General features: G+C 45.1%; 101 protein-coding genes, 15 tRNA genes, 1 pseudogene and 1 other annotated feature (2 of these 118 only partly in view). Of the genes and pseudogenes, 71 read left to right on the plus strand and 46 right to left on the minus strand.

Going from position 1 to position 115,343, the window contains the following annotated elements; all coding sequences use genetic code 11:
* The 13 genes from relA to rpoS all read left to right on the plus strand — a co-directional run.
* Nucleotides 1–1,638, plus strand: partial view of a GTP diphosphokinase gene (gene relA, locus G6R11_RS02465; RefSeq protein WP_163131169.1) — the 3' portion only. It extends 582 nt beyond the left edge of the window; the window shows 1,638 of its 2,220 coding nt (coding positions 583–2,220); its start codon lies off the left edge, out of view; the stop codon is at nt 1,636–1,638.
* A gap of 22 nt (nt 1,639–1,660) precedes the next feature.
* On the plus strand, nt 1,661–2,476 hold the full coding sequence (gene mazG / locus G6R11_RS02470) for a nucleoside triphosphate pyrophosphohydrolase (RefSeq protein ID WP_163131171.1): 816 nt from the start codon (nt 1,661–1,663) through the stop codon (nt 2,474–2,476).
* A gap of 134 nt (nt 2,477–2,610) precedes the next feature.
* Complete coding sequence (locus tag G6R11_RS02475) at nt 2,611–4,242, plus strand: CTP synthase (RefSeq protein ID WP_163131173.1); 1,632 nt, start codon at nt 2,611–2,613, stop codon at nt 4,240–4,242.
* 63 nt (nt 4,243–4,305) lie between these two features.
* On the plus strand, nt 4,306–5,604 hold the full coding sequence (gene eno / locus G6R11_RS02480) for a phosphopyruvate hydratase (RefSeq protein ID WP_163131175.1): 1,299 nt from the start codon (nt 4,306–4,308) through the stop codon (nt 5,602–5,604).
* Between the two features lie 137 nt (nt 5,605–5,741).
* Nucleotides 5,742–6,029, plus strand: coding sequence for a cell division protein FtsB (gene ftsB / locus G6R11_RS02485; protein WP_163131177.1), 288 nt, complete (start codon nt 5,742–5,744; stop codon nt 6,027–6,029).
* A 23-nt stretch (nt 6,030–6,052) separates the two neighbouring features.
* Entirely contained in the window at nt 6,053–6,757 is a 705-nt protein-coding gene (gene ispD / locus G6R11_RS02490) for a 2-C-methyl-D-erythritol 4-phosphate cytidylyltransferase (RefSeq protein ID WP_163131179.1), read from the plus strand.
* Nucleotides 6,758–6,762: 5 nt separating this feature from the next.
* Nucleotides 6,763–7,236 (plus strand): 2-C-methyl-D-erythritol 2,4-cyclodiphosphate synthase, encoded by a 474-nt coding sequence (gene ispF / locus G6R11_RS02495; protein ID WP_205472590.1) that lies wholly within the window; start codon nt 6,763–6,765, stop codon nt 7,234–7,236.
* Nucleotides 7,237–8,292: a tRNA pseudouridine(13) synthase TruD gene (truD, locus tag G6R11_RS02500; protein WP_163131183.1), complete on the plus strand. Its 1,056-nt coding sequence runs from the start codon at nt 7,237–7,239 to the stop codon at nt 8,290–8,292.
* A complete protein-coding gene (gene surE / locus G6R11_RS02505; RefSeq protein WP_163131185.1) occupies nt 8,273–9,028 on the plus strand; it encodes a 5'/3'-nucleotidase SurE in 756 nt (251 codons plus the stop codon). The genes truD and surE overlap by 20 nt, the downstream gene beginning before the upstream one ends.
* Nucleotides 9,028–9,669, plus strand: coding sequence for a protein-L-isoaspartate(D-aspartate) O-methyltransferase (locus tag G6R11_RS02510; protein WP_163131878.1), 642 nt, complete (start codon nt 9,028–9,030; stop codon nt 9,667–9,669). The genes surE and G6R11_RS02510 overlap by 1 nt, the downstream gene beginning before the upstream one ends.
* Nucleotides 9,666–10,244: a YqaA family protein gene (locus G6R11_RS02515; protein WP_163131187.1), complete on the plus strand. Its 579-nt coding sequence runs from the start codon at nt 9,666–9,668 to the stop codon at nt 10,242–10,244. The genes G6R11_RS02510 and G6R11_RS02515 overlap by 4 nt, the downstream gene beginning before the upstream one ends.
* Nucleotides 10,245–10,248: 4 nt before the next feature.
* Nucleotides 10,249–11,052 (plus strand): peptidoglycan DD-metalloendopeptidase family protein, encoded by an 804-nt coding sequence (locus tag G6R11_RS02520; RefSeq protein ID WP_163131189.1) that lies wholly within the window; start codon nt 10,249–10,251, stop codon nt 11,050–11,052.
* 55 nt (nt 11,053–11,107) lie between these two features.
* Nucleotides 11,108–12,058 carry an RNA polymerase sigma factor RpoS gene (gene rpoS, locus G6R11_RS02525; protein ID WP_163131191.1) on the plus strand — a complete coding sequence of 317 codons (951 nt, stop codon included), beginning with the start codon at nt 11,108–11,110 and terminating at the stop codon, nt 12,056–12,058.
* Nucleotides 12,059–12,129: 71 nt separating this feature from the next.
* On the opposite strand, the gene mutS is transcribed toward rpoS, so the two are convergent.
* Nucleotides 12,130–14,703 carry a DNA mismatch repair protein MutS gene (mutS, locus tag G6R11_RS02530; RefSeq protein WP_370525638.1) on the minus strand — a complete coding sequence of 858 codons (2,574 nt, stop codon included), beginning with the start codon at nt 14,701–14,703 and terminating at the stop codon, nt 12,130–12,132.
* 160 nt (nt 14,704–14,863) lie between these two features.
* Between mutS and recA the strand changes: the two genes are divergently transcribed.
* From recA to G6R11_RS02610, 16 genes are all read left to right on the plus strand, one after another.
* On the plus strand, nt 14,864–15,907 hold the full coding sequence (gene recA, locus G6R11_RS02535) for a recombinase RecA (protein WP_163131195.1): 1,044 nt from the start codon (nt 14,864–14,866) through the stop codon (nt 15,905–15,907).
* Between the two features lie 34 nt (nt 15,908–15,941).
* Nucleotides 15,942–16,391, plus strand: coding sequence for a regulatory protein RecX (locus G6R11_RS02540; RefSeq protein ID WP_163131197.1), 450 nt, complete (start codon nt 15,942–15,944; stop codon nt 16,389–16,391).
* 142 nt (nt 16,392–16,533) lie between these two features.
* A complete protein-coding gene (alaS, locus tag G6R11_RS02545; RefSeq protein WP_163131199.1) occupies nt 16,534–19,158 on the plus strand; it encodes an alanine--tRNA ligase in 2,625 nt (874 codons plus the stop codon).
* Between the two features lie 38 nt (nt 19,159–19,196).
* Entirely contained in the window at nt 19,197–20,411 is a 1,215-nt protein-coding gene (locus tag G6R11_RS02550) for an aspartate kinase (protein WP_163131201.1), read from the plus strand.
* A 107-nt stretch (nt 20,412–20,518) separates the two neighbouring features.
* Nucleotides 20,519–20,698, plus strand: coding sequence for a carbon storage regulator CsrA (gene csrA, locus G6R11_RS02555; protein WP_016402827.1), 180 nt, complete (start codon nt 20,519–20,521; stop codon nt 20,696–20,698).
* Nucleotides 20,699–20,939: 241 nt separating this feature from the next.
* Nucleotides 20,940–21,032, plus strand: a tRNA-Ser gene (locus G6R11_RS02560).
* 11 nt (nt 21,033–21,043) lie between these two features.
* Nucleotides 21,044–21,120: transfer RNA gene (locus tag G6R11_RS02565), tRNA-Arg, on the plus strand.
* A gap of 47 nt (nt 21,121–21,167) precedes the next feature.
* Nucleotides 21,168–21,244, plus strand: a tRNA-Arg gene (locus G6R11_RS02570).
* 53 nt (nt 21,245–21,297) lie between these two features.
* Nucleotides 21,298–21,374: transfer RNA gene (locus G6R11_RS02575), tRNA-Arg, on the plus strand.
* Between the two features lie 49 nt (nt 21,375–21,423).
* Nucleotides 21,424–21,500 (plus strand) — tRNA-Arg (locus G6R11_RS02580).
* A gap of 45 nt (nt 21,501–21,545) precedes the next feature.
* Nucleotides 21,546–21,638 (plus strand) — tRNA-Ser (locus tag G6R11_RS02585).
* An 11-nt stretch (nt 21,639–21,649) separates the two neighbouring features.
* A tRNA-Arg gene (locus G6R11_RS02590) sits at nt 21,650–21,726 on the plus strand.
* A 59-nt stretch (nt 21,727–21,785) separates the two neighbouring features.
* Nucleotides 21,786–21,862, plus strand: a tRNA-Arg gene (locus G6R11_RS02595).
* 351 nt (nt 21,863–22,213) lie between these two features.
* A complete protein-coding gene (locus G6R11_RS02600) occupies nt 22,214–22,456 on the plus strand; it encodes an OadG family protein (protein WP_163131203.1) in 243 nt (80 codons plus the stop codon).
* Nucleotides 22,457–22,476: 20 nt separating this feature from the next.
* The gene (oadA, locus tag G6R11_RS02605; protein WP_163131205.1) at nt 22,477–24,258 is read left to right on the plus strand and encodes a sodium-extruding oxaloacetate decarboxylase subunit alpha; all 1,782 of its coding nucleotides are present in this window, start codon (nt 22,477–22,479) and stop codon (nt 24,256–24,258) included.
* 12 nt (nt 24,259–24,270) lie between these two features.
* Nucleotides 24,271–25,401: a sodium ion-translocating decarboxylase subunit beta gene (locus G6R11_RS02610; RefSeq protein ID WP_163131207.1), complete on the plus strand. Its 1,131-nt coding sequence runs from the start codon at nt 24,271–24,273 to the stop codon at nt 25,399–25,401.
* 52 nt (nt 25,402–25,453) lie between these two features.
* Here G6R11_RS02610 and G6R11_RS21680 read toward each other — a convergent pair whose 3' ends face one another.
* Complete coding sequence (locus G6R11_RS21680; protein ID WP_205472563.1) at nt 25,454–25,621, minus strand: hypothetical protein; 168 nt, start codon at nt 25,619–25,621, stop codon at nt 25,454–25,456.
* A gap of 248 nt (nt 25,622–25,869) precedes the next feature.
* On the opposite strand from G6R11_RS21680, the gene G6R11_RS02615 reads away from it, so the two are divergent.
* The 6 genes from G6R11_RS02615 (at nt 25,870) to luxS (ending at nt 32,644) form a co-directional block, all read left to right on the plus strand.
* On the plus strand, nt 25,870–26,475 hold the full coding sequence (locus G6R11_RS02615) for a beta-phosphoglucomutase family hydrolase (RefSeq protein WP_163131209.1): 606 nt from the start codon (nt 25,870–25,872) through the stop codon (nt 26,473–26,475).
* Between the two features lie 9 nt (nt 26,476–26,484).
* Complete coding sequence (locus G6R11_RS02620; RefSeq protein ID WP_240352379.1) at nt 26,485–26,916, plus strand: YqaA family protein; 432 nt, start codon at nt 26,485–26,487, stop codon at nt 26,914–26,916.
* A 24-nt stretch (nt 26,917–26,940) separates the two neighbouring features.
* The gene (locus G6R11_RS02625; protein WP_240352380.1) at nt 26,941–29,787 is read left to right on the plus strand and encodes a pitrilysin family protein; all 2,847 of its coding nucleotides are present in this window, start codon (nt 26,941–26,943) and stop codon (nt 29,785–29,787) included.
* A gap of 86 nt (nt 29,788–29,873) precedes the next feature.
* Nucleotides 29,874–31,451, plus strand: coding sequence for a glutamate--cysteine ligase (gshA, locus tag G6R11_RS02630; RefSeq protein ID WP_240352381.1), 1,578 nt, complete (start codon nt 29,874–29,876; stop codon nt 31,449–31,451).
* Nucleotides 31,438–32,082 carry a hypothetical protein gene (locus G6R11_RS02635; RefSeq protein WP_240352382.1) on the plus strand — a complete coding sequence of 215 codons (645 nt, stop codon included), beginning with the start codon at nt 31,438–31,440 and terminating at the stop codon, nt 32,080–32,082. Before gshA ends, G6R11_RS02635 begins: the two co-directional genes overlap by 14 nt.
* A gap of 52 nt (nt 32,083–32,134) precedes the next feature.
* The gene (gene luxS / locus G6R11_RS02640) at nt 32,135–32,644 is read left to right on the plus strand and encodes an S-ribosylhomocysteine lyase (RefSeq protein WP_163131211.1); all 510 of its coding nucleotides are present in this window, start codon (nt 32,135–32,137) and stop codon (nt 32,642–32,644) included.
* Between the two features lie 64 nt (nt 32,645–32,708).
* On the opposite strand, the gene G6R11_RS02645 is transcribed toward luxS, so the two are convergent.
* Together G6R11_RS02645 and G6R11_RS02650 are read right to left on the minus strand one after the other, a co-directional pair.
* Nucleotides 32,709–33,986, minus strand: a complete 1,278-nt coding sequence (locus G6R11_RS02645; RefSeq protein WP_163131213.1) for an HlyC/CorC family transporter — start codon at nt 33,984–33,986, stop codon at nt 32,709–32,711.
* 71 nt (nt 33,987–34,057) lie between these two features.
* Nucleotides 34,058–34,849 carry an inner membrane protein YpjD gene (locus tag G6R11_RS02650; RefSeq protein ID WP_163131215.1) on the minus strand — a complete coding sequence of 264 codons (792 nt, stop codon included), beginning with the start codon at nt 34,847–34,849 and terminating at the stop codon, nt 34,058–34,060.
* Between the two features lie 142 nt (nt 34,850–34,991).
* Between G6R11_RS02650 and ffh the strand changes: the two genes are divergently transcribed.
* A complete protein-coding gene (gene ffh / locus G6R11_RS02655; protein ID WP_163131217.1) occupies nt 34,992–36,389 on the plus strand; it encodes a signal recognition particle protein in 1,398 nt (465 codons plus the stop codon).
* Between the two features lie 168 nt (nt 36,390–36,557).
* Here the strand turns inward: ffh and aroF are convergent, their stop codons facing one another.
* Nucleotides 36,558–38,561 (minus strand): 3-deoxy-7-phosphoheptulonate synthase, encoded by a 2,004-nt coding sequence (gene aroF, locus G6R11_RS02660; RefSeq protein ID WP_163131219.1) that lies wholly within the window; start codon nt 38,559–38,561, stop codon nt 36,558–36,560.
* Nucleotides 38,562–38,578: 17 nt separating this feature from the next.
* Nucleotides 38,579–38,707, minus strand: a sequence feature (Phe leader region).
* Nucleotides 38,708–38,793: 86 nt separating this feature from the next.
* Nucleotides 38,794–39,168 carry a ribosome hibernation-promoting factor, HPF/YfiA family gene (gene hpf, locus G6R11_RS02665; RefSeq protein WP_163131221.1) on the minus strand — a complete coding sequence of 125 codons (375 nt, stop codon included), beginning with the start codon at nt 39,166–39,168 and terminating at the stop codon, nt 38,794–38,796.
* A gap of 272 nt (nt 39,169–39,440) precedes the next feature.
* Between hpf and G6R11_RS02670 the strand changes: the two genes are divergently transcribed.
* From G6R11_RS02670 to G6R11_RS02695, 6 genes are all read left to right on the plus strand, one after another.
* Nucleotides 39,441–41,648, plus strand: a complete 2,208-nt coding sequence (locus G6R11_RS02670; RefSeq protein ID WP_240352383.1) for a bifunctional diguanylate cyclase/phosphodiesterase — start codon at nt 39,441–39,443, stop codon at nt 41,646–41,648.
* Between the two features lie 94 nt (nt 41,649–41,742).
* A complete protein-coding gene (locus G6R11_RS02675; RefSeq protein ID WP_240352384.1) occupies nt 41,743–43,515 on the plus strand; it encodes an extracellular solute-binding protein in 1,773 nt (590 codons plus the stop codon).
* Nucleotides 43,516–43,522: 7 nt separating this feature from the next.
* Nucleotides 43,523–44,614, plus strand: coding sequence for a microcin C ABC transporter permease YejB (locus G6R11_RS02680; protein WP_163131223.1), 1,092 nt, complete (start codon nt 43,523–43,525; stop codon nt 44,612–44,614).
* A gap of 1 nt (nt 44,615) precedes the next feature.
* Nucleotides 44,616–45,668 (plus strand): ABC transporter permease, encoded by a 1,053-nt coding sequence (locus tag G6R11_RS02685; protein ID WP_163131225.1) that lies wholly within the window; start codon nt 44,616–44,618, stop codon nt 45,666–45,668.
* Between the two features lie 10 nt (nt 45,669–45,678).
* Nucleotides 45,679–47,250 carry an ABC transporter ATP-binding protein gene (locus G6R11_RS02690; protein WP_163131227.1) on the plus strand — a complete coding sequence of 524 codons (1,572 nt, stop codon included), beginning with the start codon at nt 45,679–45,681 and terminating at the stop codon, nt 47,248–47,250.
* Between the two features lie 36 nt (nt 47,251–47,286).
* Nucleotides 47,287–49,227: a transglycosylase SLT domain-containing protein gene (locus G6R11_RS02695; protein WP_163131229.1), complete on the plus strand. Its 1,941-nt coding sequence runs from the start codon at nt 47,287–47,289 to the stop codon at nt 49,225–49,227.
* On the opposite strand, the gene pdxH is transcribed toward G6R11_RS02695, so the two are convergent.
* Entirely contained in the window at nt 49,217–49,870 is a 654-nt protein-coding gene (pdxH, locus tag G6R11_RS02700) for a pyridoxamine 5'-phosphate oxidase (RefSeq protein WP_163131230.1), read from the minus strand. The two genes, G6R11_RS02695 and pdxH, sit on opposite strands and share 11 nt — an antisense overlap.
* A gap of 196 nt (nt 49,871–50,066) precedes the next feature.
* Here pdxH and G6R11_RS02705 point away from each other — a divergent pair, with 196 nt between their 5' ends.
* The 6 genes from G6R11_RS02705 to G6R11_RS02730 all read left to right on the plus strand — a co-directional run bounded on the left by G6R11_RS02705 (nt 50,067) and on the right by G6R11_RS02730 (nt 56,393).
* Complete coding sequence (locus G6R11_RS02705; protein WP_163131232.1) at nt 50,067–51,086, plus strand: LacI family DNA-binding transcriptional regulator; 1,020 nt, start codon at nt 50,067–50,069, stop codon at nt 51,084–51,086.
* A gap of 437 nt (nt 51,087–51,523) precedes the next feature.
* Nucleotides 51,524–52,357 (plus strand): SDR family oxidoreductase, encoded by an 834-nt coding sequence (locus G6R11_RS02710; RefSeq protein ID WP_163131235.1) that lies wholly within the window; start codon nt 51,524–51,526, stop codon nt 52,355–52,357.
* Entirely contained in the window at nt 52,357–53,370 is a 1,014-nt protein-coding gene (ltaE, locus tag G6R11_RS02715) for a low-specificity L-threonine aldolase (protein ID WP_163131237.1), read from the plus strand. The genes G6R11_RS02710 and ltaE overlap by 1 nt, the downstream gene beginning before the upstream one ends.
* Before the next feature lie 12 nt (nt 53,371–53,382).
* Nucleotides 53,383–54,654 carry a CinA family nicotinamide mononucleotide deamidase-related protein gene (locus tag G6R11_RS02720; protein ID WP_163131239.1) on the plus strand — a complete coding sequence of 424 codons (1,272 nt, stop codon included), beginning with the start codon at nt 53,383–53,385 and terminating at the stop codon, nt 54,652–54,654.
* Nucleotides 54,655–54,751: 97 nt separating this feature from the next.
* Nucleotides 54,752–55,759: a protein-methionine-sulfoxide reductase catalytic subunit MsrP gene (gene msrP / locus G6R11_RS02725; protein ID WP_163131241.1), complete on the plus strand. Its 1,008-nt coding sequence runs from the start codon at nt 54,752–54,754 to the stop codon at nt 55,757–55,759.
* 10 nt (nt 55,760–55,769) lie between these two features.
* A complete protein-coding gene (locus tag G6R11_RS02730) occupies nt 55,770–56,393 on the plus strand; it encodes a sulfite oxidase heme-binding subunit YedZ (protein ID WP_163131242.1) in 624 nt (207 codons plus the stop codon).
* On the opposite strand, the gene G6R11_RS02735 is transcribed toward G6R11_RS02730, so the two are convergent.
* The 3 genes from G6R11_RS02735 to G6R11_RS02745 form a co-directional block, all read right to left on the minus strand.
* Complete coding sequence (locus tag G6R11_RS02735; RefSeq protein ID WP_163131243.1) at nt 56,394–57,353, minus strand: sensor domain-containing diguanylate cyclase; 960 nt, start codon at nt 57,351–57,353, stop codon at nt 56,394–56,396.
* Nucleotides 57,354–57,510: 157 nt separating this feature from the next.
* A complete protein-coding gene (gene gloA / locus G6R11_RS02740; protein WP_163131244.1) occupies nt 57,511–57,966 on the minus strand; it encodes a lactoylglutathione lyase in 456 nt (151 codons plus the stop codon).
* Between the two features lie 38 nt (nt 57,967–58,004).
* Nucleotides 58,005–59,879, minus strand: coding sequence for a hybrid-cluster NAD(P)-dependent oxidoreductase (locus G6R11_RS02745; RefSeq protein ID WP_163131245.1), 1,875 nt, complete (start codon nt 59,877–59,879; stop codon nt 58,005–58,007).
* Between the two features lie 306 nt (nt 59,880–60,185).
* On the opposite strand from G6R11_RS02745, the gene G6R11_RS02750 reads away from it, so the two are divergent.
* From G6R11_RS02750 to dinB, 3 genes are all read left to right on the plus strand, one after another.
* Nucleotides 60,186–61,499: a choice-of-anchor L domain-containing protein gene (locus tag G6R11_RS02750; RefSeq protein ID WP_163131246.1), complete on the plus strand. Its 1,314-nt coding sequence runs from the start codon at nt 60,186–60,188 to the stop codon at nt 61,497–61,499.
* Between the two features lie 54 nt (nt 61,500–61,553).
* Nucleotides 61,554–62,153: a peptidoglycan-binding protein gene (locus G6R11_RS02755; protein WP_163131248.1), complete on the plus strand. Its 600-nt coding sequence runs from the start codon at nt 61,554–61,556 to the stop codon at nt 62,151–62,153.
* Between the two features lie 125 nt (nt 62,154–62,278).
* Nucleotides 62,279–63,370 carry a DNA polymerase IV gene (gene dinB, locus G6R11_RS02760; RefSeq protein ID WP_163131250.1) on the plus strand — a complete coding sequence of 364 codons (1,092 nt, stop codon included), beginning with the start codon at nt 62,279–62,281 and terminating at the stop codon, nt 63,368–63,370.
* 146 nt (nt 63,371–63,516) lie between these two features.
* On the opposite strand, the gene G6R11_RS02765 is transcribed toward dinB, so the two are convergent.
* On the minus strand, nt 63,517–64,980 hold the full coding sequence (locus G6R11_RS02765; RefSeq protein WP_163131252.1) for an aminoacyl-histidine dipeptidase: 1,464 nt from the start codon (nt 64,978–64,980) through the stop codon (nt 63,517–63,519).
* A 403-nt stretch (nt 64,981–65,383) separates the two neighbouring features.
* Between G6R11_RS02765 and G6R11_RS02770 the strand changes: the two genes are divergently transcribed.
* The 6 genes from G6R11_RS02770 to G6R11_RS02795 all read left to right on the plus strand — a co-directional run bounded on the left by G6R11_RS02770 (nt 65,384) and on the right by G6R11_RS02795 (nt 71,543).
* On the plus strand, nt 65,384–66,673 hold the full coding sequence (locus G6R11_RS02770; RefSeq protein WP_163131254.1) for an NCS2 family permease: 1,290 nt from the start codon (nt 65,384–65,386) through the stop codon (nt 66,671–66,673).
* A 96-nt stretch (nt 66,674–66,769) separates the two neighbouring features.
* Nucleotides 66,770–67,999, plus strand: coding sequence for an alpha/beta hydrolase (locus G6R11_RS02775; protein ID WP_163131256.1), 1,230 nt, complete (start codon nt 66,770–66,772; stop codon nt 67,997–67,999).
* 76 nt (nt 68,000–68,075) lie between these two features.
* Nucleotides 68,076–68,471 (plus strand): sigma factor-binding protein Crl, encoded by a 396-nt coding sequence (gene crl, locus G6R11_RS02780; protein ID WP_163131258.1) that lies wholly within the window; start codon nt 68,076–68,078, stop codon nt 68,469–68,471.
* Between the two features lie 106 nt (nt 68,472–68,577).
* A complete protein-coding gene (gene proB / locus G6R11_RS02785; protein ID WP_163131260.1) occupies nt 68,578–69,687 on the plus strand; it encodes a glutamate 5-kinase in 1,110 nt (369 codons plus the stop codon).
* 10 nt (nt 69,688–69,697) lie between these two features.
* Nucleotides 69,698–70,951: a glutamate-5-semialdehyde dehydrogenase gene (locus tag G6R11_RS02790; RefSeq protein WP_163131262.1), complete on the plus strand. Its 1,254-nt coding sequence runs from the start codon at nt 69,698–69,700 to the stop codon at nt 70,949–70,951.
* A gap of 67 nt (nt 70,952–71,018) precedes the next feature.
* A complete protein-coding gene (locus G6R11_RS02795; RefSeq protein ID WP_163131264.1) occupies nt 71,019–71,543 on the plus strand; it encodes a histidine phosphatase family protein in 525 nt (174 codons plus the stop codon).
* A 60-nt stretch (nt 71,544–71,603) separates the two neighbouring features.
* Here the strand turns inward: G6R11_RS02795 and G6R11_RS02800 are convergent, their stop codons facing one another.
* Both G6R11_RS02800 and G6R11_RS02805 read right to left on the minus strand, forming a co-directional pair.
* Nucleotides 71,604–71,924, minus strand: a complete 321-nt coding sequence (locus tag G6R11_RS02800; protein ID WP_163131265.1) for a type II toxin-antitoxin system RelE/ParE family toxin — start codon at nt 71,922–71,924, stop codon at nt 71,604–71,606.
* On the minus strand, nt 71,912–72,169 hold the full coding sequence (locus tag G6R11_RS02805) for a type II toxin-antitoxin system Phd/YefM family antitoxin (protein WP_163131267.1): 258 nt from the start codon (nt 72,167–72,169) through the stop codon (nt 71,912–71,914). Before G6R11_RS02805 ends, G6R11_RS02800 begins: the two co-directional genes overlap by 13 nt.
* A 155-nt stretch (nt 72,170–72,324) precedes the next feature.
* Here G6R11_RS02805 and G6R11_RS02810 point away from each other — a divergent pair.
* Nucleotides 72,325–72,507, plus strand: a pseudogene (locus G6R11_RS02810) (group II intron reverse transcriptase/maturase); the annotation flags it as partial.
* 76 nt (nt 72,508–72,583) lie between these two features.
* Here the strand turns inward: G6R11_RS02810 and G6R11_RS02815 are convergent.
* Nucleotides 72,584–73,267 (minus strand): hypothetical protein, encoded by a 684-nt coding sequence (locus G6R11_RS02815; protein WP_163131269.1) that lies wholly within the window; start codon nt 73,265–73,267, stop codon nt 72,584–72,586.
* A 571-nt stretch (nt 73,268–73,838) separates the two neighbouring features.
* Between G6R11_RS02815 and G6R11_RS02820 the strand changes: the two genes are divergently transcribed.
* Both G6R11_RS02820 and G6R11_RS02825 read left to right on the plus strand, forming a co-directional pair.
* Nucleotides 73,839–76,253: a glycoside hydrolase family 2 protein gene (locus tag G6R11_RS02820; RefSeq protein ID WP_163131271.1), complete on the plus strand. Its 2,415-nt coding sequence runs from the start codon at nt 73,839–73,841 to the stop codon at nt 76,251–76,253.
* 31 nt (nt 76,254–76,284) lie between these two features.
* Nucleotides 76,285–77,127 (plus strand): hypothetical protein, encoded by an 843-nt coding sequence (locus G6R11_RS02825; protein ID WP_163131273.1) that lies wholly within the window; start codon nt 76,285–76,287, stop codon nt 77,125–77,127.
* 18 nt (nt 77,128–77,145) lie between these two features.
* Here the strand turns inward: G6R11_RS02825 and G6R11_RS02830 are convergent, their stop codons facing one another.
* The gene (locus tag G6R11_RS02830; protein WP_163131275.1) at nt 77,146–77,988 is read right to left on the minus strand and encodes a LysR family transcriptional regulator; all 843 of its coding nucleotides are present in this window, start codon (nt 77,986–77,988) and stop codon (nt 77,146–77,148) included.
* Nucleotides 77,989–78,121: 133 nt separating this feature from the next.
* On the opposite strand from G6R11_RS02830, the gene G6R11_RS02835 reads away from it, so the two are divergent.
* Nucleotides 78,122–78,844: an SDR family oxidoreductase gene (locus G6R11_RS02835; protein WP_163131277.1), complete on the plus strand. Its 723-nt coding sequence runs from the start codon at nt 78,122–78,124 to the stop codon at nt 78,842–78,844.
* A 59-nt stretch (nt 78,845–78,903) separates the two neighbouring features.
* Here the strand turns inward: G6R11_RS02835 and G6R11_RS02840 are convergent, their stop codons facing one another.
* Nucleotides 78,904–80,424: an aldehyde dehydrogenase family protein gene (locus tag G6R11_RS02840; RefSeq protein WP_163131279.1), complete on the minus strand. Its 1,521-nt coding sequence runs from the start codon at nt 80,422–80,424 to the stop codon at nt 78,904–78,906.
* 244 nt (nt 80,425–80,668) lie between these two features.
* Here G6R11_RS02840 and G6R11_RS02845 point away from each other — a divergent pair, with 244 nt between their 5' ends.
* Nucleotides 80,669–82,432 carry a sigma-54-dependent Fis family transcriptional regulator gene (locus G6R11_RS02845; RefSeq protein WP_163131281.1) on the plus strand — a complete coding sequence of 588 codons (1,764 nt, stop codon included), beginning with the start codon at nt 80,669–80,671 and terminating at the stop codon, nt 82,430–82,432.
* Between the two features lie 45 nt (nt 82,433–82,477).
* Here G6R11_RS02845 and G6R11_RS02850 read toward each other — a convergent pair whose 3' ends face one another.
* Together G6R11_RS02850 and G6R11_RS02855 are read right to left on the minus strand one after the other, a co-directional pair.
* Nucleotides 82,478–83,809 (minus strand): glycosyl hydrolase family 8, encoded by a 1,332-nt coding sequence (locus tag G6R11_RS02850; protein ID WP_163131282.1) that lies wholly within the window; start codon nt 83,807–83,809, stop codon nt 82,478–82,480.
* A 240-nt stretch (nt 83,810–84,049) separates the two neighbouring features.
* On the minus strand, nt 84,050–84,346 hold the full coding sequence (locus G6R11_RS02855) for a putative nucleotidyltransferase substrate binding domain-containing protein (protein WP_370525639.1): 297 nt from the start codon (nt 84,344–84,346) through the stop codon (nt 84,050–84,052).
* A gap of 667 nt (nt 84,347–85,013) precedes the next feature.
* On the opposite strand from G6R11_RS02855, the gene G6R11_RS02860 reads away from it, so the two are divergent.
* Nucleotides 85,014–85,598, plus strand: a complete 585-nt coding sequence (locus G6R11_RS02860) for a PEP-CTERM sorting domain-containing protein (RefSeq protein ID WP_163131284.1) — start codon at nt 85,014–85,016, stop codon at nt 85,596–85,598.
* 109 nt (nt 85,599–85,707) lie between these two features.
* Entirely contained in the window at nt 85,708–85,950 is a 243-nt protein-coding gene (locus G6R11_RS02865) for a hypothetical protein (RefSeq protein WP_163131286.1), read from the plus strand.
* Between the two features lie 95 nt (nt 85,951–86,045).
* On the opposite strand, the gene G6R11_RS02870 is transcribed toward G6R11_RS02865, so the two are convergent.
* Nucleotides 86,046–86,975 (minus strand): LysR family transcriptional regulator, encoded by a 930-nt coding sequence (locus G6R11_RS02870; RefSeq protein WP_163131288.1) that lies wholly within the window; start codon nt 86,973–86,975, stop codon nt 86,046–86,048.
* A 151-nt stretch (nt 86,976–87,126) separates the two neighbouring features.
* Here G6R11_RS02870 and G6R11_RS02875 point away from each other — a divergent pair, with 151 nt between their 5' ends.
* The 5 genes from G6R11_RS02875 (at nt 87,127) to G6R11_RS02895 (ending at nt 92,534) form a co-directional block, all read left to right on the plus strand.
* The gene (locus tag G6R11_RS02875; protein ID WP_163131290.1) at nt 87,127–89,103 is read left to right on the plus strand and encodes an alkyl sulfatase dimerization domain-containing protein; all 1,977 of its coding nucleotides are present in this window, start codon (nt 87,127–87,129) and stop codon (nt 89,101–89,103) included.
* A gap of 46 nt (nt 89,104–89,149) precedes the next feature.
* Nucleotides 89,150–89,644: a hypothetical protein gene (locus tag G6R11_RS02880; RefSeq protein WP_163131292.1), complete on the plus strand. Its 495-nt coding sequence runs from the start codon at nt 89,150–89,152 to the stop codon at nt 89,642–89,644.
* A gap of 73 nt (nt 89,645–89,717) precedes the next feature.
* Nucleotides 89,718–90,215 carry a magnesium transporter gene (locus G6R11_RS02885; RefSeq protein WP_163131294.1) on the plus strand — a complete coding sequence of 166 codons (498 nt, stop codon included), beginning with the start codon at nt 89,718–89,720 and terminating at the stop codon, nt 90,213–90,215.
* A gap of 3 nt (nt 90,216–90,218) precedes the next feature.
* Nucleotides 90,219–91,208, plus strand: a complete 990-nt coding sequence (locus G6R11_RS02890; protein WP_163131296.1) for an efflux RND transporter periplasmic adaptor subunit — start codon at nt 90,219–90,221, stop codon at nt 91,206–91,208.
* Between the two features lie 105 nt (nt 91,209–91,313).
* On the plus strand, nt 91,314–92,534 hold the full coding sequence (locus G6R11_RS02895) for an OmpP1/FadL family transporter (protein ID WP_163131297.1): 1,221 nt from the start codon (nt 91,314–91,316) through the stop codon (nt 92,532–92,534).
* Between the two features lie 78 nt (nt 92,535–92,612).
* Here G6R11_RS02895 and lipA read toward each other — a convergent pair whose 3' ends face one another.
* The 14 genes from lipA to leuS form a co-directional block, all read right to left on the minus strand.
* Entirely contained in the window at nt 92,613–93,581 is a 969-nt protein-coding gene (gene lipA, locus G6R11_RS02900) for a lipoyl synthase (protein WP_163131299.1), read from the minus strand.
* Entirely contained in the window at nt 93,578–94,234 is a 657-nt protein-coding gene (lipB, locus tag G6R11_RS02905; protein WP_163131301.1) for a lipoyl(octanoyl) transferase LipB, read from the minus strand. The genes lipA and lipB overlap by 4 nt, the downstream gene beginning before the upstream one ends.
* Nucleotides 94,234–94,497 carry a DUF493 family protein YbeD gene (ybeD, locus tag G6R11_RS02910; RefSeq protein ID WP_163131303.1) on the minus strand — a complete coding sequence of 88 codons (264 nt, stop codon included), beginning with the start codon at nt 94,495–94,497 and terminating at the stop codon, nt 94,234–94,236. Before ybeD ends, lipB begins: the two co-directional genes overlap by 1 nt.
* Before the next feature lie 139 nt (nt 94,498–94,636).
* Nucleotides 94,637–95,815, minus strand: a complete 1,179-nt coding sequence (locus G6R11_RS02915; RefSeq protein ID WP_163131305.1) for a serine hydrolase — start codon at nt 95,813–95,815, stop codon at nt 94,637–94,639.
* Between the two features lie 93 nt (nt 95,816–95,908).
* Nucleotides 95,909–96,718, minus strand: a complete 810-nt coding sequence (locus G6R11_RS02920; RefSeq protein ID WP_163131307.1) for a septal ring lytic transglycosylase RlpA family protein — start codon at nt 96,716–96,718, stop codon at nt 95,909–95,911.
* The gene (mltB, locus tag G6R11_RS02925; protein WP_163131309.1) at nt 96,708–97,685 is read right to left on the minus strand and encodes a lytic murein transglycosylase B; all 978 of its coding nucleotides are present in this window, start codon (nt 97,683–97,685) and stop codon (nt 96,708–96,710) included. The genes G6R11_RS02920 and mltB overlap by 11 nt, the downstream gene beginning before the upstream one ends.
* 8 nt (nt 97,686–97,693) lie before the next feature.
* Entirely contained in the window at nt 97,694–98,806 is a 1,113-nt protein-coding gene (rodA, locus tag G6R11_RS02930) for a rod shape-determining protein RodA (RefSeq protein ID WP_163131311.1), read from the minus strand.
* Between the two features lie 2 nt (nt 98,807–98,808).
* On the minus strand, nt 98,809–100,671 hold the full coding sequence (mrdA, locus tag G6R11_RS02935) for a penicillin-binding protein 2 (RefSeq protein WP_163131313.1): 1,863 nt from the start codon (nt 100,669–100,671) through the stop codon (nt 98,809–98,811).
* A gap of 10 nt (nt 100,672–100,681) precedes the next feature.
* Complete coding sequence (gene rlmH / locus G6R11_RS02940) at nt 100,682–101,152, minus strand: 23S rRNA (pseudouridine(1915)-N(3))-methyltransferase RlmH (RefSeq protein WP_163131315.1); 471 nt, start codon at nt 101,150–101,152, stop codon at nt 100,682–100,684.
* Nucleotides 101,149–101,493: a ribosome silencing factor gene (gene rsfS / locus G6R11_RS02945; protein ID WP_163131317.1), complete on the minus strand. Its 345-nt coding sequence runs from the start codon at nt 101,491–101,493 to the stop codon at nt 101,149–101,151. The genes rlmH and rsfS overlap by 4 nt, the downstream gene beginning before the upstream one ends.
* Nucleotides 101,494–101,550: 57 nt before the next feature.
* Complete coding sequence (gene nadD, locus G6R11_RS02950; protein WP_163131319.1) at nt 101,551–102,192, minus strand: nicotinate-nucleotide adenylyltransferase; 642 nt, start codon at nt 102,190–102,192, stop codon at nt 101,551–101,553.
* On the minus strand, nt 102,185–103,195 hold the full coding sequence (gene holA / locus G6R11_RS02955) for a DNA polymerase III subunit delta (RefSeq protein WP_163131321.1): 1,011 nt from the start codon (nt 103,193–103,195) through the stop codon (nt 102,185–102,187). The genes nadD and holA overlap by 8 nt, the downstream gene beginning before the upstream one ends.
* Nucleotide 103,196: 1 nt before the next feature.
* Nucleotides 103,197–103,691, minus strand: a complete 495-nt coding sequence (lptE, locus tag G6R11_RS02960; RefSeq protein WP_163131323.1) for an LPS assembly lipoprotein LptE — start codon at nt 103,689–103,691, stop codon at nt 103,197–103,199.
* Nucleotides 103,692–103,737: 46 nt separating this feature from the next.
* Nucleotides 103,738–106,317 carry a leucine--tRNA ligase gene (leuS, locus tag G6R11_RS02965; protein ID WP_163131325.1) on the minus strand — a complete coding sequence of 860 codons (2,580 nt, stop codon included), beginning with the start codon at nt 106,315–106,317 and terminating at the stop codon, nt 103,738–103,740.
* A gap of 173 nt (nt 106,318–106,490) precedes the next feature.
* Here leuS and G6R11_RS02970 point away from each other — a divergent pair, with 173 nt between their 5' ends.
* Nucleotides 106,491–106,985, plus strand: a complete 495-nt coding sequence (locus G6R11_RS02970; RefSeq protein WP_163131327.1) for a hypothetical protein — start codon at nt 106,491–106,493, stop codon at nt 106,983–106,985.
* A gap of 42 nt (nt 106,986–107,027) precedes the next feature.
* Here the strand turns inward: G6R11_RS02970 and lnt are convergent, their stop codons facing one another.
* From lnt to miaB, 5 genes are read right to left on the minus strand one after another with little or no spacing between them, the layout of a single operon-like run.
* Complete coding sequence (gene lnt, locus G6R11_RS02975) at nt 107,028–108,581, minus strand: apolipoprotein N-acyltransferase (protein ID WP_163131329.1); 1,554 nt, start codon at nt 108,579–108,581, stop codon at nt 107,028–107,030.
* Nucleotides 108,582–109,466: a CNNM family magnesium/cobalt transport protein CorC gene (corC, locus tag G6R11_RS02980; protein ID WP_163131331.1), complete on the minus strand. Its 885-nt coding sequence runs from the start codon at nt 109,464–109,466 to the stop codon at nt 108,582–108,584.
* Between the two features lie 38 nt (nt 109,467–109,504).
* Nucleotides 109,505–109,951, minus strand: a complete 447-nt coding sequence (gene ybeY / locus G6R11_RS02985; protein ID WP_163131333.1) for an rRNA maturation RNase YbeY — start codon at nt 109,949–109,951, stop codon at nt 109,505–109,507.
* A gap of 2 nt (nt 109,952–109,953) precedes the next feature.
* Nucleotides 109,954–111,015: a PhoH family protein gene (locus G6R11_RS02990; RefSeq protein WP_163131335.1), complete on the minus strand. Its 1,062-nt coding sequence runs from the start codon at nt 111,013–111,015 to the stop codon at nt 109,954–109,956.
* Nucleotides 111,016–111,073: 58 nt separating this feature from the next.
* A complete protein-coding gene (gene miaB, locus G6R11_RS02995) occupies nt 111,074–112,501 on the minus strand; it encodes a tRNA (N6-isopentenyl adenosine(37)-C2)-methylthiotransferase MiaB (protein WP_163131890.1) in 1,428 nt (475 codons plus the stop codon).
* 218 nt (nt 112,502–112,719) lie between these two features.
* Here miaB and G6R11_RS03000 point away from each other — a divergent pair, with 218 nt between their 5' ends.
* Complete coding sequence (locus G6R11_RS03000) at nt 112,720–113,877, plus strand: FAD-dependent monooxygenase (protein WP_163131337.1); 1,158 nt, start codon at nt 112,720–112,722, stop codon at nt 113,875–113,877.
* Nucleotides 113,878–113,988: 111 nt separating this feature from the next.
* On the opposite strand, the gene G6R11_RS03005 is transcribed toward G6R11_RS03000, so the two are convergent.
* From G6R11_RS03005 to ychF, 8 genes are all read right to left on the minus strand, one after another.
* Nucleotides 113,989–114,063 (minus strand) — tRNA-Gln (locus G6R11_RS03005).
* Between the two features lie 38 nt (nt 114,064–114,101).
* Nucleotides 114,102–114,186, minus strand: a tRNA-Leu gene (locus G6R11_RS03010).
* A 21-nt stretch (nt 114,187–114,207) separates the two neighbouring features.
* A tRNA-Met gene (locus tag G6R11_RS03015) sits at nt 114,208–114,284 on the minus strand.
* Nucleotides 114,285–114,427: 143 nt separating this feature from the next.
* Nucleotides 114,428–114,502 (minus strand) — tRNA-Gln (locus tag G6R11_RS03020).
* Between the two features lie 124 nt (nt 114,503–114,626).
* Nucleotides 114,627–114,701, minus strand: a tRNA-Gln gene (locus G6R11_RS03025).
* A gap of 37 nt (nt 114,702–114,738) precedes the next feature.
* Nucleotides 114,739–114,823 (minus strand) — tRNA-Leu (locus G6R11_RS03030).
* A gap of 35 nt (nt 114,824–114,858) precedes the next feature.
* Nucleotides 114,859–114,935 (minus strand) — tRNA-Met (locus G6R11_RS03035).
* A 398-nt stretch (nt 114,936–115,333) separates the two neighbouring features.
* A protein-coding gene (gene ychF, locus G6R11_RS03040; protein ID WP_163131339.1) for a redox-regulated ATPase YchF crosses the window boundary here: on the minus strand, nt 115,334–115,343 show its 3' end. Its footprint extends 1,082 nt past the window's final position; the window shows 10 of its 1,092 coding nt (coding positions 1,083–1,092); its start codon lies off the right edge, out of view; it ends in the stop codon at nt 115,334–115,336.

Genomic DNA, 115,343 nt, shown 5'->3' on the forward strand with positions numbered 1-115,343 from the left:
TGGGAGCTCGAAGATTTCACCTTTCGCTATTTGCACCCGGCAACTTACAAGCAAATTGCTAAGCAGCTAGATGAAAAACGCCTTGCTAGAACCCAATACATCGACGACTTTGTTGCCAAGTTACAACAAGATATCTCTGGCGCCAGTATCCAAGCTGAGGTTTATGGGCGACCAAAACACATTTATAGCATTTGGCGGAAAATGCAGAAGAAGGACTTATCTTTCGATAAGTTGTTTGACGTGCGAGCAATTCGAATTGTTGCCGAGCAGCTACAAGACTGTTATGCCATTTTAGGCATTGTGCATACCTCTTGGCATCACATCCCCAGTGAGTTTGATGACTATGTGGCTAACCCTAAACCCAATGGCTACCAATCTATTCATACCGTAGTGATTGGGCCAGAAGGTAAGTCGATAGAAGTGCAAATTAGAACCAAGCAAATGCATGAAGAGTCAGAGCTTGGGGTCGCTGCTCACTGGAAGTATAAAGAAGGTGGTAGCGGTGGTAGAAATGACTTTGAAGACAAAATTGCATGGCTGCGTAAACTATTAGCTTGGCAAGATGATATAGCAGAAAACGGTGCAATGCTTGAGGAGCTGCGCTCTCAAGTATTTGACGACCGAGTTTATGTATTTACCCCCAGCGGTGAAGTGATTGATTTACCCGCCGGTTCTACGCCTTTAGATTTTGCCTACTATGTGCATAGCCAAGTGGGTCATCGTTGTATTGGTGCTAAAATTGGCGGCAGAATTGTGCCCTTCACCTACCAGCTGCATACGGGTGAGCAAGTCGAAATTATCACTCAAAAAGAATCTAGCCCCAGCCGCGATTGGCTCAACCCTAACTTGGGTTATGTTAAGTCTTCACGTGCACGCAATAAAATCGCCACTTGGTTCAAGAAACAAGACAAAGATAAAAACCAAGTTGCTGGTAAAGATCTGCTTGAAACTGAGTTGCATAAGCATGGCTTTAAATTAAGTGATGCAGAGCTGTGTGTTGAGCGTTTCAATGTTAAAAACCTTGATGATTTACTGGCCGCTGTCGGCGCCGGTGACGTAAAACTGAGTCAATTAATTCATCATCTTCAGGCTACATTGAATAAGCCAACCGCAGAAGAGGAAGATCGCCAAGCCTTAGAAACTATTGCCAAAAAGGCTGAGCATCACGGGCAAAAGAAAAAGCGGGCTAAAGATTCCATCGTGGTAGATGGGGTTGGCAACCTGATGACCCACATTGCTAAATGCTGTCAGCCTATTCCTGGCGACAGTATTAAAGGCTTTATTACTCAAGGCCGAGGTATCTCTATACATAGTGTAGATTGTGAACAGTTAGCCGAATTAGTAAGTCGCACGCCTGAGCGAGTAATTGATGCTGTTTGGGGCGACAATACCGCGAGCAGTTATAGTTTAACCATTCGCATTGTTGCCAATGACAGAAGCGGTTTGTTACGTGACGTCACCACTGTGTTGGCTAACGACAAAGTGAACGTAATGGGTATGCAAAGCCACTCAGATGTAAAAAGCCAAACCGCTACCATTGATATGGAAATAGAGATTTATAACTTGGAAACCTTATCGCGGGTATTGGCCAAAATAAATCAGCTCAACCACATTATTGAAGCGCGCCGTTTACGTTAACAATTCAGGGATTTTCATTTCAATGTCACAACGCCCTTATAGCATAGAGACGCTGTTAAGCATTATGGCGCGCCTACGCGACCCCGATACGGGTTGCCCTTGGGACCAAAAGCAAGATTGGCAAAGTATTGTTCCTTATACTATTGAGGAAACTTACGAGCTGGCTGACGCAATTAACCATGCCTTAGAGCAAGCTGACTTTTCAGAAGTGAAGCTTGAACTGGGTGATGTATTGTTTCAAGTGGTGTTCTACGCACAGTTTGCTAAAGAGCAGGGCGATTTTGATTTTGCTGATGTGGTGGACGGCATTTGTGAAAAGCTTATTCGCCGTCATCCCCATGTTTTTACTGATCAAGCCTTTATCGACGAGGCAGCCATTAAAGCAAATTGGGAATCAGAAAAAGCCAAAGAGCGCGCTAATAAAGCGCAATCGAGTAATTTAAGTGTATTAGATGATGTTCCTTTGGCACTTCCTGCATTAAGTCGTGCTCAAAAACTGCAAAAGCGTTGTGCCAGCGTGGGTTTTGATTGGCCAGATGTGGCACCTGTTATTGATAAAGTAGAAGAAGAATTAGTTGAAGTGAAGCAGGCCATTGCTGAGAACAATCAGCAAGATATTGCTGAAGAAATCGGTGATTTGTTGTTTTCTTGCGTAAATTTAGCCCGAGCTTGCGATTTGGACGCTGAAGATCTACTCCGCGCAGCTAACCAAAAGTTTACCCGTAGATTCCAGGGTGTTGAAGCACTGGCAAGGGATTCGGAGAAAAACTTAGAAAATATGAGCCTTACAGAAATGGATTCGCTGTGGGATAAAGTGAAAGAAAATTACAAAAATTGATTTACAACAAAACCACTAAATCTTAGTCTTGATAGAGTGACATTGATTGTGGTGTTAAAGAGGCTTTGCTATACTATGCCCCCGTCCAAGTATCGCAGATACGCCCTTAACACATCCAACTTCTCAGGTTAGACATGACAACAAAGTACATTTTCGTCACTGGAGGCGTAGTATCCTCCTTGGGTAAAGGTATTGCCGCTGCATCATTAGCTGCGATCCTCGAAGCTCGCGGTCTTAAAGTGACCATTATGAAGCTTGACCCGTACATTAACGTTGATCCCGGCACAATGAGCCCGATCCAACACGGCGAAGTATTTGTAACCGAAGATGGCGCTGAAACTGACTTAGATTTGGGTCACTATGAGCGTTTCATTCGTAACAAAATGACTAAGCGCAATAACTTCACTACTGGTCGTGTTTATTCTGATGTATTGGCTAAAGAACGTCGTGGTGATTACCTAGGCGCAACCATTCAGGTGATTCCTCACATTACCAATGCGATTAAAGAGCGCGTTGTGGCGGGCGGCGAAGGCGTAGACGTAGCAATTGTTGAAATCGGTGGCACTGTAGGTGACATTGAATCGCAGCCTTTCCTTGAAGCTATTCGTCAATTAGGTACTGAAATTGGTCGTGAACGCGCCATGTACATGCACCTAACCTTAGTACCGTATTTAGGTGCAGCTGGTGAAGTAAAAACTAAACCTACTCAGCACTCGGTAAAAGAGTTGCGTTCTATTGGTATTCAGCCTGACATTCTTATTTGTCGTAGCGACCGTGCGATTCCGGCTAACGAGCGAGCAAAAATCGCCTTGTTCACGAATGTGCCAGATCGTGCGGTAATCTCCTTAAAAGATGTTGATAGCATCTATAAAATCCCAGCATTGCTTAAGTCTCAAGGCTTAGACGCTTTGGTTACCGAACGTTTTGGTATCAACTGTGAAGAAGCGGACTTAAGTGAGTGGGAACAAGTTATCTACGAAGAAGCTAACCCAACCAATGAGATTGTGATTGGTATGGTAGGTAAATACGTAGAGTTACCTGATGCCTACAAATCAGTTAACGAAGCACTAAAACACGGCGGACTTAAAAACCGTTTGAGTGTGAAAATTCAGTATGTTGATTCGCAAGATCTCGAAGTAAAAGGTACGGATGTACTGAAAGAATTAGACGCGATCTTGGTACCGGGCGGTTTTGGCGAACGTGGCGTAGAAGGCAAAATTTTAGCCGCGCAATACGCTCGTGAAAACAAGGTGCCTTACTTAGGCATTTGTTTAGGCATGCAAGTAGCGTTAATTGAATACGCACGTAACGTTGCCGGCCTTAAAGATGCCCATTCTAGCGAGTTTGACCCTAAATCAAAACATCCAGTAGTCGGTTTAATTACTGAGTGGATTGATGAAGACGGTAAAGTCGAGACTCGCGATGTAGACTCAGACTTAGGCGGCACTATGCGCCTAGGCTCACAGCTTTGTCATTTAACCAAAGGTTCTAAAGTGGCAGAGCTATATGGCAGTGTAGAAATTTATGAGCGTCACCGCCATCGCTACGAAGTTAACAATACATTATTGCCAAAAATTACCGCGAAAGGCCTACAGGTAACTGGTCTTTCTTCGGACAAAAAGTTAGTAGAAATAATTGAAAACCCAGCTCACCCTTGGTTTGTGGCAGCACAATTCCACCCTGAATTCACGTCTACGCCTCGCGATGGACATCCGTTGTTTGCAGGGTTTGTAAAGGCAGCTGGTGAATTTAATAAAGCTCGCTAGACTGAATTAGCGGGTAACGTTTTTTAGAGAGTTAGAAGTTCATTTATATAGAGGAAATTAGTAATGTCTAATATCGTAAAAGTACTTGGTCGCGAAATCATGGATTCACGCGGTAACCCAACTGTAGAAGCTGAAGTACATCTTGCTGATGGTTCTTTTGGTATGGCTGCTGCTCCTTCTGGCGCATCAACTGGTTCACGTGAAGCCCTAGAATTGCGTGACGGCGATAAAGCTCGTTACTTAGGTAAAGGTGTATTAAAAGCAGTTGAAGCTGTAAACGGCCCAATCGCTGAAGCACTAACTGGTAAAGATGCATTGGCTCAAGCTGAGCTTGACCAAATCATGATCGACCTAGACGGCACTGAAAACAAAGCTAACTTTGGTGCAAACGCTATCCTAGCTGTTTCACTAGCTGCTGCTAAAGCTGCTGCTGCTTCTAAGAAAGTACCACTATACGCTCACATCGCTGACCTAAATGGTACTTCAGGTGTTTACTCTATGCCTCTTCCAATGATGAACATCATCAACGGTGGTGAGCACGCAGATAACTCTGTAGACATCCAAGAATTCATGATTCAGCCTGTTGGCGCTGCTAACTTCCGCGAAGGTCTACGTATGGGCGCAGAAGTATTCCACAGCCTAGCTAAAGTTCTTAAAGCTGGCGGTCACTCAACTGCAGTTGGTGACGAAGGTGGTTTCGCTCCAAACCTAGAGTCTAACGAAGCTGCTCTTGCTGCTATTAAAGAAGCTGTAGCTGGCGCTGGTTACGAGCTAGGTAAAGACATCACTCTAGCTATGGATTGTGCTGCATCTGAGTTCTACGACAAAGAAGCAAACATCTACGACCTTAAAGGCGAAGGTAAGAAATTTACTTCAGAAGAGTTCAACGTATTCCTACAAGAACTTACTGAACAGTACCCAATCGTTTCTATCGAAGACGGCTTAGACGAGTCTGATTGGGACGGTTTTGCTCACCAAACCAAACTAATGGGCGATAAAATTCAATTAGTTGGTGACGATTTGTTCGTAACTAACACTAAGATCCTTAAGCGTGGTATTGACAACGGCATCGCTAACTCTATCCTAATTAAATTCAACCAAATCGGTTCTTTAACTGAAACTTTGGCTGCAATTAAAATGGCTAAAGACGCTGGCTTCACTGCTGTTATCTCTCACCGTTCAGGCGAGACTGAAGATGCAACTATTGCTGACCTAGCTGTTGGTACTGCTGCTGGCCAAATCAAAACGGGTTCACTAAGCCGTTCTGACCGTGTTGCTAAGTACAACCAATTGCTACGTATCGAAGAAGCTCTAGGTTCAAAAGCACCTTACAAAGGTCTTAAAGAAGTTAAAGGTCAATAATTCTTTTTGAATTAAACCAATAGCTTTATAAATCCTCGCTTCGGCGGGGATTTTTTTTGCCTAGGATTTGGATAAATCACGTGCTGCTTATGGAGTAACAAACGGCTTTATGGGATTATCTCTGTCAGGGAGGAACCATGCGTTCGTTTAAGATTTTACTCATATTGATTGTTTTGCTGTTGCAGTATCAACTGTGGTTTGGCAAAAACTCGCTCAATGACTATTTTGCATTGCGCGAGCAGGTCTCTAATCATGACCTAGCAAATCAAGAATTAGCTCAACGAAATTCGGTATTAGCAGCCGAAATTACCGATCTACGCAGTGGCTTAGATGCGGTAGAAGAGCATGCGCGTAACGAACTTGGAATGATCAAACAAGGTGAAACCTTTTATCGTATTATTCCTTCTTCCGACATAGAACAATAAGTGGTTCCGAGAATTAACATTTCATGAATTCTGAAGATAAACAGTACACTGCGCTGTTACCCGCTGCAGGTATTGGTAGCCGCATGCAAGCCTCTGTTCCTAAACAATATTTGTGTTTAGGAGAGTTGACCATTTTGGAGACTACTGCCAAGGTATTCTTGTCCCACCCTGCGATTAAGCAGGTTCTTATCGTATTACACCCCGAAGACAAATGGTTTAGTCAATTATCACTAGCTAAGGATTCGCGAATTCACACAGTGACAGGCGGTGATGAACGTGCGGATTCAGTACTCGCTGGACTACAAGCCGCTAATCAAAATGAGTGGGTACTCGTCCACGATGCCGCTAGGCCGTGTATAACTCAAGGTGATATCAGCAAATTGATTAGCAGTGTAGAGAAACAGCAATGCGGTGGACTTTTAGCAACGCAGGTGCGCGATACCATGAAGCGTGGAGCAAAAGACAAAGTTGCTGAAACCGTCTCTAGAGAGCAGCTTTGGCATGCATTAACTCCGCAAATGTTTAAAGCGAGAGAGTTAAAAGAGAACATTCAAAACGCCTTGTTATCGGGCGCTGCTATTACCGACGAGGCCTCGGCGATGGAGTGGGCTAACAGCCCCGTCAGTTTGGTTACCGGGCGTAGCGATAATATTAAAGTCACCTGTCCAGAAGACTTAGCCTTAGCTAAGTGGTTTATTAGTCAGCAAAAAAGTGAAGAGGTAGTTTAGTGAGTATTCGCATTGGCCACGGTTTTGACGTACACAAGTTTGGCGGAGAAGGCCCACTAATTGTTGCCGGGGTAGCGATTCCTTATGAGCAGGGTTTTGTGGCTCACTCTGACGGCGATGTTGCCCTTCATGCTTTATGCGACGCTTTATTGGGTGCTTTGGCCTTAGGTGATATTGGCCATCATTTCCCCGATAACGACCAAGCCTATGCGGGCATAGACTCAAGAATTCTATTACGCCAGGTCGTAGAGCAAGTAACAGAGCGTGGTTATAAACTAGGAAATTTAGATTTAACGATTGTAGCGCAAGCGCCGAAAATGGCGCCTCATATTGACGCTATGCGAGCAAATATCGCAGAAGATTTACAAGCCGATGTGAGCCAAATTAATGTAAAAGCCACCACAACTGAAAAGCTCGGCTTTGAAGGGCGTAAAGAAGGCATTTCTAGCCATGCGGTTGTGTTATTGGAGAAGTGCTAGGTGAGCGATTATTTACAAGAGATCAACCAGCTTAATTACTTACATGGTCAACCTCAGAGCAGTGGAATACTGAAACAGCAAGCTAATGATTTTTGTGTGGACGAAGTATTGCCCTTTGAGTTTAGTGGCGACGGCGAGCACATGATGGTGAAGGTAGAAAAAACCGGTGAGAATACCTCATGGGTGGTTAAAATGTTGGCCGAAGCCTGCCAAGTAAGTCCTAAGGTGATTAGCTACGCGGGCCTAAAAGACAGGCATGCAGTTACCACCCAGTGGTTTAGTATTCAGTTGCCAGGTAAACCCAATATCGATCTGCCTGAGGACTTAGGCGAGGGCGTTAAAGTTATTGCCATAGAACGCCATAACCGCAAATTAAAACGTGGCGCTCTTTCGGGAAACAATTTTCGGATCCGTTTGCGTGACGTTTCAAACATGCAAGATGCCATCGCGCGCGCCGAGTCAGTCGCCCAAGCTGGGGTACCAAACTATTTCGGTGCCCAGCGCTTTGGTCGAGGCGCTAGTAATATTGACAGCGCCTTAGCGATGTTTGCTGGTCAGCGAGTAAAGAATCGAGATAAACGCAGTATCTACCTTTCTGCTGCGCGCAGTTTGGTGTTTAACCGCGCAGTGAGTGAACGTATTGCTCAGCAACATTTCTCAGAGGTCTTAACTGGAGATGTGATGAAGTTTGCTAGCAGCAATGCATACTTTGTTGCTGAACAAGTGGATGCCGATATCCTAGCGCGTTTTCAACAAGGTGAGATTGAGCTGTCTGCGCCAATGGTGGGCAAGGGCGTGCTTGCCAGCTTAGGTGATGCTTTAGCGTTTGAGACTAGTGTTCTTGAGACTTCCCCAGAGATAATTTCAGGCTTAAGTGAAGCAGGCTTAAAGATGGAACGTAGGGCTTTAGCCCTTAAACCCCAGCAGTTTAGTGCCAAGGCGGATGGGAATGATCTTGTGCTGAGCTTTTATCTGAGTGCTGGTAACTATGCCACCAGTATTTTGCGTGAAATTGTAAACTGTCAAGGTGAAGGTCATGACCATATTAGTGAGTAATGACGACGGTATTCACGCGCCTGGAATTCAATGCTTAGCCGAATGTTTGAAGCAACTCGCGCCAGTACTAACTGTTGCACCAGATAGAAACTGTAGCGGAGCCAGTAATTCTTTAACGCTAGAGAATCCTCTGCGCATCGTGCATTTAGATGAGCAAACTATCTCCGTAAAGGGCACTCCCACTGATTGTGTACACCTAGCAATTAATGAGTTAGTGGATGACTTACCTGAATTAGTGGTCGCAGGTATTAATGCTGGTGCTAACCTCGGTGATGATGTGCTGTATTCAGGCACCGTTGCTGCCGCAATGGAAGGAAGAAACTTGGGTTTGCCTGCAATTGCTGTATCGTTAGTAGGCAGTGAAGGGAAGCACTATCAAACTGCAGCAGAAGTAACCTTAAAGTTAATCAAGCAACTGCGCGAGCATGCCCTACCGAGTAATCAAATTCTTAACGTGAATGTTCCAGACTTACCTCTTGAGCAGATCAAAGGTCTTAAGGTTACTCGGGCTGGCAGCCGACATCGCGCCGAAGTGATGGTTAAACAGCAAGATCCACGTGGTCATGACATATATTGGCTTGGTCCACCAGGAGCAAAGCAAGATGCAGGAGAAGGCACAGACTTTCATGCTGTAGCTCAAGGCTACGTATCAATAACACCCTTAACAATAGATATGACAGCCCACAGCTTTATTGGCAAACTAGACACATGGATCAAGGATTGGGAGGCAAGGTAATGCAATTTGGCGAAAGCCCAAATAGTGTGAAATTGGTGAATCAACTGCGTCAACACGGTATACAAAATCAAGCCGTTTTGAACGCTATCGCTAAGTTACCGAGGCAGTATTTCATAGACGAAGCGCTTGCACATCAAGCTTGGGATAATACCGCTTTGCCAATTGGGCAGGGACAAACTTTATCTCAGCCTTATATTGTGGCAAAAATGACCGAAATTTTGCTACAAACTAAGCCGAAAAAAGTTCTCGAAATAGGGACCGGCTCAGGCTATCAAACAGCAGTTTTGGCCTCTTTGGTTGAGCAAGTTTACTCGGTTGAGCGAATCAAAACCTTGCAGTTTCAAGCCAAACGTCGTTTAAAAGTGCTCGACTTACATAATGTTGCAACAAAACATGGCGATGGTTGGCAAGGTTGGGCAAGCAAAGGGCCGTTTGATGCCATTATTGTTACCGCAGCTGCAGCCGCCATTCCTGAAGCGTTAATCGAGCAGCTTAGCGTTGGTGGCAGAATGATTATTCCTGTCGGTGAGCAACAGCAGCAACAAGCTCTAATCTTGATAGAAAAACAACCCCAAGGTTTTACCCAACATAACCTTGAACCTGTTCGTTTTGTTCCTTTAATTAATGGTGAATTAGCGTGAAAATATTTAGTGCCTTATACGATAGAGTGATGACGTGGTCTGAGCACCGCCATGCTGTGCGTTATCTTTCAGGGATGAGTTTTATTGAATCTATCTTTTGGCCTATTCCGGTAGACGTTATGCTCGCGCCAATGGCGCTCTCTCGTCCCAACAAAGCCTTACGCTTTGCTATGTTAGCCACGATCTTCTCGGTTTTGGGTGCTGCATTAGGTTACGCCTTAGGTCAATTCTTCTATGAGCCTTTAGTAGAGCCCTTCATTCAGTCAGTAGGCTATCAGCACAAAATGGATGTAGCTTTTGAATGGTTTGAGAAATGGGGAGTATTGGTTATTTTTGTCGCTAGCTTCACCCCAGTGCCTTACAAAGTATTCACCCTAACTGCCGGTATTCTTAATATGGCATTTATCCCATTTTTGCTTATCTCCTTGGTTGGGCGTGGAATGCGCTTCTACTTGGTTGCTGGCTTGATGATGTGGGGCGGAGAGAAAATGGAAGCACAACTTCGTAAATACGTAGAAATTTTGGGCTGGTTGGTAGTGGCTTTAGCAGTGGTTGCATATTTACTGCTTCGCTAAATAAATGAATCACCTGCGTTATTTAAGTGTTTTATTGCTCTTATGCTTACTACAAGCTTGTAGTCGAGAGGGTGGTCCTGCACCAGTTACTAATGCAGGAACCTATAACCCAGAGACGCGTGGGGTACTAAACAGTTCTAGCTACAAAGTCAAAAAGGGTGAAACCCTTTACTCTATTGCTTGGCGAGCTGGGATAGACCCCGAACAATTGGCAAAAAGAAATAATATTCCGGCTCCTTACACAATTTATGTTGGACAAACCATCAAACTGAAAAGTAGCGGTGTTAAGTCTGGTAATGCCAAAACTAATAAGCATAAAACTGTGAAGTCGCAAGTTAAAGATGTTAATAAATCGTCAAAAGAACTTGAATCAACGTCAACAAAGGCATACGCTAAAAACTCGCCAAAAGTTATTGCGAAATCCCAATCTGGCCCCGTTAAAGGCTGGGTTTGGCCAACAAAAGGCAATGTTATCAAAGGGTTCTCTAATAAAGAGAATGGTAACAAAGGCTTAGATATTCGCGGTAGGCAAGGCCAAAAAATAGTAGCTTCAGCACCGGGTCGAGTGGTGTATGCGGGCAGCGCATTAAGAGGTTACGGAAAACTAATAATAATAAAACACAATGACGATTATTTAAGTGCTTACGCCCATAACAGTCGTTTACGTGTTAAAGAAAAACAGCAAGTAGTAGTAGGGCAACATATCGCCGATATGGGCGATACAGGAACAACAGATACGCGATTACATTTTGAGATCCGTTTCAAAGGAAAGTCAGTAGATCCAGCTAAGTATCTACCGGCACTCTAGCCTAGATTGCATATAACAATAACAGCAATCAGGTCTTGTTCAGGGAGGTTATGCTATGACCCAAGTAAAAACTGCTGTAAAACTAAAAAGCGTTTCAACAGAAGGTTCTAAGAATCAAACTGTTGACAAAAAAACAGACAAAGATGACATCATGCAAGCCGATGTTTCCAAGAGTTTAGATGCTACCCAGCTCTATCTTGGTGAAATTGGTTTCTCTCCACTACTTACCGCAGAAGAAGAAGTTCTGTATGCCCGGCGAGCCTTAAGAGGTGATGAAGCTGCGCGTAAACGAATGATTGAAAGTAATCTTCGCTTAGTAGTGAAAATTGCTCGCCGCTATAATAATCGGGGTTTAGCACTGTTAGATTTGATCGAGGAAGGGAACCTTGGTTTGATTCGTGCAGTGGAGAAATTTGACCCAGAACGCGGTTTCCGCTTCTCAACCTATGCCACCTGGTGGATTCGTCAAACGATTGAACGTGCGATCATGAATCAAACACGAACCATTCGTTTACCTATTCATGTGGTCAAAGAACTAAACGTATATTTGCGAACCGCTCGTGAATTAGCACACCGTTTAGATCATGAACCTACCGCCGAAGAAATTGCTGAAACTCTAGACCGTCCGGTCGAAGATGTTACCAAGATGCTGCGTTTAAACGAACGTATTAGCTCTGTAGATACGCCTATCGGCGGAGACAATGACAAAGCCTTGCTTGATATCATTTCTGACGAAAACGATCACGGTCCAGAGCATAAAACTCAAGACGATGATATGAAAAACAGCATCGTTGGTTGGTTAGGTGAGCTTAATAGTAAGCAACGTGAAGTTTTAGCTCGTCGTTTCGGACTACTCGGCTATGAAGCGTCTACGCTGGAAGATGTGGGACGCGAGATAGGCTTAACACGTGAGCGAGTAAGACAAATTCAAGTTGAAGCGCTGCGTCGTTTACGGGATATTCTTTCTCTACAAAACTTATCGATAGACTCGCTATTTAAAGTGTAGAAAACCAATTCTCAGAAAGTAAAAAAGGAAGCTTAGGCTTCCTTTTTAGTTTAGTGGGGTAAGTTAAATGCTTAATGGCTTTGTTGTTTAAGCTTGAATAGCAAGTCTAAAGCCGCTTTAGGTGATAGCTCATTGGGGTCTAGCTGATTGAGCTGTACTAAAACTGGATGAGGCTCAGGCTCGCCTAAGTCCATGTTTAGCTGTGCAGCTAAGTCTCCATTTACTGCTCCAGAGGCAGCAGGTTCAATCGCTTCAAGTTGTTTAAGCTTTCGTTTTGCTTGGTTAATGACTGCTTTTGGAATGCCAGCAAGAGCGGCTACCTGCAAACCATAGCTTTTGCTCGCTGCACCATCTTGAACTTGATGCATAAATGCGATGGTATCCTGATGCTCAACCGCGTCTAAATGTACATTGGCTACTCCTTCCAATAGCTCTGGAAGTTGGGTTAACTCAAAGTAATGGGTGGCAAATAGTGTTTGTGATTTTAGCTTTGCGAGGGCTTGTGCTACCGCCCAGGCTAGCGACATACCATCGTAAGTGCTGGTGCCTCTGCCAATTTCATCCATTAGCACTAGGCTATTGGCAGTGGCATTATGCAAAATATTCGCAGTTTCAGTCATCTCAACCATAAAGGTCGAACGACCGCTTGCCAGATCATCTGAGGCACCAATGCGCGTGAAAATCTTATCAATAGGTCCTAATTCCGCATCATCAGCAGGTACATAACTGCCAATATAAGCCAGCAAACAAATAAGCGCTGTTTGGCGCATGTAAGTCGACTTACCACCCATGTTGGGACCCGTAACTATTAATAGCTGGCGCTGCTTATTTAGTTGAACCGGGTTGGCAATAAAAGGTGTGTCATTTACCTGTTCTACAACAGGGTGACGGCCGCCTTGGATATTAATACCCGAGCTTTTTTTAAAGCTTGGGCGAGAGTAGTTTAAGCTTTCTGCTCTTTCCGCCAGACAAGCTAGCACATCCAATTGAGCAATGGTTTGGGCGCTTTGCTGCATTTTGCTAAGCGCTGGCATTAGTAAGTCGAGTAATTGTTCGTATAGCTGTTTTTCTAGTGCGAGCGCTTTACCCTGGCTAGAAAGCACTTTTTCTTCGTGCTCTTTTAGCTCGGCGATGATGTAGCGCTCCATATTTTTTAAGGTTTGGCGGCGAATATAGTGTTCTGGAACTTGTTCTGCTTGTGTTCGGCTAACTTCAATATAAAAACCATGTACTTTGTTGTAGCCAATTTTTAGGTTCGCAATACCGGTTTGTTCTCGCTCGCGTTGCTCAATATCACTTAGAAACTGAGTTGCACCCTCGCTTAGGTTACGCCACTCATCTAGTTCTTGGTTATAACCTGGCGCAATAACTCCTCCATCGCGAATAAGTACTGGAGGATTATCGATTATGGCACTTTGCAGCAACGCTAGCGTATTTGGAAATTCGCCGATGGATTTGGCTAAGGGAGCCAAGGCTTGGCTATTGTGCAAGTAAGTTTGTAGTTCTGGTAGCTGCTCAAAAGCATTTCGCAAGCGAGCAAGGTCGCGAGGGCGAGCTGAGCGCAGTGCTAAACGCGCTAAAATACGCTCAATATCCCCGATTGATTTAAGAATGCTTTGTAGCTGCGGGTAGAGGTCTGTACTTAGTATCTCAGCAATGCAATCTTGGCGAGCGACAACCTCTTGTTGATTACTGAGCGGCTGGTGAATCCAACGGTTGAGCAAGCGACTGCCCATGGCTGTTGCGCTGCGATCAAGTATCGCGCTGAGAGTGTTGTCGTAAGTGCCGGCTAAGTTTCGAGTAAGTTCTAAGTTCTTGCGACTAGCAGCATCTAACTGAATAAACTGGCTTTGGCTTTCAATAATAATGGCATTGATATGTGGCAATGCGGTGCGTTGGGTATCTTGCACGTATTGCAACAAGCAACCCGCTGCAGATAGGGCGAGTGGATATTCACTTACACCAAAACCATCTAGGTGACGAGTGCCAAACTGCTGGTTCAGTACTTTTTCAGCTGTGGCTAAATCAAACTCCCACTCACCGCGTCGGCGTAAACCCTTATAGCCTTGTAGGCTCGGGTAGTATTCAAAATCATCGGGGTAGAGCAATTCGGCTGGGTTTAATCTTTGCAGCTCAGCTTGAAGCTGATCCTCGCCATTAAACTGATTAATAACGAAGCGACCACTAGCAATATCCAGATAAGCGAGGCCAATTTGCTGCTGTTGATTCACAACGCTAACCAATAGGTTGTCGTGTTTCTCCTCTAATAGCGCTTCGTCACTTACTGTGCCCGGAGTAATAATCCTAACAACTTTACGTTCAACCGGCCCTTTGCTGGTAGCAGGGTCGCCTATCTGCTCACAAATTGCTACCGACTCACCTAATTGTACTAAACGTGATAGGTAGTTTTCAGCTGCGTGATAAGGAATGCCCGCCATGGGAATAGGAATACCAGCGGATTGCCCACGTTTGGTAAGCGAAATATCCATTAACTCAGAGGCGCGTTTAGCATCATCGTAAAACAATTCATAGAAATCGCCCATTCGATAAAACAGCAAAATATCGGGATGTTGCGCCTTTAGGTTGAGGTATTGGCGCATCATTGGCGTATGTTTTTCTAGGTTTGTTTCAGTCATCGGCGTAATCGAATAATTGCTAATTAGTTAAACGAAGCTGCAAGGATAAAAGCTGCCAGCAAATTAGGCAAAACTCTTTTAGGAATTTTATGGAATAAACTTGATACTGTATGAACATCCAGTATACTACTGGTCAACAAGATAGTTAAAAGCACCTAACGAGGGCGATATGGATCAGAACAAACAAAAGGCATTAGCTGCGGCCCTAGGCCAAATTGAGAAGCAATTTGGTAAAGGCTCAATCATGAAGCTTGGTGATAACCGTACCATGGATATCGAAACCATTTCTACTGGTTCTTTATCAATTGATATCGCCTTGGGTGCCGGCGGCTTACCAATGGGCCGTGTGATTGAAATCTATGGTCCTGAAAGTTCTGGTAAAACTACTCTTACTCTTGAAGCGATTGCGCAAGCGCAGAAAGTGGGCAAGGTATGTGCCTTTGTGGATGCAGAACATGCTCTAGATCCTATTTACGCTAAAAAGCTGGGTGTAGATGTAGATAACCTATTGGTATCTCAGCCGGATACCGGTGAGCAAGCCCTAGAAATTACCGATATGCTAGCGCGCTCTGGCGCCGTAGATATGATTGTTATTGACTCAGTTGCAGCATTAACACCAAAAGCTGAAATCGAAGGTGACATGGGTGATAGCCACGTTGGCCTGCAGGCACGTTTAATGTCGCAAGCTTTACGTAAGCTAACTGGTACCCTAAAACAAACTAACTGTATGTGTATTTTCATTAACCAAATTCGTATGAAAATTGGTGTAATGTTTGGTAATCCAGAAACTACCTCTGGTGGTAATGCGCTTAAGTTTTATGCATCTGTACGCCTTGATATTCGCCGCATCGGCGCAGTAAAAGCTGGAGATGAAGTAGTGGGTAACGAAACTCGCGTTAAAGTGGTTAAAAACAAAATTGCTGCGCCATTTAAGCAAGCTGAATTCCAGATTATGTATGGCGAAGGCTTTAACCGTTACGGTGAACTAGTTGATTTAGGTGTTAAAGAAAAACTTGTAGATAAAGCCGGTGCTTGGTTCTCTTATAAAGGCAACAAAATTGGCCAAGGTAAAGCAAATGCTTCTACCTACTTAAAAGAACATCCAGAAGTGGCTCAAGAAATTGAGATGACTATTCGTAACAACCTTCTAAACAAGGTTGAGCTCGAGGAGCAAGAACCTGCCGCTGAAGCTCCAGCAGACCAAGAAGCATAAGCGAGATAAAGGAGCCTAATGGCTCCTTTTTGTTATGACCAACCGTAGCGCCTTACATACCACCATCGACTTGCTATCAAGACGCTCTTATAGCCAGCAGCAGCTAGTGCAGAAGCTGCGGCAAAAAGGCTACCAGGATGAAGAAGTTAGTGATGCCCTCGAATACGCTCAACAAAATGCTTGGTTAGATGACAAAAGTTATGCAGCATCCTTAACCCGCGCTCGGATTAGCAAAGGGTACGGAAAAAACTATATCAAACAGTACTTACAAACTAAGGGTATTAGTGGCGATTTAGCCAATGAGGTACTGGAACAGGATGACTGGGATTGGTACCAAGCCATCGAGCTTTGTTTCGCCAAGAAATTTAAGCAAGGTATACCCAGCGACAGAATGCAAAAGCAAAAATGTACCGCTTATTTGTTTCGTCGGGGCTTTGATTTTGAACTGATTAATATCCTGTATAGCGAACTACAACAGCAATAAGCCTTGAACACTTTGCCTGCAAAGGTCTGCGTGATATATTGTCGCGATTAATAACGGTTTCACCTTTTTTAGCGCTTATCGACGCGAAACTTTAGGTTTCGCCGCTATGTCGAGTTGCAACAAACCCCCAGGAAAGAGTTTCATGAAGATGACTTCAGCTGAAGTAAGAAATGCATTTTTAAGCTTCTTTAACAGCAAAAATCACCAAGTAGTTGCCAGTAGTTCATTAGTCCCTCACGACGATCCTACCTTACTATTTACCAACGCGGGTATGAATCAGTTCAAAGACGTATTTCTTGGCATTGATAAGCGTAATTACAGCCGAGCCACTACGTCACAACGTTGTGTACGTGCCGGCGGTAAGCACAATGATTTAGAAAACGTAGGTTACACGGCGCGTCACCACACTTTTTTTGAAATGTTAGGTAACTTCAGCTTTGGCGATTACTTCAAAGAAGAAGCTATTGGTTATGCATGGGAGTTCTTAACTGAAGTTGTTAAGTTACCTAAAGAGAAGCTTTTAGTTACTGTTTACCAAACCGATGATGAAGCGTTTGATTTGTGGGCTAATAAAATTGGTGTGCCTAAAGAGCGCATCATTCGCATCGGCGACAAGTCTCCCGAGAAGAAGTTCGAGTCTGATAACTTCTGGCAAATGGGTGACACCGGTCCTTGTGGCCCCTGTACTGAAATCTTTTATGACCATGGCGAGCATATCTGGGGCGGTCCTCCAGGTAGCCCTGAAGAAGATGGCGACCGTTTCATCGAAATTTGGAACGTAGTCTTCATGCAGTTCAACCGTCAAGCAGACGGAACCATGGATCCCTTACCAAACCCTTCAGTTGATACCGGTATGGGCTTAGAGCGTATCGCAGCAATTTTGCAAGGTGTGCACTCTAACTACGAAATCGATATTTTCCAAAACCTGATTGCAGCCGCCGCAAAAATCATTGGCACCAATGATTTGGAAAACAAATCCTTGCGGGTAATTGCAGACCATATTCGTTCATGTGGCTTCTTGATCGCAGATGGCGTAATGCCGGCCAATGAAGGCCGTGGTTATGTATTACGCCGCATTATTCGTCGTGCAGTACGTCATGGTAATAAGCTTGGCGCTACAGATGCGTTCTTTTACAAGCTTCTGCCGGCGCTAATCGCCGAAATGGGAGAAGCCTACCCAGAGTTGCAAACTCAATTACCTGTTATTGAGCGTGTGCTTAAGCTAGAAGAAGAGCAGTTTGCCAAAACGCTTGATCGTGGTTTGTTAATTTTGGATGAAGCACTTAGCGAGTTAGATGGTTCGGTTATTCCTGGTGACTTAGTTTTCAAGCTTTATGATACTTATGGCTTTCCTGCGGATTTGACCGCGGATATTGCTCGTGAGCGAGAGCTAAGTGTAGATGAAGCTGAATTTGAAGCTGCTATGCAGGCTCAACGTGAGCGGGCTAAGCAAGCCAGTAATTTTGGCACAGATTATAACGACAATTTGATTATCGATAGCGCCACCGAATTCTTGGGTTATCAACACCTAGAAGCTGATGTGAAAATTGTTGAAATGTACAAAGATGGTGAAGCGCAACAAGTGCTAACCGGTGGCGACCATGCCATTATTGTGCTTGACCAAACGCCGTTTTATGCAGAATCTGGTGGTCAAGCTGGTGATGCTGGTGAGCTTATGTATCAGGGCGGTAGCTTTGTCGTTCAAGATACACTAAAAGTGGGCAAAGCTTTTGTACATAAAGGATATGTGCAAGGTGGCGATTTAAATGTTCAGCAGTTGGTTCAAGCTAAGGTTGACTCTCGCCGTCGCTGGAACACCGCACTAAACCACTCTGTAACGCACTTATTGCACGCTGCATTGCGTCAAACACTTGGTGAGCACGTTACCCAAAAAGGTTCTTTGGTCGAAGCTGCACGTTTACGTTTTGACTTCTCACACTTTGAAGGTGTATCAATGCGCTCATTGCGCCAGGTTGAGCATCTAGTAAACCAACAAATTCGTCGCAACTTGCCAGTTGAGACTAAAGTGATGAACCTTGACGAAGCTAAGCAAGCAGGCGCGATGGCTTTGTTTGGAGAAAAATATGATGACGACGTACGCGTAGTTAGCATGGGCGATTTCTCAACCGAGCTATGTGGTGGTACTCACGTAAATCACACCGGTGACATTGGCTTCTTTAAAATCACCAGCGAAGCAGGTATTGCTGCTGGGGTTCGCCGTATCGAAGCGGTAACTGGTCAGTTTGCTATCGATTTGATTCACCGCTTAGCCGAAGAAACAGAAAAAGCCGCCAATTTAGTTAAAGGTGACCAATTCAATATCGGCGAGAAGGTGATTCAGCTAGTGGATCGTAACAAAATGCTCGAGAAAGAAGTCACTCAGCTAAAAGCTAAGTTAGCTAGCGCCGCTAGTAATGATGCTGCAGATCAAATACAAACCATTAACGGTGTGAAAGTATTAATTGCCTTCTTAGATGGTGTAGAAGGTAAAGCCCTGCGCAGCAGCGTAGATGAGCTAAAAGTGAAACTTGAAAGCGGCGTTATTCTGCTCGGCACAGTAAACGATGGTAAAGTCAGCTTGGTTGCTGGTGTGACTAAAGATCTTACTGGTCGTGTTAAAGCGGGTGAGATGGTGAACATCGCTGCCCAAGGTGTTGGCGGTAAAGGCGGTGGTCGTCCTGACATGGCTCAAGCAGGTGGTTCTAACCCTGACGGTTTGCCAAAAGCCCTAGCTGATGTGAAAGAGTGGCTTGTTGAAAAGCTTTAAATAGTTATGCATTAAGTGTTAAAGAAAAAGGAAAGCAAGTGGCACTAATTGTTCAAAAGTATGGCGGCACTTCGGTGGGTACCTTAGAGCGTATTCAAGCCGTAGCAGACCGCGTTATTCGCTGTAAAGAAGCGGGTGACGATATTGTAGTTGTTCTTTCAGCGATGTCTGGTGAAACCAATCGCTTGCTGGGTTTAGCTAAAGAGATTGACGAAAACGCTAGTGAGCGTGAAAAAGATGTATTGGTATCTACCGGTGAGCAAGTCACCATTGCCTTGCTAAGCATTGCTTTGCAGAAGAAAGGCTGTGATGCGATTTCGATGACGGGCGATCAGATCCGCATGCATACCGATAAAGCACACGGTAAAGCGCGTATTACTGATATTGACGACCATAATATTCAATCGCACTTAAAAGAGAATAAAGTTGTAGTGATTGCCGGTTTCCAAGGCAGGAGCCCAGACAACTACATTACTACTTTAGGGCGTGGCGGTTCAGATACTACCGCAGTGGCTATTGCAGCTGCGCTTAAAGCTGATGAGTGTCAGATATATACAGATGTTGATGGTGTATACACCACTGACCCGCGAGTAGAGCCAAAAGCTCGCCGTTTAGAGAGCATTACTTTTGAAGAAATGCTAGAAATGGCCAGTTTAGGCGCAAAAGTGTTACAGATCCGCGCTGTAGAGTTTGCCGGAAAATATAATGTGCCGTTGCGTGTTCTATCAAGTTTTACTGAAGGTAATGGCACCTTAATTAGTTATGAGGGAAATAAAATGGAGTCACCCGTAATATCAGGCATCGCTTTTAATCGTGATGAAGCAAGTTTAACTATTCTGGGTGTACCTGATAAACCTTCCGTTGCCGCATCAATATTGGCGCCTATTGGCGATGCAAACATCGATGTTGATATGATTATTCAGAACTCGATGGGTGACAACACCGCAGACTTTACCTTTACGGTTCATCGTAATGACTACAAGCGTGCCAAAGAGTTACTTGAAGAGACCTCAAGTAAGTTAGGTGCGCGTGAAGTTCAAGGTAAAGATTCCTTGGCAAAAATTTCTATCGTTGGGGTGGGGATGATGAATCACCCTGGCGTTGCTAAAACCATGTTTGAAACCTTAGGGGACGAGGGCATTAATATGCAACTTATCTCGACTTCTGAGATCAAAGTATCGGTTGTAGTAGATGAAAAATATTTAGAGTTGGCTGTACGTGCTTTGCATAGTGCATATAACCTAGAGCAATAATAATGACTCTTTGACTTAAACAAGCTAGTCTATACGCTTAATAGCAGAAAAATAATAGCTTAGATAAGTCGCTAAAGAACAAGAATATGAATTTAAGGAGATAATGAATGCTAATTTTGACGCGCCGTGTAGGCGAAACGTTAATGATTGGGGATGAAGTAACCGTAACTGTATTAGGTGTTAAAGGTAACCAAGTACGTATCGGCGTAAATGCACCAAAAGAAGTATCTGTGCACCGTGAAGAAATCTACATGCGCATTCAAGCAGAGAAAAGTGCTGGGGCTTAAGTAAGCTTACATCGCCAAGATTTATCTTTAGGAAGCCTCTGGCTTCCTTTTGTTTTTTGGGCTTTTGCTGGCAATGAGCAATGGCCACAAATCCACCGCTCAATTGCCAGAACGTTTGCTTTGTAGTCAGTTGCTAAACAAATACATAGCCAACTGTTCGAAAGCTGAACGAACAAAAGAAAAGTAACAAAAAAGGTTTGACTATATTTTTGGAAGCAGTAATATCTGCATCCGAAATCGCGGTGAGGTGGCCGAGTGGCCGAAGGCGCTCCCCTGCTAAGGGAGTATAGGGTTTGTAGCCCTATCGAGGGTTCGAATCCCTCCCTCACCGCCATCGATTTCAACGCGCGTGTAGCTCAGCTGGATAGAGTACCTGGCTACGAACCAGGCGGTCGGAGGTTCGAATCCTTCCACGCGCGCCATATTTTAAAAGAACGATTTATCGTTTTTATTACAAAGTGTTTTCTGCGCGCGTGTAGCTCAGCTGGATAGAGTACCTGGCTACGAACCAGGCGGTCGGAGGTTCGAATCCTTCCACGCGCGCCATTATTTAAAAAGCTCATAGTTATGTGAGCTTTTTTTATTGAAGTGTTACCTGTGCGCGTGTAGCTCAGCTGGATAGAGTACCTGGCTACGAACCAGGCGGTCGGAGGTTCGAATCCTTCCACGCGCGCCATATTTTTAAAAGAACGATTCGTCGTTTTTGTGTTCAAAGTGTTTTCTGCGCGCGTGTAGCTCAGCTGGATAGAGTACCTGGCTACGAACCAGGCGGTCGGAGGTTCGAATCCTTCCACGCGCGCCATTCTTCTTAAGTTTGCCCTAGGGCGAGCTTGCTGAAGGAAATCGAGGTGAGGTGGCCGAGTGGCCGAAGGCGCTCCCCTGCTAAGGGAGTATAGGGTTTGTAGCCCTATCGAGGGTTCGAATCCCTCCCTCACCGCCATCGATTTCAACGCGCGTGTAGCTCAGCTGGATAGAGTACCTGGCTACGAACCAGGCGGTCGGAGGTTCGAATCCTTCCACGCGCGCCATTTTCTGTTTTTATTTGATGCATTGTCTTTTCTCTTCTAGGCTTTGTTTCATACCCCACGCGCGTGTAGCTCAGCTGGATAGAGTACCTGGCTACGAACCAGGCGGTCGGAGGTTCGAATCCTTCCACGCGCGCCATTTTCTCTGTTTCTATCTATTCTCTTTCACGCCCTAGATCACTATTCACCTCTTATTCATCTTCAAATTATATCTCTTGTGATCGCCATTACTACTTTTGAGGTAGCTTAGCTGCTAGATTAGTTAATGAATTTGGCTGTCGTGCAGCTGTAAATCAGTTGTTAACTAAATGTTATCATTTGGCGGTTTAAGCTGTGTAAGCTGCGATGTGGCGTATAATTGCGAATTTTGTCATTGGCAAAATAAAGTTAACAATACCAAGGTTTTGAATAATTATTCAAAAATCAAGTTTGATTTTTGTTGTTTAGCATGTAATTCTTACGCCAATCTCAAAGGATGTGGATTAATAATATGATGGATTTGACTGAGCTGTTAGTGGAAGCAGCAACGTTAATGGGGGTCGGGATGATCGCCGTATTCGCTTTTTTATCGCTACTTATTGTTGCGGTAAATGGCTTAGCTAAGTTAGCGCCACCGCTAGCTGAAGTAGCGGAACCAAAACAAACCTCGTCTCCAACTCCCCAACCTGCCAATAACGCCACTGTAGTAGCCGCTATATCAGCTGCTGTTCAACAGTACCGGAAGGCTCAATAACTAAAAGAGGATTTAACGCAATGTCTAAACCACTTGCATTAACCGATGTTGTATTGCGCGACGCGCATCAATCATTATTAGCAACTCGTCTTCGCCTTGAAGATATGTTGCCTATTGCTGAGCAACTCGACCAAATTGGTTATTGGTCTCTAGAAACCTGGGGTGGCGCAACCTTTGATGCTTGTATTCGTTATCTTGGCGAAGATCCTTGGGAGCGTTTACGCGCACTTAAGAAGGCAATGCCTAATACTAAGCAGCAAATGCTATTACGTGGCCAAAATTTACTTGGTTACCGCCACTATGCAGACGACGTAGTAGAGCGCTTTGTAGAGCGGGCGGTTAAAAATGGTATGGATGTATTCCGTATCTTTGACGCGATGAACGACCCGCGTAACTTCCAAACAGCGGTAAAAGCTGCTTTAGATTGCGGCGCACACGCTCAAGGTACTATTTCTTATACTACCAGCCCAATTCACACTACCGACAACTGGGTAGACCTAGCTAAGCGTTTGGAAGACATTGGCTGTCACTCTATCGCCATCAAGGATATGTCGGGTTTATTAAAGCCTTATGAAGCTGAAACCCTTATTAAGCGTCTTAAAGCCGAAACTGATGTAGAAATTGCATTGCACTGCCATGCGACTACCGGCTTAAGCTTACCTACCCACATTAAAGCGATTGAAGCTGGCGTAGACATCATCGACACTGCAATCTCATCAATGAGCTGTACTTATGGTCACAGTCCAACAGAGACCATTGTAGCGATGTTAGAGGGCACTGAGCGCGAAACTGGCTTAGACCTTAGCAAACTAGAATCTATCGCAGCTTACTTCCGTGAAGTACGAAAGAAGTACGCTAAATTTGAAGGCAGCCTAAAAGGTGTTGATTCGCGCATCTTAATTGCTCAAGTTCCGGGCGGCATGTTAACCAACATGGAAAGCCAGCTTAAAGAGCAGGGCGCAGCCGATAAGATTGATGAAGTACTAGCCGAAATTCCTAAAGTACGTAAAGACCTAGGTTACATTCCTTTGGTAACTCCAACCTCACAAATTGTGGGTACTCAAGCAGTTATCAATGTATTAACTGGCGAGCGCTACAAAACTATTACCAAAGAAACGGCCGGAATTTTAAGTGGTCAGTATGGTAAAGCGCCTGGCGAGTTGAATGCAGAATTGCAAGCGCGTGTTCTTGATGGATCAGAAGCAATTACCTGTCGCCCTGCAGATTTACTGCAAGCGGAGATGGAGCGCCTTGAAACTGAAGTAGAGCAACTAGCCAAAGAAAAAGGTTTTGCTTTAGCTGAAGACAAAATTGATGACGCTTTAACGTACGCATTGTTCCCACAAATTGGCCTTAAGTTCTTAGAGAACCGTGGCAACCCAGATGCATTTGAACCGGTACCAAGCGCTGACGACGTTAAAGTTGCAGCTCCTGCTAAAGCTGGCGCAGTAGAAACCTACTCAGTACGTGTAGACGGTCAGTTATACACCGTAGATGTTGGTCCTGAAGGCTCTATTGATGGCGTAGCGCCAGTAGCTAGTTCAGCGCCAGCCGCAGCCGCCCCAGCAGCACCTGCTACCAGTGGTAAAGGTGAAGCCTTACCAGCGCCTTTAGCGGGTAACATCTTTAAAGTTCTCGCTAAGCCTGGTGCTAATGTGCAAGAAGGCGATGTATTGCTGATTATGGAAGCAATGAAAATGGAAACCGAAATCCGTTCCGCTAAAACCGGGGTTGTTGACGAGGTATTAGTTAGAGAAGGTGATGCGGTTGCAGTGGGCGAAGTCCTACTTAGCATCGCATAAGGGAGCGAGAACGTGGAAGGAATTACTAAGCTATGGTCGGAAACCGGCCTAGCTAACTTCGAACCTGCACAATTAGTGATGATGGCAGTAGGTTTACTGCTATTGTATTTGGCCATTGTGCGTAAATTTGAGCCTTTATTGCTGCTACCGATTGGTTTTGGTGCGGTGCTGGCCAATATTCCGAATGCTGGGTTTAACGATGAAGGCGGTTTGCTTTACTACGTTTACCATGTAGGAATTGAAACCGGTGTTTTCCCACTGCTGATTTTTATGGGTGTTGGCGCGTTAACAGACTTTGGTGCGCTTATCGCAAACCCAAGAATGTTACTGCTAGGTGCTGCGGCTCAGTTTGGTATTTTTGCGACGCTATTTGGTGCCATTCTACTAAACATGATCCCAGGCTTTGATTTTACCCTGGCTGATGCTTCTGCGATTGCAATCATTGGTGGTGCAGATGGGCCTACGGCTATCTTCCTTGCTTCCAAGCTTGCACCAGATTTATTAGGTGCGATTGCGGTAGCTGCTTATTCATACATGGCACTGGTTCCAATTATTCAGCCGCCGATTATGAAGGCCTTAACCTCTAAAGAAGAACGCGAAATTCAAATGGAGCAATTGCGTCCGGTTAGCGTGCGAGAAAAGATTATTTTCCCTATCGCTGTACTTGGCTTAACCATTTTGTTCTTACCAGCGGCAACACCTCTAGTGGGTATGTTCTGTTTAGGTAACCTAATGCGTGAAAGTGGCGTGGTTGATCGTTTAAGCAAAACTGCACAAAACGAACTCATCAATGTTGTTACCATCTTCTTAGGTTTAGCGGTAGGTTCTAAGTTATCTGCTGACAAGTTCTTAACGGTAGAAACGCTAGGTATTCTTGGCTTAGGTGCTGTGGCATTTGGTATTGGTACTGCTTCTGGAGTACTTATGGCTAAGTTAATGAGCCGCTTAAGTGGCGGTAAGATTAACCCACTGATTGGTGCTGCTGGTGTTTCAGCGGTGCCAATGGCCGCACGTGTGGTAAACAAGGTTGGTTTGGAGTCAAACCCTCATAACTTCTTGTTAATGCATGCTATGGGACCAAACGTTGCTGGGGTACTAGGTAGTGCCGTAGCTGCGGGTGTACTACTGTCTTTGGTTGGTTAATTCCTATCAGCGAAATAAAAAGCTTGCCTCGGCAAGCTTTTTTTATGTCTAGCTAATGGGTTAGCCAAATCATCAATGAGAAGAATCCAATCAATGCGGTGCTAATCCCAATAATCCAATAGTAACCTTTTAAACCTTGTTTAAAGCTTAAACCGTAATGGAATAGAAACAGTGTCCATAAAACGGTTAATAACAAGGGCAACAAGAAAAATCGCACCATAATTCTACCTACTGGGTCACTTAAGTAATTGAAGAACTTTTAGTTTACCTTTATTACTTATAAATTGAAGAGAGCGAATCAGTAACTTCGCTACGCTTCACACAGATTGCTCGGTTTCCAACAGTTAATTTGGTTACTCGCTTTACGAATCACCGCGCGTTACAAAATATTCTAGTTAAATGGCCGCTTATTGGTATGATGCAGGCTAAATCGGCTGCTGTTCAGTCCGACCGCATTCAGAGTAGATTATGAATTTCCACGATTACCAACACTATGCCGCTTTTATTTTTGATATGGATGGAACCTTGATTGACTCCATGCAGCATCATCAGAACGCATGGCAGTCTGCTCTCGATCAGTTTTCTATTCCTTTTAGCTCTGCGCAAATGCTGGCAATGAGTGGATGGCCTACCTTACAAACAGTTGAAAACTTGCTTGCCGATGCCCATATAAAGGGGATAAATGTTCAGCAAGTGGTTGATGCTAAAGAGCTGCGTTATCACCAACTAGTGAATAGTGAAATACAGCCGACACCTTTAATTAAAGTGTATGAGCATTTTTTAGGTGAAAAGCTAATGGCTGTGGGCACCGGTGCTAGCCAGCAGCAGGCAGAGATGATACTGAGTAAATTAGGTATAGCCGATAAGTTGCAAGCGATTGTTGGGGCTGATTTAGTGGCAAAGCATAAGCCAGCGCCTGACACCTTTTTAAAGTGTGCAGAATTGATGCAGATTGAACCTCAGGCATGTCTAGTATTTGAAGATGCCGATGCCGGAATAGAGGCTGCAAAAGCCGCTGGAATGGCAGTGGTTGATGTAAGAAGTTTGTGGCCAGCGAACTATTTTGTTGATTAGGCGGTTCTATTGTTAGTCATACTGTTTTTTAGCGCCTTTGTATCTGCCACCTTATTACCCGGCAGCTCAGAAGTAGTTTTGCTAGGTTTGGCCAGCCAAGTTCCTGAGCAGTGGCTTAGCTTGTTAGTTGTGGCTACCTTGGGCAATACCCTAGGTGGCTTAGTAACCTTTGCCATGGGCTGGGGTGCTTTTTACTTTGGTAATCGCCACTTTAGTTGGTTACCTAAGCTGAATGAACAAGCCAAGGCGAAGCCTTGGTTGGCCAAATACGGCGCCTGGAGCTTATTAATGAGTTGGGCACCTGTAATTGGCGATGCGCTTTGTTTTGTTGCGGGTGCTGCTAAGCTTCCGGTTTGGCAAAGCACCGTTGCCATGCTTATTGGCAAAGCGATCCGTTACGCTTTGCTATTGGCATTAGGTAATGCAGTTGTGAGTATTTAAATAATGATTAGAGAGGTCAATATAGTGCTTAGATGGTTAAGTGTGCTTAGCATTCTGTGGTTAGCTGCTTGTACTCAGATAGACCCTAAATCTTCGCTTGAGCTACCCAAGGGTGTCGAGTTAATTGAAACCTCGCAGGCCAATAATAGCGACATTCAGATAGCCTATAAAAAGTATCGTTTAGCCAATGGCCTAACAGTATTGCTCTACCAAGATGACAATGCACCGCTAGCCCATGTAGATATTACTTATCATGTAGGTTCTAATCGAGAAGAACCGGGTAAGTCTGGCTTTGCTCACTTCTTTGAACACATGATGTTTCAGGGCTCAAAACACGTCGGCGACCAAGAGCATTTCCGCATTATTAACGAAGCGGGTGGAACCATGAATGGCTCCACAACTAAAGACCGCACAAATTACTATCAAACGGTGCCTGCTAACCAGCTAGAAAAAGTGCTGTGGTTAGAAGCCGACAGAATGGGCTTTTTGCTTGAAGCGGTAAGCCAACGAAAGTTTGAAATTCAACGTGATACAGTAAAAAATGAGCGCGCTCAACGCGTAGATAACGCACCTTATGGTTTGTTATCTGAGCGAGTAGACGAAGCGCTCTATCCTCGAGAACATCCGTATTCTTGGCAACCTATTGGCTACATTGAAGACCTTAATCGGGTAGACGTAAACGACCTTAAGGCGTTTTTCCTACGCTGGTACGGACCAAATAATGCTGTGCTAAGCATTGGTGGCGATATCGATGAGGCTCAAACCTTAGAATGGATTAGTCAGTACTTTGGCGGCATTCCTCGCGGACCTGAGATCCCAGAGATTACGCCAGAGCCCGCGACCCTGAGTGAAACCCGTTATATCTCCCTAGAAGACCGTATTCATATCCCTCTGCTGTATATTAGTTATCCAACGGTGTATGCTGGCGCTGAAGACGAAGTTGCTTTAGATATGTTTTCAGAGATCTTAGGTGGCGGCAAGAGCTCGTTACTGCATCAATCGTTGGTTGAATCGGGTAAAGCTTTATCTGCAGGCAGTTCACATTACTGCCGCCAAATGGCCTGTACCTTGTCGATATACGTGCGGGCTAATCCTCAAGCAGGGTTGACCTTGGCTCAGTTAGAACAAGATGTTGACCAAGCGATTAACGACTTTGCAGAGCGTGGCGTGAATGCAGAAGACTTGCAGCGCGTTCGCTCATCGCTTAAAGCTTCTACTATCTACAGTTTAGAGAGTGTTTCTGATGTGGTGACTCAGCTTGCCTTTGGCGAAACGTTCTTTGAGCAGCCCTTGTATATCAGTGAAGTATTACAACAGTTTCAAAATGTTAATGACCAGCAGGTGCAACAAGCTTATCAGCATTACATATTGAACAAACCTCGAGTGGTGATGAGTGTTGTGCCGAGAGGGCAAACTCAATTGATTGCAGCTAAAGACAACTTTACACCTGCGCCGCGCACGCTGCCTGAGCAGCAACACATTGAAGACAGTGAGCTGGCACTTCGTGAAGTAAAAGATGACTTCGACCGCAGTATTGAACCGCCTTCAGGTCCCGCGGTGGCGGTAAAGTTGCCTGAGTTATGGCATGCAGAGTTAACTAACGGCTTACAAGTATTAGGCACCTCTGAGCAGCCAACTCCCACGGTTACCCTGCAGTTCAGGCTGCCCGGTGGCAGTATTTCAGAACCTAAAGGTAAAGAAGGTCTGGCTAAGCTGACAGCGCAAATGTTGATGCAAAGCACCCAGCAAACTGTTGCCGCTGAGTTATCAGATCAACTTACCGAGTTGGGCGCGTCGGTTAGCTTTAGTGGCGGGCTGTATAGTCAAAATATTAGTCTGTCGTCATTAACCGAGAACTTACCGCAGGTGATGGAAATTTTGCAGCAGCGTTTACTAAGCCCTGCCTTTGATAAAGCAGAATTTGAACGTGAAAAAGCGCGCCACTTGCAAAGTATTGAGCAGAAGTTTAATCAGCCGAATTGGCTCGCCAGCATTGCTAGTCAAAGTCTGTTCTTTGGCGAGGGCAGCCGCCTCGCAATCTCTAGTTGGGGGAGCCGCGACAGTGTGGCAGCGCTTACACTTGAAGATGTGAAGCAGTTTTGGCAGCAGCATTACCAACCCAAGGGCAGTCAGCTAGTTGCCGTAAGCAATCTTAAGCAAGCAGAAATTGAACAAGCTTTGCAGCCTTTACAGCAGCAATGGCAAGGCGACGCCAGCTCTGCTGCTCATTTAACCGCGAAACCTTCTGCACAGAACAACACCATTTATCTTTTAGATAAACCGGGCGCGGTGCAGTCGGTGATTCGAATCGGCCGTTTAGCTATGCCTTACGATGCTACCGGTGAGTATTTTAAAGCCAATTTGATGAACTTTAATTTTGGCGGCAACTTCAATAGTCGAATCAACATGAACTTACGCGAAGACAAGGGTTATACCTATGGCGTAAGCAGTGGTTTTGGTGGGTTTAAAGATAGCGGTAGTTTTGTTATCTCAACCGATGTGCGTCAAGATGCTACCGCCTCAGCGATTCAAGAGCTGTTGGCCGAGTTGGAAGCTTACTCAATAAGTGGTCCAAGTGACGAAGAGCTGTCTTATATGCGCAGTGCTGTCTCCCAGCAAGAGGCGTTAGCCTACGCAACGCCATCGCAGAAAGCGTCGTTTTTGATGCAAATGTTGGCCTTTGACTTGGGGCCAGAGTTTGTCGCCACTCAAAATCAAATTACCGCTAATATTAGCCAAGCTGAATTACAGCAATTGGCGGCGAAGTATTTTTCACCCAAAGAAATGATCGTGGTGGTAGTGGGCGATAAACAGCAGCTATTACCAGAGCTAAAGAAAATAGGTATGCCAGTTCAAGAACTTGCATTGTAACGTAGCAACGCACAGTGGTGGCAAAACATGGGCGTTCTCGCTATGCTTTGCCACATTACGCGTTTTAACAAGATAGTGAGTTCAACTTGACTCAACAGTTTACTACTCGGCTGACGCAATTGAGCGCAGCAATGGCAGATACCGGTGTGCTTGGCATTAAACGCGGTATTGAACGTGAAGCTTTACGTATTTGCGAACAGGGAAATCTTGCATCCAATGGTCACCCTAAAGCTCTAGGCGCAGCGCTAACTCATCCCCTCATCACTACCGATTACGCGGAAACCTTGTTGGAGTTTATTACTCCGGTTTCTGACAGTGTTGAGCAGGTATTATCACGCCTTACTGATATTCACCACGAAACACTAAAGCAGCTTGACGGACAACGTTTGTGGCCTTTGAGCATGCCTTGTTACATTGGTGACGAGCAAGACATTGTATTGGCTGATTATGGCCAATCAAATATAGGTAAGATGAAACACGCTTATCGACAGGGGCTTCGTCACCGCTATGGCAGCGCCATGCAGGTGATCTCTGGCGTGCACTATAACTTCTCTTTGCCGCAAAGTTTTTGGCAACAACTACAACAAGTAGATGGCGACCAACAGCCTTTGTCAGATTATATTTCGCAGCGCTATATGGGCTTAATTCGTAACTTTTATCGTTATGGTTGGATGGTAGCTTATCTCTATGGCGCTTCGCCGGCGCTGTGTGGTTCATTCATGAATGCTGGCGAGAGCCAACTGGCCTTCCAAAAAATGGGTAAAGGAACACTATATTTACCTTACGCTACGTCATTGCGTTTGAGTGATTTAGGTTACACCAGCTCGGCCCAGCACGACTTAGATATCAACTACAACAGCGTGAGTGAGTACGTACAAAGTGTGCGCAAAGCGGTGAGTTCTCATTCGGAAGAGTTTGCCAATATTGGGGTTAAAGTGGATGGTGAATATCGTCAGCTAAACGCCAATATATTGCAGATAGAAAATGAGTTGTATGCGCCTATTCGCGCTAAGCGAGTGGCTAAGTCAGGTCAAACGCCTTCTCAAGCCTTAGCTGAAGATGGTATCGAATACATCGAGATTAGAGCATTGGATGTTAACCCCTTTGATGCTGTAGGCGTAACTGAGGCGCAAGTGAGAGTGATAGATAGCTTGTTGCTTGCCTGTGTAATGATGGACTCTCCCGAAATGTGCAAAGCAGAGTTGCAAGCCTGTCGTGACAACTTTAATGCTGTAGCCATTGAAGGGCGCAACCCTGAATTGTCTCTAACTATTGCTGGTGAACAACAAAGCTTGCCGGTGCATATTGAAAGCTTGCTAGCTAAGATGCAACAGGCCGCTCAACTACTTGATACTCAGCGCCCAGAACCAGACTTTAGCGCATCGCTAGAGCAGGCGATTGCCGATGTAGCAAATGACAATACCTACTCTTCACGTTTTCTGCGTTTGTTAAAATCACAATCAGTAGATAACAGCAACTTGGGCTTGCAATGGGCTGCACAATATCGCGAAGAGATGCTTGGTCATAAGGCTAATAACTGGCAAGATCAAGACTTTAGCGAGATGGCTGAACAAAGCTTTGCTGAGCAACAAGCAATAGAAGCTAGTGATGACCTCGATTTTGATCACTTTTTAACGAAGTATTTTGAGAATGCCAATAAGTAGGGATGTATCGCTTGTTCAGTGGGCTAAAGTAGCCTTGGTAGTTTTGGGTTTCGGGGTATTGGCGGGGTGCAGCAGCGCGCCGCCAAAGGATCCTGAGAACCTATGTAGCATTTTTGAAGAAAAGCGCGATTGGTATAAATCGGCCAAAAAAATGAACAAGAAGTGGGGCACGCCGGTGCATGTTCCCATGGCTATGATGTATCAAGAATCTAGCTTCAAGCATAATGCCCGCCCACCAATGCAATACTGGTTTGGTTTTATTCCCGTAGGGCGTGCTAGTAGTGCTTATGGTTATAGCCAAGCTAAAACCATGACCTGGGATGATTACGTGCGCGAAACTGGGAATTCCTGGTCGTCACGAACTAATTTTGATGATGCCATCGATTTTATGGGTTGGTTTACCAATAAAACCCACAAGATTAATGGTGTATCGAAATGGGATGCGCGCAATCAGTATTTAAACTATCACGAAGGCTGGGGCGGCTATAAGCGTGGTACTTACCATCAGAAACAATGGTTGGTGAAAGTCGCGGGTACAGTAGACCAGCGATCGAAACGCTATGCGGCCCAGTATAATAAGTGTAAAGAGGATCTAGATAGTAGCTGGCTATGGCGACTATTCTTTGCTTAAATACACCCAAATAATGAGTCTCAGCTAAGCTGGGATATGAAGAGAGAAAATCATGCCTTTATTAGATAGTTTTACCGTAGACCATACCCGCATGCATGCGCCAGCAGTGCGCGTAGCCAAAACTATGTCTACTCCGAGCAAAGACACTATTACTGTATTTGATCTACGTTACTGTGTGCCAAACGAAGAGATTTTGTCTGAGAAAGGCATTCATACCTTAGAGCACTTGTATGCTGGCTTTATGCGCGAGCATTTAAACTCAGCTGCAGTAGAAATCATCGACATTTCACCAATGGGTTGCCGTACCGGTTTTTACATGAGCTTAATTGGTAGCCCTAATGAGCAGCAAGTTGCTGATGCTTGGTTAGCATCTATGAAGGATGTACTTGGGGTAGCTAATCAAAATGACATTCCAGAGCTTAACGAGTACCAATGTGGTACTTACGCTATGCACTCTTTAGATGAAGCTAAGAGCATTGCTAAAAACATCATCGATCGTGGGATCAGCGTGAACAAAAATGATGAACTAGGATTATCTGACGAGATCCTTGGTAAGCTTTAAGCCGCAACTAGCGAATAAAAAAGCCAGCGTTAAGCTGGCTTTTTTGTGTCTTCAATTCGCGAGCTTACTTTTTAGGCTTGCTGTAAAACGCTGGAATTACTCGAGCCAAGCTCACGGTATTATTTTCTATCTCGACAATTTCGATAGGGTAGCCTGCTAAGCGCAAGCACAAGTTAGCCTCGGGAATGTCTTCTAAGTGTTCCACAATCAGGCCGTTAAGCGTTTTAGGGCCGTCTATGGGTAAGCTCCAGCTCATTTCCTTATTCAAGTCACGAATGTTCACTGTGCCGTCGATTAAGTAGCTGCCATCAATTTGTGGATGGATTTCTTCACTAGGGGCTGGCGCAATGCTGGTGGTAAAGTCGCCAACAATTTCCTCAAGAATATCTTCTAAGGTCACTAAGCCTTGAATGTCGCCGTATTCATCAACAATAAGGCCAATACGCTCTTTACGGCGCTGAAATTTTAATAACTGAACATTTAGCGGTGTGCCTTCTGGGATAAAGTAAATTTCCTTGGCAGCGCGTAGCATAGAGGTTTTATCAAACTGCTCTCGAGACAATAGTCGCAATGAATCTCTAGAGTGAACAAAGCCTACTGAGTCATCAATGGTGTCGCGAAATAGCAAAATCTTAGTATGGGTACTTTGCGTAAGCTGGCGCAAAATACTGTCCCAATCATCGTTAATGTCGATGGCGGCAATTTCGTTGCGCGGGATCATAATGTCGTCAACCGTCACCTTTTCTAGGTCTAAAATGCTCAGTAGCATATCTTGGTGACGTTTTGGTATCAGCGTGCCGGCTTGGTCAACAACGGTACGTAACTCTTCTGGGTTTAAAGCTTCATCGTCTTTGTTAGTTGGGTTTACCCCTAATAAACGCAGCAAACCATTAGTGACGCCATTGGTGGCCCATATAAATGGGAACAATAGCTTCATCAATGGTCTTAGCAAAATAGACGCTGGAAAGGCAATTTTTTCAGGGTAGAGCGCAGCCATGGTTTTTGGCGTGACTTCAGCAAAAATCAAAATTACAAAAGTTAGCGCAAGCGTAGCAATCGCCACTCCTACATCACCAAATAAGCGTAAACCAATAATAGTGGCAATCGCCGAGGCAAAAATGTTCACTAAGTTATTGCCGATAAGAATTAAACCAATCAGCCGGTCGGGGCGTTCCAGAAGTTTATCAACTCGACTAGCAGCCTTGTGCTTGGTATTAACCAAATGGCGCAGACGATAGCGGTTAAGCGACATCATGCCAGTTTCGGAGCTAGAAAAGAAAGCAGAGCAAATTATGAGGAACGCGAGAAGTAGCAATAAGCTACTCGTAGATATGTCGTCCAAAAAGGAGAGTCCTTGATTAATATAACAGGGCTAATTTATATGCAGCCCCAAAGGACTGTCAAGGTATCATTTTAGTTGAGGATGATTTCCTTAACAAAGCGTGAGCCAAAATAGGCCAAACTCAGCAAGATAGAACCAATTACCGTCAAGATCACCACTAACTTACCTCTCCAACCGCGATAGTGGTGGCCCCACAGCAAGCTTGCGTAAATAAACCAAGCAATTAGGCTAAAAATGGCTTTATGGCCGCGGCCGTGGGCGAAGAAGTCGGTTAAAAAAACAAAGCCACTTAATAAAGAAATGCTTAGTAACACTAAGCCCACTCTAATTAAGGTGAACAGCTGCTTTTCTATGCTCATTAGTGAAGGCATTGCCGGGTGAATCGCACCGGGTTTATGCCGTTTTAGAGTCCAATCTAAATAGGCCATCTGTAGAGAATATAAGCTGGCAATCATCAATACCGTAAATGCGGCTAAGGCAACGCTAATATGAATCAGTACTTGAGGCTTTAGCTCTAAGTGAATGATGTAGTCACTGGGTATCATTACCGCTAACAGCATGCTAACGATGGAAAATAGGTAAACCACCGGCAATACAAACCACAGCTTGAAGGGTTTCGCTAAGGCTGTCACGGTAAGTGCAATTAACAAACTAACTAAGCCGGCAACGTTAAATAGGCTTAAATCTTGACCTTGGGCTAAAAATAAATGCTCTACTTCCCAAATACCATGCAGCAACATAGCGCAGCCAGCGCTTAGCCATAGCCATTTGTTGGCACCGCTTTGTTTATTCAGCAAGCCGGTAATACATACGTAGGCGGCTAGCAGATAAAACACGGTGGTAGGAAGTACCAATAGATTCATGATTTGAAGCTAACTATCTGATTGTTTGGGTTCAGTATACTCGCCCTACACAGTCAGGGCTAGAATTAGCTTTTAGAATATCAGCGCTTCGGTATAATGTGGCGGCTAAACAGTGCTCGCTATATGATCAACAGGAAAAAGCATGTTTGAAAACTTATCTGATCGACTCTCGAAATCCTTAAAAAATATCAGCGGCCGCGGCCGACTGACCGAAGACAACATTAAAGATACCCTACGCGAAGTGCGTATGGCCCTGTTGGAAGCGGATGTCGCCTTACCCGTAGTTCGCGAGTTTGTTAAAAAAGTAAAAGAACGTGCTTTAGGCCAAGAAGTTAATAAAAGCCTAAGCCCAGGCCAAGTATTCGTTAAGATTGTTCAGCAAGAACTTGAATCTGCCATGGGCGAATCTAACGAAAGCCTAAACCTTGCCGCTCAACCTCCTGCGGTTGTAATGATGGCGGGTTTACAAGGTGCCGGTAAAACCACCTCTGTAGCTAAGTTAGCCAAGTACCTAAAAGAGCGCGAAAAGAAAAAAGTAATGGTTGTGAGCGCCGATGTTTATCGCCCTGCTGCGATTAAACAGCTTGAGACGCTAGCCACTGAAGTTGACGCTATTTTCTTTCCAAGTAACGAAAAGCAAAATCCGGTTGATATTGTAAATGGCGCAATAGCCGAAGCCAGAACTCAGTTTGCCGATGTATTGTTAGTAGATACCGCGGGTCGTTTGCATGTTGATGAAGACATGATGGACGAAATTAAGGCCCTTCATCAGGCAGTTGAACCGGTAGAAACCCTGTTTGTGGTAGATGCCATGACCGGCCAAGATGCTGCCAATACTGCTCAGGCCTTTAATGAAGCCCTACCACTTACCGGTGTTATCTTAACTAAAACCGATGGTGATGCGCGCGGTGGTGCAGCTTTATCGATTCGTCATATTACCGGTAAGCCAATTAAATTTATGGGTGTGGGTGAGAAAACCGACGCCTTAGAACCGTTCCATCCTGATCGTATCGCTTCGCGTATCTTAGGCATGGGCGATGTGCTTTCTCTTATTGAAGAAGTAGAGCGCAAAGTTGATAAAGACCAAGCCCAAAAACTGGCTAAGAAAGTTCAAAAAGGTAAAGGCTTCGATTTAGAAGACTTCCGTGAGCAATTAGTGCAGATGAAAAGCATGGGCGGCATGATGGGCATGATGGATAAGCTGCCTGGCATGGGGCAAGTACCCGACAACGTTAAAGACCAAATGAACGATAAGCTTACCAACCAAATGGAAGCGATTATCAACTCTATGACGCCAGGTGAGCGCCAACGTCCAGACATTATTAAAGGCTCGCGTAAGCGCCGAATTGCTGCTGGTTCTGGTACCCAGATCCAAGATGTGAACAAATTGCTTAAGCAGTTCACGCAGATGCAAAAAATGATGAAGAAGATGTCGGGCAAAGGCGGCATGCGCAAAATGATGAGCCAAATGAAGGGCATGATGCCTCCAGGCGGTATGGGTGGATTTGGCGGCGGTGGCCGTGGACCAGGTCGCTTCTAGGCCAAGTGAAGAACTCTTATTATAAGCCCAGCATCTAGCTGGGCTTTTTTATTTTTGTATTTGGCCTTACTTAGAGCTTTCCGCAGATTGAGGGGAAACATTGTTAACAGCAAGTCGCATATTAAAAAGCCCAGTCAACAATTGCCTGGGCTTGTCGTTTGGACGGCTTTAGTACAGCTCGCTCATCAAGCCTTGTAGTTGTTTAAAATCTAGCGATTTATCGGCATCTACACTGGCATCGCTAGGAGAGGGGTGAGCACAAAGTACAATACCGTCTGCGCCTAACAATTTAGCGGCCTTGGCCATTGGTGCGACAGCACTTAGTTCTTCCACTGCTTCGCCAGGGTTTACTACGATTGGCAGGTGAGTGCGTTGGCGAAGTAAGCTAATTGCACCCAAATCTAAAGTGATTTTGTTTTTACCTTCCAGGGTTCTTACACCAGCTTCACACAAAATAACCTGTTGATTACCTTGAGCTAGTATGTAATCCGCAGCGTGTAACCACTCATCGATAGACGCCATGTTATTGCGCTCTAACAGGATAGGGCGAGTAGACTTGCCCAACTCTTTTAACAGATTAAAGTTTTTCATATGGCGCGAGCGAACATGCAGTATGTCTGCTTTTGCAGCTAGAGTGACAACCTGATCCACCGAGCTTACTTCTGTCATGGTTGGCAGTTTGTACTTTTTGCCAGCAGCATTTAAGTAATTTAAGCCCTCTTCACCCAAGCCTTGGAAACTGTATGGCGAGCTGCGGGGTTTAAAACAGCCAGCTGCTAATACTGCAGCGCCGCTTTCTTTGGCTGCGCCAGCACAAGCTATAACCTGTTGTTCAGATTCAACCGCACTAGGACCTGCAAAGGTAATGAAGCCGCCGTCACCAATTTTTACATCGCCAACACGAACTACCGTGGCGGTAGCTTTGTGTGAGCGGCTAGACAAGGCGCCATCTTCTTGCACAGTGCTAATTAAACTCGGTGCTCCAGCTTTGTTTACATCTTTATTGGCTAGTGCTTCTAGTGGGATTAGCGTTGGGTCAACATTCTCACTTGGGTAGCATCCAAGCACTTTAATGTAACGAGTAAGGCGAGTTAATTCTGCCAGTGCTGATTGCATTTGGCTGGACTTAACATTGGCCGAAACATCAACATAAAACATCTCTTCCCAAGGGTTGCCTTGCACTGGACGAGACTCGAGTTTGCTCATGTTAATCTCGTGCTCGCGCAAAACCAACAGCGCTTCTACCAACGAACCTGCTTGCTGTGCTGTTGACATAATAAAAGTCGTTCTCGCTGGCACTTGCTCAGCAACTTCCACCGGCTTGCGAGAAACAACAATGAAGCGAGTGTAGTTTTGTTGCTGGTTAGCGATATCGGTTTTTAAGGCTTGCAAGCCATACATTTCGCCGCCCACTTTGCTGCCAATAGCGCCAACCGTTAAATCATCACCTCCAGCAACCACTTCCATGGCCTTGGATGAGCTATCTACAAAATCGACTCGAGTATTGGCTAAGGTACGTAAATATAGGCTGCACTGGGCATAAGGCTGCGGGTGTGCGTATAAAGTGGTGATTTGCTCCAGCTTGGCCTTGGGGTGAGCCAGAATACAATGATCAATAGGTATAGATAATTCACCTACAATCGACAAACTTGTGTGTTGCAAAACATCGTATACTTCGTTGATGCTGCCAGAGCTCGTGTTCTCAATGGGCAGCATGCCGTAGTCAGCTTGGCCGGATTCCACTGTATCTACAATGTCTTGGAAAGCGCTGCATCCAAACTCAACAATTTGCTTTTTATAGCGTGAGAAGTATTGGTGGGTGGCAATATTGCTGTAAGAGCCCTTGTTACCTAAAAACGCCACTCGCACTGCTTGAGCATGAATATCTGGGTTAGTAATGCCTTGCAAAAATGCCTGTTGCGATAGCACCGAATCTTCAATAATTGTGTGATACAGCTGAGTGACATAGTGTGCGTCTAGGCCTAGTTCTCTGCCTTTATTAATTAGCTTAACCAGTAATAACTGTTCACGCTCTTGGTCGCGAATGGCTTTGGGGTTTTCTATTTTACTTTTTGCTACTTCAACACTGAGTTGGCGACGCTCAGTTAGTAGTGTTAATAATGATTGGTCGAGCGCTGTTATTTTTGTTCGGATCTGCTCTAAATCTGCCATCTGTTGTATTCCCTGTTAACAAAAAAGCCTCCTAAGAAGGAGGCTTTATGGATTCTGTGTGTTTTCGTTTTTACACCAATTCCGTCCGCCTCCCTAAAAGGGTGGAGTAAAAAAGAAACCAAACAAAAATCGAGTGTTGAATATTTTCATGTCGTCAGACTAAAAAGCAATCAGGGGAAAGTCAAGTAATACCAAGCGATTAGTTGCTTGGTATTATTTTTAGTTTAAGCCTTTATGCGGCTTGTTCATCCTCGGAGCTAGGCTCGCCGTCGTCAATATCAGTGGGCGAACGTAAGAAATCTTTTCCAGAGCGGCTAGCGCGGTGCGCATTTGGCTTATCTTGGAAGCGGTGTAGCTGGCGTTCTAGTTTCTGCCCTAAATTATTAATGGCAACGCTCAGGTCTTGATGTTCATCGCTGGCAAACAGTTGTCCGTTTGGCAGATTGATCTTCGCTTCTACTTTTACCTTTTTATTGTCGGTGGTGATAATCACTTTTGGTGATATGAGCGGAATTTGGTTTTTTTCCAGTTTCTCAAAGCGCGCGGCAATGTGCTCACGAATGGTTGGGGTAATAGAAATTGTCTTGCTAGTAATATCAATAATCATAAGCCTCCCAAAGACTGTCTAGTAATTATTTCAAGTTCAGAATACGACTTTCATAAATAAAAAACCAGATCTAGATCACTATTTCTTAAGGGTTAGTTTGGCTTAGCCTGCGAATGTGATTACTTAGCGAAAAGTACTATTTATTACTTAAAATCGCTTGAATGTTCTGGTGAACTTGGGCACATTGGAGTGAATAACAAGCGCTTGGTGTTAGCAATTAGTTTATTAATTAATCATAAGCCACAGGATGCCTTGCTTCATTGTTGACCACTATGGACAATTCTCAGCCCACAACCGCCCTTTCGAATTCCCCAGCGTCTTCTTTCGACATTACCACGGCCCTTGCCGAGCTCGCTCTCGCCTTAGCAGCCAAACCTAGCGAAAGTTTTTTTGATGAACTGATTAGCCGTTTGTCTCTGCAAGTTGGCGCCTACGAAAGCTATATCGCCCATTTTGATTCTCGAATGCCGAGTTTGCCTTGTATCCGTTACTGGCGAGAAGGCCAGTTTATTGGTGGAAAGCTGAGCCCGGTCTCGGCCAATTTGTTGGCTGAAATTAGGGCCCAAAAAGTGGTTCAAATTACCGAGCTGCCAAAGGCCCATCCCGATTACGCCAGTACTCAAGCAGAAATTTCGCAAGCTCCGCGAGGCTTTTGGTCTCATCAAATTGTTAAACAGCAGCGGGTGATTGGCTATATTGCCTTTAGCTTTGCGCAAGCAACATTTGACCACGCTATACTCGAGCAATTATTAGCACCCTTTGTGGCGCGTTTAAATTCAGAGTTTGAGCAACAGCAACAACGCGAAGCTTTAAGTTTGTCGGCGGTAGCCTTTGACAGTAACGAGGGGCTAATTATCACCGATGCGAATTATCGCATCGTAAAAGTGAATAAGGCCTTCAGCCAAATAACTGGCTATCAACAAAATGAAGTTTTAGGGCATGAGCTCACCGAAGTGTTTGGCAACCCGAGCCCAGTTTTTATGGAAGCGATTGATGGTACGGTTAGACGTAAAGGCGAAGTTGAGCGGCAGCGTAAGAACGGCCAGTCTTATACCCAACTAGAAACCATTACTGCAGTTCGTAATGAGGTGGATTCTTTAACTCACTATGTTGTGTGCATTCAGGATATATCTGCAAATAAAGCCACCGAGCAACAAATTCAGCACTTAGCCTATTTCGACGAGCTTACCGGCCTACCTAATCGGCGTAAGTTGCGTGAAGAGTTAAGCCAGTGTTTTGCGCGGGCTAAGAAGCAACATGCTATTGGCGCATTGTTGTTTATCGATCTCGATCATTTTAAGCATATTAACGATTCCTTAGGCCATGCTGCTGGCGATTGGGTGTTGCAGCAAGTGGCAACGCGTTTGCAGGGGCTGATTCGAGAAGGAGACCTGCTGGCCCGCTTAGGGGGAGATGAGTTTGTACTGTTGCTGGCTGATTTAGGTGAGAGCCCACCACATGCAGAGCAGCAAGCCAATATTGTGGGTAAACGCCTAATAAAAACCATTTCTGCTCCTTACCCTTTTGATGGCCAGTCGCTGCATATTGGTGCCAGTGTTGGCATCACCTTGTTTCCTGGTAAGGGGCAAACTGCTGAAGACCTATTGAAGCAAGCTGATACGGCGATGTATCAAGCAAAGTCAGCTGGGCGACGCACCGTTATCTTTTTTGACGATGGCATGCAAAAGCAAGCTGATAAGCGTTTAAAACTACATAACGCTTTACGTGGAGCATTGGCTAACGATGAGTTACTGCTGTATTACCAGCCCCAGCACATGATCTCTACCGGAGAGTTAGTGGGGGCTGAAGCCTTAGTACGTTGGCAGCCAGAAGGTAAAGCCTTAGTTTCGCCTACCGAGTTTATCCCAATTGCCGAAGAGTCAGACTTAATCATCGATATTGGTATGTGGGTATTAGAGCAAAGCTGCATACAAATGGCTAAGTGGCAAAAAGAGGGGGTATTGCTGCCGGAACTTTCGGTTAATGTGAGTGCCAAACAATTTCATCACCCAGAGTTTGCCGATCGAGTAGAGGAGTTAATGACTCAATATCACATCGAAGGTTCGATGCTCAACCTCGAAGTCACAGAATCAGTCGTGTTGGGTCATGCCGAAGATACTATTCGAAAAATGGCTCAATTAAAGGAAATGGGGTTACGTTTTTCCATTGACGATTTTGGCGCTGGTTATTCTTCTTTAAGTTACTTAAAACGATTACCGGTGGATGAGTTAAAGATTGATCGTTCGTTTATCCGCGATATTCCGCGTGATAGCCGAGATATGGCGATTGTAGATGCCGTGCTGGCAATGGCCAACCATTTGGGGTTCACCGTTACTGCCGAAGGTGTGGAAACGCGCCAGCAATTAGCATTTCTTAAACAGCAAGGGTGTACCTTTTATCAAGGTTATTTATCCAGCAAAGCGATTACTGCAGAAGCCTTGGAGAGATATATTCAGCGTTTTCAGGGCAAAATTGGCTAATAGCCCTTTATCTTTTACTTTCGAGTCGGTTATAACTAGAACTAGATATTAGTTAAGTCGATGATTCGACTCACTCAATAAGGATCCGCCTATCATGAAATGGCTGTTATCGGCTTTTGCACTTTTGGTTTTAAACGTAGCTCATGCCGAAGATTTTGTTCGCTCTCACGCCCTAGTGATGCACGGTGAACCTGCCTTAGCTGCAGATTTTAGCCACCTACCTTATGTAAATGTTGATGCGCCCAAGCAGGGCAGTATGACCCATGAGGCGCAAGGAACCTTTGATACTTTTAACCCCTTTATCGTGAAAGGTAACGCCGCTGCTGGGGTTGGCCAAATCTACGATACCCTATTAACCAGTAACAACGATGAAGCGTTTGCTCAATACGGTTTGCTGGCCGAGAGCATCGATTTACCAGCTGATCGCTCTTGGGTGCGTTTTAATCTTCGCCCCGAAGCGCGCTTTCATGACGGCAAGCCTGTAACTGCTGAAGACGTAGTATTCACCTTTAACTTATTGATAGAAAAAGGCGCACCATTTTACCGCGCTTATTATGGCAGCATCAAAGAGGTAAAAGCCGAGTCTGCATCGAGTGTGCGTTTTACCTTTGCCGATGGTACCAATCGCGAGCTACCACTTATTTTGGGGCAACTGCCAATATTGCCTAAGCACTTTTGGCAAAATCATGACTTCTCCAAGGCTGATTTAACTGTCCCGCTTGGTTCGGGCCCCTATAAATTGGGCGAGTTTGATACCGGCCGTTCGATTAGCTACCAACGAGTAACAGACTATTGGGCAAAAGACTTACCGATTAATCGCGGACGTTATAACTTTGCTGAAATTAAGTATGAGTATTACCGAGACTCGTCGGTGGCCTTAGAAGCATTTAAGTCGGGTCGCATTGATTACCGCATTGAAACTAGCGCTAAAGACTGGGCAACCGCTTATACGGGCCCAATGTTCGACAGCGGAAAAGTACACACCGATACCCTGCAGAACGAAAATCCTCAAGGCATGCAAGGCTTTGTATTTAATACCCGTCGTGATTTGTTTAAACAAAGTGATGTGCGCAAGGCGATTGGTTTGCTGTTTGATTTTGAATGGACTAACGAGCAATTGTTTTACGGGGCCTACAAACGTACCAATAGTTATTTTGCTGCATCGGAACTGGCATCAACCGGTTTACCTGAAGGCGGCGAGCTGGCTTTACTAGAGCCCTTTAAAAAGCAGCTACCAGAAGAGGTATTCACTAAAGAGTTCACTTTAGACAAAACCCGCGGTGACGGCAATATTCGTCCACAAATGCGTGAAGCTTTGGCTTTGTTAAAAGGTGCCGGCTGGAGCTTAGATAAAGGCAAGCTAGTGGATGCAAATGGCAAGCAAATGCATATCGAGTTTTTGTTGTATCAAAAAACCTTCGAGCGCATCGTGTTGCCATATACCCGTAACTTGCAAAAAATTGGTATTAGCACCGAAGTTCGCGTAGTGGATGTCTCTCAGTATGTGAATCGGGTGCAGAACTTTGATTTTGATATGGTGGTGGGCAGCTTTGGTCAATCTTCTTCTCCAGGTAATGAACAGCGCGATTTTTGGGGAAGCAAGGCGGCAGAGCATGTTGGTTCGCGCAATATCATTGGCGTAAACAGTCCGGTGGTAGACAGCCTTATTGAAGAGATTATTGCTGCTGATGACCGACAAGCACTTATCGACGCTACCCGTGCCTTAGATCGGGTATTGTTGTGGTCATATTATGTGGTGCCGCAGTGGCACTTAAATGCTTGGCGAGTTGCCTACTGGGATAAGCTTAAGCGTCCGGCGCGTAATCCTAAGTATGCGCTTGGATTAGATAGCTGGTGGGTTGAATAGTTACCCAATGACTAGCTACATTCTTCGTCGTTTATTATTGATGATCCCCACCTTGCTGGGGATCATGACTCTTAACTTTCTTATTATTCAATCGGCGCCCGGTGGTCCGGTTGAACAAGCCATTGCTAAGATTCAGGGCATTGATACCTCGGCTACTCGTCGTGTCGATTCTGGCGTGGATACCGAGGTTATTCAAAGCAATAACGGGGGTAACTCCAGCCAATATCGAGGTGCGCAAGGTTTACCGCCAGAGCTGGTAGAAGAGTTAGAGCAGCTCTATGGTTTTGATAAACCCTTACATGAGCGCTATTTCGAAATGCTAGGTAACTACCTGCGCTTTGACTTTGGCGATAGTTTTTATCGAGATAGCTCGGTGGTGGACCTTATTCTCGAAAAAATGCCGGTGTCGATATCTCTGGGTTTATGGACCACCTTGTTGGTCTACGGTATTTCTATCCCCTTGGGGATCCGCAAAGCGGTACAGCATGGCAGCCGCTTTGATGTTTGGAGTTCAACCCTTGTCACCATTGGCTTTGCTATTCCCAACTTCTTATTCGCGATTATGCTGATTGTTCTTTTTGCTGGGGGCAGTTATTGGGATTGGTTCCCTCTGCGTGGTTTAACCTCTAGCAACTGGGACGAACTGAGCTTATTAGGCAAAGTGGGTGATTATTTTTGGCATCTCACCTTGCCGGTAACGGCAATGGTAATTAGCAGTTTCGCCACCCTAACTATGCTTACCAAAAACTCTTTCCTGGATGAGATTAATAAGCAATATGTACTTACTGCTCGCGCCAAGGGTTTAAGCGAAAATCGGGTACTGTATGGTCATGTTTTCCGTAATGCTATGTTATTGGTTATCTCTAGTTTGCCCGCCACTTTAATCAGTATTTTCTTAACTGGCTCATTTATGATTGAAGTTATTTTCTCCCTAGATGGTTTGGGTTTGCTGGGCTTTGAAGCGGTGGTTAACCGTGATTACCCAGTTGTGTTTGGTACCTTGTACATGTCTACCTTAATTGGCTTGGTGCTTAAACTGATTAGTGACATTACCTATACCATGATTGACCCTCGGATTAACTTTGAGGGGAGGCAGTAGCATGGGAGTTGTTGCTCAATGGAAACGCGCTAAAGCTAGCCCTTTAAACCAACGTCGTTGGTTGCAGTTTAAAGCTAACCGACGTGGTTATTGGAGTTTCTGGTTATTCTTAATATTATTTTTCACCAGCTTATTTGCTGAGTTTATCGCTAACGATAAACCGGTACTTATCCGCTATCAACAGCAATGGATGATGCCGGTAGTCAGTGACTATACCGAGCTCGACTTTGGTGGAGATTTTGATTTAGCCGCCGATTATTCCGACCCTTATATTCAAGAGTTAATTGAGGAACAAGGCGGTTGGATGCTTTGGCCGCCGGTGCGTTTTTCCTATGGCACCATCAATTACAATTTAAATGTTCCATCGCCTTCACCACCTACCCCGGTTAATTGGTTAGGTACCGACGACCAAGGCAGAGATGTATTTGCTCGCTTGTTATACGGCTTTCGCTTATCGGTATTGTTTGCCTTAGTGCTGGCCATAAGCAGCTCGGTGATTGGCGTAGCGGTGGGAGCCATGCAAGGTTATTTTGGTGGGCGAGTTGATTTGTTTGGCCAGCGCTTTATTGAGATTTGGTCAGGCATGCCACAGATGTTCTTGCTAATCATTCTTTCTAGCTTGGTACAGCCAAACTTTTGGTGGTTATTAGGCATATTGCTGTTATTTAGCTGGATGAGTTTGGTAGACGTAGTTCGTGCAGAGTTTTTGCGTGGCCGAAATCTTGAATATGTAAAAGCCGCTCGAGCGCTTGGCGTGGGCGATAGGGCAATAATGGCGCGGCATATATTGCCTAATGCGATGATAGCAACATTAACTTTTATGCCGTTTATTTTTATCGGTGGCTTAACCGCTTTAACCGGCTTAGATTACCTAGGTTTTGGTTTGCCACCTGGCTCGCCATCTTTAGGTGAAATGGTCGCCCAAGGCAAAAATAACCTGCAAGCGCCGTGGCTAGGCATCACCGCGTTCTTCTCAATGTCGATTATTCTTATTTTGCTGGTATTTATTGGCGAAGCCGCCCGTGATGCCTTTGACCCTAGAAAACGTGTGTAGGTAGCTGAGCATGAACAAGTTATTAGAAGTAAAACAGCTATCGGTGTGTTTTGGTCTACCAGAGCCCGTTGTTAAGCAAGTTAGTTTTGACGTACACGCTGGAGAAATTCTCGCTTTAGTTGGGGAGAGTGGCTCGGGTAAGTCCGTCACAGCGTTATCGGTATTGTCTTTGCTGGGCGATAAAGCCGAGGTTAAGGGCGAGATTTTATTGCAGCAAAAGTCGGTACTTAATCAACCGAAGAAATTGCTGCAAGCGCTGCGTGGCGATCAAATTGCGATGATATTTCAAGAACCGCTCACATCGCTCAATCCCTTACATAGTGTTGAAAAGCAAATCAGCGAAGTGCTTTGTGCTCATCGAGGCATGCACAAACAACAAGCCCGCGACCGAGTGCTGGAACTGCTTAATTTAGTTGGTATTGTAGAACCAGAAAAGCGTTTAAATAGTTTTCCTCACCAGTTATCTGGTGGTCAGCGTCAGCGGGTGATGATTGCTATGGCTTTGGCCACCGAGCCTAAGTTATTGATTGCCGATGAGCCAACCACTGCCTTGGATGTAACTATCCAACTGCAAATATTAGAGTTGCTCAAAGAGTTACAGCAAAAGCTCGGTATGGCTATTTTGTTGATTACTCATGACTTAAATGTGGTGCGCAACTACGCAGATCGTGTAGCAGTAATGAAAGCAGGGGAGCTGGTGGAGCTAAATACTTGTAATGAGTTATTTTCTGCACCACAGCATTGCTACACCAAAGTATTACTCGATTCTGAGCCGGTGCGCGAGCAACTGCCAGACGCCAAGCAAGAGCTATTGTTAGAAGCAAGTAAGTTAAAAGTGTGGTTTCCAATTAAGCGCGGCTTTTTACAGCGTACAGTTGATCACGTTAAAGCGGTTAATGGCATCGACTTTCACTTAAAGCGCGGCGAAACATTAGGCATTGTGGGCGAAAGTGGCTCAGGCAAAAGTACTTTGGCTCAAGCGGTGCTTAGGTTGATTGATAGCGAAGGTGAGATAGCCTTTAAACGTGAGTTGATTCAAGACTATGGGGTAAAGCAGATGCGGCCGCTGCGGCGTTTCATGCAAATTGTCTTTCAAGACCCCTTTTCTAGTTTAAGCCCACGTATGTCGGTACTCCAAATTATAGGTGAAGGCCTAAGCTTACACTTCGACCTTAACCAACAGCAGCTTGAGCAACGAGTGTCTGAAGCTCTTCAAGATGTTGGCTTAGAGCCCGATACGATGCATCGTTATCCACATGAGTTCTCTGGAGGTCAACGTCAGCGCATCTCTTTAGCGCGAGCCTTGGTATTAAAGCCAGAAGTACTTATTTTGGATGAACCAACATCGGCTTTAGATAGCACGGTGCAAAAGCAACTCTTAGAGCTACTAAGAAAACTTCAAATAAAATATAACCTTAGCTATTTATTCATTAGTCATGATTTGGCGGTTATTCGCGCTTTATGCCATCGAGTGATGGTGATGCAACATGGCCAGTTGGTAGAGCAAGGGGAAACCGAGCAAATTTTTTCTGATGCTAAGCAAGATTATACTCGCCGATTGATCAATGCTGCGTTAATCTAAATATCAGTAGTTTCTTTTGATAGGGCGCCACGAGTAATGCTCAAGCGGTTTTGGCGAGTACTGGTTTGTTTGGTGTGTGGCAGCATGGGCATGGCTCATGCTGCAGAGTTAAGCCCCCAACAGCAGTCTTATAAAGATATAAGAAAACTGCAACGTGCCGACAAATGGGCGCAGGCAGAAAAGTCTATTGAGAAACTAGCGGCTTACCCTCTGGTTGAACACCTGCAGTATTATCAATTGCGTGGCCAATTGCGTAAGGCTTCACGCCAGCAAGTCGAACAGTTTATTACAGACTATCCTCAATCCTATTTAAGCAATGCATTGCAACGCCGCTTTATGCTGGAATTGGCCAGGCGTAAGCAGTGGCAAAGCTACCTCGAATTTTACCCCAAGTTACCCAACAGCATCGATTTACAGTGCCATCATTATTACGCGCAACTCAAAGTGGGTGATGCTAGCCAAGCCTGGCAAGGCGCCGAGAAGCTTTGGGTGCATGGACGCTCTCGGCCTAAATCCTGTGACCCTTTATTTGATAGCTGGCAAAAGGCTGGCAATATCAGCGATCAATTGCGCTGGCAAAGAATGCTCTTGAGTTTTCAAGCCAGCAAGCCCGGCTTAATGAAGTATGTAGCGAAGTCTTTATCTGATTCGAAAAAAGCCGATGCTAAGCTATTAGCCGACGCCTATGTTAAACCTATGGCAGTACTAAGCTCCGGCAAGTTAAAGATTAACCAATCTAGCCGCCATCAAGAGATTGCTCTATTAGCCATTAGGCGGCTAGCCCGCTCAGATTTAGAGTCAGCGGTGGAGCATATTGAGCGCTGGTCTAAAGTATTGGCTAAATCAGATGCCTTGTATTTTAGTGTTGAACGCTATTTGATCCGTAGAGTGATTAGCGACAAAAGCCCGGAACTATTGAAATGGGCAGATCGGCAACTGCGCTTAAGCCCTGATACGCCAACAATTGAACGTCGTATTCGTCTCGCGATAGCTGAGCAACAGTGGGACCAAATAGGCTTGTGGATCGCACGCCTTCCTGAAACCAAGCAAAAACAAGAACGTTGGACTTACTGGCAAGCCCGCTCGCTGGTTGCTTTAGGGCAAAAAGAGCGCGCTCAGCCCACACTCGAACTATTGGCCAAAGAGCGTAGCTATCACGGCTTTCTATCTGCGCAATTTTTGCAACAACCCTATCAACTGGGCGAGCAGCGCCACATCACCAGTGACGATACCCTAAAGCAGCTTAATCAGCATCCAGTGGTACTTAAAGTCACTGAGTTACTAGCCTTAGATGAGTATTATTCTGCCCGAACCGAATGGGATACCTTGTTACGCCGCTCAAGTTTATTACGCCAGCTCGATCTAGGCGTATTGGCGCTTAACAATGATTGGCAAGATTTAGCGGTTCAAGCATCGATTGTTGCAAAGCAGTGGGATCAGTTGGAAATGCGTTTTCCACTTAGTTTCTCTAAAGAGTTTGAGTATTTTGCTAATAAACGGCAGGTGGAAGCCAGTTTGTTGTATGCAGTGGCTCGTCAAGAAAGCGCCATGTACCCCTTGGCACAAAGCTCGGTGGGCGCGCGTGGTTTAATGCAGCTAATGCCAGCTACCGCTAAAGAAACCGCAAGAAAAATAGGTTTCCGTTATCGCTCGCGAAGCCAATTGTTCGAACCTGAAGACAATATACGTTTGGGCAGTGCTTACTTCGATGGTTTACTTAATCGCTATCAAGGCAACCGAATACTTGCTGCTGCGGCCTATAATGCGGGGCCACACCGAGTAAATCGCTGGTTGAAGGAGCGTGGTGACGTACCTGCTGATGTGTGGGTAGAGTCTATTCCCTTTAAAGAAACCCGCCATTACGTGCAGAGTGTGCTGGCCTATCAGGTGGTATACCAGTATCGGCGTAAGCAGCAACTTACGCCGTTTTTAACGCCCAATGAACTAGGCTACCAATACGGTGGTTCTAAGGGCTAAGGCGGTCTATATTCCAACCCTTGGCATCACTGGTATAGCGAAAGCGATCATGAAGTCGATCTGCTTTGCCTTGCCAGAACTCGATAGTATCGGGGACCACTCGGTAACCACCCCAAAACTCCGGTAAGGGTACTTCTTTATCGGCAAACTGCTGTTTGTATTGTTCTACTTGTTGCTCGAGCATTTCGCGGTTTGAAATCACTTGGCTTTGGTGGCTCGCCCAAGCGCCAATTTGACTGCCGCGGCCACGACTATGGAAATAAGCTTCCGATTCTTGCGGACTTACCCGCTCAACGCGGCCTTCAATACGCACTTGGCGTTGCAGTATATTCCAATGAAAAGTAAGACAAGCTAATGGGTGACTGTCTAACTCTTGGCCTTTTCTACTGCCGTAATTGGTATAAAAAACAAAGCCTTGCTGATCAAAATCTTTGAGTAATACCACCCGCGCTGATGGACGGCCATCGGGACCAACTGAAGAAATAGTCATAGACTCCGGCAGCACAATGCCCGATTTCTCTGCTTGTTTAAACCAATCACCAAATAGCTCAAAAGGATCTTCATTTCCTTTTGGTTCTGGTGGAGAAAGCAGCACCCCTTGGCCTAAGGTTAGCGCGCAGCGTATTTTACTTAAGAGTGACATAATTGATTTGCTTAATTAGTTGATGCAACAAACAAAATTTGCATAAAAGGATGAAAATAGCGAACCTGACTAAAGATCATAGTTTACACTCTGTAGCACGGTTTCACTATCAAGTTTTGCTTTGGCTTGATATAGTTTTGCCTAGTTCGAGTTTCAGGTTTAATTCTGCTTAGCAGACGAAAAGAGGGTAAGTAATTTGGCCACAATTAAAGACGTTTCTCAGTTGGCGAATGTATCTATATCAACAGTATCTCGTGTTATCAACAATACTGCCCAGGTAGCCCCGGAGAAACGAGAGGCCGTACTCAGAGCGATGGAAGAACTGCATTATCGCCCTAACAGCTTTGCCCAGGCTCTGGTGAGCAAACGCTCAGATTGCATAGGCTTAATTGTAGGTGATTTAGGCGGTGGTCCATTCTTCGTGCAGATGATGAAAGGCATTGAAGAAATTGTTGATGAGTCTGACAAATACACCATTGTGATGTCTGGTCACCATAGTGCAGAAAAAGAACGTCACGCCATTGATATTTTATTGCAGCGCCAATGTGATGCGGTAATCGTTCACTCAATGGCCTTAAGCGATGATGAGCTACGTGAAGTGGCTGACTGTGATACACCATTTATTTTTATTAACCGCTTAGTACCGGGTTTTGAAAATCGTTGTGTGTATTTAGACAACCATGAAGGCTGTTATAAAGCGACTTCATTTTTGCTAAATAAAGGCCATCAAGATATTGCTTTTATCACCACCGATGACTTGTCATTTGCTGATGGTGTAGAGCGTTTATCGGGTTATCGCCAAGCGATGGAAGAAAGCTCTGGTCCGCTTAACGAGCAATTGATTGCGCGAGCTTATCCCGATGAAGTGGGTGGTAGCCAAGCTGTAGATAAACTGCTAGAGCGCGGTGTAGAGTTTAGTGCCATTGTTGGTTACAACGACTCTATGGTAGCCGGTGCGTTATCTGCGCTGCGTGACAAGGGCTATGACATTCCGGGGAAAATTTCGGTAGTGGGTTACGACGATAACCACTATGCGCGTTTTGTTCATCCTAAGCTAACTACGGTTCGCTACCCAATTGAAGATATGGGTAAACGTGCTGCACAGTTAGCTATCGATATCTTAGAGTCAAAAGATGACGAAATGGGACCGAATGTTATGGATCTAAAATTCCATCCAGAATTGATCGTTCGCGACTCCGCTAGCGATAAATCGTGATCTAATTCAAAGAATAATCAATAAGGCTGCTTGCAGCCTTTTTTATGACTTGTCTTGAAAAGGTTTTCTGGTATCGTTTTCACATCGAGTGCAACTGTTAGCCGCATTTGAAGATTGAGTTTGAGATGACTTAATTGAAACTTTCCCGCTGTATAGGGTTGTTTGAATTACTTAGCCTTTTCTAGGTATCAACAATTCTAAAAACTTGCTGTTACGACCTAATTTATTAGGTCGTTTTTTTTGTCTGCGTTTTAGCTAAGCAGGTTGTTTACTAACCAACCTATACCTTCCTTCTATTCTAAAAACATGCTATTGCGGTTGAATTTACCTATCTTTAAACCCATTAGGCCTACTTCAATAAATTTTATTTTTAATAGTGATCAGCCACATAGCTAGATAGGTATACTAGGCAAACCAAAGGCACAGAAGGAAGCCCAGTGATTAAGCGAATTAGTATTGTAGGATGTGGTTGGTTAGGGATGCCCTTGGCGAAGTCATTGCTTGAGCAAGGCTATCATGTACTTGGCTCTAAGCGTCACAGTGAAGAACTGGCCGAGTTAAGTGCCGCGGGCGTAGAAGCCTACCGCTTAGAGCTAGACCCACAGGTTGAGTCAAACAATATTGCTGCATTGTTAAAAAGCGATTTGCTTATCGTTAATGTCCCGCCCGGACGTAAAACTAATACCGCCGAATTTCATATCGCGCAAATAGCTAACTTATTGGCAGCAGCCAAACAGCAAGGGCTGAAAAAGGTGCTGTTTGTTTCATCTACTTCTGTTTATGGTCCAATGCAAGGCGTGGTGGATGAATCTAGCCCAAGGCTACCAGAGACCACCTCTGGTAAAGCCTTAAAGCAGATAGAAGATGACTTACTTAACGATGCTGATTTACAAGCGTCGGTACTGCGTTTTTCTGGCTTAGTGGGCGGACAGCGTAAACCTGGGCGTTTTTTGTCGGGGAAAACGGTGAGTGGCCCTAACAGCCCAATTAACATTATCCATCGCAGCGATTGTATCGAGATTATCAGTCAAATCATTAAGCGAGATTGCTGGGGAGAAACCTTTAATGCCAGCGCAGATCTACATCCCACTAAGCAAAGCTTTTACCAACTAGCGGCAGAGCAGTTAGGTTTGCCTGCTCCCAACTTTGTTGACGGAGCTGCAAGTAACAAAGTTATTGCTAATCACAAACTGAAAGCCACCTTAAATTTTCAATTTACTTATCCTGATCCCATGGCATGGTTACGGGACAATATTCAAGAGGCAGAATAATGAGCGATTTTAGAAGTGATACGGTTACTCAACCTAGCCAGGCCATGCGCGACTTAATGAGCAAGGCACCGGTAGGTGATGATGTTTATGGAGATGACCCAACAGTAAATCGTCTGCAAGACTATGCTGCCGAGCGCATGGGTAAGCAAGCCGCATTGTTTTGTAGTTCGGGCACTCAAGCCAACTTATTAGCGATTATGGCTCACTGTCAACGTGGTGATGAGTACTTGTGTGGACAGAATGCTCACAATTATAAATACGAAGGTGGTGGGGCCGCTGTGCTTGGCAGTGTTCAGCCCCAGCCGATTGAGAATGAAGCCGACGGCAGCCTTAATCTAGATAAAGTAAAAGCCGCCATCAAATCCGATGATTTTCACTTCGCTAGAAGCCGCTTGTTGTCTTTAGAAAACACAATTGGCGGAAAAGTCTTACCCATGGCCTATTTGGATACCTTGCGCCCTTTTGTTGAACAGCATAACTTGGCCCTGCATTTAGACGGTGCGCGTATTTTTAACGCGATAGTTAAAAGCGGTGAAGATGAGCGCAAACTTGTTGACCCTTTCGACAGCTTTACTATTTGTTTATCTAAAGGGCTTGGTGCGCCAATTGGCTCTTTGTTATTGGGTAGTGAAGAGCTGATCTCTCGTGCGACTCGCATAAGAAAAATGCTCGGTGGCGGAATGCGTCAAGCTGGCATTATTGCTGCCGCTGGCCAATATGTTTTAGAGAACAATGTTCAGCGATTGGCTGACGACCATGCTAATGCTATGTATTTGGCTGAGCAACTGGCTGCGATAGACGAGCTAAGCTGTGAACCAAGCGCGGTGCAAACCAACATTGTATACGCCACTTGTTTAAAGCAGCAGTCTAGCGCACTGGCGGCGGCATTAGCCCTGCAAGGAATTTTGATGACTGCTGGAACGCCAATGCGTTTTGTTACTCACTTAAATGTAAATCGACAAGACATCGACCGTTTAATCGCAGCTATTAAACAGTTTTATCTTGGATTGTAAGGATTTTAATGCATGAAAATTGAAATGCTGAGCACGGGTGATGAAGTCTTACAAGGTGATATCGCCGATACTAATGCCGCTTGGTGTGGCCAAGAGTTAAATGAGCTTGGTTTAAGCTTTAGCCGCCGCCAAACGGTGGCCGATAATATGAATGATATCGTTGATGCATTGCAGCAAGCAGCTGAGCGTAGTGACTGGGTATTAGTTAATGGTGGCCTAGGCCCAACCAGCGATGACTTAAGCGCCGAAGCCGCCGCTCTTTTAACAGGTAACGAGTTAGAACTTAACCAGCACTGGTTTGATCAACTCAAAAGTTGGTATGTGGCACAAAATACCAAAATGCCTGAGAGCAACATAAAACAAGCAATGCTACCAAAAGGAGCTGTGCTGGTGGATAACCCCATTGGCACGGCCTGTGGTTTTATTGTGGAGCATGCAGGGGCTAAGTTGATTTTTACACCCGGCGTACCTAGTGAGTTTAAGCGAATGCTAAAAGAGCAGTGGTTCCCGCTGTTAATGGAAGCCGAGCCCAATGCCCAAGCAAAAGTTAAACGCTTTTATACCTTTGGTTTATCTGAGTCTTCGCTCAGCGATCGCTTTGATGGCTTGCTTTTGCCAGAAGGTGTCCACCTTGGCTATCGCTCAGCGCGCCCAAGTATCGAAGTGAAGTTATTTTATCCTCAAGACGAGCCTCAATATGAGCAACTTAGCCAAAAAATTCGTGATGAATTAGCCGAGCATGTATTTACTGAAGACCAAGGCAATTGGGCGCTACATATTCAACAGTTGATGATTGCCCAAGGCAAAAAGCTAGTTTTAGCCGAATCTTGCACCGGTGGAATGCTGGCGGCAGAGTTAATAGCTGTAGCCGGCAGCTCAGCCTATTTAGATCGTGGATTTGTCACTTACAGTAATCAGGCAAAGCAACAAAGCATTGGAGTGCCCGCTAGCACTATCGAAGAATACGGTGCGGTATCTATCGAAACTAGCCAAGCCATGGCTTTGGGCGCGCTTAAACACAGCGATGCAGATATCGCTTTGTCGGTCACTGGTATCGCAGGACCAAGCGGTGGAAGTGAAGATAAACCCGTAGGCACAGTATGCTTTAGTTTAGCCATGGGCGAGCAGTGTATTAGTCAGCAACTATTATTGAGTAATCGAAGCCGCTCGGTGGTGCGTATTATGTCTACAGCCGTTGCAATGGATATGTTGCGCCGACACCTCACTGGGTTGTCGGTGTTAGGTGAGTATCAGCACCTAAAACGGATCCGCAGTGCTAATTAGCAGTTCAGTGCTCTAATCACGTTAAGGGTTGTTGGCTTAACAGACCCTAACGAAATTTTTTGTGCACTAGTATGGTCTGTTAAAAAAAGGAGATGCTATGTGGTTGAAATTTAAACGTGATTGGGAAGAGCCAGAATCGGCCGTTACTCCCGAAGCGCTGTTCAAGCAGCGCCGTAATATTATTAAAGGCTTTGGCGTTGCAGGAGCGGCTGGTTTGCTTCCCACCGCCGGGCATGCTGCCTCGTGGTTTGGTAGCGACGACGAAGAGCCTACAGCCTTGGTGCGACGAGCACTTGATAAGACCGATGTACCTCCTTTACACAACGATGCCTTAACCCCTGAAGCAAAAGCCACTACTCATAATAATTTTTATGAGTTTGGTACTGCGAAAGATGATCCAGTTAAGAATAGCCGCCAGTTTAATCCTAATCCTTGGTCCTTCACCATCGACGGTTTAGTGGAAAAGCCAGTCACCCTAGACTTAGACGACGTGATGGCTAAAATGGCGCTTGAGCAACGTATTTATCGTTTACGTTGTGTTGAAGCGTGGTCAATGGTTATTCCTTGGGTGGGCTTTTCTCTAAGCGACTTGCTTAAGCAGGTTAAACCTTTGTCATCGGCTCGTTATGTTGCATTTGAAACGCTCTACGACCCTGAGCAAATGCCAGGGCAGAAAAGCCGATTTGTTGGCGGAGGTATTGATTACCCTTACGTCGAAGGCTTGCGCTTAGATGAAGCTATGAACCCCCTAAGCTTTATGGCCGTGGGCATGTATGGCAAAACTTTACCCGCGCAAAATGGTGCGCCCTTGCGCCTCGTTGTACCTTGGAAGTATGGCTTCAAAAGCATTAAATCCATTGTGCGAATTCGCTTCACCGATGTAGAGCCGCCAACTACTTGGAATATTCTTTCGCCCCATGAATACGGCTTTTACGCCAACGTAAACCCTAAAGTTGACCACCCGCGTTGGAGCCAAGCTTCTGAGCGAAGAATTGACGATGCAGGGCTATTGGGGCGTAAACGCCTCGATACCGAAATGTTCAATGGTTATGGTGAGCAGGTTGCCCATTTATACAAAAACATGGATTTAACCCGCTACTTTTAAGGGAGCCTAGGTGAATAAAGTTATTAACCAAAAGCTGGCAGCCTATCGTTGGCAAATTAAAACGCTATTACATTTAGTGCTGTTGTGCCCCTTGCTTTATTGCATTTTGGCGGTCAGCAATGCTTGGTGGGGCGGTGATCCAGTACAGGCCATTATTCACTATTTGGCCAATTCTGCCCTTAATATATTGCTTGTTACCTTATGCTTAGCTCCCTTGTCACGTAAGTTCAAACTGCCTGGCTTATTGGCTTATCGGCGATTAATTGGTCTTTACGTATTTGTTTATGCGCTGCTGCATTTGGCTGCTTACTTGGTGATTGACTTAGGTTTAGACTGGCAGCTGTTTTGGCAGGAAAATTTGCAACGACCTTATATTTGGTTAGGCATGGTGGCTTTTTTAGTGCTCCTGGCAATGAGCATTACCTCGGTGAAGGTTTTGCAGCAAAAGCTGGGCAAACGTTGGTTACAACTGCATGGCTTTATCTATCCGATTACCTTGCTGGTATTGGTGCACTTTTGGTGGTCATTAAAATCAGGTTGGTTAGAGCCGGTGCTTTATTTAGCGCTTGTTATTGGCTTGATATCGCTGCGAAAACTTCAAGTTCAGCGTTGGTTAGGCAGTTTTAGCAAGTAGCTATTTTGCAGCTGTCCACAGTGCGTAGTTGTTTTTACCATTGTGTTTAACTTGGTACATCGCTTGGTCAGCCCTATGAAGAATTTGCTTAAAGTCTTCATTGTGGCGGTGAAAGGTGCACATACCAATGCTAAGGCTTACCGAAACTTCGATATGATTAAAGTGATGGGGTTGGTTAAAACTCTTAAGCAGCGTTTGTGCTAGCTGCTCTAGCTTTTCACTTTCACTAAAAGGAAGTAGTAAGGCAAACTCATCACCGCCAATGCGGCCCGCTTTGCCTTGCTTCGGGCAGTTGTCCTGAATACGTTGAGCACACGCTTTAAGAATGTGGTCGCCCGCTGTGTGACCGTGTTGGTCGTTAATGGGCTTAAACTGGTCTAAATCTACAAACATTAAGGTGCCACCCTCGGCATCTATGGTTTGGCAGAATTTATTAAACTCATCTTCGAAAGCGTGGCGGTTTAGTAGGCCGGTTAGGGTGTCGTGATGAGCTAGCTTGGATAAGCGATGTTGGTCGACCCGCAATTGCGTAACGTCGATATGCGTACCAATCACTCGCAGTGGATTGTTATGCTGATCATACTCTTGAATGGTGCCGCGATCTTTTATCCAGCGGGTACTGCCATCTTGGTGCACCATCCGGTATTCAATATTGTATTCACCGCTATGGCCGCGAATCATCGATTCAAAGGCTTCGATGGCCAGTTCTTTATCTTCAGGGTGAAGGTTTGATTTCCAGTTTTCGTAAAGGGCTTCTTGTTCGGTGGCTGAGATACCACAAATTTTTCCGTATTCACAATTGTAAAGGCTGAGTCGGCCGCTCGGAATATCTTGCTCCCAAAGTACAAGGCCACTGTCGTTCAAGGTAATATTGAGAAGGTTTCGGGTATCCTCTAGCTGGGATTTTAGTTGCCGATTTTGCTCACGCAATTCGGCGATTATCTTGTCGCTTTCATCCATAAATACGGCTTTACAAAATTTTCACAATTGTAAGCAGCTTATCAAATTTTGTTATAGCTTTCCTATAATTTTTTGACTCATTGGTCAAATTAAAAAGGCGATACAGTTTTTAATTCCGTATCGCCTAGTTTACACTTTGATTTTAAAGGCTAAAATCTTACCAAGAGCCAGTACTTGGCATAGATGCCCAAGGCTCCTGTGGAGCTAAAGACTCACCTTGCTGGAGAAGCTCTACAGAGATCCCATCGGGCGAAACCACAAATGCCATGTGGCCATCTCTTGGTGGGCGATTAATGGTTACACCTGCATCTTGAAGTTTTTGACACAGACCGTAAATATCTTCCACCGAAACCGCAATGTGACCAAAGTTACGACCGCCACTATAGCTTTCTTGCTGGCCATCTTCATCAGGCCAATTGTAGGTGAGCTCTAGGCATGGCGCGTTTTCTGCCTTTACTCGTTCAATGTCTTCATCGGCAGCTAAATAGATGAGTGAAAAACGGCCTTGCTCACTTTCGTAGCGACGAACTTCGCTCATTCCCAATAAGTCACAGTAAAAGCGCATAGACTCATCGAGATCTTTAACGCGAACCATGGTGTGAAGAAACTTCATAATGTCTTCCTATTAGTTTAATAATGAATAAATTTTAACTAATCCTGAGTGATGCATACATCCTCTTTGGGAATGCAGCTGCAACTCAAAATATAGCCTTGTTGTTTTTCGTCGTCGGTTAATCCACTATCTTCTAGTACCTCAACCGCTCCACTTTGTAATTTAACTTTACAGCTGCCACAAAAGCCGCCGCGGCAAGAATAAGGCAGGTTCAAACCTGCTTGCTCTGCCTGTTCTAGCAAATTTTGCTGATTATTACCCTGAAGGTAGGTATCCCAAGAATCGAAGAGAATGTTTAGCGCTTTGGTCTCTGCACTGGCAGTAACTTGATGACCAAAGCTTTCTTCATAATAGTCATCTTCGTGTAAGCCTAGTGCCAACAGTTGTTCCTTGGCGCTTTGCATAAAGGCTTGGGGCCCACACACATAAACAGCGCGCTGTTCTAGATCTGGCACATCCATTAGCATTCCGCGATTCAGACGACCTTGATAGCCTTGCCAGCTGTTTTCGGCTTGCTGGGTAAGGGTATAGCGAATGCTGCAATTGCTAAAACTTTGGCTTAGTAGCGCGAGCTCTTGTTCTGCAATTAGGTCTTTTTCACTGTGAGCACTGTGTAAAAATACAATGTCTCGGTCGATGTTTAAATCACTTAAATAACGCATCATCGACAACATTGGGGTAATACCGCTGCCGGCCGAGAGTAATAGCAATTTAGCGTTACTACTTTGCTTAATATGAAAATCACCACTTGGTGCATGGGCTTTTAAACGCATGCCGGGTTTAAGTTGATCGTGAAGCCAGTTAGATACTTGGCCGTTCACCACCCGTTTAACAGTAATGGCTAAACGCTGTGGGCGGGTAGGCGAGCTTGAAAGGGTGTAATTGCGGCGCAGTGGTTTGCCAACAATTTCAAACTCAAAGCCTAAATACTGGCCTGGCAAATATTCACTTAAGGTTTGCTCTGGAGCTTCAAAGATAAAGGTTTTTACATCGTGAGTATCTTGCTTTATTGCCTCGCAACGCAGGGCGAGAGCTTCTCCCTGCTGCCACTGTTGCTTATCTGGTGGGTTTTGGCTTCGTTTGTTTACATTTTCTGGATAATGCTCGGGTGTGCGAGTTTCGAGAACTTCTATAGGATCGTAGAGGCTGATATTTCCACTGTTTAACGCCACCACATTTTGCCCAAAATAGACGTTGCCGCCTTCACCCTGGCGATATTTAGCGAGTGTACTCAGTGGCTCTTTGTTGGCATTAAACTCACCGGTGCGCTGGTCTAGGGTGGTGAATACACAGCGTGAACAAGGGTTTTGCACCTCAAATTCAACTTCGCCTATTTTAAAGCGTTTCCAGCCGTCTTCGGCAAAGGCTTCAGTGTTTTTTACCACAAGGTTGGGGCGAAACTGCTCCATGCTGTGCTGGGAGCTTGAGCGAAGGTTTAGGTCTTCAAGTGATGCTTCAGATATTAATAACAGTGGGTAGCCATCGGCAAAGGCCACTTGGCTTTCTCGGTGTTTTACCTGGCGAGAAGAGTGTTCACCAAAGAACACCAGATGGCATGGTTCGCCTAAGTAGCGGCTAAACCATTGATCGTATGATTCGCTGCAATGCTGGGCTTGTACTGCATCTTTCCAAATCATTACTTGCTTGTAATCATTTGAAAAATCGCTGTAACGCAAGGCCAAATTTGGCATGTTTTCGGCGCGAAGTTGTAGGCCTGTTTGAGTGAGCGCGCTATGGATCTGCGCCAGTTTAGGGTGAGTGCGCGCAGTGATTTGTATACCGTCGGGTTGGCATACAACAAAGCGGCGGTCAAAGGCTAAACCATGTTCTTCAACAAAGGCGTGGTTGAGGTGAATACCTGCGGTTGATTTGATCGGATAAACACTTAATTGACTAACACGAGCATCATTCACTACTGGAGCTTCCTTTTGCCTATTTAATCTAGCAATAGTACTCAAGCAAACGTCTGGTAGCTAGGGTATTAGGTAAAAATGGGCTGAGTTTTCACCCTACAACTTAACCAGCAAATAATGGGTTAAAGTGTAATTATATTATAAATGAATCTGTCAGTTTAATTTACATTGGAACTAGGGCCTGAGTAGCGCAGAAAATTATCTATATATTTATCATTGCTTTATCGTTCAGCCTTTTTATGGCGTGTTTTTTGCTCAATTAGAAAACTTTTAAACTCACGTGTTTATTAAGGAAGGGAAGCAGTCATGAACAAAAAAGTTTTGCAGGCCTCGCTAGTTTCGTTAGCGGTTGGAGCACTCTATGTGCCTGCGGCCTCAGCTATAGTCATCACCGAAAGTTTTGATGCAATGGAGCTAGCGCAGTCTTTGTTAGTTCCTGATTCAAGCATTGTGATTAATTCGGCAACCTTATCTCAATCTGGTACTGGGCAAGCAGGTACTTTCACCAATGATTCTGGTGTATATGGTATTCCTTCAGAAGGTGGGGTAGTGCTTAGCTCGGGTTTAGTCAGTTCTTACGAGGATGGGCCAAATACTCAAGATGGGTTTACCGCGAGCTTTAACACTGCTGCAACAGCTGAGCAAAATGCGATGTTAACGCCTTTAACCGGTATTCAGAACCATTTTGATCCGGTGCAGTTAGACATTAGCTTTACGGTAAATTCAGTCGACCCTACTACCTTGACTTTTTTCGGGGTATTTGGCTCTGAAGAGTGGCCAGAATTTGTGAATGGCGGTGTTACCGATGGCTTTGGCTTATTTTTGAACGGTGAGAATATCGCAGGTGCTTTACCCACCGGTTCTAGTGCTGGTGACCCTTTGTTACCTATCAATATTAACCACCCAGATATGAGCGACATTCGAGGTACTGAGCTTGATGGCGTACTAGCACCAAATGGAAATCCGCAGTTGCGTTTCGATGCCCCTGTTCAACCAGGCGTAAACACCTTTACTTTCATCTTGGCTGATGCTGGCGATAACATTTTAGATACCACGATCTTTTTAAGTAGCTTTGGTGAATTGGGTGAATCTGAATTCGTGCCGATTTTACCGGATCCTAGTAATCCTACAAACGAAGACGGTGCCTTTGTGTTTGACCTACCAGAAGTACAAGGTGGTGAAACCATTTGGATTGACCCTGATGTTGCTGCTGGTTACGTATACTCTACAGATGGTATGTTTGCTTCGGTAACTGCACCTTCCTTAGCCTCGGTGAATGACCCAGATGGTTACGTGATAGAGTTTTTGTTTGAAGGCGTGTTGCAGCAAATCGCTTTAGCAGCAGGCGAAACTTTTGAGTTTGGTATCAACTTTGACCCTGTAAGTACCTTTACTTTAAATGGTATTAACTTAGACCTTGGCTTGGATCCTACCGATCCATTGGCATTTGTTACTGGTTTGTCCTTTGTAGAAACTGGCAGTTTCCAGGTGTCACAGTTACCGATCGAAGTATTTGTGCCAGATAGCAATAGCGTACCAGAGTCTCCAACTTTGTTTATGTTTGGTCTCGTTATGGCATTTTGGGCTGGACGAAAAAAACTCAGTGCTTATTATAAATAGTATTGTTTTTAAGAGCCTAAGTGAAAACTTAGGCTTTAATCTTTTTGGGGTGTCATGAAACATATACTGGTAGTTGTTTGGTCTATTGCGGTGTTTATTAGTGGCAGTGTGGTTGCTGCTGATGATTCTGGTAAATTCGCGGCAAAGGGCGCAGCAAGGAAAAGCTGCAATGACTTTACGCAAAGCGCTCAACAAAAAAACTCTGATTACTTGCTTTATGGCGGTTGGCTAGAAGGTTATGTAACGTCTTACAATCAATTTCAGCCCTCAAACTATGATGTGGTTCCTTGGCAAACTACCGAGCTGTTACTAGCGTTGCTACAGCGTCATTGTAAAGCGAACCCCGATATAAAGTACTTAGATGCAGTAAATAGCTTAATTAAAACGGTGTTTCCGATTCGTTTGGAAAAGGAAAGCCCTTTAGTGAAGGTCTCGGTGGCTGATAAGGATTCTTATTATTACGTAGAGATTTTGCAACGTGCTAAACAGCGGTTAAAGTTTTTAGGTTATTACAACACTGCGGTAGATGGCTCAGTATTTACCCCGTTGGATGTAGAAGTATTTGTTAAGTACCAAAAAGATCTGGGTATTCCGCAAACCGGTATTCCCGACCAATTTACCCTGTCTAATTTATTCCTCAAAAAGACTCAATAATACCGCTTAATGCTTAATGCTTAGTGCTACAGAGCCACTTTCTTGTAAGGAAAGTGGCTCTGTTACTTTGAATTTTTAACAAAATATCGCATACTGTGTTTATATACAGTCTCGAGGCGATAGCTGTGGCAGATTTACAGCCAATACAACGTAAAATAATCCATGTTGATATGGACTGTTTTTATGCGGCTGTAGAAATGCGAGATCAGCCAGAGTTAGCCAATGTTCCCTTAGCTGTAGGCGGTATGCGTAGTGGTCGCGGCGTGCTTACCACCTGTAACTACCTTGCTCGCCAATACGGCATTCGCTCTGCCATGCCTACTCACAAAGCCCTACAACTATGCCCGCAACTGGTACTTGTACCACCGCGTATGCAGGTTTACCAAGAGGTGAGCCGAGAGGTACAAAGTGTTTTCCATGATTACGCCGACGCTATTGAGCCATTATCATTAGATGAAGCCTATCTAGATGTGAGCAATAGCGAGGCCTGCAAGGGCTCAGCCACCCTCATTGCAGAGCAAATTCGCCAAGATATTTATACTAAGACTGGCTTAACTGCGTCTGCTGGTGTTGCCCCAGTTAAGTTCTTGGCCAAAATTGCCTCAGACTTAAACAAGCCAAATGGCCTTTATGTGATAAAGCCGGAGCAGGTGAGTGAGTTTATCGAGACCTTGGCTTTGGAAAAAATCTCTGGGGTGGGCAAGGTAAGCATTGAGAAATTGCATCATCAAGGTTTATACACTGGCGGTGACATCCGCCGAGCCGACAAAGATAAGTTAAAGCAGCTATTTGGTAAGTTTGGCGAGATGCTATGGCTGCGCTGCCAAGGGGTTGATGAGCGGGCGGTAAGTAACGACCGTAAGCGAAAGTCCGTGGCGGTAGAGCGGACCTTTGCCAAAGATGAAGGCAATCCAGCTATTTTGATTGAGCGCTTGTTAGCGTTGCTGCCAGAGCTAAAACGGCGCAGTGAAAAACATTTAAAACAAGCCAAAATGAACAAACTTGGTGTGAAGGTAAAGTTTGCCGATTTCCAACAAACCACTAAAGAGCAGCAGTGTCAGCGTATTGATGAGTCGGCATTATTAGAATTGTTTGAAGAAGCATTTGCTAGAGGAAAAGGTAAGGCAGTGCGGCTAATAGGTTTACATATTGGCCTAGCCTATGAGCAGCAAAACCAGTCGCCACAACTGGTTTTGCCCTTTGAGTTAACTACTTAGTGAGATCTCGGTCGTAGCTAAGTCGCTTGGCTGTACTTACATTTAAGGCAAAGAGTCAAAACGTAGCGACAAGACCACTGCTTAACTTCATGTTAAGAGTGATAGGCAAACTGGCTAATAAACCAGTTTGCCTGTCGCTTACTTTATTAGTCTTTAGCTGGAATATTGTTAAGCACACTAAGCAGTAGTTGCCAGTATTTTTCTACTGCGGCAATTTCTACTTTTTCGTCTGGGCTGTGTGGAAACTTAATGGTTGGTCCAAACGAAGCCATGTCCCACTCTGGGTAAGCGCTTTTAAATAAACCACATTCTAGACCGGCGTGAATAACCATCACATTTGGGCACTTGCCAAATAGCTCTTGGTAGCTTTGTTGAACGACACTTTTCATTACCGAGTCTGCTTCAGGCTTCCAACCAGGGTAAGCGCCAGTATGGCTTACTTCTGCATTGGTTAAGCTGAATAGTGACGCAAGGCTTGCCTCAACCTGTAGGCGGCTTGAATCAATAAGCGAACGGACTAAAATTTTAGCGTCGATAGTGGATTCTGTTTGGCTAATTACGCCTAGGTTTAGCGAAGTTTCTACAACCCCTGTTACTGTTTGGCTCATGCTCACCACGCCATTGGTGCAGGCATTTAAACTAGCGATAAGTTGTTGAGATAAGTTGCTGCTAAAGCTTTGCTCTGGAGTCTCAACTTGCTCATTACTAATGCTTAAGCCCGTTTCAACTAAACCAAATTCATCGATAAACTCGCTGCGCTGTTGCTCGATAACTTGCTCAAGTTCGGCTTGCTTGGCTGCATTAAATACCAAGGTACAGCTTGCTTCGCGAGGAATGGCATTGCGCAGGCTTCCACCTTGAATCTGGCAAATTACTGGTTCAATGCCTTGTTGTTGCAGGGCTGCTAATAAGCGCACTAACAGTTTATTTGCGTTAGCTCGGCCGGTATCGATGTCACAACCCGAGTGGCCGCCTTTTAAACCTTTAACTGTTAACTCTATGGCTAGTTGCTCTGCGTTAGTAGCTTGCTGCTCTAGGGGGAAGCTTACGTTAGTATCGCCGCCGCCAGCGCAACCCATATACACTTCACCTTCTTGCTCTGAGTCAGTGTTAATTAGCAGTTTGCCTTCTAGTACACCTGCTTGTAAGCCAAAGGCGCCGGTCATTCCCGCTTCTTCGTCAATGGTGAACAAGGCTTCGATAGGGCCATGAGCAATCTCGTTACTGGTTAAAATAGCCAGTATTGACGCGCCACCAATACCGTTGTCGGCACCTAGGGTGGTGCCTTCTGCAGTTACCCATTCGCCATCTATGTATGGGCGGATGGGATCTTTAGTGAAGTCGTGTTGAGTATCATTGTTGGCTTGCGGCACCATGTCTAGGTGGGCTTGTAAAATTACCCCTTGGCGATCTTCCATGCCGGCGGTGGCTGGCTTTTTGATAATTACATTGCCAACTTTGTCTTGAAAATGCTCAAGTTGGTGCTCAGCGGCCAAACCCATTACCCAGTCAATCATTGCTTGTTCATGCTTAGAGGGGTGGGGAATAGAACACATAGTTTCGAAGTGTTGCCATAAACCCTGAGGGTGAAGTGAAGATAGTGTAGACACAAAGCCACCTTTTAATTGTATTACTAGTATGAATAGGACTTTATCAGCTAGAAACTATGAATATAAGTCTGTTTATGTGCTTTTCGTTGGAATAATTGTTTGGGAGCAATAAAGCTATTATTCAACTGATTGTTTTCTTATTAATGGCTAGCATGATAATCACTATCAAGAAAGCATCAAAATTCCCATATAAACTAAATAATCTCAGCAACTCGACGCATATTAACGCTATGAGTTGGTGATTTTAGCTTTTTTTGCTGATCTAGCGCAGGTTGGTTGCATCATCCGGTAGCTTCTTAGTTTTGGGATGAATATAATGCCACGCGATTTCTGCTAGCAGCATAACGGAGTGCCTGTTAGTGGTCCAAATAACCAACTGTCAGTCCAAGGAACATACGCCGTTATGTTAGAGAAATTATTTAAGCTAAAAGAGCACGGAACCAATGTGCGCACAGAGGTCATTGCAGGTTTAACCACCTTCTTAACCATGGCCTACATTATCTTTGTTAACCCTAGCATGCTAGCTGCTACCGAAATGGATCAAGGTGCAGTATTTGTTGCAACCTGTTTGGCCGCGGCCATTGGTTGTTTCATCATGGGCTTGTACGCCAACTACCCAATTGCTCAAGCGCCAGGCATGGGCTTAAATGCCTTTTTCACCTACGGCGTTGTACTAGGCATGGGTCATACTTGGCAGGTTGCTTTAGGTGCAGTGTTCTTATCAGGTGTTATCTTCATTCTGTTAAGCCTATTTAAAGTACGTGAATGGATTATTAACTCTATTCCGCAAACCCTACGTGTAGGTATTGCCGCCGGTATTGGTTTGTTCCTTGGTTTTATTGCCCTTAAAAACGCCGGTATTGTGGTAGATAACCCAGCTACTTTGGTAAGTTTAGGCAGTGAAAACCCGCACCAGATGATTTTAGCTGCTTTAGGTTTCTTCTTAATTATTGGCCTTGAATACCGCAAGATAAAAGGCGGCGTATTAATCTCTATTTTAGCGATTACGGTACTGTCTATTATATTGGGCTACACCCAATACGGCGGCATTGTATCTATGCCACCAAATCCAGCGCCTACCTTCATGCAGTTGGATATTATGGGTGCCTTAGATGTCACCATGATTAGCGTTATTTTTGCCTTCTTGTTTGTGGATTTATTTGATACCGCAGGTACCTTAACTGCTGTTGCACAGCGCGGTAACTTGCTTGACGAGAAAGGCCGCTTACCTAATCTGAAAAAAGCGTTGATGGCAGACTCTAGTGCTACTATTGCCGGTTCATTGTTAGGTACTTCAAGCACGACTTCTTACATCGAAAGTGGTGCTGGTGTAGAAGCTGGTGGCCGTACTGGCTTAACTGCCGTGGTTGTGGGCATTCTGTTTATTCTTGCTCTATTGTTCTCGCCGTTGGCGGGCATGATTCCAGCTTATGCAACAGCTGGCGCACTATTCTACGTATGTACCTTAATGCTATCGGGCTTAATTAATGTAGATTGGACAGACCTTACCGAAGCGGCTCCAGCAGCGATTGTGGCAATTTTAATGCCGTTGTCGTTCTCTATCGCAGACGGTATCGCTTTAGGCTTCATCTCTTACGCTGTTATTAAGCTGCTAGCGGGTCGTTATAAAGAAGTACCGCTAAGTGTTTGGGTATTGGCCGCTGTATTTGTACTTAAGTTCGCGTTCTTCTAAAGCTTACAAATTCAGAATACATACTAAGCCGTCACATCGTGGCGGCTTTTTTTTGTGATATATTTTATAAATTGATAAGCAAGTGAGTAGGTTGTTTTGAAAGAGAATCTGTCAGAAGTATTGTTTAAACCACGTATTAATGTAATAGAAACCTCAACGGTGTCTAACTCCTCTGCGGCTCAATTAACAGCCGTAGGCCAAGAAGAAGGCCGCAATTGGTATCGTATCCTGCGCAGAGAATACTGGGCTTGGCTAGGTTTAGATCCAATTGAAACAGAAAGCCTGTTTGCCGACATTGCAATGTGCGACAAACCGCGTACTAGCGAGTTGCTCGATACCGTGGGGGGTTACCAGCCAGGCAACTGGAACTACGAATGGATGCAGCGTGCGGTTAAACATCAAATTGCTGCTAAAGATGCAGAGCAAAATGGTGAGCGAAAGCTGGCCTATCAAGAGTTTTTACTCGCCAGCTACAGCGCTACCATCGCCGCCTATCCTCATTTTAAAGGTGACGATTTAGCCACCTCAGCTCAAGCTTTAGCGCATAGCAATCTTATGTCTGCAATGGGGCAGAGTGAGTATCAGTGTAAAGCTATCAACGTGCCGATAGACGGTAAACAAGTAGAATGCTATTTGCATCTGCCAGATACCGACTCGGTAAAGCCGGTGGTTATTGTGAGTGGCGGTTTAGATACCATTCAAACCGAGCTTTACCCGTTTTTTGAGCGCTTTTTAGCGCCAGCAGGCATTGCCATGTTAAGTGTCGATTTACCCGGCGCTGGCCATTGCAGTCATTGGAAGTTGCAGCAAGATAGTAGCCGCATTCATCTGGCTATTCTTGACCACTTACCTCAAGTGCCTTGGGTGGATCATGCCCGTGTGGCCATGCTGGGTTATCGCTTTGCTGGTAATGTTGCTGCGCGCTTGGCTTTTGTTGCCGCAGAGCGTTTACGTGCAGTAGTAACGATTGGCGCGCCAGTAGACAGATTATTTAGCGATATACAGCGATTTAGTAACCTACCGCAAATGTACCAAGATTGTTTGGCCAATCGCAGTGGGGTAAATGCTTCAAATTCTGAAGGGCTTTATTACCGCTGTTTACCTTTGTCGTTGAAAACTCAAGGCATATTGGGCGGGCCTAGAACAAAGTTACCGATGTTTGTGGTTGGCCGTAAAAACGACGCAATATGCCCAGAAGCAGATGTTTCTTTGCTTCGCTCTGCTTCACCAAATTGTCAGGTTGAATTGCTGAAAGAGCTTGATTCACTTCAAAATTACAACCAGATCTTCACTAAGGTCACGCATTGGCTACAAAAGCAATTGTGATTTAGCTTAATTGTGGTCATTATGGACATACGGTACGTTATACAAACAATTGTCCTACTGTGGAGAGATTAAGCGCATGGAAGTGACTTGGCCAAGCCATGGAAAGTTAACATCGAGATTTACGGCCATGGGTCCGTATTTTCGTAAAGAACACAGCAGCAACGAAATGTACTTTTTTGATTGCCTTGCCTCGTGTGTAAGCTCTAAACCTGCCGCTGATGAACGCGAGTTCTATGGTTGGTGGTTTGAATTACGAGTAAACGAAGACAGTTTTGAGTATCACTACTGGTTTGGTTTATACGACAAGCAAGGTGAATGGCAGGAAGGTAAAATTCCGAGTAAACACCAAAAAGAAGTGCAACAGTCACTAGAGGTGTTTTATCAAAAGCTGCTCGATACCCTTCAAAAGCTGGAGTTAGACCTTAGCGCTGCCCCCTCTTTGTCCCCCAATTTAGCTCTCCCGGCAGCTTAAGCCGAAGAGTTCCGCAAAAAAAATGGCGCACAGGCTCTGTGCGTCTGTTTAATATCAGGTAGAATACTCGCTTTGCGTTTTAGCCGAGTTGGAATAGTAAAATAGCATGTCGAAGCAAACCATCGTCGTTAAGTTAGGCACAAGTGTGTTAACTGGCGGCACATCTAAACTTGACCGCGCCCACATGATAGAGCTGGTGCGCCAGTGTGCGTTGCTGCGTAAAGCGGGTCATCAACTTATTGTGGTTACTTCTGGAGCCATTGCTGCGGGTCGCGAGCACCTATCGCTTACCCATGGCAATATCGCCCCCACCATTGCCAACAAACAAATGCTAGCCGCAGTAGGGCAAAGCCGACTGATTCAAGTATGGGAAAGCCTGTTTAGCATCTACGATATTCACGTAGGCCAAATGTTGCTAACCCGCGCAGACCTTGAAGATCGTGAGCGTTTCCTTAACGCTAAAGACATGCTAAAAGCCTTACTTAATCACGGTATTGTGCCGATCATTAATGAAAATGATGCCGTTGCCACCGCCGAAATTAAAGTAGGCGATAACGATAATTTATCGGCGCTAGCCGCAATACTGGGTGGAGCCGACAAGCTATTGTTGCTTACCGACCAACCGGGTTTGTTCACTGCCGATCCGCGCAACAACCCTGATGCAAAGCTAATTGAAGAAGTGGCAGAAATTGATGCCTCTATTCGCTCTTTAGCTGGCGATAGCGTAAGCGGCTTAGGTACTGGCGGCATGGCCACCAAACTGCAGGCCGCCGAAATTGCCGGTAGAGCAGGCATTGAAGTAGTGATAGCCGCCGGACACAGTGAGAACGTAATTACCCGCTTGAGCGAAGGTAAAAGTGTTGGCACCCGTTTTCCGCCAACCAGTAGCCCACTTGAAAACCGCAAACAGTGGATTTTAGCTGGGCCACCTCCACACGGCGAGTTAGTATTAGACGAAGGCGCATGTAAAGCGGTAGTAGAACGCGGTTCCAGTTTGCTGCCCAAAGGCATTACCGCCATCAATGGCGAATTTAACCGCGGCGACGTGGTGCGCATTGTTAATCCACAAGGCCTAGAAATTGCCCGTGGTATTTGTCGTTATCCGGCAAAAGATATGAATTTAATTAAAGGGCTACATTCAGAGCAAATTGATAAGACTCTGGGTTATGGCTACGGATCAGTTGCGGTGCACCGTGACGATTTAGTTTTAAAATAGGAATTTTTAGATGAGCTTACAAACACTCGGTCAACAGGCTAAACAAGCCAGCTTTGATTTGGCCACCTTAAGTACTAGCCAAAAAAATGCAGCCTTAGCGGCAATTGCTGATCAGCTTGAAGCTCAGCAAGAAAGCATACTAGCAGCTAACAAAATTGACTTAGACGCAGCTCGTCAGTCGGGCTTGTCAGAAGCATTACTAGATCGCTTAATGCTAAACAGTGAACGCCTTGCCGGCATCGCTAGCGATGTACGCAACGTAATTTCACTAAACGACCCTATTGGCAGTGAAATGGATTGCCGCGTATTAGAAAACGGCTTGCGTTTATCGCGCCGCCGCGTGCCATTAGGCGTTGTTGGGGTAATTTATGAAGCCCGCCCTAATGTAACCATTGATATTGCAGCGCTATGCTTAAAAACCGGTAATGCCAGCATCTTGCGTGGCGGTAAAGAAACCTTCCACTCAAATATGGCCTTGGTAGCGGTTATTCAATCTGCTTTAGAGCAAAGTGGCCTGCCAGCTGCCGCCGTGCAGTACATTGAAAAGCCTGACCGTGAGCTAGTGGCCGAGCTGCTTCGCTTAGATGAATACGTAGATATGATTATCCCTCGTGGTGGCGCTGGCTTGCACAAGATGTGTCAGGAAAACAGCACCATTCCAGTAATTATTGGCGGCTTTGGTATTAGCCATATTTACGTGGATAACTCGGTAGATTTAGCCGCAGCACTTAATGTGATTGAAAACTCTAAAGTGCAGCGTCCATCGGCATGTAATGCATTAGACAGCCTACTGGTTGATCAAAACGTAGCGGTAGAGCTATTGCCAATGCTGGCAGAGCGAATGAATCAAGCCTCGGTTAAGTTAGTGGCCACCGAAAATGCCATGGCGGGTCTAGCTAATGCTAAAGACATACAAGCAGCTGGCGAAGGTGACTTCGATACCGAATGGCTAAGTTACACCTTAGGTGTAAAAGTGGTTGCCGATGTAGAAGAAGCGATTGCTCACATGCGCACCCACAACGCTAGCCACTCAGACGCTATTTTGTCGAATAACTTAAACTCGGTAGAGCGTTTTGTGAATGCTGCAGGTTCTGCCGCAGTTTACGTAAATGCCTCAACTCGCTTTACCGACGGCGCGCAATTTGGCCTGGGGGCCGAAGTAGCAGTATCTACCCAGAAGCTACACGCTCGCGGCCCAATGGGCTTAGAAGAGTTAACCTCTTATAAGTGGATTGGTATTGGCGACATGTTAGCTCGCCCTTAAGCAAGTATTCACTTATGCTAAAAGCCTGCATTGCAGGCTTTTTTGTTTTTTGGGTAGGAGTAACGGTATGTCTCGCAAGCTTTGGTTAATTCGCCATGCTAAATCCAGTTGGGACGACCCAAGCTTAAGTGATAAACAACGCCCCTTAGCAGAGCGTGGCCACAAAGCCGCACAGCTTATGGCGAGTCATTATGTAGAGCCGTTTTCTACATTACAGTTACTTCAATACTCGCCAGCTCTACGCGCCAAACAAACCGCTGGGTACTGGCTTGAGCAGCGCAAAGCAAATACTCATTCACCTTTAGAAGTTGATTTACAAATTAGCTGTGAAAAAACGTTGTATACCTTTCACTGGGCCGACTTGCTGCTACATATTCAACAGCTTCCTAGCGAGCTAAACAATGTAGCCTTAGTAGGGCACAACCCGGCCTTTGAAGATCTTGTGCATTACCTAACAGGTGAAGACTTAATCAAGTTTCCAACAGCCAGCCTAGCGGTGATTGAAGCGGACTTAGATTGGCAGAACTGGGGCGAACTCAGTGGATATTTACGTTTGTTTGATACACCCAAGAAGTTGGCGGCAAGATTGTAGGTTAGCTCTAGAAGAGCGCAATCAAAATCCCAGCGTTTTGCTTACTCTTGAGTCACTTTGTTAGCGGCTCACTTTTACTTGGTGCTTACTTATTAATAACTTACGTAAGTCTCGCTCTTCTCGCATGACATACAAGATATAGGCTTTATCAAGTTCTAACTTATAAAAAATCCGGCATGGACTAGCAATAACTTCACGATAGCTCAGATGCTCTAGCTCAGGAGGGATGCGACCAGACTCTGGGAACAACTCTAGCCTTTCAACTTTCTCGAAAACAGATTGGACCAAGAGCTTCGCAGCAACAATATTTTCTAGTGCAATATACTCAGCGATATCATTTAAATCTGATAATGCTGGATCAGTCCAAATCACTTCAGCCATTTAGACATCTTATTCTTCGCGTCAGAATGTGATGTAACTTTGCCATCGGCAATAGCACGCTCACCTCTAGCAATACCCTCAAGGATAGCTAAACGGTTTTGCATAAATTCATAGTCATCAACATCAACTAAGTACGCCGAAGGCTTGCCGTGTTCTGTGATTAATACAGGCTCTTTGCTGTTATGTAGATCGGCAAGGATCTTCGTAGCTTGACGCTTAAGTGATGTCACTAATTCAACTTTCATGTTGTCGCTCCAAAGAATACTAAAGTGATACTATTCTATCACTTTAAGTTTCACAAGCATCTCGACTGTTAACGCGAGGCTATAATCACGAAGTGATGGCCAACAGCTATTTTTCCGACTTAAGTGACCTGCGTCAGTCCAGCATCGACACAAACCGAGAACTAATGCGTAGAGGTATGTATGTTCAAGCCGCAGTAGCCTGTGGCATCACCAGTAAAGGGCCATGGAGAAGCTCGAAAACACCGGGGATCCAACAAGCATTATCAAATGCTTATCTAAAATATCAGGGCTTATTTGCGCTTCGAGATGGATGGATAAAGCTTCACCATTCTACGTGAAACGCCCTGAGCGGAGCCGCATGCAGGGTGTTGTGGGGCTGGAGGCTAGATACCTCCGGCTACTCGATTATATTTCTTAATTACGCTTATTTAATATTTGCGATAGGTACATATTTTTATCAGAATGCCCAACTTTGTTAGCCCTTTCAAGCAAAACTAACCCTCTATTACAGCACTCTAAATGCATTCCAATAATTTGTTTCCAATCAGAGATTAACAAAGTCTCTTTTTGTAAAACTTGATTTATTTTTAAAACATAATGTTTTAAATGCACCAATGCATTTACTTCTTGCATTGGCATTAAGTGTGAATAGCTAGCTATTTTATCAAGCTCAAAACTTATGTAAGGGCTTAAATTTTGAAATGTATTTTTAAAAACTCCAGTAGATTGGTGTATGCAGGGTGCGCCTTCATTGTCTTTGGAAGTAGGATAATCAATTGAAAGTGTTATAGCGACAATACCACTACCACACTCTAAGAAAGAGCCTTGCTTATCAAGTTCCAATTCTAAAGATTCAATCAACTTACTCAAGCTACTAGTTAAACTGCCATAATCATAATATAAAGTACTGTACGCAAACTTAAGTTTTGCACGTTTGGGCAGATATACATCTAAAAACCATACAAAAAAACCTACAACGTAACCGCTAGCTAGCGTAAATAATACCTCTCCGTAGTTTTCATTTTTTAAAAAAATTGGCTTTAAAAAACCAAGGGGATCTGGAATATATGAGTTCGACTCTTTAAAAAGAAAAAACACAGATATAACAAATACCAAGATTATAAAGAAATCAAATCCATCACTGTACCGCTTAATACTATAAACACTTTTGAAACGCGATTTATATTGGAAAAAATATTTTTTATTTTTTATTTTTTATAAAACTTATGATTTTTTCAAATATCATTAGGATAACTCAAATCTAAAGTAAAAATATAACAGCTCATAAAAGGAAAGTTTCCTTGTTTAAACAAGGGGATTTTCCTACTTTCACTCATTTTGTGAAAATCAGACTATCACTTTTCCTAAGTTACATCAGCCTGCTAGCGCCAAAATTAACAAAAGAGTCAGCATAAAAGTATGCACAAGCCTGTGAAAAACAGGAATTGCAGTTTGTATGTTTTTAAGCCAGTATTTTTTGAGAATACATGCAACAGGCAAAGAGCAGGACGTTCACCAGGAATCCCTAGTATCGCCCCTGAAACTTGGTCAGCCAATAGCGGTAAATTTTGATACCTTCCACAAAGCATTTCTCTATCTCTTGTTCCTGTTATCTGCTCTACGTAGGCTGCTAATTAACCTTATCTTGTAGTGCTTAGTGGGTGCTTAAATGACGCAGATTAACCTAAACAAAGCTTGGCTTTTAAGCTCTGCTGATTATCCAGAGATTGAAGTGGCTTGCGATATTCCTGGTGATAACCATTCTGCATTACTTAAGGCCGGTTTAATTGCAGACCCATATTTGCAGTGCAATGAACAAGAGGTGCAATGGGTTGGACGGGCTAACTGGTCACTTTTCACCGAATTTGAGGTGAGTGCAGAGCCGCTGGAATCTGATTTTATCGAGCTGAATTTAAGCCGAGTAGATACCGTTGCCGACGTTTATATCAACCAACACTTAGTTGGCCAATGCGACAATATGTTCCGCTTGTGGTCATTTGAGATAAAAGACTACGTATATGAGGGGCTCAATCAGCTGCGGCTGGATTTTTCGCGCTCAGATTTAGTCGCTAAACAGCGTGCAGAACGCTTACCTTTTGTGGTGCCATCGTCCATGGGCAATAACCAAATCCCCTTTATGAATAGCTTGCGCAAAAGCCAATGCCACGCGGGCTGGGATTGGGGAATTTGTTTAATGGTGAACGGTATCTATGACCCTGTGCAAATCAAATTCACCAAGCAAGCGCGGCTGCTAGATGTGCAAGTAGAGCAGCTATGGCATGACGGCAGTGTAGATGTAGTGATTAAGCTGAGCCACGACCCTTTATGCGGCTCGCCTATTCATGTTCAATTTGGTGAGCATGTTTTGCCAGTGCAGCCCTTGGCTGATTCAGGCTTAAGTGAGGCGAGTATCCATATTGCCGAGCCAGAGCTTTGGTGGCCAGCTGGTTATGGCGAGCAGCCTTTATATCCGCTGCGCGTTACGCTGGGTGAGCAGCTTATCGAAAAGAAAATTGGTTTGCGCAAGCTAGAGTTGAATACCCAAGCTGATAGTGTTGGCTCGGCGATGAGCTTTGTGATTAACGACTTCCCCATTACTGCTAAGGGCGCAAATTGGATACCCTTAGATGCCTTGCCCAGCAAGCAAACTAAGCAGCGTTATGAAGCTCTGTTAACTGATGCCAAAGCCGCTAACATGAACATGCTTCGAGTATGGGGCGGCGGGCAGTACGAGAGTGATGCCTTTTACCAACTTTGTGATGAACTGGGTTTGATGGTTTGGCAAGACATGATGTTTGCTTGCTCGCTTTATCCCTCAACCGAAGAGTTTGTCGCCAATGTTGAACTTGAGCTAAGCGACCAAATTAAACGCTTACGTGACCATAGCTGCATTGTGCTGTGGTGTGGCGATAACGAAGTAATTGGTGCAATTAATTGGTACCCCGAATCTAAAACCAATCGTGAGCGTTATGTGGTTAATTACGACAGGCTAAATCGGGCGATTCAGCGAGTGGTCGAGCAGCACGATGCGAGTCGGGTATTTTGGCCCAGCTCTCCCTGTAATGGTGAGCTAGATTACGGTGATGCATGGCATGACGATAGCAAAGGCGATATGCACTTTTGGGATGTGTGGCATTCAGGCAAGTCTTTCTCTGCCTATCAGCAAATTAAGCCGCGTTTTTGCTCAGAGTTTGGTTATCAATCTTGGCCATCCTTGGCCGAAGTAAAAACCTTTGTGCCCGAAAACGATTGGAATATTTGCTCGCCCACCTTTGAGGTTCACCAAAAAAATCCTCGCGGTAATAGCATTATTACTGAGATGTTCACCCGCATGTTTCGCTTTCCTGCTAGCTTTGAACAAATGCTGTATTTAAGCCAAGTGCAGCAGGCCTTAGCTATAAAAACTGCATGTGATTTTTGGCGAGCCAATAGCCCGCAATGTCGCGGTATGTTGTATTGGCAGCTAAATGATAATTGGCCGGTGAGCTCGTGGTCGAGCATTGAATATAGCGGTCGCTGGAAGCAACTGCACTACCATACCAAACGTTTCTTCGCCCCACAGTACTTAAGCTTTGTAGAAAGCGAAGAGGGTTTAGCGCTGCAAGCCATAAACGATAGCGTGAACTCAGTTGCTTTGGTTTGTGAGTTGCAGTTTGTTAGCTGGCAAGGGGAGCTTGGCTTTAGTCAATCGCTAGATATAAATATAGCGGCCGATGGCACTGAGCGAGTTTGGTCTATTGAAGCTAGTGAACTTGAGGAATTGCGTACTCAAGGTTTTTTCATCGCGCAATGGCACTCAAACGGAGATGTACTGCAAAATACGTGGGTGGGAGATAACTTTAAAATCTTGCCTATCGCTAAGGCCAAGCTTGCTTTTAGCGTTGACGAGAGCTCTTCTGCAATCACCTTGCTTAGCGATAAACCCGCCTTTTTTGTGCATTTAGAATCTGATGCGCCGGGACGCTTTTCTGATTCAAGCATTACTCTGCTGGCCAATCAGCCACACACTGTTTACTACCTAGGTGATGATTTTGCAGCTATGCAGAAAAGTTTGCGGGTTTATCATTTAGCTGATAGCTACTAGCATTTATAATTATTAAAAAAGGGGGAAGCTATTGAGTAATCAAAGGCTAAAGCAATTCGGAGAAAAGGGTGTTCACAATAAAATAGATTGGATAAGGGAGGCTGACAGTAAACTAATTAGTGCAAAGATTTTGCGAGAAGTTGCGAGTGTAAAAGAGACCGAACTTAAAAGGCTTTGTGAGAGCGGTAAAGCCAACTCTCAAAGCGTTTTCGAACTAATTCAGCCAGTTGAGTCTGCAAACAAATCAAGTTTCTTGTTACTTGGTTATGCAATCGAACTACTTTTAAAGTCTGGGGTTGTTTCATTGTTAATCAATGCCCCTAAACATCTTTTGGAGCTGAAAGTCCGAAAGTACGGTCATAAATTACAGAATATGTGCACTGATCTAAATATAGATTTAATTGGCACTGAAAAAGAGCTCTTAGAAGTACTCAGTAGTTTTATTGTGAATGAAGCAAGATATCCAGTAACAGTAAGCTCAATCCAAGAATATAGTAAATTAAAAAATGAAATAGGTGCTCAGTTAGCTAACAACGAATCATTCAATCTAGGAGTACACATCTACGATAACGTTAGAAAGATTTTAAGTGGCATCGATGGTACTGAAGATAATCCAGTATTCCGAGGTCGTCGTGAGATTGATTCTGATGGATATTATGTTTTTCGTGTAGGAGGTACTTTGCCACCGGTACTTATTTTCAAATATAGTGAAAAGAAAATTAAAGGCGGAAAAAACAATGTGGATGATATGAAATCGTTGATTGTTAACTCCTTGGATAACGATATCATTTCACGTATTCTCCTCGATTCTCTAGATTTATCTGACATTTACATTGCGAGCGAAAAGAGTGGGTTAGTTAAGTATCAACATTGATTCCTAAGTTTTTGTTGATTAATTAGCTTTCCAAACATTCGCAGCTTCAATTAAGGCGGCCAACTCTGGTTTGGCACTGGCGCTGGCTTTTACACACAAACCAATACTGCGATACATACGAGGAGCTAACAGTTTTACTTGTTGCAGATTAGCTGCTGTTTCGAGCACCCCGGTAGGTAAAAACGAGATGCCGATGCCAGCATTTACCAAGTGTTTTACCTGGGTTTTGTGCTGGGCCTTGGCCACCAAATTAACCGCAAAACCCTGTGAGGCGAGCAGGCTAAGCGTTTGTTGGTGGGCTTCGCACACCACGCACTCAATGAAATCATAGTTATTCAGTTCAGCTATCTCTACCTCTTGTTGCTGAGCTAGCGGGTGCTGTTGGGGCACGCATAATACGTAGTCTTCTTGCCAAAGCGGAATAAACAACTCGTCTTCTTGTTTAAACACATCAAGCGTTAGCCTTGCCTGAGCAGTTTTATCTTGGTGATCGAGAAGCTCAAAGTTGAACAGTGGCTGTTGGCTTTTGCAGTGCTGAATAAATTCAGCCAATAAGCTTGGGCTTAAGTCCTCAAAGTTTGCCAGCTTAATCGGTAGGCTTGCCGGCTGCTCCGCAAACAACTTAGACATGCGGTTTAGTTGACCCAGCGTTTGAACCGCCATGGGGTAGAGATGGTGCGCTTGGTCGGTTAAATCTACTCCGCGCTTATGGCGAACAAATAGTTGAACCTCTAATTCAGACTCAAGCTGTTTAATCGCCGAAGATAGCGATGGCTGAGAGACATAACAACGCTCGGCGGCGGCTGTCATTGAGCGTTCTTCAAAAACCGCCACAAAGGATCTGAGTAAACGTGCATCCATAATATTTGCCTATAACAACTAGAGGAAATCGATATTTTACACCTATATATAGCAGAACTATAGTTAGCGCCAATAAAGCAGCAAGCGCAAATGTGGCGCCTTGTGGTGAGTTACTTATGTATTGGAGAATCTTATGTCTAAGCCTTTAGTGGTTATTACTGGTGCCAGTTCTGGAATTGGCGAAGCGTGTGCAAAAACCTTGTCGGCAGCGGGGCATCCGTTGTTATTAGTCGCACGTCGAGTAGAGCGTTTAGAAGCACTTAACTTGCCAAACACCCTGTGTCGTAAAGTTGATGTGACCGAACTAGGGGACTTTGAGCAAGCGATTAAAGATGCCGAAGCGTTGTATGGTCCGGTTGATATGTTGCTAAACAATGCTGGTGTGATGCTATTGGGTGCGGCACATGAGCAAGCCCCTAGCGAGTGGAAAGCCATGTTGGACGTAAACGTGATGGGTTTGCTAAACGGTATTCACTTGGTATTGGCTGGCATGAAGCAGCGTCAGCACGGCACTATTATTAATGTGAGCTCAATTGCTGGGCGTAAAACTTTCCCAAGCCATGCTGCATACTGCGGCACTAAGTTTGCGGTTCATGCGGTGAGCGAGAACATTCGTGAAGAAGTAGCCGGTGACAACGTGCGTGTAACGGTTATTGCCCCAGGAGCAGTAGAAACCGAATTGCTTAGCCATACCACTAGCCAAGAAATTAAAGACGGCTACGAAGTGTGGAAAGAAGAAATGGGCGGCGTACTTAATACGCAAAACATCGCTGATGCAGTGGCTTATGCTTACGGCCAACCGCAAAACGTATGTATTCGAGAAGTGGTATTAGCCGCCACTGGCCAACCTGCTTAAAGCTGGGTGCAAATAAAAAGAGAGCCTAGGCTCTCTTTTTTAGTTTTTAAGCCTGCCTCTTAAAAGAAGCCCAGTGGGTTGATGTCGTAACTCACCAGCAAGTTTTTGGTGTTTTGATAGTGAGAAATAGCCACTTGGTGGGTTTCTCTGCCAATGCCCGAGCGCTTATATCCGCCAAAGGCTGCGTGGGCGGGGTAGGCGTGGTAGCAATTAATCCATACTCTACCGGCTTCAATTTTACGCCCCATGCGTTGTGCTAAGTTCATGTCGCGCGTCCATACGCCTGCACCCAAGCCATATTCACTCTCGTTAGCGATGGCCAAGGCTTCAGCCTCATCTTTAAAGGTGGTGACAGAAATAACTGGGCCAAATATTTCTTCTTGAAATACCCGCATGTCGTTAGTGCCTTTTAATATGGTAGGGCTAACGTAGTATCCGTTATTATGCTCGCCAGGCAGGGCAGCGGTTACGCCACCGGTTAATAGCTCGGCACCTTCATTTTTGCCTATCTCTAAGTAACTCATGATTCGGTCTAATTGTTCTTTAGACACTTGCGCGCCCACTTGGGTATTTACGTCTAAAGGGTCACCCTGCTTAATGGTTTTTACCCGCTCCAATACACGTTGCATAAACTTATCGTAAATGGACTCTTGGATTAAGGCGCGTGATGGGCAAGTACATACTTCGCCTTGGTTGAAAAAGGCCAACAGTAAACCTTCAACCACCTTATCCAAGTATTCATCTTCATGATCCATTACATCGGCAAATACTAGATTAGGCGATTTACCGCCCAGTTCTACGGTGGAGGGGATTAGCGAATCGGCAGCACATTTAAGGATGTGTTGGCCAATTTCGGTAGAGCCGGTGAAAGCGAGTTTAGCAATGCGAGGGCTAATGGCTAAGGCTTGGCCGGCTTCTTCGCCAAAACCGTTTACGATGTTCACCACACCTTTAGGAATGAGATCTTCGATTAGCTCCATTAATACCAAAATGGAGGCAGGCGTTTGTTCGGCAGGTTTAAGCACCACGCAGTTACCGGCGGCTAAGGCTGGGCCTAGTTTCCAAGCGGCCATTAACATGGGGAAGTTCCACGGGATAATTTGCCCAACAACGCCTAAAGGTTCTGGAAAATGGTAGCTAACTGTATTGGCATCTAAGTCGGCAGCGCCGCCTTCTTGGGCGCGAATACAGCCAGCAAAATAACGAAAGTGATCAACAACCAGTGGCAAATCGGCATTTAGGGTTTCGCGGATCGCTTTGCCATTTTCCCAGGCTTCGGCCACGGCTAAGGACTCAAGATTTTGTTCAATGCGGTCAGCAATGCGCAGCAACATATTAGAGCGCTCCGCGACCGAGGTATTGCCCCAGCTTTCTTTGGCGGCATGCGCGGCATCTAAGGCTAAGCCAATATCCTCTGCATCTGAGCGGGCGACTCGACAATATATCTCACCATTAACCGGAGAAGGGTTATCAAAGTATTGGCCGTTTACTGGCGCTACCCATTCGCCGCCAATAAAGTTCTCGTATTGCGCTTTAAAAGTAATCAATGAGCCTTCGGTACCTGGCTGTGCGTAAACCATAGTCAATTCCTTTTATGTTTTGTTATCAGTATGTTTCTTGTGAGCGTGTTTCGTGACACGCCTGCGCTTTACATAGCAAGCCATAAGCCATGTGCCAGAAACTTGTTGTTAACAAAATGTAAAACTATGATTATTCACACAAACAAATTTGCACGGTGTGAATCGCTAATTAGAGCCAGTTGCAAGGGCTTGTCACACTGTTACTTTTTGGCACAGTTATGTTGTTACACTTTGGAACACTGCAATGACCAATAAACTGCAACTCCCTAGCTCCATCAATGCCTCTTGGCTGCGAAGCCAGCATGCAGGCCTAAAAGAGCAAGTCGCTCCGCAGGTATTACGTTTAGCTGACTGCGAATTAGCAGAGCGTCACCATCACCACCAATCGCTTATTTCCTTAGTGGAGCGCTATGCCTACCCATTGTTTGAGCAAATGATGGCGCATAGTTCAAGCCGGCTTATTTTGTCCGACGTAGACGGCTATTTAATTCATCATTGGGGAGTAAAGCGTTACAACGATAAGCTGGCAACCATCGCGCTAGAGAGTGGGGTGAATTGGTTAGAGCAACATAAAGGCACTAACGCGATTGGCACCGCTATTGCCACCGGGCAGGCGGTGTCGGTCATTGGCGAGCAGCACTTTATTCAGCAACACCGTTTTATGAGTTGCAGCGCTTGCCCAATATTTAGTCCAAAGGGCGACATGCTGGCGATATTGGACATTACTAGTGAGCAGCAGCGACATACCCAGCAAACCATGTTGTTGAGCGCCAGTTTAGCCCAACAGGTTGAGACAGCCTTGCTGTGTCAGTTACCGGAAAGTCATTACCGTATCGATTTGGCTGCTCAGCCACACCTGCTCAATTCTGGTTGGCAGGGCATTGTGGTAGCCGACAGTGAAGGCAAAGTATTAGGCTTAAACCCAATGGCACGTCAGCTGGTAGACAAACTGCATGTAGGCCAAACCTTGGCCAGTCATTTTGGTGAGGACTGGCAGAAAACCCACTTGGCAGACAAGGCAAAGCTACATCTTCAAACTAAGGCTTTAAAAGCTAGGCCAATTATTAGTAAAAGAACTGTTAGCAAGAATGACTCTCGCGACTCGCGGGTTAATACCGCTTGGTGGCAGGCCTGCAAAGTGGTGAGTAAATCTATTCCTTTACTTATTTTAGGTGAAACGGGGGTAGGTAAAGAGCGTTTTGTAAAACAGCTTCACCAACAAAGCCGGCGAGCGAGCAAGGCCTTGCAAGCGGTAAATTGCGCTGCCTTGCCCAACGAGCTGGTGGAGGCGGAGCTGTTTGGTTATCAAGCTGGCGCATTTACCGGAGCCAACCCCAAGGGTTTTGTGGGGAAAATTCGCCAAGCCGATGGTGGCTTTTTATTTTTAGATGAAATTGGTGAAATGCCTTTGGCAGCTCAAGCGCGTTTATTGCGGGTGCTGCAAGAGCGTGAAGTAGTGCCGGTGGGTGGCAATCAAGCCTATAAAGTAGACATTCAAGTGGTTGCTGCAACCCATGTAAATTTGCAGCAAAGAGTGAGTGAGGGACTGTTTAGAGAAGATCTTTATTATCGTTTAAAAGGTTTGCAAATAAGCTTGCCAGCTCTGCGAGAGCGCAGCGACATAGGCTTGCTCATCAATAAGCTTCACCAACGTTATTGCGAACATAAGCAAGATATAGAGCAGCGCTTGTTTAGTAAAATGTTGGCTTATACTTGGCCGGGCAATTTGCGTGAGCTGGATAACTTTATGCAGGTGGCTTGTTTAATGACCGAGCAGCAAGCTTTGTTACGCAGTACCGATTTGCCCGAATCTTTGCAGCAGCAACTAGCCTTAACTAGCTCGGCAGAGCAAAGCTGTGAACAGCCAGAGCTGCAGCAGACCATTGAGCAAAACATTGCACAGGTTTATCAGCATTGCCAAGGTAACGTTACTAAAAGCGCTAAACTGCTGGGCATTAGCCGCAATACCTTGTATCGAAAACTGCGCCAACTAAAGCTTAAGCATTAAAAAAGAGAGCCTAAGCTCTCTTTTATTGGTGACCCGAGTTGCTACTTACTCGGCGTCAGTTGGGCCGTAAATCTTGTATTCGCCCGACATCTGCAATACTGCAAACATGTGCAATAGGCCGTCGTAGTAGCGCCATTTGCCAGTTGGCGTAGCTTGTTTCCACAGGCGTTCGGTAAACTCTTTGGCTTCTTGGCTATTGGTTATCATCGCCGCTGTGCCATTCATGGCATTTTGGCCAGAGCTTCCCCATTCTGACGCTACTTTGCCGCTCATTTCATGTACTGCAAAGTTTTGGCCTTTACGTTTGAACTCATCGGCATAAAACGAAATTAGGCGGTCAGCTAGCTCGGTTTGGCGAGGGTCAGCGTTAAACCAGTGGTAGTCCATGGCGATGTTGCCGATAACTCGGAACGCATCGTAACCTGATTTATGACTAATATCGTTGAATGAGGTTTTTTGTGGCGTACCGTCAAAAGCTGCATATTCTGAGTACAAACCGGTTTCTGGGTGGGCAGCGTTGTATAGATAGTCACGGCTTACTTGCGCAGCATCTAACCATAGTTGCTGGTCTTCCTCCGCCCAGCGACCGAGTAGTTCATAAAAGGCAGCTACGTGGTAAGAGGGATCGGTGTATAAACCTAGGCTTCTTTCGGTAACAAATAAGATTTGCTTCTCGTCGCGGTTAAACATAGGAACCTGCGAGTCAGATTCTTCTTTATTTACCATCGCTTGAAGAATGACGTTGGCTTCATCGCTATATTGGAAAATACCTTCACCTGCGCCCCAGCGGTTTTCTGCAAAGAATAATGCCATGGCAAAGTAAAGCTCACCGTCTGGCGCTGGGTTGTTATCCATTTTGGCAAAAGGAGCTTCTGGTCTTAAGTGCCAAGCAAAGTAATCTTGGTACCAGCCGTCGTGGTGTTGCATATAGGTTTTAGAGAACTTCCAAAGCTTATTGAACATCTCTTGGTCGTCCATTTGAACGGCGATCATCATGCCGTAAGACATACCTTCAGAGCGAATATCATTGCTGCCAATGTCTTTAATAAAGCCCATGTCGTCACCAACCGGGAAGAACACCGCTTTACCGCTTTCGCTACGAGAATCGGAGTAGAAAAGCTGCTGGTAAGTATCTTGTACTTTCTTGTTCACTTGCTCTGGCGAGGCGATACCTAGCTCAACAAAGGCATTGTGGTATTCACCCGAATAAAAAGCACCGGGAGCAGTATGGCTAGCGCTAGTTTGTTCTGTAGCTGGCGTAGATTGCTCAACGGGAGCTGCACAAGAGGCTAACCCTAAAGGCAGGGCGCAAAACGCAAGGGTTTTCACCGTGCTGATTAAGGCATTACGCTGGGTGGCAAAAATATTCATAGTCATAATATGCTTTGTTACCTTTATTCTAATTGTAATCACTGTCCATAGGGCTATTGGAATAGTGCTAAGCCAAATAAACGATGCATTCAGGCTAGTGCAAAGGGCTAGGTGCTTATACTGTGATTTTCCGCAAATTACTGTGAAATATGGATAGTTTGCGTTGCATCGGCTTAGTCTGGCCAAGGCAAACAAATATGGTAAAAGCCGCCGCAGAGATTTAGTAAATATTCGGGCTAACTTTCCTTAGCTTTTGGGATTGGCTTTTGTGCTAAGAAAATCTTGGCTGATTTTGTCGTGAAATAGACTAATTCTTTTCAATACCTTACGCAGATTTTGCTGCTCCAGCTCGGTTAAATCTGCCAAGGCCAGTACATCATTTACCTTACGTAAATCGGTATGTTCAACGATTTGATTCGTAAAGCGCAGTTGCCAAATGTGGTCAAAAATGCAGACCATTTCTCGAAGGCTCATCGAGTCTATGTCTTGTTTGGCTGCCGGCGTTAGTTGGTAATTAAACCAGATAAAGCTTATCTCGTTTATCTACAAGTCAGCCCTATAGACTACTTTTTTAGTCGACAGAAACCTTGCATCGTTAAACGGTTTTAACCCCATTTCTTTTTACTACGCTTTTATCTATTGAATAAAGTGGCTAGTTGAAAACGGGCTTATCGCTGATAGCGGTTGTTTTTGCTGTCATTTTTGGGTGTCGGATTTCTTTACACTCTATTCCTTGGTTAGAATCTCAGGCTGTTATGTACATATTTATGATGAATAGCGCTTTCATCAAAACATCATAAAAACATCATTTTTTGAGTGGTATTTTGCGGTTGTTCAAATTTTCGACGTATTATTCTGTAGAAAAATTTCATCATTTTAAACGCTGGTGTTTTTTACTTGCTTAATGACAAATTGCAGAATTTATAGAATTGTTAGTTGTATAGACCTTTGCCGTTTGGCTAAGCGGCTTTCGCTATAATTTGTCATATAATCCTAGGCCTGACGTGGCTTTGTCGCTGTTTAGTTTGTCGATATAGCTTACACTTAGTGTGATCTGTGTCACTTTGTGTTTTTGGGTGTCTGTTAATAAATTCATTATAAAACAGTGGCTTAATTATTTTATCAACCTTTCTATAGATTTGGCTTAGTACTTGCGAAGAATTTAGTGCGTTAAAGGAATACCTTTTAATAACAGCAAAGGATCTGAGCAATGAAAGCACTACTTTTAACCTTAACGACATTGTTTATGGCGATGTCGGCAAATGCAACAGTAATGTTAACTAGCGACAACCCAGCGCAAGCTCCGGGAGTGGAAACCTATTTAGGTGATTTTCCAACACCTTTTAGTGATCCAACTGCTTTTCCAAACATTCCTGAAGCTCAAAGCGTGTTTGACGCAGGCTCTGACATTCGAGCAGCTTTTATGCTTGATCTTGATATGTTAGATGAGTCGACAGATGAAGGTACGGGAAATTACTTAAATGGCATATTAGACCTAGAGTTTTACTGGTTTAATGGCGCTAACTTAGTATGGCAAAACTATAACCCTTACACTTGGGATCAAATCGAAGCTTGGCAGCCTACATTTGATGTACTTGCGGTATGGAGTGATAGCAGCTTGTTCGACGAAGGCCTAGTAGATAGTGGCGCTTGGACAGTGTTTGCTGCAGTTGAAGGAAGCGTGATTGGCGGTAAGCAGTTCTCAGTTCCTGAACCAGCAAGTTATGCCTTGGTGTTATTTGGTTTACTTGCCATTGTGGGCAGAAGAATGCGTGGATCTTTATTCGCTAAATAGACTACACGGGCTTTCAAGACCATTGAATTTTCATTTAATTAATCTTGTTAATAGTCGTTTTTATATGTAGTTTATATTTTGTTCGACCCTGTAATAGAAGGAGCCAATTATGGTTTATGTAAAACGGACTTTGACAGCAGCTTTGTTGCTTTCTAGTACCTATGCCGTAGCGGCTGATGCACCTGCAGCTCCAACGCTGTCTCCAAACGATTTGTTTGCAGCGATTAGTGCAGGAACGCCTATCAGTACATCTAACTTGTTAGTGAGTGCTGGTTTGCCGGACTTTGTACCAAGCTTACCGGGTAACGGTGGTGGTGCTGGTGGTGGTGGTTTAACGGCTTCACCTAACTAGTTGAAACATTACCTAAAAAGAGAGCCTTAAGGCTCTCTTTTTTTATCTCAACAAAAAGCATTAGTGCTAATTGCCTCATGAAAAACTGAGTAGGGCTAGTCGAAGTTCTTTTGTATGTAGTGTTCGATTTTAGCTGAAATAGTGATTAACTCGTTTCTTAGCCAAGCATGAGCTGGGTCTTGGCTGACTTTTTTGGGCCAAATAAGGTAGTTGGATACACTCCTAAACTCGAATGGAGGCTTAAAAACTTGCAACTGTAGTCGTTCTTCAAACTGTAAAGCCATTGATAGAGGCACCGCAGTGAGATAGTGAGTTTGGCTACACATGATGATGTTGCTAAACAAAGATCGCCCATGATAAGCCACTCGTCGTTTGCTTAAATCAATGTTGGTGTAATGGCTAATGGTGTATTGCCGCTTTCTTTTTCTTTCTAATACCGCATGCTCTTCCTGCATATATTGCGCTTCGGATAAACTGCTTTGAATTCGCGGATGAGTTTTACTGCATACCACTACAAAGTCTCCGTCAAACAGCTTTTGGCAGTCTAAGCTGGGGTCTTTGGGAGGGAGAATATCGATCATCGCGTCGTATTCTTGAGTAATCAACAACTCATACATGTTCTCTTCATATTCGGGTTGGTCAAATATCTCTAAGCTTAAGTGTTTATTGGGAATTTGGGAAAATTGGTCGAGCAGTACCCACTGTAAATGCTCAGGCGCAGTGACGACAAAATTCCTCTTCGAAGTCGCTGCATCAAAATGCCCGAAAGATTGAAATACATTATTAAGCTGCTGCAAGGGTTCTTGGATTTGTGCGTAAAGGTTCACCGAGTAGTTGGTGGGCGCTACGCCGCGACCGCTACGAATAAACAGCTCCTGCTGTACCTCATTTTTAAGGCGCCCTAGCATGGTAGAAATGGTTGACTGATTAGTATTTAGATACTCTGCAGCTTTACTTAAACTGCCGTGCTCCATTACCGCGGCAAAAGCTGCCAGTAGATTGTATTTGGGGATATCGTTTTGCATGTTTGCTCACCATTGTCAGCTTAGAGCTAAAGCTCTTATAACTACCTATCGTAATTACGATGATTAACAATCATATTAGCCTATTTTTTGATGGTCCAGAAGTCAATACAGTGGCTGCAATCAAATAAATGTAAAGCCTTAAGGTTGAATAATGACGAAGCGATTTAAGCAGTTGCTACTACCAGTAGCTATTACCAGTACTTTGTTGGTAGCAGGTTATAGTGCAGCTACGCCGGTAGTTGAAGCCAGTTCTACAGTGGGTCAAGAGCTACAAACTAGTGCGGCAAGCCAATACCAAGACATAGATATGGATGCACGTTATAACGACGGTGTATTGATCGAGCACTCGTCAAATATGTTTTGGGGTAAAGGCGAGCGAATCAAAGTTTTGTCTAAAACTGGTGAAACCTTAGCCTACACTGCTGAATCTGAACATGTTCATCCTACGTTGACTAAACACAGCCGTAAGATGGACCAAGCGATTATCCAAGTGGATGATAACGTTTATCTTGGTTACGGCTTTGGTATCGACACCCCAGTGATGATTGAAGGCGATGACGGCATTATCATCGTTGACCCAGGTGAGTCAGTAGAAATGGCTGAGTCGGTTAAAGAACAGTTCAGAAAAATCACTGATAAGCCGCTTAAAGCCATTATTTACTCACATAACCATATCGACCATATCTCGGGTGTACGAGCTTGGGCTACCGATGAGCAAGTAAGCTCTGGTGAAGTGAAAATTATCGCCCAAGATGGTCTAACCGCTGCCGTGGCGAACTGGTCATCTAACCTTGGCTCTCTATTTGGTCACCGTACTTCTTACACTGGTGCAAAACATGTGGAAGAGGGTGAACACGGTACTGTAAATGACGGTCTTGGTCCGCGCTTTATGCAGGGCGCTATTTCGTTCATTGAGCCTAATACTCTTATCGCCACTAACGCTACCTTAGATATCACTATTGCTGGCGTGCGTATGCAAATTGTAAACGTGCCTTCTGAAACTAAAGATGAAGTGGTTGTTTACTTACCAGAGCAAAAAATCTTACATGCTGCAGAAGTATTGCAGGGCGAAAACTTCCCTAACTTGCACACCATTCGTGGAACCAAGTTCCGCGACCCTGCTATGTGGTTTAAAGGCATTGATGTGATGCGTCAGTTTGATACTGAAATCATGATCAACTCGCATGGTCGTCCGGTTGAAGGCAAAGCAGCGGTTGCAAATGTATTAACCGCTTATCGTGATGCGATTCAATATACTCACGACCAAACCATTCGTTACATGAATAAAGGTTTAACCCCTGATGAGTTGGTTGAGGTAGTTAAGTTACCTAAACACCTTGCAGAGCACCCTTGGTTGGGCGAGCACTACGGTACTGTTGCTCACGCTGTTCGTCAGATCTACGTTGGCTATGTTGGTTTCTATGAAGCCGATCCTTGGCAACTAGAGCCTATGGCTTACCAACAACGTGCGAAGGCGTTTGTTGAGCTAATGGGTGGACGTGACAACATCATCAGCACCGCTAAAGCGGCAATTGAAGCTAAAAACTACACCTTTGCGGCAGAGATTCTATCTTACCCAATTACCGTAAATAAAGATGACATGCAGGCGCGCCAGCTTAAAGCAGCAGCCTATAAAGCGTGGTCTGCGGAGCAGGTTAACATTAACTGGCGCAACTGGGCCTTAAACGCAGCTGCTGAACTAGAAGGTGAGCGTGATTTCTCTAACCTTATTAGCTTTGCCTCGGTTGACGTATTAACGGCGCTGCCAAGTAAGCAGATCTTCGACATGATGACTGCAACGCTTATTGCTGAAAACACCGTAGATGTGAACATGGCGATGAGCTACAGCTTTGCTGATACCGAAGAAGCTTTCACCATTGAGATTCGCAATGGTATTGCTCAGCTACACACTGAAGCATTAGCCGACGCCGATGTGAAAATTGCTACCTCTCGTGCTGTATTAAACCAAATACTTATGGCAGGTCCTAATTCGCTGCAAGTGATTGCGAGCAACATGGAAAATGGCAACTTCAAGTTTGAGCAAGGCGGCATAAAAGGCTTTGGTTTATTCATGAGCTATTTTGACCAAGCTACCAGCCCACAAGATCTAATGTTGATTGTACGTTAAGCAACGATGAAAGGAGCCGTGAGGCTCCTTTTTAAAGAGGTAACAGATGTTTAGATTGCTCACATATCTACTGGTCATTATTCCAATGACGGTATCTGCATGTGGCCTTCACCAGAGTACTGGTTTGTATTTTCAAACTGAGCCCGGCTCATTAGCGGTACTCGAAAACATTGTAGAAGCGAGAAAGAGTAACGCTTTAGGCAATGCCGATAAACCTGAACAGTTCAGGCTTTATTTGTTTATGCGCAAGCTAGCCAAAGATAGTTCAAACGCTGTTAGCTTCAGCTTATTTGAAGCGATTAAAGGGCATTACCGACAAGTACTTGTTGAGCCAAGACTAAAGATAGTGTCTCGCGAAACGCGGCCCACTCAACAAGAGCTTTTAGTGGTTACCGAGCTAGATGTATTAGATGCACTAGCAACCGGCAAGCTTACCTGGGAGCAAGCAAACAACCAAGGCTTGATTGTTATCAATGGCAATGCCCACGATGTAGCTAAATTGGAGCATTGGTTTGCTTCACTATTCCCCGCTAGCACTTAAGGCCCAGAGTTAATCTTAAGCAGTCATTCTCTGTTTACTTTTTTGCATATAACCAATTTTTGAGGAGTGCTTAATGCGCTTACTTCGCTCTATTTTTTCTAAGATTGGCATCATATTAATGGTGTTAATTAAGTTTGTTTGTTTTATGGCCGTGATGCTAGGCGGTGCTTATGTATTAGCGCCAATGGGCACCATTAACTCTAAAGATATCGATATGGGAATGTATCGCAGCAGCCCCAACGATACCATGATGATGCTTCTTAACTCTGAGTACTTTAGCGGCTACCTGTTTGCTGTAACGATTGCCCTGGCAATTTTTGTGGTGTTTTTATTGTGGCAGTTACACGAAGTAGCCGTGCATAAAGCACATGAGAAAAAAAGCGCCCATATTCAGTTGGTATTTGCCCTGTCTTTGTGTGGCCTGTTTTTGCATAAGGCATGGTGGGTACTTGCCATCATTATTGCCTTTGCTAACTGGGCGCATATTGGTGCGTCGATAAGCAAAGTTATTAGTGATGGTAGGCAGAAAGTGTCATCAAGCCTGCGTACAACTGAAACACCGGAGGCCTAAGTAATGAAAGAGGTAATGATTCCCTACATTCTAATTATGTGGATTTTGGTCTCGACGGGTGCGATTAAATGGACCTTGAAAAGTGCCTTTTGGATCGTATCTGGTGGCCTATTAATTTTGGTATTGCTTGGTATTTTGTCTCGCTTATGGGCACCCGTAGACTTAAGTTATTCATCTACCGTTAAGGCACCTCACTCGGTACTTTCGCCTTTGTTAGGCGAACAAATAGACACGATTTATGTTGAGCATAATCAGTATGTTAAAGAGGGTGAGGTGATTTATACCCTCATCGACACAACATCTAGCGCTGACTTAGAGAAAATAAAAGCGTCGATCATTAAACAAGAAGAAGCCATTGCGCAGTTTAAGCGGGATGTAGCTCGCGCTAAAAAGTCGCCTAATATCTTCAAAAAGCGAGATGTTGAATATTACCATTCACAGTTACGCATAGCTGAGTCTGCTCTGGCATCGCTACATGCCGATGCTAAAAGTACTGAGTTTGTTCAGCAAAGAAAAACCATTCGTGCGCCTTTTGATGGACAAGTGGCTGTAGTGAATGTGGCAGACGGAAGCCGAGTGGGCAATATGCATATTTACGATACTGGGCGTAAATTCATGGAAATGCGTATTCCTGATCAAACCTATCGTTATGTAGAAGTGGGGCAGTTTGCTGAGTTTTATGTAGATGCTTACCCAGGCGAAATCTTCCGCGCTAAGGTTCACAGCTTAACTGCGGGTACCGGTGAATCGGCGGTTTCGCCTATTCAAGGGCCGCAAAGTGTTCGCCAACACGTGGGCGCAAATACCAGTGCTCATGGTCGAACAGTAATATTGGAAATTGTTGAGCCAGAAGACAAAGTTATCCCGATTGGGGCAACTGGTTCTGCTTGGATATCGGCCAGTAAACCGCACCCATTTTTTGGCTTTATTGATGTAATTGGCGCAGCTACCGTTCGCCTGCACTCTTATAAGTCTTATTTAAACGCCATGTAAAAAGGGGATAAAAGTGCGCCCAGCTCTTGGGCTTGCGATTCACCTTCTTTCTGTTAATTTTTTATATCAGCGCTAAGTTTTCTTCGCGCTGATTTTAGGTTTTTTATGAAATTTAAAAATTTATTGTTGCTAGCAAGCGCTTCTCTTTTAGTGACTAAGGCTTATGCGGGCGCTTATATGTTCCCTGAGCTTGGCATGATGAGCATTAGCACTGCTGGTGCGGGCGCTCAAGCGGTTGCCGAAGGCGCTGAAACGGCTTTTGCTAACCCCGCTGCAATGACCGAGCTTAGTTCCACCGCCGTTGCCTTTAACTTGCAAGGCATGGTGTCCAATATCAACTATACCGATAGCGGTTCTACTGGCTTGTTTGCGGGTGGTGATTCATCGACTAAAGCGGGCACCGCTATGCCGGTAGCTTCGTTCTATGTTGTTACGCCACTTAGTGATAAGTGGTCAGCTGGCTTGGCTTTTGCGTCAGCTGGCGGTTCTATTATCGATTATGGGCCCCAGTTTTCGGGCTCTTTATTGTTACAAGATGCGCAACTAACCACGGTGCAGCTTAACCCTAGCATTGCTTACCAAGTAAAAGATAACTGGTCACTAGGTTTGGGGCTGGTGGCTGAATATGGCTTACTAGAGCAAAACTTTGCTGGTCATGAGGAGTCTTTGTTGCCTCCATTAACTGCGGAGGGAAGCAGTGTTGAGTTTGGTTACACCCTTAGCAGCCTATACAAGTTTAACCATAACAACCGTATCGGTTTTACTTATCGCTCTGAGCTTAATCATGCGATGGATGGAGATATCAGTACTAGTAATAACGGTAGTACTTCGTCAGTTAACATTATAATGCCCGCAACGGCGATTATCAGTGGTTACCATCAGCTAAACAGTAAACCTGCTTTATTGTGGAGTTTAGGCTGGAGTGATTTTAGTAAAGTGTCTGAAACCGCTATTGCGCTGCCGAATCGAGAGGCGGGTATTGCGCGTGAATGGCAAGATACTTTTTCTGCTAGTGTCGGCATGCATTACCCATTAAACCAACAGTGGCGTTTAGAAAGCGGTGCTTACTATGAAACCTCGCCGCAAGATGATCCAAGTTTGCAATATCCAGACGTACCTACTGGCGAGTTATGGAAGCTTGGGCTTGGGGCCAGCTACGAGATTAACCAAAATTGGCGCATGCAAATGTACTACGAGTATTACTACGGTGGTACGCCTAGTATTGACTACACCTTGTTTGAGGGAAGCGCGGCAGAAAGCACACTAAAAGGCGAGTATGAGGCAGCCGTTCATTTCTTTGGTGTGCTGTTTAATTACCAGTTTTAGTTAATGCTAAACCAATAAAAAAAACCAGCAAATACTTGCTGGTTTTTTTTACTAAAGGGGAGTTAATGCAGCTTGCGCTTATTTAACTTCTTCGCCTTTGGCTTGTAAGTCTGCATGGTAGCTTGAACGTACCAATGGGCCACAAGCCGCATGAGTAAAGCCCATGGCTTCTGCTTGCTCTTTTAGCTCTTCAAACTCTGCTGGTGGTACGTAACGCTCAACCGGTAAGTGGTGGCGACTTGGTTGCAAGTATTGGCCAAGCGTAAGCATGGTTACGCCGTGGTCGCGCAAATCACGCATTACTTGCAAGATCTCTTCATTGGTTTCGCCAAGCCCCATCATTAAGCCCGATTTAGTCGGTACGTCTGGGTGTAGCTCTTTGAAGCGTTTTAGCAGCGTTAGCGACCATTGGTAGTCTGAACCTGGGCGAACTTGCTTGTATAAACCCGGTGCGGTTTCCAAGTTATGGTTGAATACATCTGGTGGGTTCTTATCTAAGATCTCTAAGGCACGGTCCATGCGACCTTTAAAATCTGGCACCAAAGTTTCAATTTGGATGTGCGGGCTGCGTTGGCGAATTTCACTGACACATTCAGCAAAGTGAGCAGCACCGCCGTCGCGCAAATCATCACGGTCTACCGAGGTAATAACCACATACTTAAGCTTCATGTCGGCAATAGTAGCTGCCAACTTGGTTGGCTCTTCGCTATCTAGGGCTAGTGGCTTGCCGTGGCCTACATCGCAGAATGGACAACGACGAGTACAGATGTCACCCATAATCATAAAGGTAGCGGTACCGTGGTTAAAACACTCTGCTAAGTTAGGGCAGGAGGCTTCTTCACATACCGAGTGCAACTTGTGTTTGCGCATAGCGCTTTTAATTTCGTTGATGCGCGTGGTATCAGCAGGAAGTTTAATACGCATCCAATCTGGCTTGCGTAGCATTGTTTCCTTTTCAGAGGGTATTACCTTCACCGGAATAAATGCCATTTTGTCGGCATCGCGAAGTTTTACTCCGGGTTCCATACGCACTTTCTTTGCACTCATAGTGTGGGTAGTCCTTGTTGATGTTCTGTACTGCTATAGGCTAATTGCTTGACTAATACTTGGCTAAGTTGCTCAGCAATTTGGCTAATGTTTGGAGTAGCGACATAATCGCTAATTTGCGCCATTTCTAAACCGGCATAACCACAGGGGTTAATTTGCAAAAACGGACTTAGATCCATGTCTACGTTTAATGCTAAACCGTGAAACGAGCAGCCTTTGCGGATCCGTAAGCCTAAAGACGCTATCTTCTTTTGTTCTACGTATACGCCTGGTGCGTCTTTTTTGGCGAAGGCTTCAATCTCATGAAGGCCTAAGGTGTCTATTATGCTTTGCTCGATAATAGTCACCAGTTCGCGCACACCCAGCTTACGGCGACGCAAATTGACTAAGGGGTAAGCCACTAGTTGGCCAGGGCCATGGTAAGTGACTTGACCACCTCTATCTGCTTGCACCACTGGGATATCGCTACTGTTTAACAGATGTTCCGCTTTACCCGCCTGACCTTGAGTAAACACTGGTTGGTGTTCTACTAGCCACAATTCGTCGTCCTGCTCGGCGCTGCGTTGATCGGTAAAATCACGCATTGCTTGCAAGATGCTTGAATAGTCTTGAAGGCCTAGTTGGCGAATGATTAAGCGGTTTTTCTCAGGCATTATAGTACGTGGCGTACGTCTTCAATGGCACCAATCTGAGTGTAGAGGCTCTCAATATGTTGTTTGCTTGTTACTTTTACAACCAAAGTAATTGATTTGTAGTTGCCTTTACTGCTTGGACGTGTTTTAGGGCTGTAGTCACCTGGCGCGAGTCCTTGAATAACGCTCAATACTTCATCTTCTAAAGTATCGTTGTTTACGCCCATGATTTTAAAAGTAAAATCACATGGGAATTCTAAATATTCATCAAATTTAGTTTGCATTTCTGACCTAAGAGTACTGATTTAAGCCGCGATTTTTGGTCGAGCTAGAAATAAAAAACGCGTTATTCTAACGCGTTTTTGTGAGCTTTGCCTAAAATTTCCGCCTATTCGCTTAGAGTTTATGCGCAGGCCTTATTGCTTAACTAAATAAAGAAGCAAAGAACAACTTAATGTAATCCAGTAAGCGTTTGAAAATACCGCCTTGTTCTACTTCTTGAAGTACGACTAATGGGTACTCGGCGACATCTTCTTCACCAATTTGGAAGTAAACAGAACCGACGGTTTGGCCTTGGCTTAAAGGTGCTTTTAGTTCTTCTTTTAACTCAAAGCTTGCTTGAAGTTGGCTTGCTTGGCCACGTGGTAGGGTAAGGGCGATATCTTGGTTAACACCTAAAGATACCGTGTCTTGATCGGCCATCCACACAGTTTGCTCTACAAAGCTGTCGCCAGCTTTATAAGGTTTAACGGTTTCGAAAAATCTAAAGCCCCAGTTTAGTAGCTTTTTACTCTCGGCTGCGCGAGCTTTAGCAGAGTTAGTTCCCATTACTACTGCGACTAGGCGCATGTCTTTATTGGTAGCTGAGGACACTAAGCTATAGCCCGCTTTGCTAGTATGGCCAGTTTTCATGCCATCTACATTAAGGCTTTTATCCCATAATAGGGTGTTGCGGTTGTGCTGAGTAATGCCATTAAAGGTGAATGATTTCTCTTTGTAGATAGCGTACTCGTCTGGCACATCTCTAATCATTGCAGTGGCCAAAATGGCCATATCTTTAGCGGTAGTATATTGCTCGGTGCTGTCTAAGCCGTGGCTGTTAGCGAAGTGAGTATTTACCATGCCTAAGTGGCCAGCCCAAGAGTTCATTAAGCTGGTAAATGAGTCTTCGCTGCCGGCAATATGTTCGGCCATGGCTACACAGGCGTCGTTACCAGATTGAATAATGATGCCGCGGTTTAAATCAGCAACTTTGACTTGCTTGCCCACTTCGATGAACATTTTTGACGAATCAGGGAAGTTCTTTGACCAGGCTTTTTCGCTAATGGTTACCATGCCATTAGGGTCAAGCTTACCTGACTTAATCTCTTTACCAATAATGTAGCTGGTCATGATTTTGGTTAAGCTGGCAGGTGCTAGGCTGTCTTCTTCGTTTTCGGCAGCTAGTACTCGGCCGGAGTCAAAATCTACTAAGTAATAGGCTTTGGCTGAAATAATAGGAGCATTTGGGATAACTTGAGGAGCGGCATAGGCAACGCTCATACTACTTGCAATCAGAAGCGCAGAGGCGCAGCTAACACGCTGAAATACATTTTTTATCATGGTTGGCTCTTTGGCTTGTTAGTCAATAAACACGGACGGCAAACACTATAGCAAAACTTAGACAGTGTTTGTTAGTCTCCTGCGCTAAATCCGCTAGTTTGCCTTCAGATTAATGATGTAAGCGTCTTTATAGGGGCCTTTTCGCATATTTGCCAAGTACTTCTCGGCACTTAATACATCGTAATAGGGGCCTAATCGCAGCTTCTGCCAGCCATTTTCAGTCACCAATTGAGTGCTTAAGCCTTCAGCTTTTAACTGCTGCTGGTGTTGCTCTAAAACTTGCTGGTTTTTACTGGCGAGTAGTTGAACATAGTATTGCTGAGCACCCGGTTGCGGCTCAGCGGCGCTATTGTCATTATCAAATCGCAATAGCTTAACTTTTACTTTTGCAGTACCTGATTTAAGCATATCGAGTTTGTAAGCGGCGGCGTAAGATAAATCGATGATGCGTTTTTGGTGGAAGGGGCCACGGTCGTTCACTCGCACAATAACGGTTTTGTTATTGCTTAAGTTGGTGACTTCTACATAACTAGGCAGTGGCAAGTTTTTGTGTGCTGCCGACATGCTATACATGTCGTAAATCTCACCGTTGGAAGTGAGGTGGCCATGAAACTTTTTGCCATACCAAGACGCTTCTCCTTCAACTTCGTGCTGTTCTATATCGCGCCAAACTTGGTAGCTTTTGCCTCTTACCGTGTAATCGCGATTACCTTGGCGGCTATAGGGTTCAAAGCGTGGGATGGGGTTTTCGATATGGTCTAGCTCTGGAGCTGAGTCGGGCGCTTTGTCATTACTCATACCATAACGTTGCTCGCTAGGTGACGAGCTACAGGCACTTAGCAGAGCTGCTAAGGCAACACTGCTAAGGTAAACGGTGACCAGACGTTTAAATTTATTTGGCATTATTTTGCGCCTGAGCCTTTCTTAACTGCTCACTAAACTGATACACCGCCATGGCATACAGCGGGCTGCGGTTATAGCGAGTAATCACATAAAAGTTATGTTCAGCCAGCCAATAACTGTGTCCTTCAGCTTCTTCTAGTTGCAATAGCTTAACCGCAGTATTACCAGCTAGTTCTGCTTCGGTGCTGATCCCAGCTTTTGATAATTCATCCCAGGTATTTTCAATGTTTAGCTTAGTGCTTAGCCAAGGTTTCGCCTGTTGAGAGTTAGCCTTAGCTGAGTGAACCACCGGCTCGCCTAATTGCCAGCGGTGTTTGCTAAAGTAATTTGCCACACTGCCTATGGCATCAACCGGATTATTTAGCATATCGACTTTGCCGTCGTTATCGAAGTCGACACCATAGTGAATGTAGCTTGAAGGAATGAACTGGCCAAAACCCATAGCTCCTGCGTAAGAGCCTTTTACTTCATCCAGCTGCCAACCTTGTTGCTCGGCTAAGCGTATGTAGTAGGCAAATTCTTTACTAAAAAACGTGCCGCGCTTAGGGTAGTGGAATCCTAAAGTGTAGAGGGCATCAATCACCGGGTAGGTGCCTTTGTGGCGACCGTAATAGGTTTCTACGCCAATAATGGCCACAATGATTTGCGCTGGTACCTTAAACTCTTGCTCGGCGCGCTCAATGGTTTGCTGGTGCTCTTGCCAAAAAGCTAAGCCTGCTTCTAAACGTTCTTCGGTAAGGAATAAATCACGATATAGGTGCCAAGGTTTAGCTTCCCATGGGCGAGTAATTGCATCGATTACCGCCTGTTGATAGGTAGCCTGCTCGGCGGCTTGTTCTAAGCTTTTAAGTGGAATATCGAGTTCTTGGCTTAATGCTTCAATACGTTGCTGTTGTTCAGTATTGGCCAAGGCTGAAAACGACCACATTTGAGACAAAGCAAGTAACAAGCAACAACATAAGCGCATAGCAATCCTTATTGGGCATAAAGCCGTTTGTGAGTATGAACAGACATCAGAATGCCAAAACCTGCCATCAGTGTCACTATCGATGTGCCGCCATAGCTCACTAAAGGAAGGGGAACACCTACCACGGGTAATAATCCGCTTACCATGCCAATGTTTACAAAGATATAAACGAAGAAGGTTAAAATAATGCAACCAGCCAACAAGCGACCAAAGGCTGTTTGTGCTTGAGTAGCAATAAATAAGCCGCGACCAATGATGTAGAAATATAAACACATCAGCAGCACTACGCCTAAGAAACCAAACTCTTCGGCAAATACCGCAAAAATAAAGTCGGTATGTCGCTCTGGTAAAAAATCTAATTGAGATTGAGTACCCTGCAGCCAGCCTTTACCTGAAAAACCACCCGAGCCAATGGCAATCTTAGACTGAATAATGTGGTATCCCGCGCCGAGTGGGTCACTTTCTGGATTAAGCAAAGTGAGTACCCGTTGACGCTGATAGTCACGCATCAAGAAGAACCATAACAAGGGAATAAAGGCGGCAATCGCAGCACCCGCAGCGGCCACTAATCGCCAGCTCATTCCCGCCAAGAACAAGGCAAAGATTCCTGACGCAGCCACTAATAATGAGGTGCCTAAATCAGGCTGTTTTGCAATTAACAGCGTTGGAGCAATAGCAATGGTTGCGCCAATTAACAGGTGTTTGAAGCTAGGCGGAAGAGGGTGCTGGCTAATATAACGCGCCACCATTAGCGGCACGGCTAACTTCATAATTTCTGAAGGTTGGAAACGAATAAAACCGAGATCTAGCCAGCGTTGGGCTCCTTTACCCACATCGCCCACTATGAGCACGGCTACTAGCATCAACAAACCGGTGAAAAAGAAGAAGGGCGCCCAGCGTAAATAAACGTCGGGAGGCACTTGCGCTAGAACAAACATCACCACTGTGGCCAAGGCAATGCGCACCAGTTGGCGATTTAACATAGCCATGCTCTCGCCGCTTGCGCTGTACAACACAAACATGCCCAAGACCATTAATAACACTAAACCAAGCAATAAAGGCCAATCAAGATGTAGCCGCCACCACAAAGAGTTTTTCTGCTCTTGGCTATAATTGCCCATGCTTAAAAGGTGTCCTTGGTTTCAAAATAACTATCAAATAACTCACGAATAACCGGCGCAGCATTGGAGCTACCACCGCCGGCATTTTCCACCACTACCGAGGCAACAATTTCGGGTGTTTCAAATGGTGCGTAGGCCACAAACATGGCGTTATCGCGGTGTTGCTCTTTAAGGCTTTCTGCATCATATTCTGCATCTTCGGCAATACTCACAATTTGGGCTGTGCCTGATTTACCTGCAGCGACATAAGCGGTGTCTTCAAAAGCTTTGCGCGCGGTACCGTTACTTTTATTGATTACCCCATACATGCCATCTAAAGCGACCTGCCAATTCTTATCACTGTTTAAAGCAATAGGCACTTGAACTTGCGGCGGTAAGCCTATGTGAGAGTTGGCATCGCCGACGCTTTTTAGAATACGCGGAGTAATAATTTTACCTTTGTTCACCAAAATATTGGTAGCTTGAGCTAGCTGAATTGGTGTGGTGGTCCAATAGCCTTGGCCAATCCCAACCGAAATAGTATCGCCTTGCCACCAAGGTTGGCGGTAGCGAGCTCGTTTCCACTCGCGGCTAGGCATGTTGGCTCGGCTTTCTTCATGAATATCAATACCGGTGTATTTACCAAACCCAAACTTACTCATGTAGGCATGCATTTCATCGATGCCGGTTTCGTAAGCCAGTTTGTAAAAGTAAGTATCTACACTTTGCTCAATGGCTTTATACACATCAACCCAACCATGCCCCCAGCGTTTCCAGTCGCGGAAGCGGCGCTTGGTATTAGGTATTTGGAACCAGCCTGGATCCCACATGCGTTGTTCAACGGTAATTTTACCCAGCTCTAAACCCATAACGGCTAACTGCGGTTTAACTGTAGAGGCTGGCGGGTAAACGCCTTTGGTGGCTCGGTTAATCAGTGGGCGGTCGGTAGAGTTAAGTAACTTGTTGTAGTTTTTGCTGCTAATGCCATTTACAAATAGGTTGGGGTCATAGCTTGGGCTAGAAACCATGGCTAATACACCACTGGTTTTGGCATCGAGAAGAACCGCCGAACCACGGCGTCCTGCCAGTAATCTTTGGGCTTCTAGTTGCAAGCGAATATCTACGTTAAGGTAGAGATCTTTACCTGGAATGGGCGGAACAATTTTCATGGTTCGAATAACTCGGCCACGGTTATTCACTTCAACTTCTTGATAGCCAACACTGCCATGCAGTATTTCTTCGTAATAGCGCTCGATCCCTTGTTTGCCGATGGTGCGAGTTGCATCGTACTCGGCCAGTTTGTTTTCTTTCTCAAGACGCTCTAAGTCTTTGGCGTTAATACGCGCTACATAGCCCAGTAAGTGGGTGAGGCTGTCGCCATAGGGATAAAAGCGAATTAGGCTGGCATCAATACTAGCGCCATGAAACTTGTGTTGCTGCACGCTAAACATGGCCACTTGTTGCTCGGTAAGCTGCGACTTAAGCACTACCGGTTTAAAGCGACGAGTGTGTTTGCGGTTTTGTTGGAATCGTTCAACATCGGTTTCGCTTAGCTCTAGTAATTCACTGAGCTCGGCAATCATTTGGTCGAGGTCGTCTACATTCTCAGGGATGATCTCTAAGCTAAAATTGGGGCGATTTTCTGCCAGCAATACTCCATTACGGTCGTAAACTAAGCCGCGAGGAGGCGCAATTGGCAATACTTTAATGCGGTTGTCGTTAGAGCGAGTGGTGTAGGTTTCGTGTTGTTCAAACTGCAGATAATAGAGGTTACCCAGCAATACACAGATAAGCGCGAAGGTACCTATAATCGCCACCAGTGAACGACGGTTAAATAACCGTGATTCAGCCGAGTGGTCTCGCATTGCGACGCGCTGTCTTGCCATACTTTAGCGTTTATTCTCTGTGATAAGGGTGGTTAGCCGTAACACTCCACGCGCGATAGAGAGTCTCGGCAACGATAACTCTCACCATTGGGTGGGGCAAAGTAAGTGCCGATAGAGACCAGCGTTGTTCGGCGATGCTAGTGCAGCTTGGTGCTAGACCTTCGGGGCCGCCAATCAATAGGCTTACATCGCGGCCGTCCATCTTCCAGCTATCTAGTTGTTTGGCTAGCTGAGGAGTGGTCCAGGCTTTTCCGGTAACCTCTAAAGTGACTACTCGGTTGCCTTTAGGAATTACCGCTAAAGTGGCTTCACCTTCTTTATCGAGAATCCGTTTGATGTCGGCATTTTTACCGCGGTTACCGGCTTTTACTTCAACCAGCTCTAGTGGCATATCTTTGGGAAAGCGACGAGCATATTCTTGATAGGCCGTCTCAACCCATGCGGGCATTTTTGTGCCCACTGCCACTAACTGTATTTTCATCCGGCTTTGGACTCAGAAACTGCAGGTGCCCATAGTTTTTCAAGTTGGTAAAAGTCGCGAGCGCTGTCTTGCATTACGTGCAATACCACATCACCTAGATCAACCAATACCCACTCAGATTCATCCATGCCTTCAATGCCAATCACTTCAAGTTCAACCAGTTTGGCTTCTTTAACTACGTTGTCGGCGATGGATTTAACATGACGCTTAGAATTACCACTACAAATAACCATGGTATCGGTCACGTTAGAGAGTTGGCTTACGTCTAGATTTTGAATATCTCGACCTTTCATATCTTCAATTTTGTCTACTACAAAATCGATCAGTTGTTGGTTTTGCAACAAAAGAACCCCAAATTTGGCTTAAAAGATGAGTATATCACGCTCTGTCTGGCTAGGTTAAGCACCGTAAAGCTTATGTTGAAGAATATAATCGAGCACCTTTTCAGATAGCTGATTTTTCAGCAAGTCTAGGTTTGGCTGGTTTTGCAAAAGCTGGCGAATCTCGCTGGAAGACATGTCCATCTCTTGCAGTTGGCAGAAGTAAACTTTGCCATTGTTATGAGCACTAAGCTCACTAAGGTCTGTACATTGTCTAGCTTCAAGCCATTGGCTTAGCTGCTCAGATACTTGTAAGTGATAACCAGGGCGAGCAATCACAATCAAATGTGCATAATCGCAAAGTGTTTGCCAGTCACGCCACTTATCAAGATGATTGAAAGAGTCTAAACCCATCACAAAACCAAGCGCTTGATGAGGATATTCCCCAGCCAGTTGTTTGAGGGTGTCGCAGGTATATGAGTGGCCACCGCGTTCTACTTCTCGCCAATCGATGTTGAGCTGAGGGTAATCACTTAATGCCAATTCTAATAACTGTTTGCGATGCCTTGCCGCACTAAATTGTTTTTCTTTTAGCGGTGATAATGCATTGGGCAGCAAGGTGATATCTGTTGCGTGGGTGGCGGCTAGTAACTGCTGGGCACTAACAATATGACCGAGATGAATGGGATCAAAAGAGCCACCAAAAAACAACTTAAGCATGTTTTACCGCGGGAGATGCCAGTTCAAACACTAAGCGCTCTAATTGGTGCCATGCATGGTCACCGGCAAACTGCTTAATGGCTTTGTCTATATCGGCAACTTGCATACGCGCTGCGTTTACTTGTTGCGGGCTATAGCGTTTAGCCGCGCTACTCACCAAGCCCTGGCGTTTATTCCATACGCCATGCTGTTTAAACAAGCTTGAGTGATGGCTAGTGGGCTGCTCTTGTAGTAGCTGTAGTAATTTAAACTCTTTGTCTAACCCCCAGTTAATTAACGTGGGTTCTTCACCTTCTAACTGCAGCTGTTTAATGATTAATAAACTGCGCTGAAAGTCTCCACCCAGTAGGGCGTCCACTAATTGAAAGCTGGAGAAATGATTGGCGTGAGATAAGCCTGCTTCAATTTCTTTTAACGTTGGAAGTTGCTGACCCCAACGCAGCGAGATCGTTGAGATAGCTTGATTTAAAGCCAGCAGATTACCTTCGTAGTAATGCAGCAACAGTGAAATAAGATCGTTACTGGCTGGAAGCTGATGTTGGCCTAAGCGTTGCCTTACCCAAGCGTGCAGTTGACCACCTTCGGGTGGGTAAATCATAATCACTAAGCCTTGCTGGTCAAAAAACTTGTACCAGTTTTGCTTTTCATTGGCTTTGGTTAATTTTGGCAAGCTGAGTAAAAAACGGGTCTCAGGATTAATCAGCGGTAGTAGTTCATCTAGCTGATTTTGAATGGCTTTATCGGGCACGCGATCTAGCTGTAATTCGATTAAGCGGTATTGGCTAAAAAGCGACAGCTCTGACATCGCATCAAATAAATCTGGCCATTGGAATTCGGCATCAAAGGTGAACTTTATCCGCTCTTCAGCCAAGCCTTGTTGCTTTAACTGTTGGCGAATGCTGTCGATACTCTCTAGCTTAATTAGCGGCTCTTCACCGACGACTAAGTAACAGCCGTAATTTGCTACATTTTGCTGTGACAGGCGGTCAGCGTAGATGCGCATCTTACCAACTAACCGTAGCCAATTGACGCATAATTTGGTCGGCAGCCATTACTCTAAGCTCTGAATAAAGCAACTCTCGTTCGCGCTGTTTAGCTAACGCAGCCAAAGGGTTATCTTGGAAATCTCGGTGCAGTTGCACGTTAATGGGAAAGTTACCTTCGTCGGCAATTTGCAAATAACCACCTACTTGATAACTTAATTCGTACTCGGCCACCTGACCATTCTCAAATAAAGACAAAGTACGTTTACTAATGTCTTCGCCTTGTAAGTGCAGGGTAGGGATGCCGCTTTCTGGAAACTCAAATACTGCTACATTGTTTTGCGCGAGCTGGCGCTTTAGCTCACGGACCAATGGGCTAAATTCGTCACTTGAAGAGACATAAATTTGCGTGAGTTTGTCATCGAGTAAGTAGCTGCCACGGGGTGCAAAACCACAGGCAGAAACTAGGCTAATGGCTAGGGCTATAACGGCGAAACGAATGGTTGTTAAAGTCATGCTTTCTCGTAATTAAAAACGGCGGGCCGAAACCCGCCGTATAACTTTAGTTAGCAACAATGTTTAGCAGCTTACCTGCAACATAAATTACTTTGCGTACGGTTTTACCGTCAACAAACTTAGCAACATTTTCGTCGCCCATTGCTAGCGCTTGAACCGCTTCTTGGTCTGCATCTGCAGCCACTGTGAGTTTGGCGCGTAGCTTGCCGTTTACTTGAACAACAATCAGTTTGCTGTCTTCAACCATGGCTTTTTCATCGGCCACTGGCCACGCTACGGTATCAATCTCGCCTTCGTTACCTAGTTGTTGCCATAGCTGAGCACAAACATGCGGAGTAATTGGCGACAGCATCAATACTACGGCATTAATCGCTTCACGGGTTACGGCACGGTTGTTGGCATCGCTTTGGTCTGCTTTAGTTAGCTTGTTCATCAACTCCATAATTGCTGCAATAGCGGTATTGAAGGTTTGACGACGGCCAACATCATCACTAACTTTAGCGATAGTTTTATGCACTTCGCGGCGCAAGTCTTTTTGCGCGGTGCTTAAGCTAGCAACATCTATTGCTGGCGCGTCACCGGCGCTAACGTGGTCAAAGGCCAGTTTCCAAACTCGACGTAAGAAACGTAGCGAGCCTTCTACAGCGCTGTCTTGCCATTCAAGCGTTTGCTCTGCAGGGGCGGCAAACATCATAAACAAACGCACGGTGTCGGCACCGTATTTGTCTACCATCACTTGTGGGTCGATGCCGTTATTCTTCGACTTCGACATTTTGCTCATACCAGCATAAACAAGTGGCTTGCCTTCGGCTGTTTTTGCACTGGTAATACGGCCTTTTTCATCTTTCTCGGTGATCGCGTCTACCGGAGAAACCCAAACCTTGCCGCCTTTCTCGTCTTCATAGTAGAAGGCGTCTGCCAATACCATGCCTTGCGTTAGCAAGCGTTTGAAAGGTTCGTCTGAGTCTACTAAGCCAGAGTCACGCAATAACTTATGGAAGAAACGGGCGTAAAGTAGGTGCAAAATTGCGTGCTCAATACCACCGATGTACTGATCCACTGGCAGCCAGTAGTTAGCTTGCTCGGGGTCTAGCATCATGTCTTCGTTGTTAGCACTACAGTAACGTGCGTAGTACCAGCTTGACTCCATAAAGGTATCGAAGGTGTCGGTTTCGTGGAAGGCTTCTTGGCCTTCAAACTCAGTTTTCGCCCACTCTGGATCGGCTTTAATTGGCGAAGTTACGCCATTCATCACCACATCTTCTGGAAGGATTACTGGTAGTTGGTCTTCTGGAACCGGCGCAACGTCACCGTTGGCTAGGTTAAGCATTGGGATGGGGGTGCCCCAGTAACGTTGGCGGCTTACACCCCAATCGCGCAGGCGGAAGTTAACTTGCTTATTACCTTTACCAATGGCTTCTAGCTTAGCGGCTACAGCATCAAAAGCAGCTTTAAACTCTAGGCCATCAAATTCGCCAGAGTTAAATAGTACACCTTTGTCGGTGAACGCTTGCTCGGATAAATCTAGCTCGGCATCACTTGGCTTAATGACACCAACAATCTCTAAGCCATAAGCTTGAGCAAATTCAAAGTCACGTTGGTCGTGAGCGGGCACTGCCATTACTGCGCCAGAGCCGTAACCCATTAATACAAAGTTAGCGACCCAAATCGGTACTAGCTTGCCAGTGAGAGGGTGAACGGCATTTAGGCCCGTGGCCATGCCTTTCTTCTCCATGGTAGCCATGTCGGCTTCAGCCACTTTGTTGTTTTTGCATTCTTCAATGAAAGCAGCCAACTCAGGGTTGGTTTTAGCGGCTTCTAAGGCAAGCGGGTGCTGCGCAGCTACGCCGACGTAGGTTACGCCCATCACGGTGTCTGGACGGGTAGTATAGATAGAGAATTGCTCATCGCTGTTCTCTAAACCAAACTGCATTTCTACGCCTTCCGAGCGGCCAATCCAGTTACGCTGCATGGTTTTAACTTGCTCTGGCCAGTCATCTAACTGGTCTAAATCGTCAAGTAACTCTTGAGCGTAATCGGTGATTTTAATAAACCACTGCGGGATTTCTTTTTGCTCAACTAATGCACCAGAGCGCCAGCCGCGGCCATCAATAACCTGCTCGTTAGCCAATACGGTTTGGTCTACTGGATCCCAGTTAACCGTGGCCATTTTTTTGTATACCAAGCCTTTTTCGTAAAGCTTAGTGAAGAACCACTGCTCCCAACGGTAGTAATCTGGCTTACAGGTAGCCAGTTCACGATCCCAGTCGTAGCCAAAACCCAGCTGTTTTAGCTGAGTTTTCATGTATTCAATGTTTTCGTAGGTCCATTTAGCTGGTGCGGTATTGTTGTTAATGGCTGCGTTTTCTGCTGGAAGACCAAATGCATCCCAACCCATTGGTTGCATAACATTTTTACCTTGCATGCGCTGGTAGCGAGAGACTACGTCACCAATGGTGTAGTTGCGCACGTGACCCATGTGTAGACGGCCACTTGGGTAAGGGAACATAGACAGGCAGTAAAACTTCTCTTTACCAGGCTGCTCAACAACTTTAAAGGTTTGCGCTTGCTCCCAGTGCTGTTGCACTTTGGTTTCAATATCACGCGGATTGTATTGCTCTTGCATTGATGGAATCTTCCAGAATGAACCAAATTTGGATTAGGCAGCTCATTGCTACCATACTCGATCCGCATAGGATACCGAGTCCGCCTGCCGACAACAATAGCTAGCGCACATTTGCAGTGAAACAAAAGGTCTATGCTTAATAATGTAAATGCACTTTAGACTGTGGGTGAGTTATGCCAAAGCGAGTAAAAGCCTATCAAGCCTTTGTGGAAGATCTTGAAAAGCGTATTCAAGAAAGTGGAGAAGTGGGTCAAGAAGAGCTGTCTAAGCTTATTGATACCACTCAAGAGTATTTACAAGCCGCTAGCGACTTAAGCCAAGATGAATGGCAACTAATTGCCAATTATGTACGTCGTGATTTAAGTGATTGGCGCAGCGATTACCAGCGTGCTTATGACGAAAGCCCCGGAATGGCCTTGCTCAAAGAGAGCATTTGGTATTGGCTAGCTAAATTGAGTGACCAAAGCCAAGTGGAATGGCATGAGCTAATTGGTGACTTGCAACACCAAGGGGTATACCAAAGCGGTGAGTTAATTGGTTTAGGGGTGATTGAATGCACCGAGTGTGGTGATAAAACCGCCTTGTGGCACCCAACCATTATTACTAGCTGTGAGCACTGCCAAGGTAAGCGGTTTTATCGACATTCCATTAGTGAACAGCAAGCCTAAGTGTTATTTCGGCGTTAACCAGCGAAGCGGATTTAACTTCGCTTAATTGTCGGTTGCTGGCTTGAGTAAACGTTGGCGTAAGCGCGTTACTAAACTACTGCTCAATCCAAGCAATACCACTAAAGCCATTGGCCATAAGCCAAAGCGCTGATAAGGCGTTACCCCCGTTGCTGGGATTACCTCTCCGTTTAGGGTGAGCTGTTGATACTCTGGTGCTCGTTGCTGAATATTACCAAAGCGGTCAATGATTGCGGTAACTCCAGTATTGGTTGAGCGCAGCACCGGACGGCCAAATTCTAAGGCGCGCATTTGCGCTATTTCTAAATGCTGTTGGGGGCCAATAGAAGTGCCAAACCAAGCGTCATTACTTACGGTAATAATAGCGTCGGTCTCTGGGGTAAATTGAGGTCGGAGCAATTCACCAAAGGCAATTTCATAACAAATGGCTGCCAGCCAATGGTGGCCTTTAACTTGTAAATTTTGCTGCATAGTGTCGCCGCGGTTAAACGAAGACATTGGCAGGTTAAAGAAAGGCGCTAAGGGGCGCAATAACTGCTCAAAAGGTACAAATTCACCAATTGGTAATAGGTGGTTTTTGTAATAGCGATTAGGGCTTTCGTAGTAGTACTCTGAACTTGCGCCTGCTTGTTCACCTTGCTGTCCCAGTGTTACTAAGGCATTGTAATAAGCATTGCTTTGTAAATCGTGGGCAATTACCCCGGTGATTAAAGCCTGTTGCTTGTTCAGTAGTTGTCCATCTAAGTCATGTAAAAAGTCGATAACTTCATATTCTAAGGCTGCAATGGCTGACTCTGGCCAAACTATCACATCGGCATCTTCAATTGCGGCGGTTTCTTGTTGATACATCACCAAGCTTGCAGCACGATGCTGAGGCAACCACTTAATGTCTAGAGGAACATTGCCTTGTACCAGCGCTACTTTTAATGAGGGCTGTGCGTCAGTCCAGCTGGTGCCAGTAAAAATGCCGCCAACAATTAGCGGTAAGGCAATGATTGCGCAGGCAAGCCAGCGCGCTTTGCCGCTTTGGCGCACTATAAGTGCTCCGGCTGCGGCTAATAGCAGTACTAGCCAAGTAACACCATAGAGGCCAAATACTGGTGCAATAGCAGCTAGCGGCGAGTCTATTTGGCTGTAACCCGGCTGCAACCAAGGAAATCCAGTTAATACCCAACTACGGAGCCATTCACCTAATAGCCAACAACTGGGAAACCACATTAGAAAATACAGTGCGCCGCGTCGGCCCTGCCATTTATTGGCTAGCCAACAAGAAAACGCGGGATAAAGTGACAGGTAAGCAACCAGCAGCGCCATTAGCGCTAGGCTAACCACTAATGGCATGCCGCCAAACTCGGCCATGCTTACATGTACCCAGTGAATGCCATAACCAAACCAACCTAAGCCATAACAAAAACCCAGTTTAAAGCCCGATTGCTCGGGCTTTAATAATAGTAGTAAGCCCAATATTGAAAGAGGCATTAGCGGCCAGAGGCCATAGGGAGCAAAGGCGAAAGGGGCAACTAGGCCACAAACAAAAGCGGCTAACAAACGTAGCCGCGGAGTTAAATTTAGCTTCATTTATTCTTGAATGCTTAACTGTAAGGCTTTGTCTTCAGGTATGCTGACTTGCAGTTGCACTAAGCGGCGGCGGTCAGCGGTTCTAACCTTGAATCTATAACCTTCAATGTCAATCGACTCCCCTCGGCCAGGCAGGTGGCCAAAGGCATGGGTAACCATACCGCCAATGGTATCAACTTCGTCGTCACTAAAATCGCAGCCAAAGTATTGGTTGAAATCTTCGATGTCGGTTAATGCATTAACCGCAAAGGTTTTATCATTAATGCGGCGAATATCGTCTTGTAAGGCTTCTTCGTTGGCAAATTCATCTTCGATATCACCAACAATAATTTCTAGTATGTCTTCAATGGTCACCAGACCAGAAACGCCGCCAAATTCATCCACTACAATGGCCATGTGGTAACGCTCACTACGAAACTCTTTAAGAAGTTTGTCGATGCGTTTACTCTCTGGCACTACCACTGCTGGGCGGATTACTTCGCTAAGCGGGGTAGTTGATGCTTCTTCAGTGAAGGCAAATTTGAGCAAATCTTTAGCGAGAAGCACGCCCTCGATGTGGTCTTTGTCTTCATTAATCACCGGAAAACGTGAGTGGCGAGCTTTGGTAAGGGTAGGCAAGATTTCTGCAATGGTGTGGCTTACGTCTAAAGTCACCATTTGCGAGCGTGGGATCATGATGTCTCTAACACGTTGGCTTGATACATCAAGTACACCTTCAATCATTTCTCGGGTGTTTTGGTCGATCAGTTCTCGTTGATTGGCATCTTGAATTACTTCTACCAATTCCTCTTTGCTTTTCGGCTCTCCTTGTACCAGCTGAACTATCTTATCTATCCAGCCTTTTTTAGCAGAGCCGTTGCTAGAGTGAGGGTTGTCGTCGCTCATATATTTTCTTGTTTACCTAGTTAGTTATTTAACTGGCATTAGTAAGGGTTACTAATGCCCAATTTGGTAAGCACTGCAATTTCTAGTGCTTCCATTTCTTCTGCTTCTTGATCCTCAATATGATCATAACCTAGCAGATGAAGGCTTCCATGTACAACCATGTGAGCCCAATGGTCAAACACCGCTTTTCCTTGCTCTTCAGCTTCTTTTTCCACCACTTGGCGACAGATTACTAAGTCGCCTAATAGTGGTAAAGAAACCCCTGGAGGCGCTTCAAACGGGAAAGATAACACGTTGGTTGGTTTATCTTTATTACGATACTGCGAATTTAACGCTTGGCTCTCGGCTTCGTCAACAATGCGAACGGTAATTTCGCTATCATGATCTTGTTCTACTAAAGTGGCATGCAACCAAGACTCAAATGCGGTGATGCTGGGCAAGTTTTCTTGGTCGCCAGTGGCAATTTGTAAATCAACAACCGCCATGCTTATTCTCCGCCATTTTGGCTAAGTTTTTGCGCAGCTTCTCGGCGTTGCTTTTGCTTTTCTTCAGCAATGCGCTCACGTTCATCTTGCTCTTCGTAGGCTTCTACAATGGCGGCCACAATCGGGTGGCGCACAACATCGGCCGCTTGGAAGAAGTTAAAGCTTAGCGCTGGCACTTCACCCAATACTTCGATGGCATGACGTAAACCTGATTTTTGATGGCGCGGTAAGTCTACTTGGGTAATGTCACCGGTGATAACGGCGCGCGAGTTAAAGCCAATGCGGGTTAAGAACATTTTCATTTGCTCAACCGTGGTGTTTTGGCTTTCATCCAAGATGATGTAAGCATCGTTTAAGGTACGTCCACGCATATAAGCTAGAGGGGCAACTTCAATTACGTTGCGCTCAATCAAACGTTCCACTTTTTCAAAACCGAGCATCTCAAACAAGGCGTCGTAAAGAGGGCGTAGGTATGGGTCTACCTTTTGGCTTAAGTCGCCGGGCAAAAAGCCTAGCTTTTCGCCTGCTTCTACCGCTGGGCGAGTGAGCAAAATACGGCGAACTTCCTGGCGCTCTAAGGCGTCTACGGCACAAGCTACTGCTAGGTAGGTTTTACCCGTACCTGCAGGGCCAATACCAAAGGTTACGTCGTGACCAAGCATGTTGCCTATGTAGTTGGCTTGGTTAGGCGTACGTGGCTTAATTACGCCGCGTTTGGTTTTTATGTTTAGCTCTTTGCCGTAGTGCTGAGCATTTTCTTCGTCTTGCTCTAAAGCGTGGCTTTCTTGAATTGCTAAATGCACTTTTTCTGGGCTTAGCTCTGGAATGTCGCCACCTTTAAGCGGGGCGGTTTCAACATACAGCGAGCGTAAAATACTGCCGGCAATTAAACACATGCCATGACGGCCAGTGATTTGAAAGTTGTTGCTGCGATAGCTAATTTCTACACCTAAACGGCGTTCAAGTTGCTTTAAGTTATCATCAAGTGGGCCACAAAGTTGGGCAAGGCGAGGGCTAGAGGCTGGCTCTAAATGAATTTCAATAGAATTGATTTTATTACTCAAATTGTTTTCGGGCTGGCTAAAGAAGCCAGCCTCAACTCCTTAAAGGCTATCTCGGCGACTAAGGCGTAAAGCTCGCCACACCTAGGTGGTCAGCTTGCCCATCGGTTTTGTCGATAATAGTGGCAGGGGCGACGTCATTACGCAACTCCATTTGTTGTTCGGTTCTGAGCAACTCACCACGTAGCGAGTGGGCGAACACATCAACAATTTTCACATCAACGAATTGACCTATTACGTCATGGCTGCCTTCAAAGTTCACAACGCGGTTATTTTCGGTACGGCCACGCAGTTCCATTGGGTTTTTCTTAGATGGGCCTTCAACCAAAATACGCTGCTCGGTATCTAGCATGCGACGGCTTACTTGCATCGCTTGCTGGTTGATTCGCTCTTGCAGTATGTATAAGCGTTGTTTCTTCTCTTCTTCGCTTACATCGTCTGGCAAGTCTGCTGCTGGAGTGCCTGGGCGAGCGCTATAAACAAAGCTAAAGCTCATATCAAAGTTAACTTGTTCAATAAGCTTCATAGTATCGGCGAAGTCGTCTTGAGTTTCACCGGGGTAGCCAACAATAAAGTCAGAGCTGATTTCGATGTCTGGGCGCGCTTTACGTAGTTTACGAATAATAGATTTGTATTCGATAGCAGTGTGGCCGCGCTTCATTAAGTTTAGAATGCGGTCGGCACCACTTTGTACTGGCAGGTGCAAGAAGCTCACTAGCTCTGGGGTATCGGCGTACACATCAACGATGTCGTCGGTAAATTCGATAGGGTGGCTAGTAGTGAAGCGAATCCGGTCGATACCGTTAATGCTAGCAACGTAACGTAGAAGCTCGGCAAACGTACAAATGTTGTCGTCGTGAGTTAAGCCACGGTAGGCGTTTACGTTTTGCCCAAGTAGGTTTACTTCACGTACGCCTTGGTCGGCCAGTGAGGCAATTTCGTAGAGCACGTCGTCTAATGGACGGCTAACTTCTTCACCACGGGTATAAGGCACAACGCAGAAGGTACAGTATTTACTACAGCCTTCCATGATAGAAACAAAAGCAGTAGCACCTTCGGCACGTGGTTCTGGCAAGCGGTCGAACTTTTCGATTTCTGGAAAGCTTACGTCTACTACCGATTTCTCGCCGCCTTTCACCTGCTTAATCATTTCTGGCAAGCGGTGCAGAGTTTGCGGACCAAATACAATATCTACGTAAGGCGCGCGTTCGCGAATCGCTTTACCTTCTTGTGAAGCAACACAGCCGCCAACACCAATCACTAAGTTGGGCTTTTTGTTTTTGAGTGTTTTCCAGCGACCTAACTGGTGGAATACCTTCTCTTGCGCTTTTTCGCGAATTGAACAGGTATTAAGTAGCAGTACGTCGGCATCGTCAGCTTCTTCAGTAAGCTGAAAACCATGGGTCGCATCGAGTAGGTCGGCCATTTTCGAGGAATCGTACTCGTTCATTTGGCAGCCCCAAGTTTTGATATGCAGCTTATTTCCCATCGTTTTACTCATTATTACATCGTTAAAAAAGGACGCGTATTTTACTGGTTTAAAGCTAGCCTGACTAGTAACAATCACAGTGTTTGTTAGAAAAAAGGCTAAAAAGTGTTCGCGCATATTTCCAGGCGCTTTGGGGCTCAGTTTCTTGCGCCATTATTCGCATCCATTTAGGGCTTCAGGTTACACTGCAGAAAATAGCGAGAACAAATTGAAAGAACATGGAAAAATTTGATGTGGTGGTAGTTGGCGGCGGCATGATTGGTGCAGCCAGCGCACAAGGTTTTGCCCAGCAAGGGCTATCGGTATTACTGTTAGAGTCATTTGAGCCAAAAGCCTTTGAGCCAAGCCAAGCTATCGACCTTCGGGTAAGTGCCATCAGCCAAGCCAGTGTAAACTTGCTTAAGCAGTTAGACGCTTGGCCAGCGATTAGTGCAATGCGCCTTTGTCCATACAAGCAGTTGCAGGTATGGGAAGATCCCCAAGACAAACTGATTTTTGATAGTGCTCAACTCAACTTGCCTGAGTTAGGCTTTATGTTAGAAAACCGCATTATTCAATTGGGCTTATGGCAAGCAAATGAGCAGGCCGGAGTAAGCCGCAAAATAGTTCAAAGGTCGCAGTTAGTTAGCAATAACCAACAAGGTGTAGAACTGCTGGTTGATGATGTTTCGGTAAGCGCAAGACTAATGGTTGTTGCCGATGGCGCTAACTCTAAAATGCGTGAGCAATTAGGTTTAGGCATTAGCGCCTGGGATTATCGTCACGACTGTTTTGCCATCAACGTTAAATTAGATGCTCCCCAGCAAACTGCTACTTGGCAGCAGTTTTACCCCACAGGACCAAGGGCATTATTGCCACTCGCTAATCAACATGCGGCGCTAATTTGGTATGACGCTAAAGCCACTATTCAAGAGCTCAAGCAGCTTAGCACGGCGCAGTTAAAACAGCGTATTGAAGGCGAGTTTCCTCGTTTACCTGGCGAGATAGAAATACTCGATTCTGCTAGTTTTCCCTTAACCCGACGCCATGTTGGCCGCTACGTAAAACACAGCGCCGTGGTGATTGGCGATGCAGCCCATACCATTAATCCGCTTGCAGGGCAGGGGGTAAACCTTGGTTACCGCGACGTGAGGTGCTTATTAGAGCAAATAGAGCGCTATGGTATTGTCGATAAAGAAAAGGCATTACGTCGCTTTGAGGTGCGCCGCAAGCCCGACAATCACCTAATGCAAAGTGGTATGGATTTGTTTTATCTAATGTTCTCAAACAGCTTACCGCCGCTACAAGCTATTCGTAAGCTAGCCATCAAAAGCGTACAACAAGCAGGCCCAGTAAAAGACTGGGCGCTTAAATATGCGCTAGGTGATTTACACTAGCCAAAGCATCTAAGAGATCTTAATTAGAAGCCTGCGTTAAGCAGGTTTTTTTGTAGGAAAGTTTAATGAACAGATAGAAAAAAGGCCTGCTAAAAAGCAGGCCTTTTAAGGTGGCAGGGATAGCTGGATTTGAACCAACGAATGGCGGCATCAAAAGCCGCTGCCTTACCGCTTGGCGATATCCCTACAAAACTCTTTGAACTGGATTCTTCATTAGAGAAGAATGGTGCGGAAGGAGAGACTTGAACTCTCACACCTTGCGATACTAGAACCTAAATCTAGCGCGTCTACCAATTCCGCCACTTCCGCACGAAATACTTCTAAAACTAATGGTGGCTATGGCGGGACTTGAACCTGCGACCCCAGCATTATGAGTGCTGTGCTCTAACCAGCTGAGCTACATAGCCATCTGCAATTTCACAATGTGAATTTACAAATTTATCGGCAGGGCAAGCAAATTCTAGTCAACAACATAGACCTTACTGTCTTACCTGGGCACATTGCCCTATTCAGTTACTGCATTCTCAGGTAAACCTGAGCACAATAAAAGTGGCAGGGATAGCTGGATTTGAACCAACGAATGGCGGCATCAAAAGCCGCTGCCTTACCGCTTGGCGATATCCCTGCAGAAACTTTTCGAAACAAACATCGCTGATGTTTCGACTGTCTTAACCCTTAGGTTTAGACTGCAACTAAGAATCATAGTTCTTGTTGCTTAACTCAAGTTATAAAACTCAAGCCTTTGAATGTGGCAGGGATAGCTGGATTTGAACCAACGAATGGCGGCATCAAAAGCCGCTGCCTTACCGCTTGGCGATATCCCTACAGGGTCTTACTATTGGTTTCTTCTTAAAAGAAGAATGGTGCGGAAGGAGAGACTTGAACTCTCACACCTTGCGATACTAGAACCTAAATCTAGCGCGTCTACCAATTCCGCCACTTCCGCAAATATCTTATTGTAACTTTAGCAGTATACAATAATGGTGGCTATGGCGGGACTTGAACCTGCGACCCCAGCATTATGAGTGCTGTGCTCTAACCAGCTGAGCTACATAGCCTTGTTTTCTACGCTTTGCGTTGAGAACGGGGCGTATTATGCTGATGAGACCCAACAGCGTCAACCGTTTTTTTGCCAAAAAACCGCAAAAAAGTTTGTTTGCGCAGTTTGTGTACGCGATGTACTTAGTTTGCTCATTTCTGCTGTTTGCTTTGTGCGCAATTAACTATTGCTTGCTCACTTAGGCTTAGAAGGTTTTAGTGAGCTTGCTGCAAATCTAGCCGCAAAACCTAATGACTTGGCTTGAAGAACGTTCAGTAGAGGGATTGGCAAACTAGCTTATTAGAGGTTAAAGATGGTTACGCTGTGGATACAGTAACAATCGGGTGTGTCGTTTAGCTAAGTAATCAATACAAAAAAGCCAACACGAGGTTGGCTTTTTGAGAGCAGGGTATTGGCCTATACGTTA

It is taken from the genome of Agarivorans sp. Alg241-V36, assembly GCF_900537085.1.
Taxonomy (GTDB): Bacteria; Pseudomonadota; Gammaproteobacteria; order Enterobacterales; family Celerinatantimonadaceae; genus Agarivorans.

Excerpts from the sequence above, each read along its gene's own strand:
- G6R11_RS02600 (WP_163131203.1), top strand. The coding sequence starts at position 22,214 with ATGATGGATTTGACTGAGCTGTTAGTGGAAGCAGCAACGTTAATGGGG.
- G6R11_RS02475 (WP_163131173.1), top strand. The coding sequence starts at position 2,611 with ATGACAACAAAGTACATTTTCGTCACTGGAGGCGTAGTATCCTCCTTG.
- lnt (WP_163131329.1), bottom strand. The coding sequence starts at position 108,581 with ATGAAGCTAAATTTAACTCCGCGGCTACGTTTGTTAGCCGCTTTTGTT.
- G6R11_RS02680 (WP_163131223.1), top strand. The coding sequence starts at position 43,523 with ATGACTAGCTACATTCTTCGTCGTTTATTATTGATGATCCCCACCTTG.
- ybeY (WP_163131333.1), bottom strand. The coding sequence starts at position 109,951 with ATGGCGGTTGTTGATTTACAAATTGCCACTGGCGACCAAGAAAACTTG.
- G6R11_RS02735 (WP_163131243.1), bottom strand. The coding sequence starts at position 57,353 with ATGGATGAAAGCGACAAGATAATCGCCGAATTGCGTGAGCAAAATCGG.
- eno (WP_163131175.1), top strand. The coding sequence starts at position 4,306 with ATGTCTAATATCGTAAAAGTACTTGGTCGCGAAATCATGGATTCACGC.
- G6R11_RS02970 (WP_163131327.1), top strand. The coding sequence starts at position 106,491 with ATGCCAAAGCGAGTAAAAGCCTATCAAGCCTTTGTGGAAGATCTTGAA.
- proB (WP_163131260.1), top strand. The coding sequence starts at position 68,578 with ATGTCGAAGCAAACCATCGTCGTTAAGTTAGGCACAAGTGTGTTAACT.
- G6R11_RS02875 (WP_163131290.1), top strand. The coding sequence starts at position 87,127 with ATGACGAAGCGATTTAAGCAGTTGCTACTACCAGTAGCTATTACCAGT.
- recA (WP_163131195.1), top strand. The coding sequence starts at position 14,864 with ATGGATCAGAACAAACAAAAGGCATTAGCTGCGGCCCTAGGCCAAATT.
- lipA (WP_163131299.1), bottom strand. The coding sequence starts at position 93,581 with ATGAGTGCAAAGAAAGTGCGTATGGAACCCGGAGTAAAACTTCGCGAT.
- G6R11_RS02685 (WP_163131225.1), top strand. The coding sequence starts at position 44,616 with ATGGGAGTTGTTGCTCAATGGAAACGCGCTAAAGCTAGCCCTTTAAAC.
- G6R11_RS02880 (WP_163131292.1), top strand. The coding sequence starts at position 89,150 with ATGTTTAGATTGCTCACATATCTACTGGTCATTATTCCAATGACGGTA.
- G6R11_RS02670 (WP_240352383.1), top strand. The coding sequence starts at position 39,441 with ATGGACAATTCTCAGCCCACAACCGCCCTTTCGAATTCCCCAGCGTCT.
- G6R11_RS02865 (WP_163131286.1), top strand. The coding sequence starts at position 85,708 with ATGGTTTATGTAAAACGGACTTTGACAGCAGCTTTGTTGCTTTCTAGT.
- ispD (WP_163131179.1), top strand. The coding sequence starts at position 6,053 with ATGAATTCTGAAGATAAACAGTACACTGCGCTGTTACCCGCTGCAGGT.
- surE (WP_163131185.1), top strand. The coding sequence starts at position 8,273 with ATGACCATATTAGTGAGTAATGACGACGGTATTCACGCGCCTGGAATT.
- csrA (WP_016402827.1), top strand. The coding sequence starts at position 20,519 with ATGCTAATTTTGACGCGCCGTGTAGGCGAAACGTTAATGATTGGGGAT.
- G6R11_RS02520 (WP_163131189.1), top strand. The coding sequence starts at position 10,249 with ATGAATCACCTGCGTTATTTAAGTGTTTTATTGCTCTTATGCTTACTA.
- corC (WP_163131331.1), bottom strand. The coding sequence starts at position 109,466 with ATGAGCGACGACAACCCTCACTCTAGCAACGGCTCTGCTAAAAAAGGC.
- gloA (WP_163131244.1), bottom strand. The coding sequence starts at position 57,966 with ATGAAGTTTCTTCACACCATGGTTCGCGTTAAAGATCTCGATGAGTCT.
- G6R11_RS02870 (WP_163131288.1), bottom strand. The coding sequence starts at position 86,975 with ATGCAAAACGATATCCCCAAATACAATCTACTGGCAGCTTTTGCCGCG.
- G6R11_RS02885 (WP_163131294.1), top strand. The coding sequence starts at position 89,718 with ATGCGCTTACTTCGCTCTATTTTTTCTAAGATTGGCATCATATTAATG.
- G6R11_RS02650 (WP_163131215.1), bottom strand. The coding sequence starts at position 34,849 with ATGAATCTATTGGTACTTCCTACCACCGTGTTTTATCTGCTAGCCGCC.
- alaS (WP_163131199.1), top strand. The coding sequence starts at position 16,534 with ATGAAGATGACTTCAGCTGAAGTAAGAAATGCATTTTTAAGCTTCTTT.
- G6R11_RS02850 (WP_163131282.1), bottom strand. The coding sequence starts at position 83,809 with ATGACTATGAATATTTTTGCCACCCAGCGTAATGCCTTAATCAGCACG.
- G6R11_RS02635 (WP_240352382.1), top strand. The coding sequence starts at position 31,438 with ATGCCAATAAGTAGGGATGTATCGCTTGTTCAGTGGGCTAAAGTAGCC.
- G6R11_RS02890 (WP_163131296.1), top strand. The coding sequence starts at position 90,219 with ATGAAAGAGGTAATGATTCCCTACATTCTAATTATGTGGATTTTGGTC.
- G6R11_RS02845 (WP_163131281.1), top strand. The coding sequence starts at position 80,669 with ATGACCAATAAACTGCAACTCCCTAGCTCCATCAATGCCTCTTGGCTG.
- G6R11_RS02675 (WP_240352384.1), top strand. The coding sequence starts at position 41,743 with ATGAAATGGCTGTTATCGGCTTTTGCACTTTTGGTTTTAAACGTAGCT.
- ftsB (WP_163131177.1), top strand. The coding sequence starts at position 5,742 with ATGCGTTCGTTTAAGATTTTACTCATATTGATTGTTTTGCTGTTGCAG.
- ffh (WP_163131217.1), top strand. The coding sequence starts at position 34,992 with ATGTTTGAAAACTTATCTGATCGACTCTCGAAATCCTTAAAAAATATC.
- oadA (WP_163131205.1), top strand. The coding sequence starts at position 22,477 with ATGTCTAAACCACTTGCATTAACCGATGTTGTATTGCGCGACGCGCAT.
- crl (WP_163131258.1), top strand. The coding sequence starts at position 68,076 with ATGGAAGTGACTTGGCCAAGCCATGGAAAGTTAACATCGAGATTTACG.
- G6R11_RS02860 (WP_163131284.1), top strand. The coding sequence starts at position 85,014 with ATGAAAGCACTACTTTTAACCTTAACGACATTGTTTATGGCGATGTCG.
- G6R11_RS02920 (WP_163131307.1), bottom strand. The coding sequence starts at position 96,718 with ATGCCAAATAAATTTAAACGTCTGGTCACCGTTTACCTTAGCAGTGTT.
- G6R11_RS02690 (WP_163131227.1), top strand. The coding sequence starts at position 45,679 with ATGAACAAGTTATTAGAAGTAAAACAGCTATCGGTGTGTTTTGGTCTA.
- nadD (WP_163131319.1), bottom strand. The coding sequence starts at position 102,192 with ATGCTTAAGTTGTTTTTTGGTGGCTCTTTTGATCCCATTCATCTCGGT.
- hpf (WP_163131221.1), bottom strand. The coding sequence starts at position 39,168 with ATGATTATTGATATTACTAGCAAGACAATTTCTATTACCCCAACCATT.
- G6R11_RS02540 (WP_163131197.1), top strand. The coding sequence starts at position 15,942 with ATGACCAACCGTAGCGCCTTACATACCACCATCGACTTGCTATCAAGA.
- lptE (WP_163131323.1), bottom strand. The coding sequence starts at position 103,691 with ATGACTTTAACAACCATTCGTTTCGCCGTTATAGCCCTAGCCATTAGC.
- G6R11_RS02895 (WP_163131297.1), top strand. The coding sequence starts at position 91,314 with ATGAAATTTAAAAATTTATTGTTGCTAGCAAGCGCTTCTCTTTTAGTG.
- leuS (WP_163131325.1), bottom strand. The coding sequence starts at position 106,317 with ATGCAAGAGCAATACAATCCGCGTGATATTGAAACCAAAGTGCAACAG.
- G6R11_RS21680 (WP_205472563.1), bottom strand. The coding sequence starts at position 25,621 with ATGGTGCGATTTTTCTTGTTGCCCTTGTTATTAACCGTTTTATGGACA.
- luxS (WP_163131211.1), top strand. The coding sequence starts at position 32,135 with ATGCCTTTATTAGATAGTTTTACCGTAGACCATACCCGCATGCATGCG.
- mltB (WP_163131309.1), bottom strand. The coding sequence starts at position 97,685 with ATGCGCTTATGTTGTTGCTTGTTACTTGCTTTGTCTCAAATGTGGTCG.
- G6R11_RS02830 (WP_163131275.1), bottom strand. The coding sequence starts at position 77,988 with ATGGATGCACGTTTACTCAGATCCTTTGTGGCGGTTTTTGAAGAACGC.
- G6R11_RS03000 (WP_163131337.1), top strand. The coding sequence starts at position 112,720 with ATGGAAAAATTTGATGTGGTGGTAGTTGGCGGCGGCATGATTGGTGCA.
- G6R11_RS02805 (WP_163131267.1), bottom strand. The coding sequence starts at position 72,169 with ATGAAAGTTGAATTAGTGACATCACTTAAGCGTCAAGCTACGAAGATC.
- rodA (WP_163131311.1), bottom strand. The coding sequence starts at position 98,806 with ATGGGCAATTATAGCCAAGAGCAGAAAAACTCTTTGTGGTGGCGGCTA.
- G6R11_RS02510 (WP_163131878.1), top strand. The coding sequence starts at position 9,028 with ATGCAATTTGGCGAAAGCCCAAATAGTGTGAAATTGGTGAATCAACTG.
- ybeD (WP_163131303.1), bottom strand. The coding sequence starts at position 94,497 with ATGCAAACTAAATTTGATGAATATTTAGAATTCCCATGTGATTTTACT.
- G6R11_RS02755 (WP_163131248.1), top strand. The coding sequence starts at position 61,554 with ATGAAACATATACTGGTAGTTGTTTGGTCTATTGCGGTGTTTATTAGT.
- lipB (WP_163131301.1), bottom strand. The coding sequence starts at position 94,234 with ATGCCTGAGAAAAACCGCTTAATCATTCGCCAACTAGGCCTTCAAGAC.
- mazG (WP_163131171.1), top strand. The coding sequence starts at position 1,661 with ATGTCACAACGCCCTTATAGCATAGAGACGCTGTTAAGCATTATGGCG.
- G6R11_RS02770 (WP_163131254.1), top strand. The coding sequence starts at position 65,384 with ATGTTAGAGAAATTATTTAAGCTAAAAGAGCACGGAACCAATGTGCGC.
- G6R11_RS02720 (WP_163131239.1), top strand. The coding sequence starts at position 53,383 with ATGAAAATTGAAATGCTGAGCACGGGTGATGAAGTCTTACAAGGTGAT.
- aroF (WP_163131219.1), bottom strand. The coding sequence starts at position 38,561 with ATGGCAGATTTAGAGCAGATCCGAACAAAAATAACAGCGCTCGACCAA.
- G6R11_RS02615 (WP_163131209.1), top strand. The coding sequence starts at position 25,870 with ATGAATTTCCACGATTACCAACACTATGCCGCTTTTATTTTTGATATG.
- G6R11_RS02820 (WP_163131271.1), top strand. The coding sequence starts at position 73,839 with ATGACGCAGATTAACCTAAACAAAGCTTGGCTTTTAAGCTCTGCTGAT.
- miaB (WP_163131890.1), bottom strand. The coding sequence starts at position 112,501 with ATGGGAAATAAGCTGCATATCAAAACTTGGGGCTGCCAAATGAACGAG.
- mrdA (WP_163131313.1), bottom strand. The coding sequence starts at position 100,671 with ATGGCAAGACAGCGCGTCGCAATGCGAGACCACTCGGCTGAATCACGG.
- G6R11_RS02915 (WP_163131305.1), bottom strand. The coding sequence starts at position 95,815 with ATGATAAAAAATGTATTTCAGCGTGTTAGCTGCGCCTCTGCGCTTCTG.
- G6R11_RS02840 (WP_163131279.1), bottom strand. The coding sequence starts at position 80,424 with ATGGTTTACGCACAGCCAGGTACCGAAGGCTCATTGATTACTTTTAAA.
- holA (WP_163131321.1), bottom strand. The coding sequence starts at position 103,195 with ATGCGCATCTACGCTGACCGCCTGTCACAGCAAAATGTAGCAAATTAC.
- G6R11_RS02750 (WP_163131246.1), top strand. The coding sequence starts at position 60,186 with ATGAACAAAAAAGTTTTGCAGGCCTCGCTAGTTTCGTTAGCGGTTGGA.
- G6R11_RS02790 (WP_163131262.1), top strand. The coding sequence starts at position 69,698 with ATGAGCTTACAAACACTCGGTCAACAGGCTAAACAAGCCAGCTTTGAT.
- rpoS (WP_163131191.1), top strand. The coding sequence starts at position 11,108 with ATGACCCAAGTAAAAACTGCTGTAAAACTAAAAAGCGTTTCAACAGAA.
- rlmH (WP_163131315.1), bottom strand. The coding sequence starts at position 101,152 with ATGAAAATACAGTTAGTGGCAGTGGGCACAAAAATGCCCGCATGGGTT.
- G6R11_RS02800 (WP_163131265.1), bottom strand. The coding sequence starts at position 71,924 with ATGGCTGAAGTGATTTGGACTGATCCAGCATTATCAGATTTAAATGAT.
- msrP (WP_163131241.1), top strand. The coding sequence starts at position 54,752 with ATGTGGTTGAAATTTAAACGTGATTGGGAAGAGCCAGAATCGGCCGTT.
- G6R11_RS02695 (WP_163131229.1), top strand. The coding sequence starts at position 47,287 with ATGCTCAAGCGGTTTTGGCGAGTACTGGTTTGTTTGGTGTGTGGCAGC.
- G6R11_RS02835 (WP_163131277.1), top strand. The coding sequence starts at position 78,122 with ATGTCTAAGCCTTTAGTGGTTATTACTGGTGCCAGTTCTGGAATTGGC.
- ltaE (WP_163131237.1), top strand. The coding sequence starts at position 52,357 with ATGAGCGATTTTAGAAGTGATACGGTTACTCAACCTAGCCAGGCCATG.
- pdxH (WP_163131230.1), bottom strand. The coding sequence starts at position 49,870 with ATGTCACTCTTAAGTAAAATACGCTGCGCGCTAACCTTAGGCCAAGGG.
- G6R11_RS02795 (WP_163131264.1), top strand. The coding sequence starts at position 71,019 with ATGTCTCGCAAGCTTTGGTTAATTCGCCATGCTAAATCCAGTTGGGAC.